Genomic DNA, 115,343 nt, shown 5'->3' with positions numbered 1-115,343 from the left:
GAAGGTGCTATTGCGGGCAAATAAGATATCAAACCGATTAGTTTCATCGTATTTTGGGTCGATGTTTAGTGGAAGGCGATGGCCGTTAACGCCATTAATTTCATAAACAATTAAGTTCGGATTGCCACCACCACAGCATATATGAGCATGCTGATAATCGAGATTAGTTGAACTTGGTTGGTAAGCTTTGTCTGCAATTATATCTCCTTTATCTAATCGTTTCGACAGTAGCTTATCAGAAATGCCGTGGTCTTGAGTGTACCTAAAGCTAGTACCTCGGTATTTAGGTAGTAATTTTAACCCAGAATCTAAATGCTCAATGAGTCTAGGTTGTAAAACTAAATCGGCAAATGTTGTCATTTGTGGTGTAAAGCCATATCGGATGAAGCAGTTTGTGGACTTAAAATCACTTTGGTATTTATGGATAGCTCGTTTAGACAGTGATATGAAAGTTTCCAACAGCTGACTTGAACAAGCTTGAGAGTCTAGATTATGGATCTGAGAAATCATTTTAAAATATCCTATGCTTCAAACATATTACTGGCGATTTTGTAACGGATGTTTCTTATCGCAAACTCAGTGTTATGCTTTGCAAGCTTACTGTTTCCTGCAAAGAAGATGATAGGGCTAGAAAGCATATTTGCGATGATTTCACGCTTGATTCTCACATTTTCAAAGACAGTTGCATGTCCAACTTTAAGGGTTAAATACTGATCAGGACTAATGGTGAGCACAACTGTTTTGTATTTACAATTGGTGTATTGCAATGCACTACTCTTGTATTTAAATCCTGACGGAAAGTAACGATGGGGCTTTAGAGCGATGCTTCTTACTCCAATATCATCAAAAATAACATCAATGCCATTTGAGGCTTGACCTCGAGGTAAAATCCGGCCTAAAGGTGCTGCAGCACTTAAGTTTAAATAACTATTCGTATTGTCTCCTAGGCGGATGCCAAATGATGAGTATTGCTCCGAATTTAATCCTAACCCGGCATTTTGACTACAGTTTTTGTAGTCAAATGTTAGCTCTATATGACTGGCTTTTGTTCGCAACAAGGAGTAGGGGTATAAAACAAGTACACTCATCGCGTCGCCTTCTTGCGCGTTCAGTAATTGATATTCAGTCTGTTGATTATGAATAGTAACAGTAGGCATACCTAACTGAGAGCTGGCCATAAACTTTTTTAGACTGTTTTGGTGCGACAGTTTTAATATAGCCTGGTTACCAGGTTCAGTGCTTTTCAACTGAGAGATGCTTTGTTTTGCGCTCACAGGTAGAGAGTAGTTCAGTGCTAGCATTAGTATCATCGAGTAGATCAACATCATTGTCGGTAGTATGAACGCAAAGGGGTTGTTTAGCGCATTGTTTCTAGGTTTCATATCTTTTCTCTAAGTTGCTCTAAGTTGCTCTAAGTTGCTCTAAGTTGCTCAATGTGTGTTTCGTTTTATAGTGAAACACGCATTGTAAAAATTATGGATTTAGAGAGTTGTCATAAATTGCTTTCAGAGGGCCTTCAAGGAGTCTACTTCGCATCAAATTTACCTGACTAGAAGTGAATGCTCTACGCTTTCCTTCTAGCGTGTTTTCAAGCATATAGTTAAAATATGACAGTGCATTAATGCATGTTTGATCTGTGTCAGTAGGGGTTTCGCAAATAGATAGTTTTGGGTTCTTAACTACTGTGCTCGGCAAGCCGAGAAAATGTCCTAGCTCATGAGTAAGAACGGTCCCCATATTTGTCATATTCGCCACTTGTTGAGGTTTTCCCGTCCCTTTTTCAAATTGCATTTGAGCTTCAATAGGTAAAGTAGTTAACTGGAATATACGCTCATCCACTAGAATACCTTTTGGTACGTTACCCGTTGGATTTGTAAATAGTGTTTTGCTCAATTTTGAGCCCGCTAATTTTTGAGTGTCAGTGACCCAAATATTAATATAACGAGATTCATCCCAAGTTGGTCTGTTGTCGGTCAATAATATATCTGGATTAGGAGAGCTTATTCTGTTAATGCCATTGGTTTGTTCACCCTCTTCAGAAACAGTCGCCAAATAAAATTGAATTCCAGTGTCATTCCCAAATGGTGTGTGTTCTGAAGTATTAGCCATAAATGTATTCATCGATGATGCAGCCCTAAAATGCCTATTTAGAACATCTATGCGGCTTTGAATCTGCATATCTGATATTTCACTTTTTTCTTCTTGCTGAACATGAACGACTATAGGCAGTTTGATGACTTCTTCAGCGTTTGCAGGAGGTTGATATATTGAAGTAAAGCTTGCTGTAATGTGGCACGAAGCAGATACATTTTTTACGGTCCAAGAATTTTGTGCAAGTTGTGTAACGCCACAACCTACTACGCTGTTGACTTTATGCCCTGAGTTTGGTCGTGTTTTAAACGTAAAGTCACTGCCTACGATTGCTGTGTTGGGAAAATCAAGTAATGCACCAAGCCCTGTGATTGAACCTGTTATCGAAATTTGTTTTATTGTGTCCTCTGTTACCGACACTTCACAATCTTGATTTACTCCCGACAAAACGATCGTGTCTCTTTGTTGGTTTAGCTGTGCTCCGCATCCAGAAACAGTATCGATGAGGTAACCAGCTTTAGATGAAATAACAAAAGCGCCTTGTTGATCTGCGGTTAATTCAAGACTTTCAGGAGTGATAGTAAAAGCATCTTGATTGAATTTAACCGTGACCTTAGAGCTGGTCGCTACTGGCTGCTGAACTTGGCTACTACCCGTAGCTGTTTCTACGCGCTGGATGTTGGCTGTCTTATTTTCTCCAGAGCAGCCCAGTAAGGCTGCCACAGAAAAGCTAATAAGTGATATACGTAAATGGCTCATCATTGTTTGCCTCATAAATGAATTTTCATAACTATATTAATGCTCTCAAAAAGACATGCAGCAGTGAGTTAGCAAAAGTGAATGTATTTTGTACTGCATATTGCGATGGCGAGACATTACCATTAATGACAATAATGGGTTCTTTTTTGTTCTTAATTAATGTTTGGAATAATTTAGTTAACTTTTTGTGGGTTTATCATTATGTTATATAACGATATTTTTTATTTTCTTGCTGTGGTAAGACCTGTTTTGGTGTGTTTTTTTAATCAAAATAACGGAAAGGTTTTCTGTAAATTACCTATAACTATTTACAAGTTTAATTAACATTATTAACAATGTTTAGTTATTTATTGCTAGTTTATATAGAAGAGGTTTGACCTCTAAATTGGCGAACACAAGCACTTCATACTTAGTCGCTCCTGAAACCAACTTAATTTATTGAATTACTTGAAGAGCTAAACGATCTTACTACCCTCAAATTGCAACTTTTTCGAATCACATAGCCAAAACATTGCAATTTGAGTGTAAAAATGAAACCAAAACCAACCATGCAAACACCACAAAAGCACCTGCTTCAAATCGTAACATGTTTAACGGACAGTCACTTTAACATGCCACGCGTCTGCGATAAATGCGCCACTAGATTTGGCTGTGACTCGGTAGGTTATTTGAATGTGGGGTGAGGATCAATCCTTCGAATAAGTTGTTTATATATTCGATTGCAAGCGATGCGATAAACGCACTCAGCAGAGGGAGGTAGAAATCAAGGGTGTTGATTTGAAATACCCTTTGCCAACTCGCACTTAACCAACTAGGTAATCGGTACAATAAGACGTGTGCTCCCGCCACTTCGTTCTGTATGTGTCTCTTCAGAGGCGTTATTACTAGGACAGGAATATTACCTCAAATGGTTTTGAGGCAATTGCGATTGACCAAGCACGGCAACTATCAGAATAAAGCCATCTTCTTTGGTAAAGTAGGCTGTGTGCTTGCCAACTGGGAAGTAGAAGCCGCTTGGGTACAACTCATCACAGCTTTTAGCAACCGCAGGGTTATCCGCAAGCATTTGAAAAGCGGTCAATAGCTTGTCTCTATAACTATTCCATTGCAATTCGGAGAAATTTGTAACTGTATAACTTTTAATTTTAAGTAAATGGCCTTGTGCCAATTTACTTAGCTTATATTTGCTTGTTTGCATACATTGGGTTACAGGCTTTTCAAAAAGGTGTCGCCATCAACCACATTGCCATGCGCGAGATCTTCTTTTGCAGCGTCAAAGCAATGCTTAATATAATCTGCTTTCATTGCTTCGAGTTCTTCGTAGTCTTTAATAGACATAACAACAACCGCATCTTTGCTGTTTTTGCTGATTTTAATAGGCTCGCGTTGAGCATTGAGAAGTAGCTCGCCAAAATGTCGTTTAGCGTCATTTGCTGTTAATGTATGCATGTTGAGGCTCCAAACTTAGATGAGTAGTAAAAGTATAATTGTTTGTATGAAACATTCAATTTAATTAAAACGTGCGATTTGTGCGAATGTTAAATTAACTAAACTCCTCAAGATGTAACTCTCCCAAAACTTCCCTTCATCAACCAACTGTGTTTATATACAGTTCTTAAGCTCAATAAAGGAAAATACAATGAAATATCAAGGTAGTTGTCACTGTAAAGCGGTGCAGTTTGAAATAGAAACGCTAGAAATCACCGAAGCGCTACAATGCAACTGCTCTATTTGCATCAGAAAAAACGCCATTATGTCTAAAGCCAGTTTTGCTAAAAATGAGCTAACCATTTTAACTGGTCGTGACAATTTAAGCGTTTATCATTGGGGTGATCACGATGTGAATCATTATTTTTGCAAAACCTGTGGTATTTATCCTTTTCATGATACGAGCTATGACCCCGAAGTCTTTAGAGTGAACTTGGGGTGTTTAGAAGGGCTAGAACCAAGACAATTAAAGATCACAGAATTTAATGGCAGAGATGAGCTGTAACGGCTTACAAACGCACACCTGCTTAGTTTATTTATGTACCATAATTCAAATTAGCTGCTTGAAAGCAGTTAATTTGTTTACGTAACTTCCTAACGTTTAGCGTGTAAATAGCACGGTACATCACATCAACATCCCTCATCTTTATCCGCATATTTTGCTTTTACCAAGGCGATGTAGTGATCTAAATTCTTTTCACTGTGTTTGGTGAAGTGAACATTCGTTACCGTTAAATCTTGCATGCGATCTAGGCGGAACTCTCGATAGTCGTTGCGCATTAAACAAAACGCGATGAGCGTCCATTTTCCGCCCCAATAGACTAGGCCTAAAGGCTCAATATGACGAGTTGTTGGGTTGTCGTTGACATCTTTGTAGCTGAGCTTTACACACAGGTTTGCTTCTATGGACTCCCGTAGCAGGGCGCTAAAAGTTTGTTGTTGCTCATTGTGGTTGTAACTGGCGACCAAATAAGGCGAGTGTTCATGTTGTTGTTTGAGTCGTGCAGGTAGCACGGCTTCAATTTTATCAAGGGCGGATTTGGCATGGGCGCTGAGCTTAGGGTCGGTCCACGCACCGACCATTTTACTGCCCAGCAATAGTGCGGTGAGTTCATCAAAGCTAAACATCATCGGCGGCAGGGGTTGGTCGGCAATTAAATAGCCAATGCCTGCTTCACCTTGAATGGGCATGCCGGAGTTTTGTAGGTTTTCAATATCGCGGTAAATAGTACGTTCAGACACTTCAAAACGCTCGGCCAATTGGCGCGCGGTAATGGCGGTGCGCCTGCCTTTTAACACGTTGACCAGTTGAAATAGTCGCTCTGATTTATGCATATGAACGTACTTATTAATGGGTTACTTAAAAGCTGGCAGCTTAGCCATTACAGGGTGTTTGTTCAATGATTAAATTGTGAGTCATCACCACAGAGTCTTTATCTATCACTTGCATAAAGCTTTTGCACTCTGGAGAGTCGTAAAACATTTGCTCCACTTTTTGTGCATCTTCTTTTGATTGCCAGTACACCACATCAACATACACGTCTGCATCGGTTTGTTTCGCAACCGAGCGATATAAAAGCCCAGGTTGTTTATGAATAAACTCAGAAAACGCAGTGTTTGCTTGTACAAAATCTTGCTCACTCACGCCGTGCGCTAATTTAAAAGTAACGATTTCAACTAGATTGGTAGACATAACATTTCCTTAATTGATTGGTTGTTTAGTACGGGATTAAGTAAACCACAGCCCTTTGTCAGGGAATGTCAGGAGTGTTCAGCGGGTTATTTAAAAAATAACCGAGCAAGGGGCACTCGGTTGTTTGGTTGGTTTAAAGCTAAGGTTTAAAGCGTTACTCAACGCAAGTAGGGGCGTTGATAAGTTCACCGCTGTGGCTTGCCACGGCGGAGTCTAATACTTCTGGGCTAGACTCTACTTCCGATACTTTGATATAGGTAATATTGCGCTCGCGCGCGAAACCACCCGATGTTAAGGTTTTTCTAAATTGTGAATAGCCATCAATTTTAAACGCAGTATTACGGGGAAAAAGCACCTCAAACTGGTTTTTTGCCGCGCCACCCCCGGTAAAATTGGTCGGTAGAAATCGGCCATTTTGACCTTCAATCTCATAAAATACGAGGTTATCAGCACTGCCATAAAACTGCTCCGATTGCGGGGCATTCATAAAATTCAAATTGCTGGATGAAGACTGGTAGGCTTTATCAGCAACCACATCACCTATGCCAACTTCTCCTGATGCTAACTTTTCGCCAATACCAAAGTCTTGCGTGTAGCGGTAGCTTACGCCGTTATATTTTGGCAAATGCTCCAGTCCGGTATCCAGATTATGCATAAAGGTTTGTGTATCGGCTAAGTCGGCCAGCGCACCACTTGGGCCTGTAGGCACGCCCGTACGGGCGTAACTGTTAATGGCAGTAAAGTCGAGTGTATATCTGGCGATGGCCGCTCTTGATTGAGAGATCAATCGACCAAATAAACGACTGGCCTCGGGGAATGAGTTTTCATATTCAACCAAGGTAGCTGCGGCTGCTCCTGAGTCTTCATAGGCCAGTACATCGTCGATATAAGCGGCATTGGCGCTCGCTTTATCAACCGTTGCTGTGGTATTGGCAAAGCGGTTGAGTAATGCGGTTTTAGACTCTTCGCTTAATTCAGAGGCGAAGGTGAATGTTTTGCCATCGACTACCTCACTCTGGGTTTCTACTGCATGGGCCATGTTGATACAAAGCAATAGTAAAGGCGCGCTTAGTTTTTTAGTGAACATTGCTATTCTCCCATGTTAAAGCGGACAAAATGCCGCAAAGTTAATATCTTCAATAGACTCGGAGCCGACTAAGGCACCTTCAAGTGAGGCACTTTCTTCTTCCAATGTTGCTATCCCTTCTTCGGCAAACGTACTCATTGATAAGCCTTCTTCTTCTAGTGCTGCGCTAAATGTACTTACTAAGTCCATAGCTCTGATTTCCTCTGCAACGGGCAGCAAAATCATTAACCAATCAGCAAAGCCACCAAAATAGCCTTTACTGCCTTTTTGCGTAATGAAGTCACTGATGGCGCGCTGCCTGATTGTTTTTACCTTGTTTAGGTCGGCTTGTAGCTGTGGGTAAAAACAGTTTTTAACAAGCTCGTAGTCATACTCGCTGGTTGTACAGGCTTGGAATAACTTAAAATCAACACTGTCTAGCATGTTGTTTTGATATGCGCGGCGTACATAATGGGCGGCTCTGACTAATGGCTCGTAGCTTTCAAGACCAAACGCTCCGGGGAGGTACGCTTTTTGATATTCTGCCACCGCACGCTGTGCTGCTGCGTAGAGCTTGTCGCCATTGTGGCCGTTTTGTAGGTAAAACTGATGGGCATCTTGTCTACCTTGCCATATGCCCTCATCATGCTCTATTAATGTGGTGCCTGATACCGCACTGGCGTAGCTATAAACATCGAGCCCTAAGGCTGAATAAGCCCACAAAGCGGGTGCTTCAGCACGGTGGAACAAGCGCCAGTTTTCTACCTCATTCCAATCAGGGGTGGGGTTTTTAACCGTTGGAATAGGGAAGTTGCCCGCGCCATATTGCCTTGCTGCAATATCGTTGAACCGTGTGAATTGAACGATGTATTTGGCGCTGTCTGCGACTTTTGCAAAACCGGCATGGTCTAAAAATGTGCCACTAAAATAACCATCAATCATGTCTTGAGTTAGCACATTGGTGAGCGTTACGCCGCCTTGGCTGAACTCGACACCCAAATTGATGTAGGGGGTAATGGTTTTTAGATAGATCTCTTTACCCAGTTCCTCTTGTTTTGACAAATTGGCAATGGCGGTGTTGTTGACCCTTGAAGCACGCAATTTTTTTAAGTACGCACCCACGGCATTGATCCATAGGTTGCCGCGACTTTTAGGATGGCCTCCTAGCTGTTGTGTTGCTTGGTCGGTATTAAACTGCAATGCGTGGAACATGTTTTTAAATTGCGGGTAGAATCGATAGACGTTCTTTTGTTCCGTGGTGAGATACTCGCTAAAATAGCGAAGTGTTCCTTTGGCGAACGCTTCCATATTTCCAGAGAAACTATAGATATTTGTGCCTTGTAGGCTTGGCTCTGTGTTGATGTTAAATCGAGAATCTTCATACCAGTTTGCAACTTGGTCTGCATCGGTATCTTCTTTAAAAGACACTTCCGCAACATTGAGAATGGTTTGCGTTGTGGTGAGGTTTTCATGTGGTTCATCAATGCGTAAATTTTGTGAGTAGCTTAAGTTTCGAATTTCGAGTGAGCCTTTAAAGCCATTGCTACTTGCATGTAAGCCAATGGGTTGAGATAAGAATTTATACACAGTATCGGCACTTAATGTGTGTAATAGAGATAAGGTGTAATTAGGGTTTTGTTTGCCAAGTGCACTGTCGGCATCTTGTTCAGACAAGTAGAGGCCAAAGATAAATTCGTCGGCTGAATCGCTGGTGGCATTTTTGGTGCCTATTACTGCCGAATGCCATGTGCAGTCTGCCAGCAATGATTGATTTGTGCCTTGTTTTATAGTTTGGTGGTCAAGGCTATCAATGAGCTTTGCTCCATGGTTTAAACCAATTTGAAGCGCCATCCCTTCTACTTGTTCAGTATCAATAAGCCCATAAGCGTTTGGCGCGATACGCTCCATAGCAGTGCGTTTATAGGCATTAATCACGTCGGTTTGGTTTAGGCTTAACGATAGGCCTAGTTGCGCGTTGCTTTCTTTTTGTTCAGTACAAATGCGATAGTCGAACTCAAAGCCAAATTCAGCGTGATCCGCTGGCGGCAGAAAAATACTCTGCGTTGCTGGTAAGGTGTTTTCTGTGGCAAGCAAAGAAAACTCGCTTGGATTATTCGAATTGCTGCGTGATGCAGAGATATTTTGTGTATTTGCGCTAAATTGCGCATCGATGCCTGCATAGCGAATGTTACGAATTGCATGACTGGTGTGGTTTTGCGCTACGGCATTATCACCGGCAAAAAACACCACAGGAGCGTCGTAAATATTGGCCACTTGCTGCGCATTAAGTTGTACATCACTAAAAATGCGCTTTGACCCTAAGTCTAGCGATAATTGGTTTTGCGCGTTAATTTGTAAAACAACGTCTTGATATTGGCAATTGGTGTATTGCTGCGCTGTTTGCACATAGGTGAATATGTCGTCGCTATACTGATGGGGTTGCAAGGTGACACTTCTTGAGCCCGTATCATCAAATAGAATATCGATGCCATTAGCGTTGTTGCCTATGGGTAGAATGCGACTATCTGGTGCACTAAAGTCTAAGCTTAGATAGTTTTGAGAGCCGTCACCTAAGCGCAGTCCCATGGTGGAATATTGCTCAGATTGGCTGCCCGGTTTACCGCCAGCACTACAATTTTTATATTCAAAAGCAAGCGCAGCCCCTTCTTTTGAAGGCATCCATTTTCGCTCAAATGCCAATACACTCAATGAGTTACTGGCTTGCTCTTCGATGAGCTGATATTCGCCATGACCATCTTGGTTGTTATAACTTGGCAGGCCGTTTTGACTACCCGCCATAAACTCACTTGGGTGAGTTTTTGACTGTGGACTACCGTCGGTAACATCGGTAGGAGAGGTGTATAAATGAAACTCACTTGCACCAGTGCTCTTAACGGTAATTGTGCTGCCTTCACGAACAACATAGTTGTTATTATCTGCTTGTAACTCAACAAGGTCACCGCCTTTAGGGGTCACTTTAAAAGTAGAAAATGGGTCTGGTTGGGTATTAGGCGTTAAGGCAATATACCGCCTATCGGCATAAAATCGTTTTAAATACCTACCGCTATAAGGACCTGGAATATCTCCAAGTTTCAGTCTAATGATATCGCTGAGCGGGTCGACTACTTCAACTTCGAATATACACCACATATTATCGAAACCAGTGAATCGTGAAGGTTGATTGAATATCTCTAGATTGGGTAGCCCATGATGAGCGTCCATACAAGCAAAGCCGTTTGTTCCCTTTGGCTGCAATACAATTTTATCTCCGGTTTGTATCGACAGGCCCGGCCCAATAACGAGCGGGTCGGCTTGGGCTGTATGTGTAAATGCTCCAACACATGAAATGAGCATAAGGGACGACGACAAAATAAATTGCCGCTCTTTTTTATGTTTCATTTTTATTCCTTCGTTTTTGTTGTGTGTTTATTTAGCTAGTTACGCCATGGTGCTTGCTACTTTTTAATCATTACAGCGAGGCGAAGAGCGCACTCTGTGATTTCCTCGGTTATTTTCTTTGCAAGCAATTAAGCTAACTGGCAGCTGTTTTGAACGTATCATTTAGCGTCTAAATGGGATCTTTTTAGTTCTTAGTAATTGTTTTTCTAACGCTACTCTTTTGTTAAGTCATTGACCTAACTTGCGATATTTTTTTGGGTGAGCAGCGCCATGTGTTGGCGCTGTGTGAGGTTTAAATATCAATAACCATACGTATTGTCGTACAGGGGCTTCAATTCGCCCTGTTGCAGCGTTTGGCGCATTGCATTAATTTGTTCCGTTGTGAATGCTTTTCGTTGCTTATCGAGCGTGTTTTCACGCATGTAGTTGTAATATTCAGGCGCATTTATGCAGCTATCATTGTAAGCTAAAGGCATTTCGCAAATAGGTGCTTTTGGGGTGTCGGGTGTTAAACTGGGCAAACCAAGGTAATGACCAAGTTCGTGCGTGAGTACGGTGATAAGAGGAGTCATTATTTGTATTGGCTCGATCTGAACGCCAGCTTGTACTTCGTTACTCGTCGTGATCCCAGTAGATTGAGGGAATGAATTACTCTTTAAAACGATGCCTTGCAGTTTGTCCTTGGCAGGTTTAGCCAGCTCAGAATTAGTTGTATTTGCGTTCGACAATGTATCGGCATCACTTACCCATACATTGATGTAATGTGCAGTATCCCAAATGGGTAGCTCGTTTACTGTGTTTGCATTAACTTGCGTTGTCGCTACTCGGTTAATACCGTTTGTAGGTAACTCATCTGGAGATGTGGTTGCTAAGTAAAATTGGATCTTCGCGTCAGAGCCCACATCCTCGTTTGCATTGATGCTGAAGCGACTAACTTGTAACACGCTTGCTCGAAAATGATTGTTGGTGGTGGCCAGTAAATCTCGTATTTGTTGATCCGAAACGTCCTGTGTATTGCCGGGCAAAACATGTACAACAATGGGTAACTTGATTAATTCATTCGATGCATCGTCACTCGCTTGTTGCGCAGTGAAATTGGCTGTGATGTGACATGGTGTGGTCGCACTTGCAACTATCCATTGCGATTGAGTAAGTTGGCTTGCTCCACAGCCTGATAAGCTGGCTAATTTATGGCTAGTGCTGGCTTGTACATCAAATGTAAAACTGCCGCCGACGGTTGTAGAATTGGGTAAATTAAGTAGTTCACCTAATCCATCAACCGAGCTTGTGACAGCCACTTCTTGCGCCACTTGTGTGCCTGTCACCGTTACTTTGCAATCCTCGATAGCATTGTTGATTAAAATCATATTCTTCTTTGTGTTGAGTGTGGCGTTACAGCCTGAAACTTGGCTCACTTCATAGCCTGCTTGAGAACTGATGGTAAAAGCACCACTTTGACCTGCTAACAAACTGAGGTTGGCAGGTGCGATTGTAAAAACCTCTGGTTGATATTCGACAGAGATTGTTGCTTTTGAACTGGCAGTTCCTTTATTGACTTGATCCTCAGGCTGTGGTGTTTTGTTAGCACTGTCAGAGCAGGCCATTGTTAGCGCAATAGACAGGCTTAACAGTGATATACGTAGAAGGCTCATTGGTTCATTTCTCATTCTAAAAAACTTCGATATGTTCAATTAGTGCGTTGGCAAAATTGAACGCTGGGTTGGTATTCAGTTATTGGCTGCGACGTTATTACTTCTTGAAACGCAAACTTGGTATGACAGTCACTTCTAGGAGTTGCTTGTCTACCAATAACGGTTACTTTGTAGTCCTCATTCGCATTACAGATTAAAATCATATTCTTCTGAGTGTTTAGTGTGGCGTTACAACCTGACACCTGATTCACTTCATAGCCCGCTTGGAAATAAATGGCAGAAGCACCACTTTGACCGACTAACAAGCAGAGGTTGGCAGGTACGATAGTAAAAACCTCTGGTTGATACGCGGCAGAGGTTGCTGCTTTTGAGCTGATAGTTCCTTTGTACACTTGGTCGTCAGGTTGTTGCGTTTTGTTCTTGCTATCAGAGCATCCCATTGTTAGCGCAATAGACCTTAATTGTGATAAACGTAGAAGATTCATTGGTTCATTTCCCATCATAAAAAACTTCGATGTGCTCAATTAATGTGTTTGAAAAATTGAACGCTGGGTTGGTATTCAGTTATTGGCTGCGACGTTATCACTTCTTGAAATGATGGGTTCTTTTTAGTTCTTAATAGATCTTAGAGACAGTTTTCTTTCCCAAAGAGGTTTTTAATATTTTGATTTTGATGCTTTTATTTGATTTTCGGTGAGCTAACTTAGTAAATGGAATATTTTGATTTTTTGAACAACGGAATTTGAGAAAAATATTTCTTATAACAATGTAGCATGTTGATTAACGAAATTAATAAACTGGAATAATATATTATTATTTTATTTCAGTAAGGTATGAGGTCGTATGAGTAGGGGCGGAATGTTAAGTCGCAGATTGTCCGCTAATGAGGTGGTTAAGGTCTTTTTACTCGAATAGCGGTTATCTCTGTATGATAACCGCCGGTATAGTGATTTTGTTATATTTTATCGTCCATTTTTGCTTTTATAATAAAGGGTTATTTTTGGCATTGCACCTTTGACATTTAAATGTCGCTCACAACCATCGCCTTACGTTTTTACAATAGCTAATGTACTCATCTCCAAATTGCTCCGACATGATATTTTCTTCAAATTGGATATACCAACGGTCAACAATCACAAAAAACAAGCCAGCCAAAAGCAGTGAAGTTACTGAGCCACCAAATAATATGGCAAAGCCAAACTGGGCGACCACAAATCCTAGATACATAGGGTTACGGGAATACTCAAATGCACCTTCAATGACTATTTTGTTCGGTTTATTGAAAGTTAATAAGTTTGTTTGGATCTTTTTAAACTGATTCTTGGCATAAACAGACAATGACAGCCCTGCAATAGCAATGGCTAATCCAATATAGTTGTAAGGTGTGCCAACAAGGTGTTCAACGGGCGTAAACCAACACACTACAGCCATGGAGATTGTAAATAGAATAAACAAGTAAGGAGGGAGTAACTTTTTCATGCGAGGTTCCTTTTAAAATAAAATCAAAGTTTACGCACAGTGATTTGGCTGTGCCTTAACCTATGTTAAGTGCATCGACTTTCTTATTCTTGAGAGCGTTACATCGGTTACGCCAATATACATGGCTACCTGGCGAAGGGGGATCAATTTGCTCTGCTCGCCAAATTCACTTAAAAACTGCTCATATCGTTGCGTGGCATTGAGCATTAAAAAGCTCGCTTCACGGCTTTCTTTTTTCATGACCAGCCGCTCATACAGGCGGCGAACTATTTGTGTCCAAATGGGCGTGTTTAACTCAAGCTCTATTAATGATTGATAGGGGATGGATGCAGTGGTGCATTTTGTCAGTGCTTGGCAGTAAAAAGGACTGGGTTGTTGTAATACACAGGTAGTGACACTGGCAAATGCGCCACCCGGTTTCACCAGCGATTTATTGCGCTCTATACCTTGATGGTCAATGTAATAGTAGCGTCCAACGCCTTCTAGCAGAAAGTAAACATTAGAGTTACTTTCTCCTTCACAGAATATGTGTTGATTCGCTGAAAAGGTCTCAAATGCAAAACGCTGTATTGCTGGCTGAAATTCTGAGTGATTAAGCGGTGCAAGGGTGTTGAGAAGATCAAATAACAATTGCTGGTGTGGGTTCATAGCCATCATAAGTGTTCCCTAAAGTTAAACTCACTATAAAACACACAGGGTGACAATGCGATATACAGTAAAGGCAATTTCCTTTCATGTATTCAAGTTGCATCCATTAAGTTCTGTGCGTTCCTCACAATGTAACTATTTATACGGCATAGCAGAAGACGTGCCGATACGTTGATGTTTTTATCTTGAAATAATCACCGTTTGACTCAACTCATTAGCTTGTTTAACAAAAAATACACATGATAGCGTTGTCATAATTATTGAACTTTTATTTTCATTTACAAAGGAGCTAAACAATGAAAGCACATAATGGTTTTACGCTTGCGCTTATCGCGGGTTTATCGGCGAATGCTTTTGCAGCAGACCCAACGGGGCGGTCGAGTCTCGAAAAAGGTAAGCAGCATCATCATTTGAACAACTACGGGCCGCAGTCGCCACGAGATATTGATAGCACCTCAGGGCAAAATCGCATCGTCTTTTCAGCGGCACCGAAACGTGAACAGTTAAATTTATGTAACATCCACTTTCACAAAAATGCAGAGCACCGTGGAGGTGAGTTTACTACACCGGCGCTGGCAAATAGCAGCCAAGCGGGCTTTTTATACAGTGGTGAGCTTACATCACTAGAAAAGCAGCCGTTAAGCGGACCAGTATGTGCTTCTAAAGAGTTGAGCTTAGTGCCGGGTGACACCATTGAGCTGCACTATGTGTACAGCTCTGCACCAGTTAAACCGGGCGCTACATTAGGTGCATGTTTGAGCGAGCACATTAAAAACCCGCAACTGCGTGTTGAAGCACAGGTGATGGTGCTAACCAATGACGGGTACGGGCAAGACTTTAATAAGCTGACTCAGTTTGAGGCAGTTAATGGCTACTACCAAGCAACTCAAATTCCAACCACCACAGGGCAGCCTGTTGAATACACGGGTTCTACCACGGGCCCTAGTTACAACCAAAAAGGCTCGCCATTTAAAGTGACATGGAGTGTGCGACCTGAGGTGATCAAAGTAGATACTCGTAGCGTGGGTACGTGGTGCGCAAGCAATGTATTTGAAGAAACCGCAGCACATGGCGTGAGAGATCTTGTCACTGCGCCTGAGCATTTATCACCGATTTTGAACTAACTTTTTTCGTCCGCTGATTGTGCCTCAAAATGAGCACGGTTAGCGGGCTTTTCCATACAGCCCTATATTGCATAGCTAATTACCATATACATTTTCCTTAAAAAGTTGAGGAAAAACTCATATTTAACCAACGCCATTTATGAAAAAAACTGTTTACTTCTTAATTTAAAAAACCAGATTTATCAGTATATTAAGTTTTAATAAAGTCAATCAACGTATATCAACCTCAATCAAACACCAAAAAATCTTAATCAATAAACAATTATTAAGATCCCAATTTTGACTCTTTTGTGAAAACTCAACATCTTGTTTTTTAGCAGTGAGTAACTGCGTGGATCTGTTTCAAGAACTTTTTTTAATAGTTGAGTGAACAAATGAAAAAAATAAAAACTCTATTACCACATTTGGTATTTGCATTAACGCCTTTGGCTTCATCCATAGCGATGGCCAATACCTGTCCGAGCATAAACAACGAGCAAGTTGAGAATTTCTCTGAAAAGCTTGATGAATTGAGAGGTAAATTTAATGAAATTGCAGCGGATGAAAAGCTTTCATCTGGGACAATCAGCAGCGATTTAGCTGAGTTGGACCATGCCTCTCCTGGGTTTTCAGAACTAGCGGGTGGGGTTGCTGAAGCTGGTGGCGTTTTGCTTGGTGTAGAAATGGGAGTAGGCGGTTTAGCTGCTGGTATTCGGGATCATAACAACGAAGAAATCATCACCAGTAGCGTTACAATTGGTACTTCAGTGGGTATTCCTATTCTCACTCGGATCATCACTGAGCTGGCTGGAGAAATGGTGGGTGAGGTATTTGGTGGTGTAGCTGCTGGCGTCGTTGCCGAAGGTTTCAGTATTTATACCGGAGTAAAAGCGGAGCAAGAGATTTCCAAAGTAAAAGAGCAAAATGCGGACTTAAAAAAAGAGTTCGTTCAATACGCCGACCAAATCATCGATAATATGGAAAATATTAAGGGGACCATACTGGGAAAATCAGGTTCTGCGTTGAAACTGGATGCCAAGCTTATCCCAGATGTTCTATTTAATGTAAATAAAGAAAAAATAGATTATCTATCCGATAAAATTCTAGCGCAAATGCTTGAAGGGAAAGCGTATTATCTGAATCAGGAAAGAGCGCAAGAATATGCCCAATACGTTGATAAGCCTGACAATAATAAAGCCAGTCTGTTGGCAAAAATAGAGCAAAAACTATTTTTTATTAACCACGATTATGACTATATTACAATCAAACCTACTCCTGGTATTTACCCAACCCAAACACTAAAGTTAAGTAACAAATATAAAAAGCAAGGTAGAAGTTGGACGACGACTGAATTGGTATTTGAAAGTAAAATATTTAAAGACTACCTAGAAAGGTTACTCGTTTATAGAAAAGACGTCGCCAATTCAGTTGCTGAGAATATTGTTGAGCGGGTGCTGGATAACAACAAAGTATTAATCAAAGAATACAAAGCCCTGATCCAATCTGAAATGAATTCCGATGCTTGGCAGCAACAACTTGTATCGCAATATAACACGGCCATCAAGACGAGATTAGCTTGGTATATTTTTGGTCAAGAACTCATTGAACAAACCGACACATTGGACTTTGACACTGCCGAGTCAATCGCTTGGATCTCTAGAATATTTTTCCCGATGATTGATGGTTTTGTTGATGGGGCAATCACCAAACAAGCTGTTAAGGATATTGATATAGCGCCGATCACAGTCGCTTTGGTTAACAAGTTCAGTAGTGCAAAACTAGATATCAATGATGAGGAAAAAGTCAACGAAATCATTATTAAACAACTCCATAATGATGACAATGTTCCGCCAAATATTGTGCAGGGTATTCATACCGCTTTGGAGAATACGCACAAGCGAGTGAACAACATGCTGCTCGCAGATAGCGACATAGTTAAACTCTCTTTTGATAAAAAGCAGGTGCTTGCACAAATAGATCAACTCGAAAAGAACAATGCCTTTGAAAGCAGCCTCAACGCTAAAATTAAAGATTATTTAAACAATTTTGGCGGCGTGCTAAAAGAGAGTAGTTTCGATCACCACTCTTTTGATCGCGACGCAGTTATGGAGATGTTTGGTAATGTCCTTGAGGATGCTGCACAGCTACATCATAACTACATGTGGCAAGTAAAAACTAAATTAACCGATTTACATGCGACATTAAAACGCAGTACTGATAATTGCAGTATCAGCCAATCTTTGTATCAAACAGCCCACGACATTGAACTTAATTATTACGATCATTATGTGCAAAACCCCAGCTTCGCACGCTATAAGTGGCTAACATTCAGGATGTTGCCAGATGTGGTCGACGAAACCAATAAGATAATGAATTACCTTGGGAATTCAGCAAATTTACTGGCTGATGCAAACCAGTGTGATCTTAAAAAGCCGTAACCATTAGTATTCAAAACAACATACTGAGTAAATGTACACGTATAGGAATAAATTTTATGTTTAAAAAAACAACTTTCGTTGCACTCGCTACCATGTTGGTCAGCGCAATATCTTATGCAGCGCCTTTTAAAGATGATGGTAGTTTAAAGCAGTTTTTTGATATGGAAGGCGCTCAGTTTTCCTGGAAAACGGTCACCATTGGTGGGATCACAGATGACGTACCAGTTGCACCGCATGCTGAGCGTTATTTTCAAGATCGACTTAAGCATATTACGGATCAAAGCTTTAAAGCGTGGGATATGAAAGAAATAGAGCGTAGGCAGCGTATTTCAGAGCTAGATGAACTCGCTGAAAAAGGTAAACTCACCCCAGGGGATGCCTTTGAACGAGCGGTATTACGAGGGGCGGGCAAAGAAGCATTAACCCGTAACGAAGTGCAAGCGATAAAAGAGTATACAGAAAACAGCAGCCCGCATGTGCAAGATATTCTTGCTGATAAAATGACAGATAGGGTGAATACGCTTGATAATGCACTTGACCATATTCCGCCTCATCAAGATGTGGTTTATCGAGGCGCAGCTGCAGAGCAAGGGTTATATGGCGAGCAGATCCAAGTTGGTGATCATATCCAAAGTAGAACCTTTATGTCGACAACCGCTGATCCAGCCTATGCTAAATCTTACAGTGAGAGAATGACTGAGTTGGGTGATAAAGATGCGGTATTTTTTCGCATAGATGGTGAAACAGGACGAGATATTAGCTTATACAGTATTTACTCGGGTGATGGCATCGAGGCTGAAGTACTTTATCCACGCAATAGCGTATTTGAGGTGACAAATATAGAAACAAACAACGGTATTACTTATGTGAACTTAAAAGAACAACCCAAATATGACGGACAGGTTAAAGATATCTACTCAGGTGAAGCATATCAACGTAAGTCGTCTCCGCTCGATAGTCCTGAAGCACAGGGTGCTTATTGTATTGGGTTATAGTCGCTTAATCCGATTATAAGCTAATACGAGGTAGCACAAATTTTAGGCCTCGGCTAACACATTTTATATTAACTAGGTGTTAGTCGAGGTTTTGAGACCTTCACTTCAGTTTGTCCTCTACATTGAATTGATCTAAGCCTTACTCACCTAGTCTCATAAGCTGAAGATTTATACTAATATATTGAAATTATTATTTAAAATCTTATAAGGGTAATTCAAACGGCGATTACTCAGCGACAGTAAACGTACCAGCGCACGCTAAAGAGTAAATGGAATGAAATGCCTGCGGTAAGAGCCCATTAGATGGCTTGATATCTCAGGTTCAATAACAAAAATAGACACGCTTTTATGTTCCTTCTGTCGTACTTGCTTTGACGATGAAGTTAGAACCGTGCCTATCTTTGGTTAATGGGTGTTAACAAATCACGCTCTCAACTCGCATCCTGAATAAGTGAAAAATTATTAACGTATTGATATTTATGGTTATTAAAGTGAAAAGATAAATTAAGATCAATTCAGGATTATTCACATACGTTACCTAAATGAGCCTGTTAGCCTGTATTGGCTTTTATGCAAAGCAAGTGGCTTGTTTGTCGCAAGCAAATGGTAAATCAACCATAGATTTACCAAGTAAGTGACTAGCATGCAAAACATCACACGCTTACTTGCCGCAAAGTTAAAACTACGGCGGCAAACAACAAGGGCAAAATTATTATGATTGAAAAAATGTTCAATAAACGATACGCAGGCTTAGTGCTTGCCTCAATTTTTTCTGGTGGAGCGTACTGTGCAAGTATCACCATAGATAACGATGTAATCACGCACTTTAAGATCACCCAACAAGACCTAGAAGCGAGTAACGGTGAATGGCAAGACGGTTACTACTTACCTTACAACGAGAATGGTCGTGATTACTCTATCGCTATTAAAGGCCTGCACTCTAAGGTGTTTGAAAACCCAAATACCACCTGTAATTACAGGATAAAACTGCAACATCTAGACAGATTGCCATTTGCAGTTCTTGCCTCTGATAATGAACAGTGTCCTGCGGATGGAACCATTGTTTACAGCGATGCTGCAAAGTCTGTTGCTAACCTTCCTCATATTCGTGTTGGCGGGTTTGCTTATGCCGACAAAGACACCATAACGATTGAAGTACTCGATGTGTGGCGTGGTGTATCAACTTCATTGGCTGTGCGAGATAATGTAGCATTAACGACAGGTCTAGCTGGGAGCGATAGTCTATCTCGATTTGAGGTTGATGTAGTTAACTCAGAATTAAACCAAATTCGTTTGAAGATGCGCCATGACGCAGGCAGTAAGGCTGGTCGCTACATAGAAAGAGAATATAACGACTTTTTAAATAAGCCTTACCTAGGTTTAACGGCTAACACCGAACCCACCGATAAATCCATTTTTACTGTAGATTGGATAAGTGATGAACTGGCGGCTGAGCGCGAAAATTTGAATACCTCTGGGATTCTTCTCACTGCTGACAATGACTTTACCCTAGATGTTGATTTAATTGGGGACGATGATTCTCCATTTGTCACCCTCAACGAAAATTACCACAAAGTTATTCGCTTTTGGGATGTAAATAGTTTGGGGGGCGTTGCCAATGTACCTGAAGCAAAAAATAAGGATAAAGATCCAGCTAGTTTGCAACTATCACAAAAAGCTGAAGTGGCTGAATTTGAGTTGTTCCATGCACCGTTAAAAGAGCGAAGTTACCCCGAAAACTTGACATTTAGGATCAATGAAAAACCAGAATTGGAGCTAACAAAGAATTACTTTGATTATGCAACTGGAGTATTTCTAAATATGAGCCCTGCTGATGTCCGAGCCACACTGGATGAGGTTAAACGTCAAAGTAAAGTGATTGGTGCGAACTATTTATATCCGATGAAAGCGGTTATCACGGTAGAAAATAAGGATGGTGAACAGTTTCAAATATATGATAGACATCATATGGAATTGAGTGACTGGGAGCAGCTTAAACGCCGTGCTGTAGCTGCAACTAGCAGTCGGCATCCAGGTACAGTGACTGACTTAAGCTCAATGGTTTTACCAACCTACATAGACAAAAATCAATTAACCTACATAGGAGATACACGCTGTAATACAACAGGTAACGTTTCATATATGAAACAGAACGATAGTTGTATTTCTTACGCTGAAGGTTTTAATGATATACAAAGTAATGAACTTGCTCCGCGCTTTATTGCTACAAAGCTAATAGAACGAGTCACTGAAGACAAGGTACAAAAGTTCAGCCATAAGCAAATGGTTCAAGCCGCTTCGGCCGTTTATAAAGAAGCACAAAACTATCTATTCTCAGATAATTTTTTACAGAATAAAATGGATTTAGACTTAGACCAATACCTGGGTTTTCTGGCGACAGTTGGCATATCAGGCGAAGAAAAACAGCAGTTTCGCACCTACCTTTCTAATGTTTTCAGTGCTGACTCTTTGGAAGTAATGCGCCCTAGAGCAAAAAGCTTTCCTAAGGTACATAATGTATATTTAAACCAGTACGCTCAAGGTACAGATTGGTTTAGGGAAATTGAATCACGCCATCACTTTTTACCGATGGGGATTTATAAACCATATTTGAGCACGTTTGCGTTTGAAGCATTTGCAGATATGGAAAAACACGCAGATTACACTGAATCACCTTATTCACTTTTACCTGCATATGACGCACCATTGGTGATTTTTGGTACTATGGTAGCGGCATTGCAGACCATCGAAAAAATGGAAGGACGAGATGCAGCACATAATTTTTATGCCAACAATGGTCATAATTACCACAAGCTCTACAAAGCCTCTTCTTTAATATTGAATCAATATGGTAAACAGTGGATCCCCGCCATTGACAGACCTCTGCGAAGAGAGTCAATCATTTTCCATGCAGCGTATGAATATGCGCAGCGAGCCTATATTGCGCCAAATGACATTTTACAGTCTTTTTGCAGCTTAAATGATATGAGCAAAAAAGCTGTATTGACAGAGGCTGAGTTTGCCGATTGCGGTTTAGTGCAGCTACACCAAGAAGAAAGAGACATTGCGGAGCTTAAAAAGCATGAAATTGCGCGCTTTATGCGTGTAGAGAAAACGAAAATATCAGGCGGTTGGGATGAAATATTGTTGCCTCTGATTAGTGGCCCTTTGATCGATTATGTATTTACTGGCTCATTGTTTGGTGAAGAGTTTGAAGGTTTGCTTGAGGAGTTTGCGACAACGGAAGCAAGTGAGATAGAACTAGAAACGACAGGAAGTGAGTTGGCTACAGAAGAGGAAGCAGGAGAAGCAACAGCGGCAGAAGAATCAGCCTCAACTGAGCTGGGCGAAGAATTATCAGAAACTCGCTTTAGCTCTTATTGTCCCATTTAATTTTGCAATCATTGAGGAGTTTTATTATGAATAACAAATTGTGTTTGATCGCTTTCTTTTGCTTAACTTCTTTTCAATCCTACGCAGTTGGACAAGCAGAGTGTGCATTACCTGATGCGGGAGAAGAAATAGCGCAAGGGGAGATTTTTGGTAACACCCCACTTACCGAAGATGAAAAGTTTAAAAAAGCCGTATCTTTAGAAGGGCAATATTGGTCAGAGCGTCGAGCAGCTGACAGTGCAAAAGTAAAAATAGGAGAGCTTAGTGGCAATAGAAGAAATAGTGCGGCTGCATATGCTAGAGCTAAAATCGATGTTGAAGGTATTGAAGGAGCTGACGATGGGATACTACAGACATCAGGCAACATTAATATCAACGTTAAATATGCTCAAGTGAAGAATGAAAGCTGGATCTCGACTGTAAGCTCAGAAGCGCCAGGAAACGCTACTTTTCGCATAACTAATGTAAACAAGTACATGGAGCGATTAACTAAGGAATATGAAAAAGTAGGAGAACGGCTTAACCCGTTAACACGCCGATTTATTGAGCAATATATAACGCTCAGTGACGAGGGAGTACCACTTGAAGACGGCGGGCGTTTGTTAAGTGAGGTGAATGGCTTACCCGGGATGCATGCTGAAGTACAAGCCTTTAACAGTATAGCAAATATAGCAGAAGAAGAAGGAATTACTCTCACTCAAGACGAGTTACGTAAAATCACTATTGCAACGGTTCGAGTTGCTAAATCGCCATCACAAATGGGGGCTGACTTCGTCGCTTGCTCTAATTGTTCAGGCATATTAAGTCAAACTGGCGTGAGCATCATAACCAATAGTCTGTAATTAGCACTCAGTCTTGCGTAAATAACACCTGAATTCTCGGTGTTATTTACGCAAAAATATTCACATTCGTCAAAGCGTATGCGAGGTAAAATAAATGAGAGATGAAAATGAGCTACCTATGATCGGCGCAAGAGCCGAAGACATTGGTTGTCCAAATGAATACACTGGAAATGTATATGATGTATATTTTGAAGTACGAGAGTATGAAAATAGGGCGCTCAACGTTTTTGAGGCGTACTTAGGATTGGATAAGAAAAAAGAGATTGTTCGGTTAGCGCACGGGTACCACGTCAAAGTGCCCCTTCAGGCAGTTCCTGATTTAGTCAAGCTATTATCAGAGCAACATATAGCAGTTTATCAAGTGGTACGTTTTGCGCGTTCGAAGGAAGTATGGCGGTAGACCATAGGGCGGCGGCTTAACCCACCTACGCTTGTATCGTAGTAGGTCGGTTAAGTGGCGAAGCCACGCCACCCGACACTGACCGTCGCTAATATCCAATATCTCATGGCAAAGAACTCTGTAACAGATCCTTTGACTCGTTTATGTATTGCAGCTGTTTTTTTGATGCAAATTGCTCGGATTTTTACAAGGTTTACAGGTATCAAAATCTGCATTTAAAGGTGAACCCTGTTGCCCGAACTCAAAATTACAGATAACCCAATCAAGAAATTTTTCTTGCAACAGTTCAGGGTGGTTTACTCGGCAGCCTCGTCCACCGACCAAACCCCTAAATTCATCTGGAATTGAAACACGCTCCTTTCCTAAGTAACAAAAATCGTTACTCGCATAAACAAATGGGTTCTTCGTATCTTGATCTTTAAGTTCTTTGTGAAAAGGGTTATCAAGTTGTATCCAGTGATGGTTTTCATCTTGATAGTACATATTATCACCACATTGCTGTTGCCAATTTCCTTGCATATTTGGTTTCTTAAAATCAAAACGTTCATCTCTAAAATAATCATTCATATGAATGATTTCGGTTATCTTCATGATATAGATGAATTTATGACCAGATTGTTTTGAGGAGAAACCTGCGATCCAATCGCCTTTATTGGCAGCAATAGGCTGATGATTTGGTGTGCAAACAGCAAGTGTGCACCAGCCTCCAAATGGATTGGGCGCTAAACCTGAATCAACCGTCATTATGTAAGTGTAAAGTTTTGTCATTTGAATACTCGTATTCCTTTGCAATGTAAAGAGACAAATCGAAGTACCGATTGGTCCCTAGTTGCACTTAGTGAGCGCGACAAAATGAGTATATACAGCTTGCGATCAACATCAATCTTCTAAAGCGCACCAATCGCACCTGCAAGTTTTTGATTAAACGCTTTGCAAGTGACTTGTTCATTTGCAGTATCAAAATTGTCGAAAAAACTGGGCAATGACAGGGCACCTTTCACGTTGGCTGCAAAATAGGGGGCGGATTCGGTGGCAGCTTTAAGTACACTTTGTGCGCCGCCTTGACCTGGTGATGTTGACAGCATGATCATGGGTTTATTTTGGAATACCTTTGAATTAATGCGTGAGGTCCAATCAAACACGTTTTTGTAGGCGGCAGTGTAGGTGCCGTTATGTTCAGCGAATGAAACTACGATAACATCGGCATCACCGATAGCCTGATAGAAGTTATGCGCAAGTTGCGGGATGCCGTCTTCTTTTTCCCTGTCGTCACTAAAAATGGGCATTTCAAAATCATAGATATTGAGCGACGAAACCTCTGCTTGTGGGATCTGTTTTGCGGCATATAAAGCCAATTGTTTGTTGATAGAGTTTTTATTATTGCTTGCTGCGAAGGCCAGTACTTTCATAGTTAATTCCATATAGCTCAGTGTGTTATTTTTCATTGGTTGGCACTTTAAAACCTCAATTTAACTTGAGGTCAATGGTTGAATTTAATTTTTTTAAAATTAAAAGCGTGGCAACTTTGGTAGTAAGCAAATGATGCAACTGAACATTATTTGACGCGTGTATGGCTTAATTCCAATAATTGCATACAATATATTTTGCGGTGGTATCTTATTTAAATATATGAAGTATTGATCGCACCGCAGATATACAACAAAGCGGCACATAACAAACTAAGGTTATGTGCGATGATACAACTAGGTAGAGGGACTCTGATGAAATTACCAAACAGTAAACGGGCTAACCTATTGAGTATGATATTTCTGTCTGTCACAGCCTCCGCTTGTGCAAAAACAGATTATTCATACTTTACGGGGACGCATCAAAAATTTAAGCAAACCAGCAACAAAGTCGTGGGCACTTACATTGCCAATTGGTCTAATCCCAGCATCATAGATGATGTGCCGGGTGATAACTTAACGCATGTTTTGTATGCATTTTTGCGCGCTTGTGGGCCAGGGGAAAGGCCAAATGATGCGAGTGTATGCGCGAACAAGGCTGACTTTCAATTAGCGGAAGACAGCACCACGATAGATAAACAGTTTGCGCCTAAGTTTTTACAATTAAAGCAAAAGTATCCACATTTAAAAATACTACCTTCGGTGGGAGGTTGGGGCGGCTCAGGCACTTTTGCACCCATGGCGAAAAATGCACAGTCGAGGCAAGTATTTGTCCAGTCAGTGGTCAGTTACCTTAAAACACATCGCGCTTTTGATGGTATCGATATTGATTGGGAGTGGCCAAGCACCATAGAGGAAGGTGGTCACTATGCCGATCTCATGCAAGATTTAAGAGCGGCATTCGATGTACTTGAAAGCGAATTAGGACGAGAGTATGTCATTACCAGTGCAATTGGAACGCACAAAAATAACGTGAAGAATATTGATTATGAGCGTGCAGCGCCTTACCTCGATCATATATTTTTAATGACTTACGACTTTTTTGGTGGCTGGTCTAGAAGTAACATAGGTCATCATACTGCCTTAGATGGCCATGGCGCGAATAGCGTGCCACACGGCGTAAAACAAGGTGTGCAAAACCTGCTCGATAGAAGTGTACCAGCGAGTAAGCTGGTGGTGGGGGTGGCGAAATATGCTCGTGGTTTTGATGGCGTGAGCTTAAGCGCATCGGGCACACACATTGGTGGACGCGCAACTGGTTTATTTCCAAAAGCTGTTCAGTCATGGGATGAAGAGGGCGTTGGTACCTATAAGCGCATAGTCAATGAAGTGATTGGTGCCAACGGTCAGGGTATTAATGGTTTTAGCATCCATTATGATGCAGACTGCGATTGCCACTATGCATGGCGAGACAGTGACAAAGCTTTTGTTGGTTTTGATCACCCTGCAAGCGTGATCAGTAAAGCCAACTATGTGTTAACGCACCATTTAGGCGGCATATTTGCGTGGGAATATGCGCAAGACAATGGTGATATTTTGAGTGCCATGAATTATGGCGTGGGTAATCAGTGGCTTGGTCAATCAGATCCTGATGATGGCGTTGGTGCATGTAAAGGGATAGAAAGCTGGCAAGCCGATGAAGTTTACCGCCAAGGCGACCGTGTTTATGTCGACAATGGTTTGTATGAAGCTAAGTGGTATTCGAAAAACCATCATCCAGAACAATACTCCGGTCCATGGCAAGTTTGGCGTTTTATTAGCCCCTGCCAGTAGAGAGCAAAATTAGCCCGAGGTTACCGGGCTATTTTCTTGAATAAGCAACAGATGCATATAACTCTTTGTGACTTTGGTGTTAAGTTGACTTAGTATCGGTGTACTGCAACTTTTTGTATGCCTTTGATTGCTACATTTTACTTGAGCGACAAGGTATTGATAGCGAGGTTAGCTAATCACAAGTTTAAGAGCACCACATCAATTAGATTAAAAACAATAAAAAGCATAAGGATATTTTGCGTTGAATCGATATGTACTCATTTCTGCCATTGCAATGTTCATTGCATGCATTGATGCCTTTGGTGGAATGCTTGGATTTTGGTCCATAACTCACCCAGATGAACGTGTGGTCATTTTAGCTTTTGAACTAAGCACATTAGCTTTGTTGTTGGCTAACAGCCTGTTAATTAAAAATCAATTTAAGCATGATAGCGAGATTTATAAATTAGCGTGGCTATGCACGCTATCAATAACTGTGTGCATGTTTGGCGATATCGTTAATTTTAATTTGAGTCAAACTTTCTATGCCCACTCAAATGTGGTTAAGCATGATTATTTAATTGACTCAATTTTATTTTTTGCACCAGGATATGCTTTATTACTCGTTGCAGTTGCAAAAGTATTACTGTGTATTTATTCCCCTCGCGTTATTACTTTTGCTGCTTTGATGGCATTTATTGTCGCTGCGCTTTGTTATAGCAATATGGTTATTCACGGCAGTGGTCGGTACGTTATCTCTCTTTCTTTTGCTTATAGCCTGCTAATTTCATTGCCTGCATGTGCCGCTGTGTTAATGCTGCTGAGTCCTTTTGGGCGAAGATATATCGGCGTCTGGTTACTAGCTATAGGTCTCGCTTTAGCCACGATTGCAGATGCCATTATTGGTGCGTTTTGGATATTTGGTAACAATGGCGCTGGCTTTTTTCCACTAGCAAGAGAAATCAATTGGATACTATACATTGCGTCGCAAAGTATCGTGATCCACTTACCACGGGTGGTATCGGTAACCAATCTGGATATGCAGCAGAAATCGCTTCGTTATAGTTCAACATAGTACAAGTAAACATTCGAGCCTAGACATAAAAGCGCAGTCTAAAGGCTCGGATGTTTAAATCACATTACTGTTTATCGCGCACATTATAATAAAGCGCCTGAAGAGGACCATTTTGAATGTGTTGTCTCATCAGGTTCGCTTGGCTGATAGAAAACATACGCTTGTTTTCATCCGCGACTTGGCTATCACGCATGTAATTGAATAATAGTTCTTTGTTAGTACATTCAGGACTTGGTTGGAGCACGCCGTCACAGGGTAAGTTGCGATGGCCGTTTTCTGGTCCTTGAGCGATATGACCAATTAAGCCCAGGTAATGACCCATGCTATGTGTCAACGTTTTACCGAGTTTTGCATCAAAACGTCGATTAGAAAAATCAGAAAACTTGCGGTGGTCGATGGCGATTCCAGCAAGCGAATTTGGCTCGCTAGTCGCTGTGAGATGATAGATAGCTTCTTGATCTATGACTGATGCTGGTTTTTCGCCAACCCATACATTAATCACTTTATTTGCATCCCACATTGATGATTTCATTGCTTGTTCAGTCAGAGCTTGATTAGCAGAAACACGATTAATACCCGTACTTGGCGCGCCGTCAGGCGTATTTGTCGCTAAATAAAATGTGATGCCGGTATCAGCGATATACTGTCTATCTTTGTCTGGCATAGGTGTGTGCTCAGGTGAACTTCTGTCTATCAGAAAGTCAAAGTCCGCGAGCAATTTCGAACGTCTAAAGTGCATATTCAGCAGCTCGACATGACTGCGAGCGAGTTCATCGCTGATAGATACATTGTCGTTTTCAATTACGTGTATAACAATCGGTAATCGAATAGGCTCGGCAAACTCGCTCGATGCCGCAAAGTTTGATGTAAATGTTGCTTCAATATGGCAGGGTGATTGGGCCGACAGAACACGCCAGTTACCTCTATTGTCCACTGTGGCACCGCAGCCTGTAACCTTATCCAAAATATGATCAGATTGGGGTTTTGCAATAATATCAAAACGACTACCTTGTTCTACACTTTGTGGTAGAGAGGGTAGAGAACCAAATCCTAAGACAGAGCTGGTAACAGGGATCATCATTTGTTCTTTTGCCGTTACGTTAATCGAGCACGACTTTTCAGGCGCAGTAACGTTAATTTTTCCGCTCTCTTGATTGTATGTCGCGTCACATCCATTGATGGACTCGACTTTATAGCCTTGAGTCAGCGTTATGCTGAATTCTCCACTTTCCCCTGCTTTTAGGTTAAGTGCATTGGGCGTGACAGACATCCCTTGCTCGTCTACCTCTATTGAGATTTGTGTCAAAGAAGGCGCGACACTTTTTATTGGCTGAGACTGCTGTGCAGTGCTTTCATTGTTTGATGAGCCGCCAGAGCATCCTAACGTCATTACGCTCAATGCAGCGATTGGAACAAGACGCGTGATATTCATGATAATAATCCTATTGATAAGGTGTGTAACGTTGCAGCTAAAGCTACCAACTTTGGCTATATTTCAAACTAAATAGTTCTGAGTTTTTCTTATTGGAGCAACTAGGCTAATGATAAATAAACTTATTTATTGATTTCGAGACTTCAATTGTGGGCATTTATGCGGAAATTACATGGGTAATAAGTGTTGATGAGGGCCTTAACAGGCTACTTTAACATTATCCTTTTGTAGTTGATATGTTAATGGCTGGTCTGAGTTCTAGTCCATTTGTCCTAGTATGGTGTAAGACTCTAAAAAGTTGTGATATAACGTGCGACTGGATTTTTGGTAATGATAGAGGGACCTGCATAGGCATGCGACGCGATTAAAGTCAGGCGCGAGTGTAAGTTTTAACAAAAGGTACTTGGTGTGCAATTTAAAGTTGGAAAATGGGTTTTAAATGAAAAGCGATTTAGCATTCTCGAAGGAGAAAATGAAATCGAACTCAGTCCTACCGCATTTAAACTACTTCAGCTATTGGTATTAAAGTCTGATGAAGTTGTCTCTATTTCAGAAATAAAGAAGCAAGTTTGGAATACGGAATACACAACGGATAACCTTGTTTATCAGACGGTTCGTAATTTACGGCTTGCGCTTGAAGGTGGTGAAGAGCAGGCTTACATTAAAACGGTCCCGCGATTTGGTTATCAACTTATTGCACAAGTTAGTCAGTTAGCCCATGGATCGAGCCAAGATAAATCACCAAGCTCGGTATCTCATGGCATAGAAAAAGCACCACACAACACGGTGTCAATTTCTAAATTAGTGCTTATTTTAATCATTACCAGCCTAGTCGCCATATGTGCATATTTATGGGTTCATTTCAAGCAAACACACTCACTGGTTTCGAGCCAAGAAAGTGCGACTAGTGCGCCCTATCTTGTAATGATTGACTCCGGCACACACACCAACGAAAAAAAACTAGCGGAGCTTCAGAAAAAATTGATCAGCGCACTCAACATCTCTGATGTGATTTCAGCGCAAAACAATACTTTTTTAGAAACGGTGAATGACCTAGGTAATCAGCCCAAGTTAGTCATTAAGTACCTCCCAGAAAAAGATGCGGTACTCGCTTTGGTCATGATGGGGCAACCTTCAAGACTTATTCACATTGAATATCAACCGCTGATTAAATTTGACACACATAAAGTCTTTTCTAACATCGCGAGTCAATTTACCACTCCGATGCTTCGTCAGGGTAATTCAGGACTAGCCGAACTAGTGCGAGGGAGTAAAGAATTAAAGGCTTTAGCCGCATTATCGGAAAGTGAAAATATCAAAAATGCGATTGTGAATTTGCGACTTGAAATTGACACAAGTAGTTTAAATGAGCAACAAGCGCGCGCAAAGCATGCCTTTGTTAATGCGTTGCTGGCGTTTTATCGAGTTGAATTTATTGAGGATGACAAACTCCAGGCTGGTGTAAACTTCTTATTAGCTCGGTATCATCAGAGTAATTACTCTTTGATTGCGGCTGCTTTGTACTTGGCGAATAATGATAATGGACATATTGCTTTTCAATTGCTTGAAAAATTGGAACAAGACCATTTCCTGACTTTTATCCAAGGACTCCTGCATATTGAATTGGATGAAAATGACCGCGCTTTAAAGCACTTTGAGAAGGTGTATAAGCACGAACCAGAGTTTGAAGACAATGCCTATTTTTATTTTCAAGAGCTGCTTTATAGCCCTCGTAATGAAGAATTACGCCAGTATCAAACTACGCTCCGAAGCCAACCATATCTTTCTACCAGTATAGATTTTGTTTTTGTGAATTGGTTCATGATGCAAGGTGACTTTGAACATGTTTTCACGCTGTTGAGTGAGCGACAAGCAGCAATGAGTTGCAATGATGATTTTACTGGCACCATGGCGCTACTTAATGTAGTTCTGGGTAATTTTAAAGAAAGTGAATATTGGACGAGCCAATTACCTCCCAGAGATTGGCGGCTGCCATGGTTAGCTTTCTCTAAACATGCCTATGAGAAAAACCTAACAGAGTACCCACAGTGGTATCAATCCTACGCGCCAGACATACTAGGTGGCGACAGTTTGTTTGAAGCGCTTTTCTTAAACGCCACGGCTTATTTAGCGCTCGGTGACAAACAACAAGCGATGCCGTTTTATTCACAAATGGGGAAATCGCTCTCTAGGTTCAGCCAGGAAGCGCTCTTGGATGTGGCCAATGTTGTCACACGAGTTCAAGTAGAGTCACTTTCAATAGAGAAACAAGGACGACTGTTGTCGCAGCATGAAAATGCTGCACTAGCCATGCCTGCGGATGAAATTGCGCTAACCAATCTGGTACTCGCAAGCTTTTTTGTACTCTATGGCGATATGAGAAAAGCGGAGCAAGCGTTGATCCAAGGGTGTAACAAAAGTCCAGCTACGTGTCTAAGTTGGGGGGCATTCCCACTGTTATCTCAAGTAGCGAACACCAACAATGTCGCACAAGCAAAATCGCAAGCAAGGGCCAGAATGGTTGAGCTACAGCCTCGTATTAACTTACTCAATAAACAATTGCACGGTGTATGTGAGAAAGACTAAGTATACAACGGTCCAGAGCTAGGCTTGACAGCGCTAGAGTTCCTATCAAGGTTATTGATAGTCCTAAAGTAATAATTATAATGGCAAGTAAACACACGCAAAAAGGTACTATGAAGCAAATCTTTATTAATTTTTTACATCAACATGGTTTTAAAGCAGATGAAGCTAAAACGTTCAGCCAAGGGTCAGAGTTTATTGAGTTGACGACTGGAACAACAATAGTTCATCAAGGTGATAAAGTAGAAAACTTATATTTCATGCTCGAAGGCTTGTGTCATGCTTGTTATCTTACTGTTGATGGCAAGAGATTCAGCAAAGAATTTTATTGGACAGGAGACTGTGCGATTAATTTTGAAAGCTTAATTCAACAGGAGCCTGCGTTATATTTAATCGAAACTTTGGCACCTAGCCAGTTGATTAAGTTACCTATCACTAAGGTCCAAAAATTGCGAGAGCTATGCCACCCGTTTTATCTACATCTTGTTGAAAGCCAATTACTATACAAAGAAAACAAAGAGCGCTTTATGTTGTTAAATAGCCCTGAGCAGCGTTACAAATTATTCTGTAAAAGATTTCACGATCTAGAAGCTCGTTTATCGGACTATCAAATAGCGTCTTATATTGGAGTGACTCCGATCAGCTTAAGTAGAATTAAAAAACGTCTGCAATCTTAACAAAGGTTAACGCGGTATCAAGTTATACACGCTAAAGTTCTCACATAATTTAATTTGTGATGCTGAGAGCAATGATGAACTGGGTGTGTCTCACTTTTTCCCAACTTTCCACTGAACAACTTTACGAGCTTTTAAAGCTTAGGGTCGATGTGTTTGTTGTCGAACAAACTTGCCCTTATGCCGAACTCGATAATAATGACCGCGCTGAAGGTACATATCATTTACTTGGATATCAACATGGACGATTAGTTGCATACTCACGTCTTTTGAGCCCTGGTACTTCTTTTAATAATGTCAGTTTTGGACGCGTCGCTATTGAGCTATCCTCTCGTGGCTGTGGGTTAGGCAAAGAGTTAATCTCTACAACTTTAAACTACTGCCAGCAATTATGGCCAAATCAGAGTATTGATATTGGAGCTCAAGCGTACCTTTTGAAATTTTATGAAGCATATGATTTTAAGCCCATCTCTGAGATATATCTAGAAGACAATATTCCTCATCTTAATATGAGGCTAGTCAAGTTATGTTGAATCGCAATCATGTCGTTACAGTTGCTATTGTTTTTCTGACCGCGGGCAATTTGTCAGCGTCTTTATCCGATGTCGCTGTAAAACTTCTAAATGGTGGTGCTTCTCCAATTCAATATGTGTTTATCCGTCAGTGGCTGTGTGTCTTATTTTTACTGCCATTTTGGCTTAAAGCTCCCGTTAATAAACGAAAACTGGGAAATGTTAAGGTAACCTTGTTAAGGTCTCACTTAATGCTGGCAGGAAGTGGGTGTTTAATGGTTGCACTTACATATCTCCCTTTAACAACAGCAAATGCAATATTTTACACAGCACCACTTATTATGCTGCCATTATCGGTCTGGTTTTTCGGTGAAAAAACGACTACAGATAAAGTGGTTACCACATTAATTGGTTTTACTGGTGTCATAGTCATTTTACGGCCTTCGCAATTTCACTGGGCAGCCATATTTGCATTAGGGTGTGCTTTTACACTTGCGCTTTACAATTTACTGGTTAAGAAATTACCACGAGGGGAGCCTGTCTCTATAACTCTTTTTTGGACAAGCCTTCTTTCACTGCCATTTTCAGGTGTACTTTCTGCCTTTTTTTGGCAACCGTTGTCCTATTTTGATTTCGCATTAATTGCCGCCAGTGCGTTTTTCACAATGGGGTATCATGCGAGCGCTATATCTGCTTATAAACGTGCAGTAACCTCACACATTGCTTTGGCTGAATATTCCGGGCTTATATTTGTTACTTTGTTTGGTGTTGTCTGGTTCGAAGAATACCCTGACGAGCTCACGCTTGTCGGCATTTTGTTAATCGTGCTGCCTATGATATTAGGACATCAAAGAAAATAAGCAGAATGTTCAACCTAAATTAAAATTGCAGAGCTAATACTCTGAAAATTTAACTCCCCCCACGTCCTGAGGTGGGTGAAGAAAGCTTAAGAAAGAATTTAAAATTGGAGTTCAGTATATGAATGGTGAATATTTTCAAGAATTTTTAGCTTTGGCATTAATTCATTTTATTGCAGTGATAGTGCCTGGACCTGATTTTGTTGTAACAATTAGACAAAGTATTAGATTCGGGCGCTTACATTCTGTTTTTACAGCTTTAGGTATAGGTAGCGGTCTATCTGTTCATGTAATTTATACTTTGTTAGGGTTAAGTGCCATTATTCAGTCTACCCCTGAAATAATATTACTAATGAAAGTGTTAGGAGTAGGTTATCTAATTTTTATTGGATTTAACTGTATTTTTTCTAATAAAAGTAATCTTATGAATTTTAAGGTAGAGAATGCCGACAGTTCCCCTCAGTCTTTAAATCAAGCTTTTTGGCTTGGTTTTATGACAAACGCAACAAATCCAAAAGCTACTTTATTCTTTGTTGCTGTAATGACAAGTGTTGTGAGCATCAATACTCCACTCCAAATCCAAATGTATTACGGGGGATGGATGTGTTTTGTTAATGCTTTGTGGTTTGTACTTGTTGGTGTGATATTTTCGTCTGATATTTTGAGGAACAAACTAAGTCGTAATGTTAATTTAATCGAGACGGTATTAGGCTCATTATTGCTGTTATTTGCGATCAGATTAGCATTTTTGTAACTGTTAACTAGGGTGGGATCGCACTTTTAGCTAATTTATGATCAAATAGCGCCAATTCCATTGCTAGGCGCAACCAATGAGCCTGCTTGAACACCTTACAGTTGTAGAAGAAACTCGCTCTGATATTAACAAAAAGCGCGACTTAGTTGATGTCATTTTCCTTGTTATTAGTGCCATCATGGCAGGAGCTGAAAGTTGACAATATATCAAGCTCTACGGCGAGTCGAAGGAAGATTGGTTGCGACAGTATCGGCCATTTAAAAACGAGATCCCAAAGAGCATACCATCGCTCGGATCCTCAAATCTGTGGTGGCAGAATCACTGCTGGAAGCTCTGTTAAACTGGGTCAACGAGCAGCAACAAACCGCGACTGGAACGACAAATTTAGGGCACAGGTATTCTTTGGTTTATAAGTAATCAAAGTATACTCCGCCTCTAGTTTAAGGTGAGTAACACCTGCTTTAAATTACTGACTTTGGTTTAGTTGCAAACTAAATAGTCCTGAGTTTTCTTAATGAATTAGTAAGATTTTGATAAATATGATTATTTATTTTAAAAAAAAGGGGGATAGTTAGTTTTGAGAAGACGTGTTTAAGCTGTGACTGGGGAAGTGGCATTTATACACCATTCGTAAGCGATGGGCGTGGAAGGCTGGTCTGAGTTCTAGTCCGTTTGTCGTAGTATGGTGTAAGGCTCTAAAAAGTTGTGATATAACGTGCGACTGGATTTTTGGTAATGATAGAGGGACCTGCATAGGCATGCGACGCGATTAAAGTCAGGCGCGAGTGTAAGTTTTAACAAAAGGTACTTGGTGTGCAATTTAAAGTTGGAAAATGGGTTTTAAATGAAAAGCGATTTAGCATTCTCGAAGGAGAAAATGAAATCGAACTCAGTCCTACCGCATTTAAACTACTTCAGCTATTGGTATTAAAGTCTGATGAAGTTGTCTCTATTTCAGAAATAAAGAAGCAAGTTTGGAATACGGAATACACAACGGATAACCTTGTTTATCAGACGGTTCGTAATTTACGGCTTGCGCTTGAAGGTGGTGAAGAGCAGGCTTACATTAAAACGGTCCCGCGATTTGGTTATCAACTTATTGCACAAGTTAGTCAGTTAGCCCATGGATCGAGCCAAGATAAATCACCAAGCTCGGTATCTCATGGCATAGAAAAAGCACCACACAACACGGTGTCAATTTCTAAATTAGTGCTTATTTTAATCATTACCAGCCTAGTCGCCATATGTGCATATTTATGGGTTCATTTCAAGCAAACACACTCACTGGTTTCGAGCCAAGAAAGTGCGACTAGTGCGCCCTATCTTGTAATGATTGACTCCGGCACACACACCAACGAAAAAAAACTAGCGGAGCTTCAGAAAAAATTGATCAGCGCACTCAACATCTCTGATGTGATTTCAGCGCAAAACAATACTTTTTTAGAAACGGTGAATGACCTAGGTAATCAGCCCAAGTTAGTCATTAAGTACCTCCCAGAAAAAGATGCGGTACTCGCTTTGGTCATGATGGGGCAACCTTCAAGACTTATTCACATTGAATATCAACCGCTGATTAAATTTGACACACATAAAGTCTTTTCTAACATTGCGAGTCAATTTACCACTCCGATGCTTCGTCAGGGTAATTCAGGACTAGCCGAACTAGTGCGAGGGAGTAAAGAATTAAAGGCTTTAGCCGCATTATCGGAAAGTGAAAATATCAAAAATGCGATTGTGAATTTGCGACTTGAAATTGACACAAGTAGTTTAAATGAGCAACAAGCGCGCGCAAAGCATGCCTTTGTTAATGCGTTGCTGGCGTTTTATCGAGTTGAATTTATTGAGGATGACAAACTCCAGGCTGGTGTAAACTTCTTATTAGCTCGGTATCATCAGAGTAATTACTCTTTGATTGCGGCTGCTTTGTACTTGGCGAATAATGATAATGGACATATTGCTTTTCAATTGCTTGAAAAATTGGAACAAGACCATTTCCTGACTTTTATCCAAGGACTCCTGCATATTGAATTGGATGAAAATGACCGCGCTTTAAAGCACTTTGAGAAGGTGTATAAGCACGAACCAGAGTTTGAAGACAATGCCTATTTTTATTTTCAAGAGCTGCTTTATAGCCCTCGTAATGAAGAATTACGCCAGTATCAAACTACGCTCCGAAGCCAACCATATCTTTCTACCAGTATAGATTTTGTTTTTGTGAATTGGTTCATGATGCAAGGTGACTTTGAACATGTTTTCACGCTGTTGAGTGAGCGACAAGCAGCAATGAGTTGCAATGATGATTTTACTGGCACCATGGCGCTACTTAATGTAGTTCTGGGTAATTTTAAAGAAAGTGAATATTGGACGAGCCAATTACCTCCCAGAGATTGGCGGCTGCCATGGTTAGCTTTCTCTAAACATGCCTATGAGAAAAACCTAACAGAGTACCCACAGTGGTATCAATCCTACGCGCCAGACATACTAGGTGGCGACAGTTTGTTTGAAGCGCTTTTCTTAAACGCCACGGCTTATTTAGCGCTCGGTGACAAACAACAAGCGATGCCGTTTTATTCACAAATGGGGAAATCGCTCTCTAGGTTCAGCCAGGAAGCGCTCTTGGATGTGGCCAATGTTGTCACACGAGTTCAAGTAGAGTCACTTTCAATAGAGAAACAAGGACGACTGTTGTCGCAGCATGAAAATGCTGCACTAGCCATGCCTGCGGATGAAATTGCGCTAACCAATCTGGTACTCGCAAGCTTTTTTGTACTCTATGGCGATATGAGAAAAGCGGAGCAAGCGTTGATCCAAGGGTGTAACAAAAGTCCAGCTACGTGTCTAAGTTGGGGGGCATTCCCACTGTTATCTCAAGTAGCGAACACCAACAATGTCACACAAGCAAAATCGCAAGCAAGGGCCAGAATGGTTGAGCTACAGCCTCGTATTAACTTACTCAATAAACAATTGCACGGTGTATGTGAAAAAGGTTAAACGGAACTGATAAATGTTCGGTTTTTTCGAGTTATTAGTGCGTAATAATGTGGTTTTAATTTATTAATCCACTCTGTACACTAAACTTGTTTTCACACTTATCCCTTCATGATTACCCATGATGTTGGCCGCGCAAGCGGCCTTTTTTTTACGTGCTTTTACAATTTTCCTACAAATTCATTCAGGTATTGGCCAGTCGAGCCATTTTAAACTACAACTCATATAGACGATCCTAGAAACGGAGTAAAAACAATGAAAAATCTCGTATTGGGCATAGTGGTGACTGTGATGGTTTTGCTAGGCGGATGTGCAAGTTCAAGTGGCGAGTCGGTTGCGCAAAAAAGAGCCGCTGTAGAAGATATGCGGGCTACTGTTTTAGGTAAGTTATATGCACAAAAACCAGATGTAAAACAACAGATTGCTAGTTCAGTGGGCTATGCCGTATTTGACAATGCGAATGTGAATGTGATTTTCGCAAGTTTTGGTGGTGGTTATGGTGTTGCGGTCAATCGTCAGACTGGAACTAGGACCTACATGAATATGGCTGAAGCTGGCCTTGGGTTAGGTATTGGCGCGAAAGATTTTAGTGTTGTGATGGTGTTTCATACACAAGAGGCCTTAGCACGATTTATTGAGCACGGTTGGGCATTTGGCGGTAATGCTGACGCTGCGGCAAAGCATAAGCATCAAGGTGGGGCGGTGGCTGCAGAGGCTGTTGTAGACGATGTAACGGTATACTCTTTAACAGAAACAGGTTTGGCGCTCCAAGCCGTGTTAAAGGGAACCAAATTTTGGGTTGATGATGAGCTCAACTAAGGTGGACACGTAACGTTTTACGCGCCAACCATATAGCGTTGGTGCGACACGAACAAGTAACAATTCCTGCATGTATGAGCAAAACATATTGATTGTTAGCGTGAGAGGGTGGCTCAAAGAGAGGATAAAAAAGTTACAAAAGTTCCTGTATTGGGTTTTTTTGGCTTGTTTTGTGTTCAGAATGTTGTGTTTTTTACTCTATTAACTGCATTTTAATCCAGAATAATGGAATTATCCTGTGGTTTTAAATAAGTTGAGCTGAAATTGATTTATTTAAGTTGTTGTTTTATAAATGGAAAAAACCACCCTCTTTATTTATTAACTTTTTATCCCAGTTATTAACATATTAATATTCAAACATGTGATATTGGCTATTAGTAGAACAAGCTTCGTTATTTTGATGTTACTAACTAGACAGGACCGTTTTAGTTTATTTAATTCGGTAACTTTATTTATCAAGGAGGATTAATAAAATGCAAATGTGGATGGAGAGTCGAATGGTAAAAAGTTGGTTTTCACTATTTCACGCGGTTGAGTGCGAGGAAAAAAAATCCCCGTTTAGCCTGCTTTGGCATCGTTTGTTCGACAATAAAGAAACGGTTCAATTAGACTGTGACATACACATGCAGTCGGTTGGTGAGTTTGGGGTGAGCAATGTCACTAAATATCGCTCTAAATCACAGATACTCTATATCAAGCATATTTTTACTGAGCAATTAGGCACGCAAGTAAAACCAAAAATGGACGCATGTGATATAGATATGCTTTGCACTTTGGATAAAATTTCTATCCGTTGTTATGTGTTGGTTTACGTCAAAAACCAAACAAATGGCAAATATGACAAGGTACTGTTTCTGGAAGATTATGAAGCGATTAAAGGGGTAGGTCACGCCGAAGCAAGTAAACGTTTGGTCAGTTTTGAGCAGGCCGCTAAAACAATTAGAACAATGTTAACGTCCTGAATTAGATTGCATGTCAGTGACTGAAATTTATAAAATTGCCTTTTCTGCATTACTCTATATCTGGCAACAGTGCTCGTTTATTTACTTTTTATAGTAGCGCTTCAGTTATTCGCTGTTCAGGTTATTTCAGCCCCGTCCCTCATATTTGCATTTGACGGCTACCGAGCGTACCAAAGCTATTCACTCGTGAATGAACACGTTTTTGAGGTACAGTTTTTTAATCCCGCCATGATAAAGCGAAGTGCTGAGCAGTAATGTGATATTGCTCAGCTTTCCTTTTTTAAGAGTTTAATTTTTAGTGTTGGTTGTTTGAGCTTAATGTGGTCAGTGAGACCTTTTCATTAGCGTCAAAATCCAACACAAACACCTTATCGAATTGTGATTCATCAATCGTTACTTTCTGACCACTTAAAAGTTCTACTAGCATAGGGGTTGTATTGCTATGGCCTGCAACAACGACGGTGCCCGATAAGCTTGTTAGCTGTTTCGCAAAGTCAGGCAACATGCGAGGATCATAACTTTGGACCTTTAAACCTAGGTGTTTAGAAAGCGGCGCAATGGTTTGCTGAGTTCTTTTATAGTCAGTGCTAAAAAGATGTTTGATTGAAGGCTTGCTCAGCATTGTAACTAAATGCTCTGCGCGTTTTTGACCTTGTTCTGTTAAATCTGGATTACTGCCGGCTTGTTTTTCAGCATGACGAAATAAAATCACTTGTTCAGGCAGTGCGACAGCTGCACTGCAAATAAACGAACAGGTAAGTAGTAAAAAGCTTTTTATTTTCATAAGAATACTAACTTTATTTTTATTAAGAGAAGCACTTTAGCAAATGTCTATTTGGAAGCAAAGTACTTGAAACGCACCGAAACTGATTCAATGTGGACTGGGAGGTCAATCGTTGACCAATTTTGTGTGACCTCAAAAGTGTCCGCTGCAGACACTTAAAGTGTCCGCGGACACATGTTTTTCGAGAGTATAAAGTTAACTACCTGTTTTATAAAGAGTTAAATGTTGGCACGTAAATGGGATAGTAGAATGCATCAAGATTAACGCGGATTTAATTATGTTGCTATATTCACTGTTCTTTCTTTCTCCAGGTATCGTTTTGTGCGCAGCTGGGCTTATTAAAGTACTTGAAAATGCGGCATCTTAATAAGGAACTCTCATGATTAAAGATACCAGCGGGCAAGACAAGGTAGTCACTACCAAACGTTCATTTGTTAAACCTTTATTAATAGGAGCGTTTGTCATTATTGGCGGAACCATGTCTGCCAGAGCGCTTATTTCAGGCGCGCAGTCTAGTTTATCCGTTGCTAAAGATGAATTGAAAATGGCCACTGTTGTTCAAGGCGATTTAGTGAGAGATGTCGCGGCCACGGGTAAAATTGTGGCTGCGAATGCACCACAAGTGTATAGCCCCGAACAAGGCGTGGTAACGTTACTCGTCAAAGCGGGTGATCGCGTTGAGCATGGCCAGAATGTTGCCAAAGTAACGAGCCCCGAATTGCAGAACGAATTAAAGCAACAACACTCTGAGCTGCAAAGACTCACGGACGAGTTAGCACGCAGAGAGCTAGAGGCCCGTCGTCAAACACTGAGTTTGAATAAGTCGCTTGATATGGCGCAAGTTGAACTCAGTGCAGCGCAAAGAGAAAACCGTCGCGCACAACTGTCCATCCAAAAAAGTTTAATCAGCCAAATAGATTTAGAAAAAGCAGTGGATGATTTGGCCAAAGCAAAGCTGGAATACAAGCACGCCCAACAAGAAGTTGCACTGGCTAAAGACACGTTGGAGTTTGAGTTGAAATCAGTGCAAAGCACCGTTGAGCGTCAGCAGTTGGTCGTAGATGAAATAAAAAGAAAAGTGAACAACTTACACATTAAAGCCAGTGTTTCAGGCATTGTTGGTAATTTACTGGTGCAGCCCCAAGCCCTTGTGGCACAGAACCAAGCGCTGATGACTTTAGTTGACCTCAGTGCTTTTGAAGCGCAGATACAAGTGCCTGAAAGTTATGCCAATGAACTTGGATTAGGGATGCAGGTGGCACTAAAAATAGGTAACCAAGAAGTCATGGGTGAGTTGTCTTCAATCTCTCCAGAAGTAAACCAACGAGAAGTCACCACGCGGGTTCGATTCGATCAAACAGGCCTTACGGGCATTCGTCAAAACCAGCGTTTGTCGGCAAGAATTTTGTTAGAAAACAAACAAAATGTGTTGATGGTTAAGCGCGGACCTTTTATGCAATCGGGTGGTGGTATTGCCTACAAAATAGACGGTGCTACAGCAAAAAAAGTCAACATTTCGACAGGTGCTTTTAGCATCAATTCAGTAGAAGTATTGAGCGGATTACAAGCGGGTGACCAAATAGTCATCTCTAATTATCAAGAATTTAAGCAAGCAGAGCAGGTCGCTTTGCGTTAAGAACCAGACAATAAACAGGATTAAAAGTAGGAAGATTATTATGCTAACAATGAACAACATTAACAAAGTTTATCAAACGGATATGGTACAAACACATGCGCTTAGAGACTTTCAACTACAAGTGGATGAAGGTGAGTTTATTGCCGTCACTGGGCCGTCAGGCTCAGGTAAAACCACCTTTTTGAATATTGCCGGAATGCTGGAATCGTTTACTTCGGGTCAATACATATTGGATGGCGTTGACGTGGGTAAACTGAATGACAATCAACGAGCTGAACTAAGAAACCAAAAAATCGGATTTATATTTCAGGGTTTTAACTTGATCCCTGATTTGAATTTATTTGAAAATATTGAAGTGCCTTTGCGCTATCGAGGTATTAAGGCTGCTGAGCGCAAGCGTCGAGTGGAAGAGCGTTTAGAGCAAGTGGGCTTGGCTAGCCGCGCAAAACATTTGCCTCAACAGTTATCTGGGGGTCAGCAACAACGTGTGGCCATTGCGCGAGCATTGGCTGGCGAACCTCGATTCTTACTTGCCGATGAACCAACGGGTAACTTGGATAGCTTAATGGCACGTCAAGTCATGGAATTGTTAGAGCAAATAAACCGTGAGGGTTCGACGATTGTGATGGTTACGCATGACCCTGAATTGGCGCGTCGTGCACCTAGAAATATTCAAGTGGTGGATGGTCAACTGGCAGACTTTACCTTGTATCAAGGTAATCCTGCGGCAGTCGTGGGGGCATAACTATGTTTTTTCACTATTTGGACTTAAGTTGGCGTAGTTTTAAGCGCACGCCTATGGTCAGTGCACTTATGGTGCTCGCTATTGCGATTGGCATTGGCATAACAATGACAAGCTTGTCGATTTATCACATGATGTCAAAAGACCCGATCCCACATAAAAGTAGTGTGTTGCACCATGTGCAATTACAAACAATGGATGAGGGCGAAACTTGGTGGTCAAAAGACAACAAACCATTTCAGTTGACTTACCAAGATGCAATGAACTTGCTTAACGCAAATTTGCCATACGAGCGCGCGGCCATGTACAAATCAGGGTTTTCTGTTCATTTAGACTCGCCTGATCTAAAACCCTTTGTGGAGACAGTGCGATTAACCTCTCGAGATATATTTCAGCTTTTTGACCTTAAATTTATCCATGGTGGGGCCTGGTCTAAGCGGCAAGAGGATGATGCCGTTGCGGCTGTGGTGATTTCAAAAAGTGTTAATGACAAGTTGTTCAAAGGGGCCAATTCGGTTGGTCAGCACTTTTACCTAGATGATATCCAAGTACAAGTAGCGGGTGTAATTGCAGACTGGAATACACCAGTTAAATACTACGACACGAATAATGGCTCGTTCGTCGATCCTGAAGGTATTTTTATGCCAATTACGATGGGCCCAGCTTATGAAATTTACACTTGGGGCAACACCAATGGTTGGAAAGAAGAATCCGATAACACCTACAAAGAATTAATGGGCTCGGAGTCTGTGTGGTTGCAATTTTGGATCCAGTTAGAAACCGAGCAAGAAAAAGCTGAATTTGGCCAATACCTTGATAATTACATGGCACAACAGCAGTCGCTGGGTCGATTTAATCGTGAAAAGCTTGAGTACAATTTATTCAACGTCCTTGAGATGATGGAATACCGAGGTGTTGTAAAACATGATAACAAAATCATGGTCACCCTAAGCTTTATGTTTTTAGCGGTGTGTGTTGCCAATATTTTAAGTTTGTTATTGGCTAAATTCCTGCGTCGAGCGCCTGAGGTGGGTGTAAGACGAGCGCTCGGTGCGTCAAAAACACAAGTCTTCTATCAACATCTCGTTGAAGTTTCTTTACTTGGAGTGCTTGGTGGGGTGATAGGTATAGTCATCGCGCAGCTTTGTTTATGGGGAGTTCGTGCAAGTTACAGCTATTACGATGGGCTTGCTAACATGGATATGACAATGCTCATTTGTGCTCCTGCCATCGCTATGCTGGCCTGTATTTGTGCTGGGCTTTATCCAGCATGGCTTGTATGTAAAACCACGCCAGCCATTTATCTAAAGAGTCAATGAGGAGCGAAACATGTCTGAATTAAAACCTATATTTAGTGCCTTGTGTCGCTCCAAAGTGGGGGCCATATTACTGCTACTACAAATAGCGATTACCACAGCGGTAGTGAGCAATTCCGTTTATATTGTGAATGATAAAATTAATTACCTAAATCAAGAAACAGGCTATCCAGAGCAAGATATATTCACTTTTCAAATCATGTCGTTTGCAAGTGACATAAATGATAGCCAGCAAGCTGAATTGGATGAAACGAGTATTCGCAATATGCCGGGTGTGGTTGATGCTGTCATGGTTAATGCGATCCCATTGTCTGGGGGAGGCTCTGCCAGTACTTTTAGACTCGCGCTGAGTTCTGAGCAAGGTAAAAGTACGAATGCGTCAATATTTAGGGGTGATGAGCATCTGTTACATACGTTAGGCGTGGACATTATCGAAGGGCGAAACTTTACAGAGTCTGAAGTGATTGTGACTGATAACTATGATCAATTACCGACGGTTGTCATAGTTACTAAAGCAATGGCTGACGAATTGTTCCCCGCTGGAGATGCACTGGGAAAGAGTATTTACCGAGGAGAAAGCCCCGCGAAAATCATTGGCATAACAAGCATGATGAAAGGGCCTTGGTTAAAAGATAATCGCAAGGATCGTTCAGTCATTACACCATTTGTTAAAGCGGATAAATTAACGTACTTTGTGGTAAGAACCGAACCGGGTCAAAGAGCACAAGTAATGTCTCAGATAGAGCCGCGTTTACTCGCGTTAAACGGTAAACGTGTTATTGAGCGCGTAAAAGGTCTTGATGATGTAAAATCGAGATATGTTGCAGAAGATAAGCTTACTATGCGCATGTTGATGGTGATGATCGTTGTGTTGGTTTTAATCACTGCATTGGGTATTTTCGGTATGACCTTATTCAATATTAGTAAGCGAACTAAACAAATTGGTACACGCCGCGCGCTGGGGGCGAAAAAGTCTGACATAATTAAGTACTTTATCGTTGAAAATGCGCTGGTATGTTCAGTTGGGATCATCATTGGTGGCGTATGTGCCATTGCTTTGGGGCAGCAGCTTATGCAGCACTATAATCTTGCTCAACTACCCTATGTATATATTGTGGCAACGGGATTAAGTGTGTTTTTAATGAGTGTTTTGGCGGTTGTTGAACCGGCAAGAAAAGCCGCTAATATTTCACCAAGTATTGCCACGCGCACTATCTAACGATTCAAACATCAGCTGTGTTACACTCATTGGGTGTAACACAGTGAAGTAAATAAAATAATATGGATAAAATACTGATCGTTGACGACAACCCGTCTGTATTAGACGCACTGTCACTCTTGCTCGAAATACATGGTTATGAGGTTGTGACTGCAAGTACGCCTTTTGAGGCTGAGCAAGTTGTTCAATATCAAAGAATTTCTCTTGTTTTACAAGACATGAACTTTTCAAAAGACACCACATCTGGTGAAGAGGGCAAGGCACTTTTTTATCGGCTCAGGGGCATCAACCCAAATTTACCTATCATACTGATCACTGCTTGGACGGAATTAGAAACTGCGATTGAGCTGGTCAAAGCGGGGGCTGTGGATTATATCGGCAAGCCATGGGACGACCAGAAACTGTTGACGAGTATTAGTAACTTGATTGAGCTTGGCAAAGCAAAAGCCGATAACTCAGTGTATGAGCGTCAACAGCAAGAACGCAATGCGCCTAAAGAACAAGCAAACTTAGCCGGTCTTGTATATGCCAGTACGGCGATGGAGCGCATTGTTGACATGGCATTACAGTTAGCCAAATCAGACGTATCAGTGTTGATCACGGGGCCTAATGGCAGTGGTAAAGAGCGCATCGCTGAAATCATACAAGCTAACTCAACACTCAGTAAGCAAGCTTTTATCAAAGTCAATGCGGGGGCTTTACCACAAGAGCTTATTGAAGCAGAGTTGTTTGGTGCTGAAGCCGGTGCGTACACGGGCGCTAACAAACAACGAATAGGGCGTTTTGAAGCGGCGGATGGCGGCACTTTGTTTTTGGACGAGATAGGAAATCTTCCTTTGTCAGGGCAGATGAAAATGCTGCGGGTGCTACAAACTGGCGAATTTGAGCGTTTAGGTTCAGTGCAAACTCAAAAAGTGAATGTGCGTGTTATCTCGGCGACCAATGCAGATTTACTTCAGGATATTCAAGCAGGGCGATTTAGAGAAGACCTTTACTATCGATTAAACGTGATCGAGCTTAAGTTGCCACCGCTGTGTGAGCGTAGCGATGATATTTTGCCGTTGGTAAAACACTTTTTGCCAAATCGCTCTTGGTCTTTATGCGCTGAGCAGGCATTACTCAACCACCCGTGGCCAGGGAATGTGCGAGAGCTTGAAAATGCATGTAAACGGGCCGCGGTATTAAAACCTGACGGAGAATTAAACGCGCAAGACTTTGCATTGATTCAGCAAACTTCGGGAACTTCACAGTCTGCAAATACGGCTAAGCTCGAGCCTAGCAAAGAACAAATAGAGCAGGCCATGCATGCGCATCAAGGTGTGATCGCAAAAGTTGCTAGGCAATTTGGTATGACGCGCCAAGCACTCTACCGTCGCTTGCAAAAATTTGGGATCGACTATTGAAGATGTGTAACATGCTCAATTCAATCCACATAGTGACACGCATTAAGTTGAGTATGACGCTTATTTTAATGGTTTGTTTGCTGCCATTACTCCTTTATTTAGAAGTGTCTTGGGCGCAAGGGGCGCTCGTTGTACTCATTAGCATCATATTGACTGTATTTGTGACTTCGTTTGTTTGTTCGGGCATTAAGCAAGGACTCGATGCGTTAGAGCTCGGACTACAAAACTTCAAAGATGGCGAGTTCTCAAATAAGTTGGCATACACAGGCGATGACCAGCTTGGACAGCTATGCGAACTGTATAACGACACCGCCGAAAAGCTACGACAAGAAAAGCAGTGGATCTATCAACGAGAGTTGATGTTAGACAAGGTATTAGAAAGTTCACCGCAGGCGTTGTTATTGGTCAATAGTAACGACGTGGTGGTGTTTTGTAACTTGAGTGCGCAAAATTTGCTAGCAAAGGGGGGGCGATTAGAGGGAATGCATTTAACACAGGCGCTAGCTAATGCCCCGACAGAACTGAACCATGCCATTGAGGCAGACCAAGACGGTTTATTCAACCTGCTAAGTGAGCAAGAAGAAGTACAAACATGGCACTTGGCAAATGGCCAGTTTTTACTAAATAATCAACAGCATAAATTATACATATTCAAACAGTTAACGAGAGAGCTAAACAGACAAGAGGTGGCTGTTTGGAAAAAAGTGATCCGTATTATTAGCCACGAATTAAACAATTCCTTAGGGCCAATGTCATCGATGTTGCACAGTGGCAAAATTTTAACGCAAAACATAGACGAGCCAAGGCTACAAAGAGTCTTTTCAACGATTGAAGAACGCATTAAGCACTTAACTGAATTCGTGCAAGGGTATGGTAAGTTTGCCAAGCTTCCTCAACCAAAATTTGAGGAAATAGATTGGCATAAGCTAAACGATGAATTATCCGAGCAATGGCAATTTGAAACTCACATAGATTTACCATCGCAGCCGTGTTATGCGGATAATATGCAGTTGCAACAGTTGCTGATCAATTTACTCAAAAATGCCCATGAATCGGGATCAGACGCCGATAAAGTCAAATTGCGCATAGAGCAGGTAGCAAACGGTGTGATGCTAAGTGTGGAAGACGAGGGCCAAGGTATGAGTGAACAAGTGATGGCCAATGCACTTGTGCCATTTTATTCAACCAAAGCCTCTGGCAGCGGCTTAGGTTTGGCTTTATGTAGAGAGATTGTTGAAGCACATCACGGTTATTTAAGTCTGCATAGCGCGGCTCAAAAAGGTGGCAAGTCGGGGTTAGTGGTTAAGGTGTTTCTTCCTTATGGTAAACCTGCTGCAAATTAATTAGGTCGCAAGTTGTTTGCGCACTTTGGCCTTTATGTTTTGTTAATGTCGTTCGATTTCTTGGATATCGCTTTGTGTGTCAGTGCTATTCTCGCTGGTGTTTGTGCCTTCTTGATGAGCGCTGCTGGCATTGTCTTTGTCGAGCGTTTTGCAGTTACCTTTTAATTCTTGCCAGTAAACTGCATTCTTAACAACGACAATACTACCCGATACAACTAAGCTTGCGGCACTGACCAAACCAGCCGCCGCGAGCGACAAGCTACACGCAGCGTCATGGCAATTGGAAATATGCACTGCGGTTTCTGTATCAAGTACCGCCTTTTTAGAGAATACTTGGCACTTTTTGTCGAAGTAACTCACTTCTTTAGGAACAAATATACAGCCATTCAACATGGTTAGCATCGCACCTGCAACTAATACCTTTCTCATTTCTCGTTCCATGTATTAACGGTAAAAGTTGCATACTAGGCAATGCATTCGTAAACCTGAAGTAAAAAAGTGTAAAACTTACCGAGGTGGATCTATTTGACCCGCAATGCTGGCATTAACCCTAAACCAGCCTGCAATAGAGTAACGTGCTTTTTGCGCCGGTAATACTTCATGAGGAAAGTCTTCACTTAAGAAGGTCACCAGCGTGCCAAATGTTGGCGACACAACGTTGACAACCTGATCTGTATTGTCTTGGTCGTATACTACAAGCTCACCGCCATCTCCTTGCTGCCAATCGGGATTAAGATATAACACGGTGGACAGTATGCGGTTTGCTTCACCCTTAAATGCATCTAAATGCTTCGTGTAAAATGCACCTTGTTCGTAATGTGCGAAGTGGCACTCATAGCTAAACAAGCCCATAAATAAACGTCGGTTTAAATAGATTTTTAGATCTTGCATGTAAGATAAAAACAGCGATTCATGCGGGTCGCTAGCGTCAAGCCAGTGAATTTTGTCTCGGCGTACGTTCTCAGCTTTTATATGATCTTCATTTCGGCCGATGCCTGCCTTGTGGAAATCGCTTTGCGATAACAGGTTTAGCCTTTCAGTTAGTGCGATTAATGCGGGTTCTTGCTCATTCAGGTTTTGTATACTGACACCCTGAAGTTGCAGATCAAGGGCGATCTGCTCAAATAAATTTTCTGCTGTTGACAACGACGTATGCTCAAAATGATGGGGCGCCATTTTTATCACAGGACCATGATTTTGGCGAGCAAATTTTACCTCATTTTGCCGCTTGTTTTTGCAACTTTGAGACAATCTCCTTACTGGCACTTTCAATCAGATCTAGCACTAGCTCAAAGCCATCTCCCTCGCCATAATAGGGGTCGGGTACTTCTGCATAATTGCTTGCGCCAAAACTTAAAAACAGTTTAATTTTGTGTTGATATTGCGCAGGGCAAATCGCCATCAAATCGCTCTCATTGGCTTTATCTGCAGCTAAAATAAGGTCAAACTGTTCAAAGTCAGATGCAACAACTTGTCGGGCTCGCATACCTGAAAAGTCGTAACCGCGAGCTGTTCCTGCTTTTACACTTCGTCTATCTGGCGGGTTTCCTTGGTGATAAGCGATGGTCCCGGCAGAATCAACTTCAATATTGCGCTTTTTTTCGGCTAATTTCTTTTTAAGCACAGCTTCGCCTGTGGGTGAGCGGCAAATGTTCCCCATGCATACGACCAATATTTTTTTTACGTTACTTAGATCATCAAAGTTGTCCATTATTTTCCCCATTCTGAAGTTTAACTTCATGAACATTATCATGAATTTATAAAATTTTTTATATCTACTTATTAGATTTTAGTCCTAAATGTTTGTGATAAAAGGGGTTTTAGACTGGGATGACACACGTTGTTTTTACTTGGGGACGCTGAAGCAGCGTCGCTAAAAAAAGTGACATTGGAATTAAACTAAATAAGAATACTTAAACGCGCCGACAAGACACGATTTGTTAAGTGTGGGTTTTATATCCAACCAGTTGGCACTGTCGCTTCAGGTTGTTGGTTATTGAGTTCATTAATCATTGTGCAGGCATGCGCTGCGGTCATCGCGTAACCATTTAACTCAATGGCAGATAAAACCGGCTTAGTTGAATGCCCTAAGCCGATTTTTGTATTTATTGCTTTTCAAGTGGTTATGACACGCTACTTACATTCGCCATGGTTAATCCATACGTCTGAGGGCTCGGAGAACTGTTCAGGATCGTTATTGCGAGTCCACCATTTGGCCTCATATTCGTAGCCGTTGTGACTGACTCGCTCGCCCCCTTGGTAGCTACGATAGCTTTGCCAAAGCGCAAGTCCATCACATTCATCATCGTCTTGGTCTCTGAGGGTGACTGTTTTAATCAGCTCAGAAGATAGTCCTTCTTGGTCTTGTACGCGCAGAGATACATTGTATTGACCAGCCTGTGCATAGGTATGTACGGGTTTGATTTGATCGCTAGATTGGCCATCGCCAAACTCCCAATGATAAGCGATGATCCCTTTATCGTCGGTTGAGGCGTTGCTGAAAATCACCGCTAATTTATCCACTGCAACGGAAAAGTCAGCGACGGGCGCTTGGTTGCCCATGTCTCCACCACAGACTTGTTTTTTACTCCAAACATGCGTGTATACATCTGGAGTTGCACCTCTAGAGTGGTATGTCGACACATACTTCGCATCTTTGTAACGCACAGCTTTGCCCGCGCCATAGGATGTATTGGCGTTCCAAGGCGCTAGCAAGGCACACTGATATTGATCATCTACCACGAGATTCCATACCGATTGTGCCTGATTCTCGTCACTGTCCACGACGGTGAGCATGACTTGGTAAATTCCATATCCACTATAGGTATGCTGTGGGCTTTCAAGCGTCGATTCAGAGCCGTCACCAAATTGCCAGTGAAAGCGTGTAATAGGCTTATTATCGGTCGACAAATTTGTAAATGAGACCTGTTTATCTGAAAGTGCAAAGCTAAAGTTAGCAACGGGTTTTTCAGGTATTGGTAACGTAGCACAGCCTTGTTCAAGTAAGTAGTCGTATGCAGATTTTGCTTGCACGATACCGAAACCATACTCAGGATCTCGCCCCGGTAGGCCTTTATCTTTTGCGGTGCTCGTCAATGCACTACGTATATGCTGATTGGTACATTCAGGAAAATAGCTCCAAAGCAGTGCGGCTACGCCCGTAACATGAGGCGTGGCCATTGAGGTGCCATTCCACTTTACATATTTTCCATCTTTAAAAGTGGATTCTATGTTTACACCGGGTGCAGCGAGTTCCACTTGTTCAGGATACTGGGAGAAAGATGCTTTTTTTTCGTTCTCGTCCACCGCACCAACTGAAACCACGGCATTATAAGAAGCTGGGAAGTGGTCCCTACTGGAACCATTATTGCCGGCCGCCGCAATACTTAAAATACCTCTTGCATAAGCATTTTCAAATGCCAGTTCTTCTACTTGCGATGGCGTTGAACCGCCAAGACTCAAGTTGACCACATTCGCGCCTGCGGTCGTGCAATCTTGCAACGCATTGATGATCTTAGAGCCATAAACCCAGTCACCCGACGCGTTAAACACTTTAACAATGTGAAGGTTCAATTTTGCTGAAGGGTTGACGCCCACCACACCCAAGTTATTTCCACCTACCGCGGCAATAGTACCCGCAACATGCGTACCATGACCGAACCCGTCTTCATACCAATTGCCACTATCATAGCCACCATATCCGTCTACACCCGTCACATTGCTTGTTGGCAAATCTGGATGTGAAAGCGTATAGCCGGTATCGATAATACACACAGTTCTATTGCCCGTTATTTGATCCGACAGTGCTGTGGCCTGCACCATTTCAATCCCATACGGCATAGATTCAGCGGAGAGGTAGCGCTTAGGATCGAGTTCCAGCATAGCAATGTTCGGGTGGGTTTCAAGACGTTGTTTTTGCGCTGCAGACAACTCAACACTCATGGCGTTGATACTGGGTAGGTAACTGTGCGCTTGGACACCCAAAGACGACGCGGTTTGCTTTATTATCTGATTAATTGTTGCCAGAGATGGCTGCGCTGAGCGCGTGAGTTTGCTCGCCTTGATAACGTTGTCATTTAGTTTCACAATATAGCGCTGTGTGGTTTTACTGGAAGCTTTGATGTCTTGCTCCGCTGTTAACGCATGAGCGTTTAAGGAAGCCGTAATAATCGATGCTAAAACTGCAATTTTTGTTCTCATTGTGTTCACTCTACGATTGTTTGCATTTGTGTTAGTGAACTGTACAACTTGATCAGCTCGGGATAATGGCAGCAATTACAACAGCCATATGCCGCTTATTTCACACCACTTATTAAAAGAAAATCAATGCGCGATGTTTTTATCTTGGGCGTATTAAGTAGGCTGTGATACTGTACCTGTGGATAATGTATAAAATATATTTTTGTGAGTAAAGAAAGGTTTTAACATATTTTTTACTTTAGCTATGAGGTCTTACTTATTGGGAAGGACAAACATTGAGTACATTGTCTTTTCTTATTTGTGACGGCGTTAAACCAAAAAAGCACTTGAATTGTTTCGCAAAATAACTTGGATCTACAAATCCAGTTTCAAAGCAGACAGACGAGATAGGCATGGATGTTTCAACAATGAGCTTGCGTGCTTGTTCAAGTCTTATTTCGTTTAAAAATTGCTTGGGTGTTTTGGCTAAATATTTTTTAAACCTGCGTTCCAGGGCACTCACAGATAAATGGGCAATTTCCGCTAGCTGTTCAATTGTGATGGGTTTTTGATAATGCTCACGGATGTATTCTACCGGCGCTTTGATTGCGTCGATGTTGGCAAGTGTTGAAGAGGTTTTTTGTAAGTGGCGTGTCATGCCATAGGTACCAATAACCTGATTGTGCGTGTCGATAACCGGACGCTTCGTTGTCGTAAACCAAGCGAACTCGCCCGTTTTGGTTTGATTTATTTCAAAGCGGTCGGTTACACAGGCACCGGTTAAAACGTTTTTATCATCTTGGATAAATTGTCGTGCGACGTGTGCAGGGGCAAAGTCGAAGTCATTTTTACCAATGATGTCGTCTAGCTTTTTGGCACCAACATGCTCCAAAAAAGCGTGATTTCCATAAATGAAGGAATGCTTAGAATCTTTTATCCAAAATAAAATATCGGGGAGCAGGTTGAACATGTCTATGATGCGCTTAATATCTAAATTTTCTAAGAATTTTAAATTGTCACTACTTTTTTTCATGGGGGTTTCTTCTTCTTTTTATTCGTGCTTTAAAACAGCTGAACGCCGAATTTATTGCATATTTGACTGAATTAATCTTAACAGTAGATAGGAGCAAAATCATAGACTGTTGGGTAATCAGTGTTCATATAGGTAACTATGGGTGAGAAAAATAAGAATGGGCATGGTCGGAGGTGGACCGAATGCGTTTATAGGTGCAGTTCATCGAATGGCTGCTGTATTGGACGGTGAAATAGAGCTGGTATGCGGTGCATTTAGCGCCGATGAGTCGACTTCTGTTGGTTTTGGTCAAACACTTGGGTTAGCGCCAAGTCGTTGCTATGCGTCTTACCAACAAATGTTTGCCCAAGAAAGTGAACTGCCAAGTGCGCAAAAAATGGACTTTGTTGCCATTGTAACGCCCAACCATTTGCATTTCCCCGTAGCCAAACTAGCACTGGAATCGGGCTTTCATGTGCTCAGTGATAAACCCGCGACATTGGACTTGTCTGAAACACTCGTGCTCGAATCGCTCTTAAATACCTCAGGCTTATTGTACGGGCTTACACATACCTACACCGGGTATCCACTCATTAAACAAGCGAAAGCGCTGGTTAACGCCCTCGAATTTGGTCAAGTGAAAAAAGTGGTGGTTGAATATAGCCAAGGCTGGCTGGCCAAAAACGAGCAAAATAAGCAGGCACAATGGCGATTAGATCCAGCAAAATCTGGCATGAGCTGTTGCATGGGCGATATTGGGGTTCATGCTGCACAGTTAGCCGAATATGTATCGGGATTGGACATTGAAGCTGTGTGCGCCGATCTCAATATTGTTCATCCAGAGCGCCACTTAGATGATGATGGATGTGTGTTGTTGAAATTTAACAACGGCGCGAAAGGGGTACTCCTAGCAAGCCAAGTCGCGGTGGGAGATGAGAACAATTTAACACTCAAAATTTACGGCGAACATCAGTCTATAGAGTGGTCGCAGCTTGAGCCAAATACACTATGGTTGAAATCAAATGATCAACCAACACAGATGTACAGAACTGGTACTGCTTATGTTAGTCGACATGCACAGTTTGCTACGCGTTTGCCCGCAGGTCACCCGGAAGGGTATATCGAGGCGTTTGCCAATCTTTATCGAGGTTTTGCCCAACAAATTCGCTGCTATGAACAAGGTGCACAACAGCATGAATGTGAGTTTGACGTGCCAAACATCCATGATGCGGTTCGTGGTATGGCTTTTATTCAAAGTGTGGTGGATGCCGCGCAATCTGATCTTAAATGGCATCCATTACAACTCTCTCCAAAGGGAGTGGAAGCATGACACAAATAAAAGGGCCGGGCATTTTTTTAGCGCAATTTTGCCAAGATGTTGCGCCATTTAACTCGCTTGAAAGCATCAGCCAATGGGCTGCATCGTTAGGCTACAAAGCGGTACAGATCCCCACTTGGGATAAACGGTTATTTGACTTAGAGCTGGCTTATGAGAGCGACACGTATTGCCAACAAGTACAAGGCACTTTGCGTGAAGCCGGGCTACAAATCAGTGAATTGTCGACACATTTGCAGGGGCAACTCGTCGCGGTACATCCTGCCTATGACAAACAATTTGATGGATTTGCACCATCGTCAGTGGCCGGTAACACCGAACTGCGTACACAATGGGCAGTACAACAATTAAAAATGGCGGCCAAAGTGAGTGCCAAGTTGGGCCTAAGTGCTCATGCTAGTTTTTCAGGCGGATTATTATGGCCGAGCGTTTATCCGTGGCCACAACGCCCAACTGGGCTTGTTGAAGAAGGGTTTCGGGAATTAGGCAGAAGATGGACACCTATTCTCGATGAGTTTGCAGATCATAATGTTGATTTGTGTTTTGAATTACACCCCAGTGAAGATTTGCATGATGGGGTAACCTTTGAGCGCTTTTTGGAAGTAACCAATCACCATAGTGCGGCAAACATTCTTTATGATCCCAGCCACTTTGTGCTGCAACAAATGGACTATCTCGCATTCATTGACCATTACCACGAGCGGATCAAAGCATTTCATGTGAAAGATGCCGAGTTTCGTATGAACGGTAAAAGCGGCGTCTATGGGGGTTATCAAGATTGGCGACAGCGAGCGGGTCGATTTCGCTCACTGGGTGATGGACAAATCGATTTCAAACAAATTTTTAGCAAACTCACTCAGTATGGGTTTGATGGTTGGGCCGTACTTGAATGGGAGTGCTGTATTAAATCTCCTGAAGATGGGGCCAAAGAAGGTGCGCCTTTTATTCAGCGGCACCTTATCAATCCCGCGCAACGTGCCTTTGATGACTTTGCGTCCAGCAAAGCGGACCACCAATTAAACCGTCAAATACTTGGTCTATAGGAGTCAATAATGAATAACCAAAGTTCGAATAGGCTATTTGTGGCATGCTGTTTGGCACTCACCGTCACAGCCATGACCTTCGCAATTAGGGCGGGAATATTAACCCAACTTAGCCAAACGCTTTTGCTAACAGATACACAACTTGGCTGGGTTAATGCGATGGCTTTTTTAGGCTTTCCGATAGCAACGATGTTTGGTGGGTTATTGTACAACTCGCTCGGTGCGAAAAAACTCATGGTGATAGCTTTTTGTGGCCATATCGTAGGCCTAATTCTGACCATCAGTGCAGATGGTTTTTGGTTGCTCATAATATCGAGCTTTTGTATTGGCTTTGCAAATGGGGCTGTAGAAGCAGGTTGTAACCCATTGGTTGCACAGTTATATCCAAGAGATAAAACAACCATGCTCAACCGTTTTCATGTGTGGTTTCCCGGTGGCATTGTGATTGGGGCGTTGATCTCTCTGGCAATGACTCAGTGGGCGTTACCATGGCAAAGTCAAATTGCAATTATGCTTTTGCCAACCATGATTTATGGCTACTTAATACTCAGTCAGCATTTTCCTAGCAATTCAGCTTTGCAGACTTCAACGCTCACTAATGCAAAGAATTTATTAAACCCTTTGTTTATATTTATGGCTTTTTGTATGTCATTGACCGCCGTTACTGAACTTGGAACACAGCAGTGGATTGAGCGCATCTTGGGCGCCTCAGGTGCCACTCCGATGGTTATTATGGCGATGATCACAGGGGTGATGGCGGTGGGTCGCTACTTCGCAGGACCACTTGTGCATACACTAAATGCCCCAGGAGTATTGCTTGTATCGTCAATTTTTGCGGCCTTGGGTATTTTTCTAATGAGTGCGGCTTCCGGCCCAGAGGTTTATTTTGCCGCGTTTTTATTTGCTATTGGAGTCACTTATTTTTGGCCAACAATGCTTGGATTTGTTGCAGAGAAAATGCCAAATACGGGGGCGCTTGGTTTATCAATGATGGGCGGCGTGGGTATGTTCGCTGTGAGTTTGTGGAGCCCAGTGATAGGCAAATGGATAGATCTTGCACGAACCGACGCGCTTAAACATAACTTAACGGCGGAGCAAGCTGAGCTGATCGCAGGACAATCGACATTAGGGTATTTGGTGTTGTTTCCAAGCATTTTGATCGTTGCATTCACGCTCTTGGTTTTACATCAAAGCATTTATAAAAAACTAAGCATACCTGCTGATATTGCCTAGGAGTGGTTATGACGCAAATAAAAAATATAGATAAAACAAAGCGCCAATTTTTACATCATTTCAGTGTGTTATTGGGGAGTGCGACTGCGGCCCAGTTACTTGATGGTTCTGCATTGTCGAGTGCATTTGCGTACACGATGCGTAAAAACAGTGAGGGTAGCGATGGTGTACTGTTTAAAAAAGAGGTGATGCAAATGCTCAAGTGTATTTGCGATCTCGTTATGCCTAAAACAGAAACGTTATCGGCAAGTGAATTGGATGTACATGGTTTTATTGACCACCAGTTGAACGCGGTTTACAGCAAGCACGACCAAATACGTGTGAGTCAGTTGCTCAAAAAAATAACGCATTACAGCCAAACCCATTTTAACGATGAATTTATACAAATAACCCACGAGCATCAGGTAGATATTTTAAGTCGTGTTGAGGCGCAAGCCAAAGGCTTTAATGAACATGATAGAAGCACATTTAAACTACTCAAAAACCTGATTGTATTTGGCTACTTTACCACTGAATACGGTGCTACCGAGGTATTAAAGTATCAGGCAATACCGGGTGGCTTCAAGGGTTCCATTGAGTATCAATTGGTAGGGCGTAGTTGGGGTTCTTTGGGGTTTTACTAGGTACATACAATGACAGACTTATACATAAAAAATAGCAAAGAAAAGTTTGACGTATTGGTGGTGGGCTCGGGCATTACAGGCGGGTGGGCCGCTAAAGAGTTTTGTGAGCGTGGCTTTAAAACGCTGATGGTTGAGCGCGGCCGCGTTGTGGAACACCAAAAAGACTACATTGGTGAGCATAAAGGGCCGTGGCAATTTGAAAATCGCATGAAGGTAGATAACTTGCTGGTGGAACAGCAGCATCAAGTGCAAAAGCTATGTTATGCCTTTAGTGATTCCACCAAGCACTTTTTTGGTAATGATAGAGATTTACCTTATACCACGGCAAAAGGCACTGGGTTTAGTTGGATCCGTGCCAACCAACTTGGTGGTAAATCATTACTTTGGCATCGCCAGTCCTACCGTTTTCACCAATGGGATTTTGAGGCAAACAAGGCCGATGGTTATGGTAATGATTGGCCAATACGCTACGACGATTTGGCACCTTGGTATGCACATGTGGAAACGCATGCGGGCATTGCCGCTAATTTGGATAACCTCGATACATTGCCAAACAGCGTGTCTTTACCTGCATTCGATTGGACCGCACCAGAAAAAATGCTGCGAGATAAATTGGCCAAACTCTATCCTGACAGGCCAATGGTGATGGGGCGAGCTGCACATTTAACCAAACCTACCGAACTACATTTGGCGCAAGGCAGAGTTCAATGTCAGGCACGAAACGAATGCCAAAAAGGCTGTTCGTTTGGCGCTTATTTCTCGACACAGAGTTCAACGTTGCCTGCTGCGGCGAAAACGGGGAACTTGCACATTGCGCCAAATAGCGTGGTTCATAGCTTAATTTACGATAAAGCCAAGAACCGCGTATTGGGTGTGCGAGTGGTGGATAATGACACTCTTGAAACCCGAGAGTATTACGCCAGTATCGTATTTTTGTGTGCATCAACACTTGGCTCTACGCAAATCATGCTCAATTCGAAGTCGAAGTTTTTCCCTAACGGCATTGCGAATAGCTCAGGTGTGTTAGGACACTATTTGATGGATCATAACTATAACGCTGGAGCGGCAGGCATAGTTGAAGGTTTTGAACAGGAATATTACTCAGGGCGTCGTCCAACAAGCCCTTATATTCCAAATTTTCAATATAAACCAAGTCGTTATGCTAAACACTATAAAAGAGGGTATGCGCTAGCTGCTTGGTCTAATCGAGAAGATTGGCGCACTAAATCACGTAATGATGGTTTTGGAGCAGAGTTTAAAAGAGGTCTAACGCAAGCCGGTCGTTGGCGTTTTGGCTTGTCGGCGCAAGGAGAAATGCTGCCAAGGTTTGAAAATCAAGTGTCTTTACATGCAACCAAAACGGACAAATGGGGTATTCCCCAACTGTTGATCAACTGCCAATGGTCCAACAATGAAAAGTTAATGATGGATGATGCCGCTGAGACGGCGAAAGACATGCTGCTGAAAGCGGGTGTAAAAGAGGTGTATAGCTACACACGTTATCACGAACGTCATCCTGGTTTGGCTATTCATGAAGTTGGTACGGCCAGAATGGGCGCAGATCCCAAAGAGTCTGTACTCAATGGGTATAACCAAAGTCATGATATTCCAAATTTATTTGTAACAGATGGAGCCAGTTTTTGCTCTACGGCAACGGTTAATCCATCCCTGACGTTTATGGCGATAACTGCCAGAGCAGTTGATTATGCTGCTAAAGAATTTAAGAACCGTCGTATTTAGGAGTGAAAAATGAAAAAGTGCACATTGGTTATGGCATTACTTAGCCTTGCCCTGTCGGGGTGTCAATTACAAGAAGGATATTCAAATAAATTAGCTAACAATGAACGTAAGGCAAAAGTGAGTGTACAACTTTGGTCTGTAAAAGATACCTTAAAGCAAGATTATGACGGCACATTGCGACAACTTGCGGCGATGGGTTTTGATGGTGTTGAATTTGCTGGTGAGTTTGGCCCATACAAAAATGATCCAAAGCGACTACGCGAGCTACTCGATACATTAGGATTAAAAGCAAGCGGTGCACATATCGATTTTAAACAGTTCTCGAATGAGAATTTTAAAGAATCGGTGACGTTCTACCAAACATTAGGTGTTAAATACCTTATCGACCCTTGGGAAAAACGCGCATGGAACCATGAACAAGTGGCGAGTGTGGTGCAAGACTTAAACGCACTAGCAGACAAGTTAGCGCCCTATAAAATGCAAATAGGTTATCACAACCACCAACACGAGTTTGCACCGCATGCCGATTCAACATTTTGGGACTATATAGCAACCAATACGAAGGAAAGTGTGGTGTTACAACAGGATGTTGGTTGGACATCGTTTGCGGGGCAAGATCCTGTCGCTTACGTGAAAAAGTATCCAAATCGGACAAAAACAACACATTATAAGGTAGTTATTCCAGATGAAAACCCAGAGAATCTTTCTCCGATCATCGGCTTAAATAATGGCATTGATTGGCACAATTTAACGCAATCCCTTTATTCACAAGGTGGCGTTGATTGGATAGTACTTGAGCAAGAACATTATCCTGAAGGGTTAAGTCCGTTGCAATCTGTTGCGCTGTCTAAGCAAAATCTAGATAAGATTTTGCAATGAATGAGTGATGTAAAAAGTTGCTTGCAGCAATAAAAGGATTTGTATTGCTGCAAGCAATGTTAGCTACGGATAGCAAATCTATGCAAAAAATCGCCTTTTCGATGAAATAAATCGCTTTACGGTTAGGTCTTATTTTTGGAACACAAAAATAACGGATAAGGACAGTGAATATGAAAAATATCTATCTTGTAGCGGCGATAGTGGGTGCAATTGTGCCTTATATATTCTTTTTCGATTTTATAAATACCAATGGCGTTAATCTAAGCTTTTTTGTTTCATCTTTGTTTGCCAATGGCGCTGCGGGTGGTTTTAGCGCAGATTTACTTATTACATCATTGGTTTTTTGGATATTTATGTATCGCCAACACAAGACAGAGCAAGCACCTTCTCCTTGGCTCTTTATAATTTTAAACTTAACGATTGGTTTAAGTTGTGCGTTACCAGCGTATTTATACGCAATAGAAAAAGAAAAGTACCTAAAGTAAGGCACTTGTTTAGAAATTTCAGAACAGAATGTATGCCTAGAAGCGGCAATCGAAATACGGCTGAGGTATCGGGAGCAATCTCACAATACATCGTGCGCGACTACAATCGTTACCAAACTCACAAACACAATGATGGTTGCTTGCCAATTATGAAAGAAAGGCAGTACAGGGAAACTTATAGCGAGGTGGCCAAAAAGTATTGACCACTACCTACATAGATTTTTTATCGCGCCAAATATAATGTGGTAATGTGATGTAAAAATATAAGTAAAAAACATAACTAAATATGACATTGAAAACTAAAGATCTGACCCAAACTAAATATTGGCTGTCTGAGTCTCAAAGAAGTGCAATTAGTGGCATTATTGAAACGAGCTTTGCAAATGTTGAACCACGTGCATATTTAGCAAAATACTTTGATTGCCCAGAGCCTTTTGAGCGAAAGCTACGATTGTATTATCAAGCGGAACAATTAGTTGGTTACTGCTTGCTGACGTTTACTGATGATAAAAACTTGACTGTGATCCGCGCATCCGCTGCATTTTTGCCACAGCATCGTCAAGGTGGAAATACATTTTCATTTTCGATCAAAGAGAGTGTTAAATCTTGGCTAAAAAGGCCGTGGCGTCAGTACTACTATGCCGATACTATGTTGAGCCCCGCTATGTACCGTGCGATTGCAAAAAAAACGGGTATTATTTGGCCGCATTTTGCTCGGCGAGCGCCTGCAAAACTTTTTGATTATTTTAACCAAGGTGGAGCAATAAGTGAGGCAAACTCGGTGCGTTGTTTGGTATCTGTGGATAGAAAAACGAATTATACGGAACAAGAGCTTGTCGCATTAAACACCAGCGACAAGCCGGAAATAAAGTATTATTGCAAGGTTAACCCTAAATTCAATCATGGTGTTGCTTTATTTGTGATCATACCTATCAATTTATTTCAGCTATTAAAAACCTTATTAAAAAAATAAAATGTTCTGAAGATTATTGTTTCAGCTCTTTATGGGTTTATTCTGCATTGCTCTGAAACTTCGTCATAATAGTAGCCGTCACTGATAGAGAAAGTTTTACCATTCGTTATGACACTTACTACATTGTCGTTGTTGTCTCCACTTAAAACGAAGTGTAGATAGTTTTTAATTTGCGAGCTGATGTTTGATGGCTCTATGATATTGCTAACTTCATGTTTTGTATATTCGATAACAATAGTTACTTCTTTGAAGTAATTTGCATATGCCGGCGTAACAGTAAATTTAAAACTGTCTTTCGATATACCATAGCGGATCTGACTGGAGTTAGTACTAAAATGACTAAATTGCTGATGAACTCCGTTTAATCTAACATTTGCGTCAACTAGTTCAAGGATGTCAGGCGTGTTGAGTGTTATTTCGTGCCATGAGTTTTTTGTATTTGCATATGAAGAGAGGTCTCCTAGTTCAATCACTTTTCTATATACTGAATCGCCTTTCCAAGTTTTGAATGTTCTTACTTCCTCAGTAGAATATACATCATTTATTAACTGGTTTAGCGTATTTTCTTTTATTAAGCTCTCTAGATTATTTGAGTAGCTATATGAAGAGGCACAGTAGTTTGTAGTTTCAAATTCATCATATATCACTATTGAGTAATCAGCACTTGCGCTAAAGCTCAATAATAATAAAGTTCCATATCCAAGATTTTTAAATTTTGATGTAGGCATTGTCCTTTCCTTCCTTTGTTTTATTTGGATTTTATTGTAATGAGTTTTAAGCCGCGAATTCAACTGGTTTGTAGTGTGTAATGTTAATTACCTATGTAGTTTTGTCCACTTCCCTGTTAGTGCAGGGTGAGAGCATACTTCGTTAACAACCATTAACCGAAGATAAGCTCTGCCCTAAATTCATCGTCAAAACTAGCCCGAACGCATTTACCACGTATCGAATCTTTACGGCCCGTGTGCTGTTTTACCAGATTGCGAACAACCCGTCTGAATAGCGCCATATTTTCCGCAGAAATCGGCTCACCTATCTGGCAAGCATCTTCTTTAAACACCACGTCCAACACCCAGTGCTGTTGGTTCTCAATGTGCCAATGATGGCGGATGGCTTTTTGCAACATCTGCGCATCTGGCTCGACAGAAGTAACATAAAAGTGCGTATCTATTTTTGTTGTTGAGCCGGACTTGTTGTGTCTTTCAACCGCAACCAGTGAAGTGAGTCCAGGCCATTTTGCTTTTATCTCTTCAGGCAGTTTATCTGCTTTCAGTGCATAAGTGATGCGCGTTTCCTGACGCCCATGACCACTGCTGACTTGTACATCTTCTGGTAAATTCTCCTCTTGGGCAAAGGCAGTTTCAAAACACGAAGTGACTGCTTTATAGAGTGTTTTCTGGTTTGCTTTAACCTGAACCAGATAATCAGACCCTCGTGAGGTAAGTTTTGATAGCGTCGCTTTTTGACAATGCAACGCATCCAATGTGACGATTGAATCTGAAATATCTAGTACATCCAATAGTGCTCTGACTGCGGGAATTTCATTGGATTTATTCTCAACCGTGCGCTGGTATAAGGTTAGGCCGGACTCACAATCAAAGGCGGACACCAAGTGTAAGTTATCCTCACGTTTTTTACTGGCACCGCGCAAGGTTTTACCATCAAACGCAATGATTGGCTTATCAGATTGAGACCGTTGCTCGTTGACCCAACTGAACAAGGCCAAAACCAATGAATCAGTCTCCACTGTTTTAAGAATTCGTGCAATGCTATGTCGCGTTGGAATACCGTGTTTAAAGGCTCTGAACTGTCTGAGCCAAGGGAGTTTACTGTGCCCGAACACTTCAATATCTTTCCAGCCCTCACAACCGGATAAAACCGCCGAGATGATAAGAAACAAAACATCAGTAAGATCATGATGTTGATTGATAGAGGAACGCTTATCTTCAACAAGTTCAAGGTGGCTAAATAACGACATAATTAACATGTAGATAGTGGCAATGTGGGCGTTATTAGATCAGAAAAGAGGCGGGTGTTAAAGCCTTTTTACAAAATGCGATCCCGCCGTGCTGTTTGGTATCTGTGGATAGAAAAACCAATTATACCGCGCAGGAACTTGCGGCCTTAAAAACCAGCGATAAACTTGAAATACAGTACTATTGTAAAATCAATCCTGATTTTGACAATGGTACAGCTCTATTTGTAATTATTCCTATTAATATTGTTCAGTTATTTAAAACGTTTATAAAGCATAAGTTTGAAGGGTTTTAATCTTCTTGATTTTTTGTTGACTCGATGCGTTATTTGCGGTAGCTTTTTCTTGCTTATATAAATAAGTGAAATAATTGATTATAAAAGGAATTCGAAGTGAAATTACAACTAAACAAGAAAAAAGTAAAAAACCTATCACTTGATAATACACAGATCCCAGTGAATATGACGCCAAAAGTGGCGGGTGGAACAGCAACAACTTCATGGACTTGCCCTGGCTCTAGCCCATGTAAAGATTTCTTTGGTTAAAATATAACTATATGAGCTGTGGCTTTTGCCTCGCATTGTAAATGCGAGGCTGTCTGTTTTTTATATCCCATTATTTATTCAAATATATCAATATTAACTTGCCTTCATTAATATTTTTGCTTTTTTCTATCACTAGAAAGCTCGTATTTCGTCTCTTTCACAATCAATTATCTTAAAGAAACTATTGAGTTTATTCAATTGTTTGCGCTATAGCCTTTATGCTACAAAAAGCTGCTGTAAAGGCCTATATCAGTCTGTAGAAGTTCTGATGTTTGGATTGATAAGGAAATATTATTTTCCATAAAACAAGGATATAACATGAAAATTGTACATGGTTTTTGTGGGGTTTTATGCGTAGCAACATGGGCAACAACTGCACACGCAACTAAAAACGATGTGGAAACGGCCGTTAACCTTCATCCCAGTGCCATCAACATTAATTGCGATCACAACCCACGTATTTTAAAAACTATTACTGAACGCACAACAATACTGATAACGCCGACTGAATACATTGTGAGTGGTCGTTGTATAGGCCCATTGGCGCTTTCGCGGGGTGATATTGTTATTCGAGGTCGAGATGGGCAAACAACTAAAGTCGTCGTCGAGCAAGGCGATACCGCGAGTGCAGGCATTTCTATTGACCATGCAAATGTACAGTTGCATAACTTGGCGCTTGAGCTGCCAGTTAATATGCCCGCAGTTATTGCGAACAAAAATAGCGTTGTCACTATTGGCGCATTGACAAGCAATGCAACGAGTGATGACTCAGAGGCATTTTTTCCTTTCCAAGTACAAGACAATAGCACGGTGACGTTTCATCAGCAGACAAACAGTGCAGTATCTGTGTCAGGTAGTTCTGTGGCAGAGTTTGCGCAAGGTAATACGCAGACTACGCTAAATGTACTTGATACTTCTTACGCGCGTTCAAATCAGGCCAACCACTTTTCTTCAGTACAAACGTCGGGCAATGCCTACTTTTTAGCTGACAACCAAACGCAAGTTGATTTATTGATGATCTGGAGCAAATCCGCGGTAGATATCAATAATGAGTCGTCAGTAGGTCAACTTATGATGGGAGGACAAACACTTTTTGCTGCATATCGCAATTCTCATGTGAGAGGGCCTTACGGTATTTATGGCAACGTTGTGTTTGAACTAGAGCATTCAAGTGCTGAGAACTGGCAAATGGTGGATAAACCTCACGCTATTTTTACGGGTAACAATGCCACAGTGAACGGGGTGTTTTATCCGGGGTGGAGTTGGTTTGGCCAAGACTCTACACCTGAATAAGCGCGCCAACTAGCGTCAGTGCAGTAAGGCCTCGCAACTGAGTGCCTTACCGCTTATTTAAGTATTATAGCGTTTCATGTGGGCCAAATACTTCGTATAAAATACGCCCCTCATCTACACCCATTTCAAGTAGTTGTTGTTTAATATTTGCCATAAATGGCGTTGGGCCACACAGATAAAATTCGCCACCCTGCAATGGTAACGGTATATGACTTTGGGTTAACAGAATTCGCCCAGTTTGGTCGCCAGACTCGCTTTGTTCATACCAAATTTCAGTGCTTAACTGTTCATATTGCTGCGCTTTGAGTTGAATCGGCTGTTTAAAGCTGTGTTCGGCTTCACTAACACACGCATGGATAAAACTGACCTGTCCAGTATACTCATTTTCAAGTGCTTGTTCTAACATAGCCATCATGGGGGTGATACCCACACCGGCACTAATGAATACTTTATCAACGTGTGTGTCTTTGAGAACAAAATCCCCCGCTGGCGGATAGAGCATTAGAACGTCACCTTGAGATAGTTGATGTAAATGCTCAGAGACTAATCCATCTAGTTTTACGCTGATACGATAATGATCGTCTTTACTCACTTGAGAAAGAGAATATTGACGAATTTGAATGTGCTCGCTTTTAGCGGGTTTTACGCTTAATGCGATGAATTGACCGGCTTGGTAGCGAGCAACAGGGCCACCATCGCTGGGCTTTAAATAAAAGCTCTTCACATTTGCTGACTCTTGAACGATGTTAGCGATAGTAAACGCTTTGGTTCCTCGCCATCCACCAAGCTGGTCTTCACTTTGTTGATATAGCCCTTCTTCTTGGGTAATGAACAAGTCAGCTAAGAAACCGTATGCTTCGCGCCATGCTTGCTCAATGTCTGGTGTGAATTGCTCAGGCACTAGTTCTCTTAAGGTTTCAATCAAGTGGTGGCCAACTATGCCATAGTGTGCGGCTTGAATGTTTAAGCTGACGTGTTTGTGATTAATACGCGTAATTGCTTCACTTAACACTGCCGGATTATCAATATAAGTGGCGTATGCGGCCAGTGCGTTGAATAATGCAAATTGCTGTTTGCCACTGTGTTGATTACTCAAGTTGAAAACATCTTTCAGCTCTGGGTTATGAGTGAACATGCGTTGATAAAAATGCTCAGTAACGGCTGTACCCGCGTTACTTAACAGGGGAACCGTGCTTTTGACTAAACTGATTGTGCGTTGAGATAACATATATACTCCAAAATTAACCACGACGACCGTCGACGCGTCGTTGCGTCAGTACGGTAAAATAGTGATAAACAAAAAAACTAAATCCAAAACACCAAAGTGCTGCGCTCAATAGCCAAGCCAAATGCGAACTGATAAAGCTGGGTAATAGTGCTCTGCATAACGCGCCAAGTGCGACGACAACAAATGCGATAGACATTGACGGATGCACTTGCAGAGAGCGGCCTGTGTGCCCGAGCGATACGCGCGATATCATAGAGATAATGACCAGTCCCATACCGCCGAGTGTGATCAAATGAAGCGCATCTGAGAGCCTCACTAAGGTTGAAAAGAAGCTGCATGCGACTAGCAATAAACCTATTGCACTGAGTGTGTAGCCCAATTGCAGTGACCAAAGTAGCGCTACCTTTACAATGCGACGCTCAAACCAAAGCACTGCGCGGATCAGGTGTAACAATGCGGCACACGCGATGAGGTACCCTGGGTTGAGTGGCAGCGAGAAGGCTTGGCTAAGTACAAAGCCAAACATGCCAAGTAGGCTTACCCAGAGTAATAATTTATCGATGGTTGGTGTGCGTACTTGCGTTGTAAGGCCAAGGCCTCTGGCTGTGAAAAATGGGATCACCCGCCCGCCGACAACCCCAATCAAGAGCATAAACATCAATACTGCAACATGGCTAAACACTCGAGCGATAGTAAAGTCTTGCTGCATCATCAGCGCAATGAACAGCATGTTAAAAGTGCATAAAGCGGCGAGTATGAAGATAAAAATATAGTTATTTTTAGAATGGGCTTTGAGCAGCATATGGCTTAAATACACAATAGCACCGAGCCAAAAAGTGCATTGGCCAATCAGCAAAGCCCATAAGAGATCCGTATGTGTAAAAAATAAATAACGCGTTGCAGCCCAAACCATAGTGAGCACGGCAAGCCGGGTGCCACTGACGCTAGGCACATTTGTCCAGGTTTGCGCGGCAGTAAGCAAAAAGCCGACCGCGACTGCGCCAGCAAAACCAAAGATCATTTCATGGGCGTGCCAAAGCGTTGCGGGGATCTCCGTGCTCCATGCAATTTTACCCATCAAGATACCGGACCATAATGCAACGCTAATCACGGCCCAAATCGCAGCGCCTAAAAAGAGAGGCCTAAACGCAAGCATGAAAATGGGCCATTCATTAATTTGATACCATGGCGCTTTGGTCGCAATGGGCTCGTCAAGATTGATAGGGCGCATTATTTTACCTCCATACCAAGTTGGTATTGGCAAACGCAGCGCACCACGTAGCTGATTTTAAACAAGGCAGCGATCACGATGCTTGAAATGTGCAGTGCGACTTGAGCCGATAAACTAAAGTGATCGGCTAAGGGGTAGCTTGCCCCTATGCTGGCGCTGAAAATGAGGGTGAGCATCACCAAAGCGGTGTTTGCTGCGGTCAAAATGAAGCGGGTATCTGGCATGTTCAAAAGCTACTTATCGATGAATGATAATTTGTAATAGCAGCCTTTGTGCCAAAATTAAAAGTTCTAAAAATCAATGCTTTATTATTTTATGATTTGCATTGTGAGTCATATTGACTTATTTTGTGTTTATTCAAAAATAATCATATGAGTCATTTTGACTTGAATTCGCAAGACTTATCTCAACTCTTAACCTTGAGTGTAACGCTGACACAGGCGCAGCCTTCGCAATTAAACCAATCTGTAAACGGGTTTTACAGTGCGGTAGTACGGGCTGTGAAGGCGTGTATTAATTCAGATGCAGTTGCTTTATTACTGAATCAAAATAGCACACTCATTCCTGTGGCATTAGAGGGATTGACGCGAGATACATTTGGCCGGCGCTTTGAATTAAATGCGCACCCGCGTTTGGAATTAATCAGCCAAGCAAATGGCCCACTTTGTTTTGATGAGCATTGCGCGCTACCAGATCCCTATGATGGCTTGTTACTTGCGACCGAAGGAGATATGCCAGTGCATGCCTGTATGGGCATGGCGTTGCATGATCAACAAACTTTATTGGGGCTACTCACTTTCGACAGTTTAACGCCTGCGAGTTTTAGCAAATATAGCCAATCGTTTTTGCAACATGTCAGTGATATTGTTGCGACGCAGCTAAAATGCGCTTTGTACAATGAGCAACTACTTCGTCAAGCGCAGCATGGCAACGCGCTGGTATCTGCGCTCAATCAGGCGCCTCTTGATATGGTTGGTGAAAGCGCTCAGATGCAATCGTTAAAAAGTGATATTGAGCTAGTGGCCAGCTCTGATTTTAGTGTTTTGGTGCATGGTGAGACGGGGACGGGTAAAGAGCTTGTGGCACGTAATATCCACAAATACTCTGCGCGTGCAGAACAAGCCTTTGTACAGGTAAACTGTGCATCTTTACCGGAAAACTTAGCGGAGAGTGAGTTTTTTGGTCATCAAAAAGGCGCATTCACGGGTGCAGATAAGCGTCGAGAAGGTAAATTTATGTTGGCGGATGGTGGCACTATCTTTTTAGATGAAATAGGTGAATTGCCACTCAGTATCCAAAGTAAGCTACTACGTGTACTACAAAGCGGCGAAATTCAACCCGTCGGTGCGGATAAAACCGAGCAAGTTGATGTTCGCGTGATTGCTGCTACAAACCGTGATTTGGAACACGAAGTTGCGCAAGGGCGCTTTCGTGCAGACTTGTACCATCGTTTAAGTGTATATCCTATCAACGTACCACCATTGCGTGCGCGTCGAGATGACATTTCCCTGCTTGCTGGATTTTTTATCGAGCAAGCGCGCAAAAAATTAGGTATTAAACAACTCACATTGAATTCTATACTTGAGCAAACTTTGAAAACCTATGATTGGCCAGGCAACATTCGAGAACTCGAACATGTGATCAGCCGAAGTGCACTCAGGGCGAAACAAGCCCAGTGGCCCGCAGATATCATTAGGATTGAACCTCGCAATTGTGAGTTACAAGCACCAACTTCAGTTGCGCTTTCGCAACCAAGCACAGTAAATAATCAACATACATCTATGCCACTTAAACAGGCGGTTGATGAGTTTCAACGCACAAGAATTATACAAGCTCTTGAAGCAAATAATCTAAATTGGTCAGCTGCTGCGCGCTCATTAGAACTCGATAGGGCAAATTTAGTACGTTTGGCTAAGCGGCTAAACATTGAAATTAAAAAGCATTTATAGACTCATTCCTGCTGAACCTAAGTGACGTTGAGCACTGAATTTAGAGTGTTCAACGGGCCTTAAAGAACTACGAAAAAAGCATTGTAATTACAACTGCGATTAGCAATGTGAATCACTCTCAATTATGTTCTAAGTTATTTATTTTAAAAGAATATATTAAATTACTTCTTAGTGCAGAACGGTCTTGCGTTGTAGTTATTTTGAACTAGGTTTATTGGGCGTGTGTTTGTTTTGAAAGGGGGCCCTATGCAGGGTAATAAGCAAGTACTGAGTGTATTAAATCGCATTTTGACGTTAGAACTAACGTCCATTAACCAATATTTTCTCCATGCTCGAATGTACAAAAATTGGGGCTTGGAAGAGTTAAACGAAAAGGCCTATAAAAAATCAATCAAAGACATGAAACAGGCCGATGATTTAATCGAACGAATTTTGTTTTTAGAGGGGTTACCAAACTTACAGCACCTCGAGAAACTGCGTATCGGGGAGCACACGGCAGAAATGCTGGATTGTGACTTAGCCTTTGAAATGGAGCAAATTCCTGAGCTTAAATCTGCCATTGCCTTGTGCGAGCAAGAACAAGACTTTGTGAGTCGCGAAATTTTGGAAGACATTCTCGAATACGAAGAAGAGTATGTCGACTGGATAGAAGCGCAGCAATTCTTGATTAAGCACACAGGTATTGAAAATTATCTGCAATCGCAGATTGAGGAGTAACTCATGCAAGGCAGTCAAAAAATCATTGATCTGTTGAATAAGCAACTCACTTTGGAGCTGACTTCAATGGACCAGTATCTGGCACATTCAAAAATGTATGAAGATTGGGGGATCGGTAAGTTGGGTCATAAGCTGGCGCATGAATACGATGAAGAACTCGATCATGCAAAGAACATCATTGAGCGTATTTTGTTCTTAGAAGGGAAACCAGATACGGCGTCAAGGGCACCTATCCATGTTGGTGACAATGTTCAGCAGATGCTTGAAAACGACCTCGCTGCGGAAGTGACGGTGGCGGCAAGCCTGCGTAGCATTATTGCTGAGTGTGAAAAAGAGAAAGATTATGTCACTCGAGAAATGCTCGAAAAGCTTTTAGATGATACCGAAATGGATCATATTTATTGGCTCGAGCAACACTTGGGTTTAATCAAGCTGATTGGTTTACCAAACTATATTCAAAGCCAAATGGGTAGCGATCCAACTTAGTTGTGAAATGTGTGTTGTGTATCCTCAACGTCAAGCAGCGCCAAGAGCGCTGCTTTTTTGTGGCTTACTTGCGTAAGTGGCCAGCTTCGTAACCGTTTTTTAGCGGTTATCCTTTTCGTTTGACTGGCAGCTGGCATATAGAAAGCACAAACAGTCAACATACACGGTAACCAAGTTAGGTTTAAGCTTTGAGAGCCAATTGAGTGTACGGCCCACCAAAAATCAGTTCAAAACACATCTCTTTGTCAAATAAAGTTCAATAAAATCAGTGTTTTGATGCAGCCATTGACAATTTTCTGCGATCCACATTGTAAAATTTTACTTGCTAAGTGATATAAAAACACATATAAAACGAACGTTCGTTCTATTTTGGTGGTTTATGAGCAAAGGTAAACAAACTAAGCAGCAAGTTTTAGCAACGGCGTTAAACATTGCCACTGCAACAAGTTTGAATGATTTAACGATTGGTGGGTTGGCTGCTGCGACAGGCATGTCAAAATCAGGGCTTTTTGCTCACTTTAATTCAAAAGAAAACTTGCAGTTATCGGTACTAAAGCACGCCGAGCAGATTTTTAAAGACACGGTTATTGTGCCTGTAAAAGCACAAGAACTGTCACCTTTACAAGCCTTATTAGCAACATGCGACCGTTGGCAAAGCTGGTATCAAGAGCAAGCGTGTACTTGTATTTTTATTTCTGCGGCAGTTGAGTTCGACGACCAGCCAGGTGCTCTTAGAGAGGAAGTAAAAACCCAACTACAAAATTGGTTAGGCTATTTAAATAACTTGGTAAGCAAGGCGATTGAGACGGGCGAGCTTTGTGCTCACACAGATGCAAAACAGTTTACCTTTGAGCTGTATTCGCTTTATTTGGGTTCTCAACACATGACTTGGGTTGGCTTCGAAGATGATTCGCACACTCGGTTTAAAAATGCATTAACCAGCTTAGTTACTCGCCATCAAGGAGTTATCAATGAGCAGTAAAATATATTTTTCGGATAAAAACCAACGTAAAAATGCCGGATATTATGGGGTGAAATTCCTGTCAGGCACTATTGCACGAGTTGCTCCACGGGTTGGTAACAAATTTGCTCGACGTTTGTTGCTTACGCCCGTTCGTCATAACTCTAAAGTTGCGAAGCCGTCCAGCAGTCAAGAATATAAATTGTCCACAATCGAGGGCGATCTTCACATTACTGAGCTTGGGAACGGGCCAGTTGTGTTATTTACCCATGGTTGGAGTGGCAGCACCGGTCAGTTTTACCCATTGATGGAAAAGGTGGCGAGCCTTGGGTTCAAGGCTGTTGGTTTTGATCACTTTGCCCACGGGCAAAGCGCTGGACGCGAAGCCAATTTACCGTTATTTGTGAAAGCGCTTGAAGCGGTTATTAGGCATATTGATGCGCCAGTTGTATGTACGATCAGTCATTCGATGGGGTGTATTGCAGCAGTTAACAAAATAACAGGACCTTCACACGTTTTAATCGCACCGCCGTTTGATTTTTATACTGGTTTTGAGCAAAGAATACTATCGACTGGTTTATCAAAACGTTTATTTGAGCAAGTTTTAAAAGGGGTTGAAAAGCAACATGATATGGCTTTCAGTGCTTTGCTACCTGAACAACACTTAGCTAAACATAACGACATTTTAATTGTGCATGATGAAGAAGACCGATTCGCGCATTATGCATTGTCGAAACAGCAAGCAAGTATTCATGACCACATAGAACTTTATACCACGCAAGGCTTGGGGCATGGTCGTGTTATCAATCACGAGTTAACGTGGCAGAAAATTGCGACAAAACTTGATGCAATCAAAACCAGTTTTTAGCATATTTGACGATCTAACTACTTCAATTTTAGTAAATTTGGACTATTTTTAAAGCAATCTAATTGTTTTTCAAATGTGTCTATGAAACATCTTTTTTGGCTTACCTGTATTTTGTTTTGCACGATGTTGCGCGTTGAAGCAAAGCAAGATAAGCCAGTGTATTTTATTTATCACGACTCTGATTATACAAACCACTCGCAATCAGCCAATGCGATGAAAATGGGGCTTTTAACAGCCCTTGCGCAAGTGAACAATCAAATAAACGGCTATCAAATTCAGCTGGTAGAAAAGGATCACAGAGGGAATAGTAATCGTAGTTTGCTGCATATGAAGCAATTTTTAAAAGACTCAAATGCGCTGCTTGTCTTAGGTGGGTTACATTCCCCCCCATACATAAAATACCGAAATTTTATTAATGAAAATGGTATTTTACTGCTTGTGCCTTGGGCTGCTGGCGGGCCGATCACCCGGTACCCTGATGGTACGAATTGGGTTTTTAGATTATCTATTGATGATACCAAAGCCGGTTATACGCTTATTCAGCATGCGCAAAAAATGGGCTGTAATAATAAGCATCTGCTACTTGAAAGTACGCCATGGGGCCGCTCTAATGAGAGCACAATGCGTAAGGCTATGGGCGCAGATAGCAGTTTTGCGACAACATGGTTTAACTGGAATACTAAGCTAAACGGCGCAAAAATCATGATTCGTGACATTATTCAAACTGACGCGGATTGTATTATGTTCGTCGGTAATGCGATTGAAGGTGAGCAATTTGTCAATGCGATGGCCAGTTTCCCCAAAGCGCAGCAATTGCCCATCGTAAGCCATTGGGGGATCACGGGTGGCGTATTTTACGATTCAGTTGAACAAGCACTAGGTCAAGGACTTGTTCTCCATTTCATTCAAAGCTGTTTTTCATTAAGGGATTACCAGCAAAGTAAGATAGCGCAACAAGTTATTGAACGCGCGCAAAGTTTATTTCCAAAAGAGTTTGAAACGCCAGCGACATTACCCGCGCCCACCGGATTCATCCATAGCTATGACTTGGGTAAGTTGTTAGTAAAAGCACTTCAAAAAGTTGATTTGACTAAGGACGTTGCACAGGTGCGTGTACAGTTACGGGACGGGTTAGAGCAGCTTGGCGAGCCCATTTCTGGACTGATAAAAACGTATCGACAGCCATTTTCAATTTGGTCTCAACAGCAAGATGATGCGCATGAAGCGCTCGGTCTTTCAGACTTCTGTATGGCAAAGTTCGATACAGATGGTGGTGTGACCTTGTTACCACAGCCTTTACAGGGGCTGAACTAACGATGGGGCAATTTATCAGTCGCTTTTTTATGCGTTCTACGGATAGAACATTTTACGCATTTTTACTTGTGAGTTTGCTGTTATCCATCCTAATCAGCTTATTTTTAGTTGGCCAGCGGGCGAACGATACGGTGGCCGAATTACAGATCAACACCCATAAAGCACAAGCACAGCTAACTCGGCAATATTTGCAGCAGTTTTTAGAGGCGAGACAGCAGCTATTGAGCGACTTAGCAAAAACGCCCATTCTGGTGCAAGGCATTATGGGTAGTGACAGCTCTAAGGCATCTTTATCAGATTTTCTACAAAACTACGCGTTTTTAGGCAAAAAAGAGTCGTTAACCGTTTTTAATATTCTTGGTGATGAAGTGTACAACAATCAGCCCACAGAGCGTTTGGCGGATATTACACAGTTGTGGCTGCAAAAGGTTGTTAATGGTCAGGTAGACGGGGTTGTCGTACTCGAACAAACGTATTTCAAAGTGGCTGTTCCGGTAAAATATAATGGCTTTACGGAGGGGGCATTGGTTGCTGAATTTCACTCAAGCCTGAATGAGTTGCTTGCACAAAATATGGCCGATGAGGCGAATGCGGTTGTATTAAAAAGTGATTGGGTTTCGTATGATTCGAGAAATCCCAACAGCAGTTACTTAAGTATTGAAAAACAACTCATTGGCTCAACGGGTATTGCGTTTGAATATTTGATAGAAACCAGTTGGATAGAAAATAAAATTCTATCGTTTAAACAAGATATTGCGTGGGCAATCGCGATTAGCCTTTCATTGTCATCAATCATTCTATTTGTTTTTGGACGTCAACTTTTGCTTAACCCTTTTAAGCAGTTGGAGGTATCTGAAAAACAAGCCAAAGCGAATGAAGCGCGGTATAAATTAGCGGTGAAAGGGAGTCATGACGGTTTATGGGATTGGGATTTAGAAAAACGAGAAATTTACTTTGCCCCTCGTTTTAGAGAATTGCTGGGGTTTGATGCACACGATACAGATAACTTTCCCAACCAAGTCGATACCTTGAATAAACATGTTCATGCTAAAGACAAAACACGGCTTCATGAACATATCATTGCACACCTTAAACACGATCAACCTTTTGATACCGAGTTTAGATTGCGTACTGCGACAGGAGAGTACCGAAATTATCGTGCGAAAGGGATTGCTCAAAAAAATAATGAGGGCAGAGCGATACGCATGGCTGGATCGCTAACCGATATCACCGAGCAACGCATGTTTGAAAGTGCGCTCAAAGAAGCCAAAGAACATAATGATCTGCTGGTTGAAGCCATTGAGTCATGTACTGTCGGTATTTCCATATCAGATGCTAAAGGTAAAGATTTTCCTTTGGTGTTTATCAACAAAGCATTTACCGATATGACGGGCTACGATAGGCGTGTCTTAGGTACCAATTGTCGTTTTTTACAAGGGAAAGACACCTCAAAAGATGTCACGTCACAGATGCGTCAAGCTATCTCTGAGCACAGAAAACTAACCACCAGATTACTTAACTACAAACGTAACGGAGAACCGTTTTGGAATAGCCTACAACTCTCTCCTGTGTTTGACGCTAAAGGCGAGTTAAAAGCCTATGTGGGAATTCAGCAAGATGTTACGGAATGGGTAAAATCTCGAGAAGCACTTAAAGAAGCTAAAGTGTCCGCTGAGCAGGCTAGCATGGCGAAGAGTGAATTTTTGGCGTCCATGAGCCATGAGATCCGTACGCCAATGAATGGTGTGTTAGGCATGTTGAATTTGCTTTTGAATAGTGAACTATCTGAGGAGCAACATCATCGAGCACAGGTTGCAATGACAAGTGCAACGTCGTTACTTAACTTGATAAACGACATTTTAGACTTTTCGAAGGTTGATGCAGGCAAACTTGAACTCGAAGTGCTTGAATTTGACTTGCGCAGAATGCTAGGAGACTTTGTTGAATCATGCGCCATTCAGGCTCAAGAAAAGGGTATTGAGTTGGTGATTAACATGACCCAAGTGGATGAATCATTGGTAAAAGGTGATCCTGGCCGGTTACGGCAAATTCTGACAAATTTGGTTGGCAACGCCATTAAGTTTACCGGTCATGGAGAAGTGGTGATTGAAGCTTCTTTGTCTGAACACGCGCCTAATTTTTGGCGTTTTGATTGTGCTGTCAGTGATACTGGCATAGGGATCTCTAAAGAGCAGCAGCAGAAGTTGTTTAAATCTTTTTCGCAAGTAGATGCTTCTACAACTCGCAAGTATGGTGGAACAGGGCTTGGATTAGCGATTGTGAAAAAGTTATGCGAGTTAATGAATGGAGAAGTGCAGGTATCGAGCACTCCTAAGCGAGGGAGCTGTTTTAGTTTCTACCTGCTTTTACGCAAGAGCGCCGCTTCTGAATATGTCAAACCACCGCTTGATGTGTCTTCGCACCATATTTTGGTTGTTGATGACAATGCCAAACAACGAGATGTGCTGATTGAGCAGCTACAACACTGGGGTGCCCGTGTAACAGGGGCGGACTCAGCAGGGCAAGCAATTACACACTGTGATGAAACGGTATGCGCGTCAGGAAAATGCTTTGATCTCGCTTTGATTGACTTGGATATGCCGCAAATGAACGGTTCACAACTGGCCGATAGATTAGTTCAAACACCGGAATTTGCAGCAATGAAATTGGTGGCCATGACAGAAATGAATAACAAACAAGACGAAAGTTATTTTACGGCACAAGGGTTTGCCGGCTACTTTCCAAAACCTGTGACGACTGCGGACCTTTTTGCTGCGTTAAATATACTCAGTTCACAAGCTAATGATCCACAGCTAAAAGCGCGTGATAGTAGCGCAAAATCAAAAAATAACGAGCTCGCGTTTGATAGTATTCAATGGGACAGCGGCGTGCGAATTTTGCTTGCAGAAGATAATCAGGTTAATCAAATCGTTGCCACGAGCATGCTACAAAAATTTGGTCTTAATAAAGTTGATGTAGCTGCAGATGGTAATGAGGTGCTTGATTTATTGAAACAATCTCAGAACAAAGATCAGTACACATTTATTATAATGGATTGCCAAATGCCAGAATTAGATGGTTACGAAACGACCAAGCTGATCCGAAGTGGACACGTTGGACCACACTATCTTAAAGTGCCTATAGTTGCCATGACTGCGAATGCAATGGTGGGAGATAAAAACAAATGTTTAGAAAGTGGTATGGACGACTATGTTGCAAAACCAATAGATCCCGACGTACTGCTCGGCAAATTGCTTGAATGGCTGCCTCACACAGGGCATTAACAGCCGCTTCAATTACTTGCAGAAGTGATCCTTGTCATGTAAAACTGTATAAAAATACAGTTTTACAGCGTTATGCAAAAGCAACTTCCAGAAAAATACTACCTTGACCACTACCGAGAATTTACGTCATTCATTTTGAAAACAAATGCACATTTGCTTTCTAAAAACCATATGGATTTGCTAAGAAAAATTGAGCAACTAAATGAAAACGCTCAGTGTCTTCTGGTCAGAATGCTGAACAGAAAGTCTCAGATCCTTGCATTAAACACGTTGCAATATGCCGAAATAGAAAATGTATCGGTGGCATTGGAAACACTACAGCAGTGCCAAATGATAGAGTCTATAGGCAGGCATACTTTTACACAGTGGTTAGACGTACTTACCAAACCTGAGTTGATTTTGCTTTGCTCTGAGCTAAATGTTCAAAGCGTACCAACGCGCTCTGCTAAAAAGTCGGTATGGTTAGACTTTGCAAAGTCTTACCTTGGCTACGAATCATTACGCGAGCACAGATTACTGACAGAGTACATCTGTGTTTGTGTTGCGGTTGATTTTGAATACTTTTTGTTCTTATTTTTTAATCGGTTAGAAAACAATTTGTCGCAGTTTTCTATGCGAGATTTAGGCGTTATGGCAACGCAGAGCGCTGTTAACCCTTCCAGTTACTTTGATTGCTTATCACAAGCACAGTTTGCATTTGAAAGTGCTAAAAAGTATCAGCAATTAGATACACTCGCTGAGCATGAGTTGCTTTCACTCGCAATGCAGCTAGTTAACGAACCTATGAGTGAACACTTAGGTGAGCAAGGGGAATATCGACGAGAAAAGCTCTATTACAAACTAGCGTGTTTGTTAGAAAAGCAACACCCTGAGCAAGCGTTGGGTTTGTTAGCAACTTGCCAAACACGTAAAGCAAAAGAAAAATATGTGCGTATGCTCTATGCACGAGGTGAAGTTGAGCAATGTAAATTGCAACTTACATCAATACTAGACTCACCAAACGATGAACTTTTACTCCTTTTTGCGAAAGACTTTTTCCTTAGAAAATTTGAGCAAAAGCGAACATCACTGTTAACCGATCAGTTGCGCGAGAACGCATTCGTCATGAACTTAGATGAAGCGTATCGAGGCAGAACGGAACAAGGGGTTATTGCCAGCTATGCTCGTAAAGGGGTTAAAGCTTGGCACACGGAAAATCAACTCTGGTTAGCCTTGTTTTGTCTTACTTTTTGGCAAGAAATTTTTGAACATGAAATGAGTATCGCGGGTAATGAGTTTGAGCGTTATCCCGCGATTTTAAAATTTAACCGGCTATATGACCAGCTAGGTGACGAAATAGCGCATAAGCTAGCGCAGTTAAATGATAACCAATCACTAAAACTTTACTTAATGCAACAAGTGACACGCTACTTTGGTCAGTCAAACCCGTTGTTTTATTGGCATGACCAGCTTCTTCATTGGCTTGTGACTTTAGTTGAACATGTTGATGTCACTTCGATAGCGCAAATTTTGAAGGTCATGACACAAGATTTCAAAACGTTTAAGTCTGGGTTTCCCGATCTCATGGTGCTGGATGGACAAACACTTCGCTTTGAAGAGATCAAAGCGCCTGGTGATACGCTTAGAGCAAACCAATTGGTTGTCATTAATAAACTTGAACAATGCGGGTTCAACGTACAAATACAAAGAACACAGTGGCAAACCGATCCCGAGCAAAGTTATGTGGTTGTGGATGTTGAAACCACAGGGGGTAATAAAGACTATGACCGCATCACAGAAATTGGCATGGTCAGAATTGAAAAAGGCGAAGTTGTGGCGACGTGGCAAAGCTTGGTCAACCCCGAGCGGCGCATTCCCAAATATATCACTGAACTAACGGGAATTGATAATGCCATGGTGAGTAATGCGCCATTATTTTCAACGCTTGTAGAGCAAATTCAAGATTTTTGTCAAGACGCGATTTTTGTTGCGCACAACGTTAATTTTGATATGGGCTTTTTTAAAAAAGAGTTTCAAAGAATTGGTATAGACTTTTATATGCCAAAGCTTTGTACTGTGCAGCTGTCGAGAAAATACTACCCTAATTTTGCATCATATTCGCTAGCAAATTTATGTGGTTCGTTAAACATTGAATTGAATAATCACCATAGAGCATTGGCTGATGCGCAAGCTGCGGCAGAAATTTTAATGATGATAAATACAGTGCGAATTGAGTCCACTAATGAACAATAATAAGTACTTAATATGTGGTAATAATCTCTGTAAAGGCGTATATTAATCATGCTAAAACGCGAACGTAAATTGGCATAAGGAAGCTGACAATGATAGAAGAAAAAAACCTTTCCGGCGTTGCTACATTTCAACAGGGTGTGGCTAAATCAGATGGACGCCTAACAATTTCAAATGACTCTGTATCTTTTACCCCTTTTAATGAACAAACTAACCTTGGTGTTGTTGAATTTGCAATATCTGAAATCGCAAATGTGGCACGTAGCAAGGGCACTGGCGCTGGCATTTTACCAATTTCATCAGACGCGATAAAAGTGACCTTGGGTAATGGCAAGGAATATGAGTTTATCGTTTCAGAGCCTCAGCAATGGATCGATACCTTAAGTTAATGTTTTTAAAATCAATAGCTTGATTGTTTGATGATAGCCAGTGTAATACCAAGTATAAAATGACACGCTTTGAACATTTTGCCTTTAGCAACTAAAGTTAAGTTTAGTTTGGGGTAAATTAACGAGGTGACTGTGCATTTTTTGGTATTACTTGCAATTTTCTTGTTAAGTTTTCATGCGAACGCTCGTCTCGTAAATCCTGTTGGGGTGCTCAACGAGGCGGAAGACTATTTAACCGTCAATCCCGCTTACTCACTTACTTTATTAGAAAACATTGAAGAGCCTGCTGAACTGCCAGACCACCTTTTTCTGCGTTGGCACATTTTGTCTATGCGAGCCTCTGTGCCCACGAATCAGATGTCACGTTTAATGGAGTCTTTGGATGCCGTATTCACCAAACATGACACGCCTCATTTTCAAAAGAACCTTACAACCGTACTCAGTGCGCTGGGTATTTGGCTAAGAAGAGAGCGCTATTTCAGTGATGCAGAAACGAGCTTAGATTGTTCTTACAAGTATGCAGCGGATGACCGTCAGAGACTTACCCTAACTAATAGCTTAGCACTTGTCGCCAGAGACAAAGGAGAATACAAAAAAGCGCGCCAGTTTTATTCCCGTTCAAGAGTACTCGCTAAGCAAATGCAGCAAATAGCTGTTTTAGCCATGATTGAAAATAACTTAGGTAGTGTTGCTTTGGATGAAGGAAAAATAAACGAAGCGGAAAAGCTGTTCCGCCAAGCACTGAACGACTATCAAGAAGTCGATAAGCGTTCAGGTAAAATTTCAGCGGGGATCAATTTACTATTTGTATTTCTCATACAAGGACAAACCACCAATTTTCAACGTTTGATTGGTCCAACATCGAAGTTAACCGAAATATTCCCCAACGAATCTAAGCAGGCAATGCTACTGTGGCTCAATGCGAGATATGATCAGCTGCAAGGCAATGTACTCACAGACAAAGAAAAACTCGCGCTAAAGGTCGCTTACGAGCATCTTGAAAGCGATAAGGTAAAAATACTAGTACGTAAACATTTGGCATCTGAGTTGGATGTCGATGTGTCCATGCCAATCCCGCCGGGAAACTTAAAATTTGATAAAGGCTGGTTTGATTTAGTCCGAGCTTGCAATTGGACTCAAGAGTAACCATTCACCATTCAAAGTTGGGCCTAGGCCAATACTTCGATAAAATAACGTAAAGTTCGCATTTTGGTTTTAGCCTTTGCTTCACTCACAATTAAATTTAGCGTGCCTTGCGATGAGCTACAGCGTATCGAGGTGTAATTGGTTATGCCTTCTCATATTGCTGATTGCATTTGGTACGTTGGGTGTGCCTGTTCTTGGGGTTATCGTTGTTTTTAATTTAGTCTTTATGGGCATTTTTGCGTTGGATAAGCACAGAGCGATTCACTCGGGGCAACGAATGAGTGAGTTGTTGTTATTGACTCTTTCTACTTTGTCTTTCAACATCACACTGTTTTATGCGCAAAAAAAGTTTGCGCATAAAACATTAAAATGGCAGTTCAATGCAAAGTTGTTGCTGTGTACTGTGCTTCAAACAGCGGTGCTTGGCTTGTTTGCTTACGCTTTTCTACTCCAATAGGCTGGGTGCATATTCGTCTAGTAATGACCAGCGTTTTGCCGTTTTTTCACTACCTTGGCCTAAGATCCAGTATTGATAGTTGATATCGATCTGCCCGTTTGCCTGCTGGATATCAAGCCACGCGTTGAGATAGTTCAGTAGATCGTAGTTGCGCTTTGCAACCGCAAAACCGGTTGGGTATTTACTCACGCTGCCTTGTGGCACAACCACACCAAATTCAGGGTAAAACATACTCCAAGCAAATCCGGCTTCAGCACTTATTACAAGGGCATCGTATTTACTTGGGTCGTTAAAGTAGCTTTTTAAATTAGCTAAATGCTTAAATTTAATATTTGGGTAATCTTTTGCGGTTTGCTTTAGCAGCGGGCCATATTCAACATGAGCAATGGTTAATGGCTTATCTTGTAATGACTCCAAGGTCGCAAACTCATCGAGACGATAGTCGTGAGAAAGCAGCGCAAGTTGCAACTGTAGCACTTGATTACTAAAACGCACCTTGGTGAGATCAGCCACATTTATCTCTAGCCCCGACATAGCCACATCAAAATAGCCTTTGTTTAAATACTCACTGAGTTGATGCTTTTTAAATGGGATAAACTCAATTTTAACGTCTAAGTCGGCGGCGAGTCGATGTGCCAAGCTGATATCAAAACCAACAAGCTCATTTTTTTGATTAAAATAACTAAATGGCACGTTATCTACCAAATATCCAATACGCAACAAGTTACGCTTTTTAATCACGTCAATATTGGTCAGAGACAGCTCCCCTGTTTGGTAGGCTTTAGGCACGTAACTTAACACATGAGCGGGCACCTTATCGGCAATAACCATATTCGCGATCACCTCATCAGCGGCTTGGGTGTGTTTAGCCAAATAGCTGTTTAAACTAAAACTGAGCAACATAAATGCGGGCAACAAGATGCTGAATAAAGTGAGGTAATAAACGGAACGCAGGCGTTTTAAATGCAGTTGTTTGCGACAGTAGAAAATACTTAAAAATACAAACGCAAAAATGTACACCACAGTGGTGGGTGAAACCACTTTGGCAGTCAGCACAGACATAGATAAATATAATTGATAGCTATCAGCCGGTACTTTTAGGCTGTCTAGCATAAACGGTATGGCTAAGTGCACATTAGCAAAGTAACTGAGCATGGCGGAAAGCGTGACATTGGGAATAACGCTGACTCCTACGGGGTTGCCCGTCAACCATGCGGCAAACATCACAAACATCAGGGTTGTGAGTTTGCCCAAGCTCGGAAAAGTATAAGCAATAGGCACCAACACTTCGGCGATATGATCAGCCTGTTCATCCGCTTGGTGTATGGCGCGCATATGCTCTTTTATACCTTCGGTGATCACAGGTAAGACAATAAATACATTTCCCGTACTAAAAGCGGTGATCCATGCGTTGCGCATGACCCAAATAAGCCCACGATATTTTAATGGGGTAAATGCTGCAACGAGCATGGGTAACAAAACCAGCATGAGATACAGACCCAGACAGAGCACAAGCACCCAATATACTTGCAAGTTGTTTAACTGTTCTTGGCTTAGCGTGCCCGCTGTGCTGGCAGTCATAGCAAAAATGCCAATTGGGAAAATGGAGATCACCTTTTTTGAGATCACCGTTAAACCTTGGCCCACGACATCCAAAAACTCCAATACGGTGTTTTTACGTTTATTAGCGATGAGCGCCATACCCATAGCAATGCAAAATATCACGATAGCTGGGACATTGCCTTCTGCAAGTGAAGCAAATGGATTAGCGGGAATATATTGTTCGGCAAAGTCGACTTGGCTACTCGGGGCAACAAGCGCGGGTGAAAAAAATGTGCCCGCATCATGTTGAGGAAGTGTAAAAGTAAAACACCAGATTGCGAATAGTCCTACGCCCCATAAACACAACATAACCGTCGCAGCTTTGAGCAAAATACTACGTACTTGCTCAGGATTAAATTTCCCTAAGCCAACAATTAAACTCACCACAATGTAGGGGAAAATCGTTATCTGCATGAGCTTCACAAACCCGGCGCCAATGGGCTGTAAAAAGGCAACCCGTTCACCAAAAATAAGGCCTGTCGCAACGCCTAAAACAAGCGCCCAAAACATCCAGTTGAGGTTTTTAACAAATTCGAGCAATGATTTCATAGTGATACAAATGTGCGGTTATTAATTAATAAGCATAATAGAAAACAAAAAGAGCGGGGATCTTACATACAAAAACTGACTTGTAGGTGAACCGCTAGTCAAAAAGCAACGGTATCGCAGCAATTGACGCACTTTATCCTAAGGCGCTTGTCAGTTCGTCGCGTTTTAATACGGTTTGCATCGCGACGAGTTCGATTTATAGATTATATTTAGTTGGTGCAGATCATACGCGATATGCACTTTGGATAAGTGATAGGAGACATAAGATGAGTAGATCATCAATCAGCGTTTTGTTGGCCATCGCAACCATGTGGGCGACAAACGTGAATGCGCAAGACCCCGAGCAAAGCAAAGAGCGCGCGGAACAATTACGTGAACAAGCACAGGAAAAAGCCGAACAGCGTCGAGAAAGTGCCCAAGAGCGAAGAGAAAATCAATGGAAACTGGCGCAAGAAAGACGAGAAGCAGCAATAGAGAGAAGAGACTCTGAAAAGGATGAAGTTGATAAAGAACGAGAGAAAGCGAAAAAAGCCAGAGATAAGGCAAAGAAAGAGGGTAAAAAGCACAAAAACAGAATGAGCAAAAAAGAACGTGAAGCGAAAAAGAAGGCTAAAAAAGCGCAGCTAGAGGCGATGAAAGAGAAAAAGAAAGCCCAAGAAGAGGGCGTTCAGAATTCTGTGTCAGCTAATTTTGGCTAGATATCTAAGACATCATCCAAGCGCCCATCAAAATGAATCGCCAGTTGAGACAATGTCATATTCCAGTTCTGAATTGGCATTGTCCATTTCTTAGAAGCATTCAATATCCCAGCATACAGTAGCTTAAGCAAGCTGTTTTCGTTTGGGAAGCCACCTTTAGTCTTGGTCAGCTTACGAAACTGGCGATGGATAGCCTCGATAGCGTTTGTGGTATAGATGGCCTTGCGAACGTACTCTGGATACTTAAAATAAACGGACAGGTTTGCCCATTTGTTTCGCCAAGAACGGAGCACTATCGGGTAATGTTGCCCCCATTTTGACTCTAAACGCTCAAGTTCTATCTCTGCTGCTTCTTTGCTAACTGCGCGGTAAACTGGTTTTAGATCAGCCATGAACTCCTTTTGATGCTTGGAAGCGACGAAAGACAAAACGCTGAAAGAAAGACAAAACGCTGACACCCACCACAAAGACAAAACGCTGACACCCACCACAAATTTGCGCCTTCCTAAGATGCCGCCTAAGCTTTAATCCTGCACTCAAAGGATTGAGGAAACCAAACTATGGCAACTGCCCGTAAAAGACAAATCAGTTTAACCGACACCAAATACTACCACTGTATCTCCCGTTGCGTAAGGCGCGCGTTTCTGTGCGGTGAAGATAAATTTACGGGCAAATCATACGAGCACCGCCGGGATTGGGTTGAAGAAAAGCTCCTGATGTTGGGGTCTGTGTTTTGTATTGATATCTGTGCTTATGCCGTGATGAGTAATCATACTCACATTGTTTTATATGTTGATGATAAAAAAGCTAAGCGTCTGTCGGATAGGGCAATTGTGATACGGTGGCACAAGTTATTCAAAGGTAATTGGATAACCCATAAGCTCATTGAGGGAGAGCCACTAAAAGAGTCGGAGCAGTTGGTACTCGATGAGCATGTAGCCAAGTACAGGGAAAGACTCGCGGATATTAGCTGGTTTATGCGGGTACTTAACGAAGACATCGCCCGCCGAGCAAATAAAGAAGATAATTGTACAGGCCGATTCTGGGAAGGACGATTTAAATCCCAAGCATTACTGGATGAAGCCGCATTGGCTGCTTGTCTCGCTTACGTGGATTTAAACCCCATTAGGGCGAAAATCGCCGCAACGCCTGAAACCTCAGACTACACCAGCATCAAAAAGCGCATCGACCACGCTAAGCTGGGAAAACAACCAAAAAGCCTACTACGCTTTGCTGGCAGCCCACGAAAACATATGGCTAAAGGCCTGCCTTTTGAGCTTAAATCCTATATTGAATTAGTTGAACTAACAGGCCAATGTGTTCGCGCTGACAAGCGTGGTTATATCAACGAAGCGCAGCCCATTCTTACTCGATTAAATATAGAACCTGAGAATTGGATAAAACTCACAACTCAATTTTCTCGGGTATTCCGCGGCGCGGTTGGCCGAGAGCGAACAATAACAGCTTATTGCGAAACACTTCAAAAACGACGGCGCACGAATCTAACAAACTGCGAGCGCTTGTTGTCTTAGTCAGACAAGCACTATTAACTCGAAAATCTACAACTGTTGTATTTACAGCGCTTTGTCGTACGCGATAACCCGGTTTTGGTGCAGAGATACGCTTGGACGTTAAAAATGAGCCTATCGGAAAACGTTTTTGTACCCAGTGATTGAAATATTTTTATACGTTTTTACTCCACTTCCTCTGCTTGGATATTAATAGTGATGGGTGCCACTTAATTTTGGCCTTTAATTGTGATGGGTGTCACTTAATTTTTTCTCTAATTTTCTTAATTTTTTCTTGAGCTGCGACAGTTAAAGTTACGACAATTAAAGTGCTAAATTTATCAAAAATTACTCAACGGGTTAGGTGCTTAAAAGCCATATGTATTAGCGAGTTAATTTACTCTAATCCTTTAGTTTTGACATTTAATTTTTAATGGGTGTCATTTAATTTTCCACTGGAATTAGCTGAATGAACGACTGCTTTGTGGAATGAAGCAACATAGCCATATAGTGACGACCGTCTCTTAAAAGCTCCAGCCGCCTATCAGGCGAAGTCTAAACTTGTTTTTAAACTGTAAGCTCGGATATGAGCTGCGACAGTTAAAGTTACGACAATTAAAGTGCTAAATTTATCAAAAATTACTCAACGAGTTAGGTGCTTAAAAGCCATATGTATTAGTGATTTAATTTACTCTAATCCTTTGCTTTGACATTCGTTTACTTTTTGCACCTTTTTGTTTGTTCATAAAACTGTCATATTCATGTACACTCCGCGGTCGCTTAAAGTTGTGTGGAGTAATTATGCGTATTAAAACCCAGTTGTTATTGTCTTTTTTGCTTGTAGGTCTCGTTCCTGCTGGTTTGATCTCGCTTGTGGCGCTGTTCACAGCCAGTTCAACCATTGAGCAGCAAACCTATAATCAGTTGACGTCGATTAGAGAGATCAAAAATACGCAAATTACTCGCTATTTTGACGCCAAAAAAGCGGATTTAAACGTACTGGTGTCTGAATGGCAGGCAACCTCTGCACATAATAGTGGCCAGTCCCTCAAATCTGTTGCTGATCAACATCATGAGTTTTTTAATACGTTTATAGAAAGAAACGGATATTACGACCTGTTTGTTATAAGTCCTGAAGGCTTTGTGGAATACACGGTAGCCAAAGAACCCGATTATCAAACTAGCCTTGTGTCTGGGCCTTACCGAGACTCAGGCTTGGCTTCTTTGTACCAAAACACTCGGTACAACAATGGCTTTGTTATTCAGGACTTCTCGAGATACGCACCTAGCAACTATGAGCCAGCCGCATTTGTCGGTCAGGCTGTGGTTATTGAAGGCAAAGTTGAAGCGATTATTGCATTGCAATTATCTATCGATGCCATCAATAGCATAATGCAAGTGCGCAGTGGTATGGGAGAAACTGGCGAGTCGTATTTGGTGGGTGATGACAAGAGAATGCGCTCCGACTCATATTTGGACCCAACTGGCCATTCAATTCTTGCCAGTTTTGCTGGCAGTATCGCGCAAAATGGTGTGGACACTGAAGCCGTGCGTGCTGGTTTAAGAGGCGTATCTGACACCGAGATCATCATAGACTACAACGGCAATCCTGTTCTTTCAGCTTACACACCATTTAACTATGAAGACCTTAACTGGGTATTGCTCGTAGAAATTGATAAAGCTGAGGCATTTGCACCCATCTACAGCATGAACTGGATCATTGGCTTTATTGCTTTGTTGACTGTGATAGGTGTTGTGAGCATAACCTATATTGTGTCTCGCTCGATTATAAAGCCACTCGGTGGTGAGCCTAGCCAAATGCGCGCTATCAGTGAACAGATCGCGCAAGGTGACCTGCGCCAAGACTTTTGTGAGCGAACTCAGTACGAGGGGGTTTATGGTGCGATGGCAAGAATGAATAAGTCGCTAAATAGCATATTGGGCACAATTGTTGAATCGACTTCACAGTTAGCGAGTACGGCACAGCAAACAAGCGCAGCGAGCAATCAAGCCAACGCAAGCTTGCAAGAGCAGCATGCGAACATAGAGCAAGTGGCCTTGGCAATGGAGCAAACGAACCAATCAATTGAAGAAGTTGCACAAAATGCGCGTGTTGTTGCTGATTTGAGCCACAGTGCACAGCATACCTCGAGTTCAGCCAATGAAAATCTACAGGCAACCGTTGTACAAATGACTGAGCTTAGCAACGCCATTGATAATGCAGAGCAAGTGATTAAGCAGGTTGAAGGTAAAGCACAAAATATCAGCCAAGTTCTGGAAGTGATCCAAACCATCACTGAGCAAACCAATTTACTGGCGCTCAATGCGGCAATTGAAGCGGCACGCGCGGGTGAACATGGCAGAGGGTTTGCGGTTGTTGCTGATGAAGTAAGGCAATTGGCACGAAAGACCCAAAATTCAACAGCAGACATTGAAGCAATGATCAATAGCTTGCAAGAAGGCACGCAGCAAGCCGTGACTGAGATGCACCACTCAATTGAAGCAACGAAAGAAACAATTATTGCCGCAAATGACAGCGCTGCACTTCTGCAACAAAGTGTGCAGCAAATAGATCAAATTGCGCAAAGTGCAGAAATAATCGCCACGGCTGCGCACCAACAATCAGTAACGACTGAAGAGATAAAACTCAGTATTGAATCAATCAAACAGGCTGCCATTGAAAATGCGGCGGGTGCAGATCAGGTATCCTCTGCGAGTCACGAACTCAACAAACTGAGTAATAACCTGCAAGAGATCACACAAAACTTTAAGCTTGCTTAATTTGTTCAAAAATTCAGGCCGGACCTGCGCTATTTCTCGCATCATTCGGCCTTACTCAAATCCAACCTATCATAAATCTACACAGAGGGCAGTGCCTACTGATACTCCGTCTTATACCTATCCTGAATAAATCTAAGTTCGCGTAATACATGTAAGGCACTCAATAATGAACATTGTGATTGAATCATTTCTATCGGCACTGTACCTAAATAAGATATAAAGCATTGTTTGGTAATCGCTTTAACTTATCAACAGCATAAGCATTTACCTCTACTAGGGGCATGATATAACATACTTTAGAACGTAATTAGCTATTTACGGCTTGTATACATGAAACAATACAAAATCAAATTTATAACGACCTACATGGTTGCCTTATTGATCGCTTTTGCGTGTTTACTTATGAATGGACCTATGCGAAATGGGCTGCCATTTATCGTTTTATTGGTTACTGGCCTATATATGGCGTCTATTGCTGGGTGGTTTGCCACACCATGGCTTTGGCAAAAATTAATGATTATTGGTTTGATTATTTTGCCTCTAGAAATAGTTGATATGGTGTTGGGGAACTGGCTTGCAGCTAAAGCCTCGCTAAGTAAACAAGTAAGTGCTCGACAAAAGCGCTGGTTAGCCATGTATCATGGGCCGTTTACTCAGTTAGCTATTATATTGATCCCACTGTCAGTGGTTTTGGTTATGTATCTCGCTGTTAGTAAATTACCACAGACATGAAGTAGAAATAATTACTACCAGTCTTTACCCAACAGCAAAGCACCGCTGCCAGTATCACCCAGTACATCATCAGGGTTGTACATCGGGCAGCTGCTCATAGATAAACAGCCGCAACCAATGCAACCATTGACCTGATTGCGAATACGTTGCATGTAGGCTATTTTTTCATCGAGCTGTTGCTGCCAGATGGTTGAAAGCTTGGCCCAATCTTCTTTGGTTGGGGTGCGACTGTCTGGTAACGTACTGAGCGTAAGTTTAATCTCTTCAAGCGTTACACCCATTTTTTGCGCCGCTTTGATCACCGCTATACGCCGCAGCACATCGGGTTTATAACGTCTTTGATTACCATTGTTGCGCCAACTGCGGATCAAACCTTTTTGTTCATAAAAGTGCAGGGCGGAGACATTAACTCCGCTTCGCTTGGCGACATATCCGGGTGTTAAATTGGCGTCTTCTAATCGTTTACTGCTGGTTGGCATCTTTTTTAACCCGCGTTTTCCATCCTGTGTATTTACCGTGCACGCCTCGTGTGAGGTTAGTGAAAGTAGACTCTAACAGATCAACGCCGTACAAAATAGCCACCACAATCAAAGAGAGTTTAATTGCGATGAGCGGGCCAACCACAGCAATGGACACACCGATAGCGGCAAGCATCCAAATGGCGGCTGCCGAGGTTACACCGACCACAACGCCCTCTTTGGAGAGCATCACACCTGCACCCAAAAAGCCAATACCAGTAACGACTTGGCCAATTATGCGCGATGGATCAGCGGCAGCATTATTAACTTGAATGGATAACATCACAAAGGCATAGGTGCCGAGTACGATGAGCGAAGAGGTTCTTATTCCTACGGGTTTACCGCGTAGTTGTCTTTCAAAACCAATGATGGAGCCTGCCAAAATGGCTGCGCCAATGTGTGACCACTGCATGGGATCAATGCTAAATAGGGTACTTAAATCCATGAATGTTGCATTTAAATGACTGAAACACTGAGTGTAATAGAAATTATGCTTGTTAGACAGGAATTTAAAGTAATACCAATGGGCAATAACACATAATCATTTTAAGGGATTAAACCTGACGATAGCCCCGTTAAAAGTTTCTCATTTAAAACAACTAAATAACGAAATTTTTGCCTAGCTACCTACAAGGTTTACTTGCCTCAAAATAGACCACTTAGTTAAGTGGATTGGTATAAAAAAGCCCAACAACAAGGTTGGGCTTTTAATCCAAGGAGTATGTTGCTTTTAGAAGCTATAGCTGACGCTAAACTTGATGCTACGCGGCATGATGTAACGACCGTTTGGCGCGTTCATATTACGCGGATCACCTTCTGTGATACCTTGCTCGTCAGTGAGGTTATCAGCAGCAAGTTGCAGTTTCACACCTTCAGCTGGTTCAACAATTAAACCCAAGTCGAGCTTTTCATAGCCTTCTAGCGTTACGGTATTTTCATTGTTACCAAAACGGTCATCAACTGCAGAGAAAGTGCCGTAAATGGTTGCAAACATACCGGCAACTTCAAAGTCATAGCTAGGTGTTACACGTAACTGCCAATTTGGTTGGCGCTGACCTTCATTGCCTATGATATTTTCTTCAATGTGCTCGGTGATTTCTGTATCTTGCCATGTGGCGTTCAAATTCACTGAGAATCCCGACTCATGGTTGTAGTTGTAATCCAGTTCTAGACCAAGCGCTTCAGATGTGAAGACTTCGGCAGGCTCGCCTGGGCGGCGTACAAACGTGTCACCTTTTACTTCGTTCGCAAATACGGTGGCAAAAAAGTCAGTGTTATCACCCATGAATTTGTAACCAAGCTCTAACTGCGAGACTTCTTTGATCAAACGTTCACCACCTTGGTAAGCGCTGTAGTTGTCTCTAAAGTCATCAAAGTAAGGCATTTTGTAGCCTTTGTTGATACGAGCAAAGACACCCATGTCATTGGCAAGCTTATAATCAGCGCCAATTGTCCATGATGTTTTTCTTGCGTTGTAGCTCACCACTTTGTCGATGGTACTATTTAAGTCTTCATCAACTGAGTATTCTACTTCATGCTTTTCGCTTCTAAGGCCCAAATCAAGGGTTAGGTCGTCGCTCGCTTTGTAGCTTTGTGTGGTGTAAAACGCGAGCGTTTTTGCATCACCCGTACTATTTATATCGTAGTTCCAAGCACACCCTTCAACCGCAGTATTACAGGCAATGCCATCGAGCATTTCACCGCCGGATTCCAACACGTAATAGGCTGCATTACCCAAACTCCACCAATCTTTTGCCGAAGTTGAGGCACTGTAAATACCAAATGCACTGTCTAGATTGTCAAATGTTTTGCTAAATGCTAAATCGTTGGTGAACGCTTCAATTTCTTTTAAAACAACCCAGCGACCCATGTTTTGCACTGGGGTATCCGCAGCATACGACTTACCCGTTACAGCGCCGGTTGCTTCACCTGTATAATCAGGTACTTCGGCAAGCGACATCGCGCTGCCAGCAGATACCAAACCGTAGGTGTTTGCATCACCTTGGGTAAGGTTAAAACGATCTATAAAGTGCCAACCATTTTTTAACTCAAGCTTGATACTGCCGCCTGATACATGGCCTTTCCAACCACGGCCCTCACCAAGGTCAATCTCCATCGCCTCGTTGCTATCACCCGCAAAAATCGTCGCTTGGCGGTTGAGTGTGCCAAGTTGAGTGTACTCAGCATCTATGCCTTCAACATTGAGTGGTGTAGGCAAATACCAAGCACCGGTATCGTCGGTTTGACGGGTGTATACGTTTATTTCGCCATTATCTAATTCTTTGGTGAGGTTAACGGTAAATTGCTGGCCGCGCTCAGACGTAAACCCAGCATCACGAATACCTGAAGATCGTTTGATATAACCGCCGACCATATAATACAAATCATCACTCACCTCGCCACTGAACATGGCATCTAAGCGTTGTAGCCCGTAATCACTGGTGGTGTACTTAAAGGTACCTTCGGTTTCTTCATGACCGCGCTTGAGTTGAAAGTTAGTGGTTAAACCGGGCTGACCATTCGATACAACAGGGTTTGGACCGCCGCGTAGCGCTTCCATCATGCTGATGGTTTCATCTAAACGAAAGATGGACGAGTTTTCTAAAAATGATAGCGTTGGTGCTGGGTAAACAGGCGAACCTTGCAAACTCACTGTTAAGAAAGGGGCATCACCTCCACCTGGAAAACCACGCACAAACACGTTTGCACCAGACTCACCACCTGAGCTTTCAACCCATATACCCGGCACGGCTTTAAGTAAATCAGCGGTACTTTTTGGTGCCAGTTTGTCGATTTTTACTGCATCAATGTTAGTGACGGCAAAACCGGCATCAATCTTTCTGATCCCGCGGCCACCGGCTGTACCTGACACAACAATCGTTTCAACTTTTTGTTTTTGATCGTTTTTGTCTTCTGCGATTGCTTGATTACTCAATGCCACCGCAATGGCGGATGCGAGCAACGAATATTGCTTGAGCTTGCGCATGGGAAACCCCTTTTTGTTGTCATATGGTTCATTTTGTTGTGATGCGCCGTGCCCTAAATCAGCAAAAAAGTTGATTCTGTAACCCAACAGAGGGGCACTTACAGTTGGCGCTGATTTTAAAATAGAGGTTATTGCAAACGTTTGCAATAACTTTAATGCAACTTTTTTAATACCCGTTATTTTAAAGTGAGCAAATTAGTGGCACGACTAATTTGCATTTGTGGCAGTGAATTAGCATGAACATGGTGTAATATGCTAGCTTCTCAAAAGGTTAGTTTGTTGTAAGTGCGCGTTAGGGGTGGTAGTGGAACAGAAAAAATTAAAATTAGCAGATTTAGCTAAGTTAGCTGGGGTATCCACCTCAACGGCATCTCGTGCGTTGAATAACAACCCGGTGATAAAACAACAAACTCGCGAACATGTGCAACAGCTCGCTAAGCAGCATAATTTTAGTTTAAACACGGCCGCAAGCCGTTTGCGTTTGCAAAAAACCAAAGTGATTGCGGTGGTGATCAATCTAGACCCAAATACCGAGCAATCCATTGATGATCCTTTTCTTCTCAAGGTAGTCAGTGATATTAATCAAGCGGTTAACCGCCAAGGTTATGAATTATTGCTATCAAACTCATACATGGCTGGGGATGATTGGCATGGCTATTTTATTGATGGTCGCAGAGCCGATGGGCTTATTGTGGTGGGTCAAGGTAAGCAGCAAAACCGAATAGAGCAAGCGGCTAAACTTGGCGCCCCCTTAGTGGTGTGGGGCGACCCTAAAACCCAAAGTAATTACCCTATCGTGGGCAGTGATAATTACCTAGGTGGTTTGCAAGCAACAGCGCACCTGATTGAAAAAGGCGCACGTCAGTTACTGTTTTTAGGCGATCCCGGGCATGCCGAGATCGGTGAGCGTCACCGTGGATTTTTGGCGGCTATTACGCAAAGTAGCCAAGCGTGCACGGAACAAACCGTTAAGATAGACATCACTAGCCATGCAGCTTACGACGCAATTAACCAGTTGTTACGTGGGCAAGGGCTTACTTTTGATGGTATTTTTGCCTGTAGTGATATGGTTGCGCTTGGCGCGTTGAAAGCATTAAAAGAGCGTTATGTGAGTGTACCAAATGATGTAAGGCTGGTTGGTTTTGACGATATTGCCATGGCCGATGTCAGTCATCCTTCTTTAACAACTATCAAGCAAGATACCCAGCAGGCGGCTAAAGTACTGGTAGAAAAGCTGATCACGCAATTAAACGGTGAGCATGCGGATTCACAAGAAATAGCGATTGCGCTGAACTGCCGACAATCAAGTTAAGCATCGTATAAACGTGCTCTTGATTTAACTAAAATGCAAACGATTGCATTATTTTGTTTGCGCGGCTAGACTGAATAAACGAAAAATAGAGCGAGTTCCTTATATGACAGATGCAGCTAATACAAAAAACAATGCATCACGCGCGCGTATTATCTTGGCCATGATGGCCTGCTACTTCCTGTTTGCGGTATTGCTAAACAGTGTTGGTACGGTTATTTTGCAGTCGATCAACAGCTTTGGTGTCACTAAAACCCAAGCGGCAGGCCTTGAGGGATTTAAAGACTTATCCATCGCCATGATGTCGTTTTTAGTGGCGTCATTGATCCCAAGAATGGGGTATAAATTAGCGTTGTTAGCCGCGCTTGGGGCGGTAACTTTAGTATGTTTACTCACGCCTTCATTGGGTGAGTTTTATGCCTTAAAGCTACTGTTTGCCGTTGTTGGTTGTGCGTTTGCGGTGGTTAAGATCAGTGTATATGCCTTGGTGGGTCAATTAAGTGATTCGCCGTCATCTCATTCGGCGCTGCTCAACACCATTGAAGGTATTTTTATGGTGGGTGTGCTCAGTGGTTATTGGATCTTCAGCTTTTTTATTAGCGACCAAGGTAATGCACTCGATTGGTTGAATGTATATTACGTGCTCGCACTGTTGAGCTTGCTATGTGTGCTTTGCATTGTGTGGGCGCCAATTAGCAAGCAGGCCTTGCCCAAAGGCAGTAGCATTGCTGGTGAGTTCGCCGCTATGTTAAAGCTCACTTATCAACCCTTGGTGCTGGTGTTTATTATCTCCGCTTTTTTGTATGTGCTAATTGAGCAGGGGGTTGGGACGTGGTTGCCGACTTTCAATAACAAAATTTTGCATTTGCCCGTGGATGTAAGTGTGCAGCTTACCAGTATTTTTGCTGCAAGCTTAGCACTTGGCCGATTGCTGGCAGGGCAAATTTTAAAAGCCTGCCATTGGTATGTACTGCTTAATGTTTGCTTGATAGGTATAGGCGCACTTATTTTGCTTACGCTACCTATGACGCAAAACTTACCCGCGCAAACGGTTCACTCAGTATTTGATGCGCCGCTGGCCGCCTATCTTATGCCTTTGATTGGCTTACTGATGGCACCGATTTATCCGGTTCTTAACTCGGTTATTTTAAGCAGCTTGGGAAAACATCAACATGCCTCAATGACGGGCATGATAGTGATCTTCTCAGCGCTTGGTGGTACCACAGGCTCTATTCTCACGGGCTATATTTTTGAGCATTTTAGTGGTCAGCATGCATTTTATTGCGCACTCGTACCACTTTGCATGCTTGTTGTTTCATTGTTTTTATTTAAAAAACGCAGTACACCAGCAAACGCTGTCACCGCATAAGAGATTGTTATGAAGTTTGAATACACGACCTTATTTAAGGATGTACAGCTTAGTGGCATTTTTGCTGATAGTAAGACTTTTGCTGATGCCATTCCGAAGATAAGCTGGAAAGCGGCGCAAGAAGCCTATGCTCAACAACCGAGTAATTTAGATAACAAAGCGCTAAATGACTTTGTACAAGCGCACTTTACCTTTGCCGCGCAGCCAGAGTTGCAAGCGTTAGACAGTGTGAACTCAGTGCAAGACTACATAGACGCTTTGTGGCCAAAGCTACAACGCTCTCGCTTTGCGCAAAGTAATAACTCTTTGCTGGCATTGCCGTATGACTATGTCGTACCAGGAGGCAGATTCAATGAAATTTATTACTGGGACAGCTACTTTACTGCGCTAGGGCTTGAAGACGGCGGGAACATCGCTTTGATTGAGGCTATGGTCGATAACTTTGTTAGCCTGATTGAACGCTTTGGATGTGTGCCTAATGGCAATCGGATTTATTACACCAGCCGTTCACAGCCACCCGTACTCGCGTTGATGGTCGAGTTGTTGTTGCCTTATAAAAAGTCCGATACTAATTGGCTACAGCGTATGGTTGATGCGATGGTAAAAGAACATGCGTTTTGGCATGCGGGTGAAGAACAACTCAATGCAACTACCCAAGAGCATCGCCGTGTAATTAAACTGGCTGATGGCACACAACTAAACCGCTACTGGGATGATAAGCCTGAGCCTCGGCCTGAATCTTACGCTGAAGATGTTGCGGATGCGCAGCACCTACCACAATCGCAAAGAGAGTTGTTTCATCGCAATATTCGCGCGGCATGTGAGTCCGGTTGGGACTTCAGCGCTCGCTGGTTTGATGATCCGCAAGATTTATTGACCATTAATACCACATCACGAGTACCCGTAGATTTAAATGCGCTGTTGTATGTACTAGAAAATACCTTAGCTCAGTGCACAAATATGCTCGGTCATGCGGCACAATCAGATGCATATACAAAGCGTGCCGAGCGCAGAAAGCAGGCGATTCTCACGCTTTTTTGGGACGAACATCAGGGTTGGTTTTATGACTATAACCTCAACACCAATGGTCATACCGAGGTAAAAAGCCTAGCGGGCGTCGTTCCATTATTTGTGGGTATTGTGAGTGATAAACAAGCTCAGAAAGTTCGTAACACATTACACAATGAGTTTTTGCGTGTAGGGGGGTTAGTCAGCTGCTTAGAGCAAACGCCTCAACAGTGGGACAGCCCCAACGGCTGGGCACCGTTGCAATGGTTCGCCATTCAAGGATTAATGCGATATGGCGAAGCGGAACTTGCGGGTGACATTGCTCATCGGTGGCTCACCATGCTGAAAAATGACTTTGCTAAACGCGGTTGCTTACTTGAAAAATACAATGTGTGCGAGCCAGAAAAAATGGCGGGCGGTGGTGAGTATCAAGTACAGCAAGGATTTGGCTGGACGAACGGTGTTACTAGTCGGTTGTTAAAGCTATTTGGTGAAGTGTAATTCCTGTTGTTTTCAATTCGGGTATTTAACGAGATGACGTGATTAAAACAATCATTTATGCAGCAATTCATCATTAGATTTGCTGCATTTTTTACTTTAGAAAATAATTTAGCGATTTCAGCTAATAGTTTGTTTCGCTTAATGGTTTTACGAATTTTGCACTTGTCATGAACGTCAACACCGTGGATACTAAACACTGATTTGGCTAAGTCAATGCCAATTGCTTTGTGACATATGGACTCTCCTCAATTGAAGCTCTTTCAACTTCACTATGGCACGTTGATGCCGAGTGGGGAGTCCATATCATTCGTTATATGCTTTCGAGAATTCATTAATGGAAACAAAATTACTAAAAATAAAGTTGCACCCTGGATCTTGCCCTGACTGAAGGGCTTTAATGGCTTGTTCTAAATCGAAGTCTTTGGTCATGTGTCATTCCTGTTTTCTTAATGATACTGAAATGACACAGATTTCTAAACACTACCTATTAGCGAACTAGTTTTTTGTAATTGCTTTGTAACGTAAACACACATAACAAGCTAATAATGCCCAACACCACATAGACAACAGTTTCTAAATTGGACAATATATGACTAAGTTCACTCACCTGCACCGCTGCTGGTGCATAAGATATAAAACTGTCAAATTGTATTATCTGCGTCACTATTAATAAAGTTACACAGTTTAGGGCTAAATCGATACCTAAAGTTAGTTTTCGCCAACTTGCTGTAATGAGGTTATGTATACACACGAGCATACTCAACATGACGACGACATTTATTGTCCAATGTACAGCTTGCCACTCATTACTGAATGAAAAATGTGTTGTTTGCATATCCATCCAGCTATCAAATGGCCAAGCAATGATATCATTCCACCACGCAATAAATATTCCGTAAACTACAAGTTCAAACCCTGCTTCTAGTCTACTTAAAGGGAATTTGCGCGATGTATGGCTTAGCTCTTTTGGAGACCAGGCATATATATCGTCTAAACGCATATTTCTGCGTTCCATTAAGTGAAAAGTAATTGTGACAATTGCAAATACATATAAACCATACTCTATGCTTCTAGCCATTATTAACAAAGCTATCTCAGTGAAAGAGTGAGGGGAAATAATGTCTGGTAAGGATATTAAATTTACAAATGCGAACATTAATAATAAGGCTAGCTCCATTGTACGCTTATAAGCAGGAAAAAGCCCATTCCCGATTAACTTCTCATTTGGTTGATAAGAAGAAGCTACGCGCATTGGATGACCAATATTTTTGGTAGTGTTTAGAAATCTGTGTCATTTCAGTATCATTAAGAAAACAGGAATGACACATGACCAAAGACTTCGATTTAGAACAAGCCATTAAAGCCCTTCAGTCAGGGCAAGATCTGACAGGCAAAGATGGCTTCTTAACCCCTCTTATCAAACAGATCACCGAAGCTGCCTTAAAAGCAGAGCTGGAACAGCACCTTGTAGATGACGAGCAGCCTAACCGTAAAAATGGTTCTAGTAAGAAAACCGTTAAGTCTTCAGTGGGCACTTTCGAACTGGATACCCCGCGTGACCGTGCAGGCTCATTTGAGCCAAAGCTAGTTAAGAAAAACCAGACTAAGTTAACTGATGAGATCGACCGCAAGATCTTATCCATGTTTTCGCTTGGCATGAGCTATCGTGATATCCGCGGCCATGTTGAAGATATGTATGGTATTGACGTTTCTGAGGCTACCATCACAGGCGTTACCGACTGTTTGATACCCGAATTGAAAGAATGGCAGCAACGACCATTAGATGCGCTCTATCCGTTCGTCTGGCTTGATGCTATCCACTACAAAATTAAGGAAGGTGGCCGCTATGTCAGCAAAGCGGTGTACACTATCTTAGGCTTAAACGTCGAAGGCAAGAAGGAGCTGCTTGGTCTGTATCTATCCGAGTCAGAAGGCGCGAACTACTGGCTATCTGTACTAACGGATCTGCATAACCGTGGCGTTGAAGATATCCTGATAGCCTGCGTGGATGGCCTGACAGGCTTCCCTGAAGCTATTGCAACTATTTACCCAAATACAGAAGTTCAGCAATGCGTTATTCACCAGATCCGCAACTCTATGAAGTACGTCGCTTCCAAACATCAAAAGGAGTTCATGGCTGATCTAAAACCAGTTTACCGCGCTGTGAGCAAAGAAGCAGCGGAGATGGAACTTGAGCGTTTAGAGTCCAAATGGGGTCAACATTACCCGATAGTGCTCCGTTCTTGGCGAAACAAGTGGGCAAACCTGTCCGTTTATTTTAAGTATCCAGAGTACGTTCGCAAGGCCATCTATACCACGAACGCTATTGAGGCTGTACATCGCCAGTTCCGTAAACTGACCAAGACTAAAGGCGGCTTCCCAAACGAAAACAGCTTGCTTAAGCTACTGTATGCTGGGATATTGAATGCTTCTAAGAAATGGACAATGCCAATTCAAAACTGGAATATGACATTGTCTCAACTGGCGATTCATTTTGATGGGCGCTTGGATGATGTCTTAGATATCTAGCCAAAATTAGCTGACACAGAATTCTGAACGCCCTCCATTTGGTTGATAAGAAGAAGCTACGCGCATTGGATGACCAATATTTTTTAAGATCGTTTCTAATTCTTCATTGTTTAAATTGCGTCCAAGGTGTTCCTGTTGGTCTTCTATTTGAGCATAAATAGAAGATTCCAACTCCTCTCTCACTTCCTGCTTCATTTCATCTGGCAAGTAGTTTTCTAAATTTTTTAAGTAATTGTTTATTAAATCCATAAGGCATCCTCTATTGTTATTTTAAAGTATTATTCAAGGAGATAACCACTTGTTCCCAATCTGCCGTGAGTTTAGCTAAAACTGATTTACCTTCTTCAGTTAGTTGATAAAAACGTTTCTTACGCTTGTTTTCCTCACGCCACTCGCTGGACAACAGGTCTTGCTTTGCTAGTCTGCGAATCAATGGGTAAAGCGTCCCTTCATCTATGTCCACTCCTTTTTCCAGTAGTTTTTTACGCAACGAGTATCCATAATGCTCATCCTTAAGTTCGGCGAGCACTGCAAGCACCAACACTCCTCTACGCAACTCCAGTTTAAGTTTCTGATAATGTTCGCTAATAGTCATAAAAGTAAGCTGTTCCCCTATTGTCTAAATAATATGCATGATACTATATGGCAAACAGTATGTGTTAACAAGTATTGGTAACTATAATTGATGCGTTTATGTATAGCTTTTGGTTTATTACTAGGGCGTGTTATCTTTGCTGTATATATCTTGCTCAGCAGTATATTGGAAGCCATATTAGGAATAATTATGGCGCTTGAGTGGTTGTATATGCACTGGAAAAAAGAGTTTTTAGCGAATGGTTTTAGTGAAGAAGTTGCTCAAGAAGAATAGCAAACATGGTGCGAGAGTTTGGGTGGCGAACTAGATAATGAATACCAGCAAACTGAATCTTCTGTAATGGTTGCCGCTCAAGCTGCTATTGACGAATTCAGCAATATTCATAATTAGTCGACACTGAAAAACACTTAATGTATTGATCTTCTTGATGATCTAAACGATCTTACTATCCTCATTTTGCAAGGTTTGTTTTCTCACCCCTCAAAACCTTGCAAAATGGAGATTAAAAATGAAGCCAAAAGCGACCAACCATACACCACAAAAACAACTGTTCGCGATCGAATTGATTGACCTCGTGGCGCCCAACCACGAACTGGTTAAATTGGCCAACATCATTGATTGGCAGCGTTTAGAAGCCGAATTTGGTCAACTTTATAGTGCAGATACTGGCGCATTGGGAAAACCCATTCGGTTACTGGCTGGATTAGAATATCTTAAACAAATTCATAAACTTTCGGATGAAAATACGGTCGCCATGTGGTGTGAAAACCCCTATTGGCAGTATTTTTGTGGGATGCAGTTTTTTACTCATCAGATGCCGTGTGACCCAAGTTCGATGGTTCGCTTTCGCAAGCGAATTGGCGAACAGGGTGCGGAATTGATGTTGTCGCTCACCGTCGATGTCGGACTAAAAGTCGGCGCGGTAAAAGAAAGTAGTTTGCGCGAAGTAGTGGTGGATAGCACCGTGATGGAAAAGAACATCAGTTTTCCAACCGACAGTAAACTGCTTGAACGATGCCGTAAAAAACTAGTCGACCTCGCCAAACACGCAGGTATCACACTGCGGCAAAGCTATGTGAGAGCAGGTGTGAAGGTCGCAAATTCAGTCAGTCGTTATGCGCATGCCAAACAATACAAGCGGATGCGTAAAGCATTGAAAAAACAAAAGTCGTATCTTGGTCGAGTGTTCCGCGACATTCTTCGTAAGTTAGATACCAACCCTTCAGCGGCGATGGTCGTTCAACTCCGCCAAGCTGAAAAACTGCTCAAGCAAGATAAATTCAGTAAATCGAAGCTGTACTCACTGCATGAGCCGCACGTTGAATGCATCGCGAAAGGTAAAAGTGCAAAACCGTACGAGTTTGGGGTAAAAGTCAGCGTAGCAACGGCGGTGAAGGAACAATTTGTCCTATGCTGTCATGCCATGCACGGCAACCCTTATGATGGTGACACCTTGTATCGCACCTTGAAAATAGTCGAAGACGTCACCAACATACGCCCGTTTACGTGTTTTGTAGACCGAGGTTATCGCGGTCATATGGCAGAGCGGTATGAAGTCTTTATCGCAGGACAAAAACGCGGTGTGACACCTGCGATAAAGAAAAAACTCAAGCGGCGCAATGGGATAGAGCCCATCATCGGGCACATGAAAAGTGATGGCCATTTGGGGTTAAACCGCTTGAAAGGCATATTGGGCGACAAACTCAATGCCATTTTAGCGGGTATCGGGCAAAACTTCAGAAAAATTCTAAGCCTATTGAGGCTTTTTTACGTCTGGATTTTATGTTGGTTGAAAATGTGTCTGAGTTGGAAAAATCGGACAAATATCAAATTGTTTAGCTAGACTTGCAGTGGATGAATTGGGAACGGAAAGGCTCGGTTAACTGGAAACCCGAGATTTTCAGAATCGACTACATTAAGGTTGGCAAAACTCGCTGATGAGTGACTGCACTGATAGTATGATTACGTCAAAATCGCTTAATAATGGCTGCCAGTTACCTTTAGTAATCACACTACGACACATTAACCCTTTGCAGGTTAAAACATGGATCATTCAAGCGAGCTAAATGACTCATGTAGCATGTATATATATCGGAATTTTAGCTTTGTTACTAAGTCATTGGCCTATAGTAATATCGAATATTTATTTTATGTAATTGGTATTAATCATTTTTATGGGGGCTAAACTTGGCATTCGTCGCGTTATAAATTTCTCATTTAGCGCAACTCTTACTGTGCTATCGATAAGGTTCCATGGTCTAAACATAGATCACTTAATCAAGAATTGGCGTGAACTGTAAAAAGCCCCCAAAACGATTTTTGGAGGCTTTTTAATATTCTACTTTGTTGAAAACCGGTTAGCAGTTTTCATTCTCAGCTTTAGCGGCTTCTTTAACGTTTTCACAGGCATCTTCAATGGCGTTTTTGCTATCGGTTACCATTTCATCGATTTTTTCACCAGCATCCTCCGCTGGACCGTCTGAACAACCAGCCAGTGCAAGTAAAGCAACAACACCGACGGCTTTTGTTAGATTCATGATATTCATAATGTACTCCTTTAAGCCTAAGCTTTGGGCTTTTTAACAAGTGAAAAAATAAAAGACAGTACTAAGAATGCGATAAAAATAAAAAATAATATCTTAGCAATGCTTGCTGCTGCACCTGCGATGCCACCAAACCCTAATACTGCGGCAATAAGGGCAAGTACTAAAAATGTGATTGACCAACGTAACATGGGGCCTCCTCAAGCCTATTTGGCAATTAGGCTGTAATGTCCTGTAGTGTTTTCATTTCGTCATGACATGCTTGCATCGTCATGCGTATTTCACGTAGTGCTCGTTGGCAGTCTTGTGGTAGCGTTTGCTCAAGTGCCGCATCTACTTTCTCAAGGACTTTATCTTCCACTTCTTCCAGCTGAGAAATATACGTGTGATCTTTATCTGTGCTGATTAATGCGATGACCTTGGTATAAGTTTCGCGCATTTCAACACTGATTGCATTATCGTCTTCAATTTCACCTTTGTCGGCCACAATAAATGGCTGCAATGCGGATACGGCTTTGGTTTTTTCCAGCACATTCATTTCAAAAATGCGCTCAAGTTCAAGGTTGTCGACTTTCTTTTTTGCTTCTAAGTAAAACTCAATGCCACCATTTAGTACCTTGATAAGCTCTGCAACGGGTTTTAAATTAAAATCACTGTTTGACATAATGTGCTCCTTTAGTTTTAAGTCTGTGGCAAATGGATACATCATCATTTGCAATTAATCGTTGTACACAGAGAGTGATGCAGCGTCCGCGCCAACTTTATTTTTGTTTAAAATCAACTTGTTATATTTTTTATGTGTGCTGGTCTTGTAAGTATTACCGAGTGTATGTAATTACTGCTCACCTGTACTTTGTACATCTTGCAAGGTGGTGCCTCCTTTTGCATTAAAGTCCAATGTACGAATAGGAAACGGAATTAAAATGTCGTTATCATTGAGGGTTTGATTGATTGTAACAATCGCTTGGTGGCGAATATCCATAAAGTTGCCATCTCCTGGATAGTCAATCCAAAACCAAACAAGTAGGTCGATGGCGCTGTCACCAAAACCACTGGCATACACGGCGGTTTCCTCTTTACGTATAACAAAGTCGAGGTTATTAATGGCTTGCTCAATCACCTCTCGTGCTTGATTAATGTCATCGGCATAAGAAATCCCAACGGGAATTTCTATACGGCGCTTTTTGAGGGTGGAGTAATTTAGTAGCTTGTTTCTAAATAGTATCTTATTTGGGATAACACAGAGTTGACCATAAAAGGTTTCAATTAAGGTGTTGCGAAGGTTTATTTGCTTGACTGTCCCCAGTGTATCATCAGCTTCAATGATATCGCTCACTTTAAATGGTTTGCGTATCCCCATGACGACACCAGCAATGAGGTTTTCAGTCATATCTTGAAAAGCAAAACCAATAGCAAGACCAACTATCCCCGCACCGGCTAACAATGATGCCACGGCACCAGAGAGCCCCATAATGTCTAAAGCGAAGAAAAAGCCAATGGCAATGACCACTAAGCGGATGATGGCAGCTAACAGCCCAGCGACTTGAGTTGAGTGAGAGACTTTTTTTATGAGCTTGAGCGCCCAGTTAGCAATCAAGCTGGAGAGAAATAAAAACACCGCGAAGATAACAATGGCTACTACCAAATTAGGGAGATTTTTAATACTCAGCTCGGCCCAGCTGTCCATCTTTTCATAGATGAGTTGCCAAAATTTTTCTAATGATAGGTTATTCATTGTGCGCTCGCTATTTAATTAATAATGAGGTGAGAAGGCATTATTTATGCCAGCGCTTAGATTTACTGCTTTATCGCGTCTGGATGAGTCATAACTGGTTAGGTCTGTAATTTTTGCCTGTAAAAACTACCGTGTTATGAGAAAACTATACATAAGGGGAGTATGGGGTTTGGAATGTTTGATTTTAAGTTGTTGAATTTTAATGGTTTTAAATGTGGCATGCGCCATGCATTAATTAATTCGTCAAAGCAACTTAAAGGAAAATGATTATGAAACGCACTCTACTTACAATGGCATTAGCATCAGCAGTAACTGTAACGTCAGTATACGCAAAAGAGAACGCTTGGGAAAAAGAAGCAAGCGATGCGTGGATTGATGGTAAAGCAGAGGCAACATTGCTTTTCAATACCAACCTAGATTCATTTGATATTAATACCGACGTTCACAATGGCGTGGTGGTACTTACTGGTAAAGTTGAGCATAACGTTGATAAAAAACTAGCTGAAGAACTAGTTACTGGCATTGATGGTGTTAAAGACGTTGATAACCGCATTAGTCTAGTGAAAGACGTGGATCACAAGACACTTGAAAAAGAGCGTGGTATGGATGAGTCGAGTTTTACTGACGCTAAGATTGCCACGGTTATTAAAACACGCTTGTTATTTGATACTGACATTAGCGGTACGGATATTGATGTAGACGTTAAAAACGGCAAAGTAACTCTAACGGGTGATGTAGACTCAGAGTCTGAAAAACAACTCGCTATCGCGATTGCAAAAAACGCTGATGATGTAAAGCATGTTGATGACAATCTACGCATTGATAAAGAGTCGTAAGTAATACGGCGCAAGCAACTTAACTAACAAGTGTTGAGCGCGATTAACCGCGCTCACCTTTTCTATCTATTTTTAAAATAAATACTCTCTGAAAAATAAAAAGGAGCCATTATGTTTAATCGCTTTTCTGTTTCATCTATTTCATTGGCGCTGGTTTTGGGTACGGCAAGTACCTCGGTATTGGCCAATGATAGTAACTACTTTGACTTTAACGGCGAGCCTAAGGTGTATACGGGTATTGGTTATGGTCAATATTCATTTCAATGGGATGACAAAGAGAACGACACCAGCTTTGATGATGATGCATCAATGCTCAAAGCCTATGTAGGTACGGCGCTCAATGAGTACTTTAGCGTTGAGTTAGCCTATCAAAACTTTGATGAAGCCAGTGATATAGACAGCAACGCAGAACTTGACGGTGTGTCATTGGCTGCCCGTTTTTCAGCTCCTCTTAACGAGCGTTTTTCATTATATGCAAAAGGCGGTTGGTTGGAGTGGAATGCAGATATTTATGCCACTATCCCTGAAGTAGGGCGTATCGGTCGCGAGCTGGACGGCGGCGACTGGTTCTACGGTGCGGGGATTGCTTTTGGCGTAACACAGAACGTTAATATGCGTCTTGAATATGAACGTTATGAGCTTGATGATCGTATAGACCCTAATATGGATGTGGCATCTGTATCTGTTGAATACGTTTTCTAAGCTTACCAGAATGATATTTTAACAACGCAACTTCTCCCCAATGTTTGTTGTTTAAGCCACCTTATATTGTAAGGTGGCTTTTTTTATGTTTGGGGGAATAAATACTAATTACAACGGAAACCTGCACTATATGAGCCCTTTAGGTACATTCTTTTATCCAGAACAGAAGTTATTTAAATCAACTCACAACAATGGAGTGACCTAAAATGAAGTGTAAAAAACTATTGACCTCAACTTAACTTAAGCTTTTATCTTAGCAAACAGACCGATACACATATCAAGGATATTTAGATTGTTAAATATGCATACTCAAAACTTGCCAACCTATATAAAGCAATATTTAGAAAGCCTAAATCTCACCGCCCCTATTGGTAGCTTTGAGCTTGTTGAGCAATTGCAACAGCAGCATTTAGCAACCTACAGCTTTAGCAGCATTAATGCTATGCAGGGTGCTTACTTACCGCTTGATGCGGAGCCATTGTTTGACAGGCTAATCACAAAGCGCCAAGGCGGCTATTGTTTTGAACATAACCGCATCATGTATTTAGTCGACACTGAAAATCACTTAATATATTGATCTTCTTGATGATCTAAACGATCTTACTATCCTCATTTTGCAAGGTTTGTTTTCTCACCCCTCAAAACCTTGCAAAATGGAGATTAAAAATGAAGCCAAAAGCGACCAACCATACACCACAAAAGCAACTGTTCGCGATCGAATTGATTGACCTCGTGACGCCCAACCATGAACTGGTTAAATTGGCCAACATCATTGATTGGCAGCGTTTAGAAGCCGAATTTGGTCAACTTTATAGTGCAGATACTGGCGCATTGGGAAAACCCATTCGGTTATTGGCTGGATTGGAATATCTTAAACAAATTCATAAACTTTCGGATGAAAATACGGTCGCCATGTGGTGTGAAAATCCCTATTGGCAGTATTTTTGTGGGATGCAGTTTTTTACTCATCAGATGCCGTGTGACCCAAGTTCGATGGTTCGCTTTCGCAAGCGAATTGGCGAACAGGGTGCGGAATTGATGTTGTCGCTCACCGTCGATGTCGGACTAAAAGTCGGCGCGGTAAAAGAAAGTAGTTTGCGCGAAGTGGTGGTGGATAGCACCGTGATGGAAAAGAACATCAGTTTTCCAACCGACAGTAAACTGCTTGAACGATGCCGTAAAAAACTAGTCGACCTCGCCAAACACGCAGGTATCACGCTGCGGCAAAGCTATGCGAGAGCAGGTGTGAAGGTCGCAAATTCAGTCAGTCGTTATGCGCATGCCAAACAATACAAGCGGATGCGTAAAGCATTGAAAAAACAAAAGTCGTATCTTGGTCGTGTGTTCCGCGACATTCTTCGTAAGTTAGATACCAACCCTTCAGCGGCGATGGTCGTTCAACTCCGCCAAGCTGAAAAACTGCTCAAGCAAGATAAATTCAGTAAATCGAAGCTGTACTCACTGCATGAGCCGCACGTTGAATGCATCGCGAAAGGTGAAAGTGCAAAACCGTACGAGTTTGGGGTAAAAGTCAGCGTAGCAACGACGGTGAAGGAACAATTTGTCCTATGCTGTCATGCCATGCACGGCAACCCTTATGATGGTGACACCTTGTATCGCAGCTTGAAAATAGTCGAAGACGTCACCAACATGCGCCCGTTTACGTGTTTTGTAGACCGAGGTTATCGCGGTCATATGGCACAGCGGTATGAAATCTTTATCGCAGGACAAAAACGCGGTGTGACACCTGCGATAAAGAAAAAACTCAAGCGGCGCAATGGGATAGAGCCCATCATCGGGCACATGAAAAGTGATGGCCATTTGGGGTTAAACCGCTTGAAAGGCATATTGGGCGACAAACTCAATGCCATTTTAGCGGGTATCGGGCAAAACTTCAGAAAAATTCTAAGCCTATTGAGGCTTTTTTACGTCTGGATTTTATGTTGGTTGAAAATGTGTCTGAGTTGGAAAAATCGGACAAATATCGAATTGTTTCGCTAGACTTGCTGTGGATGAATTGGGAACGGAAAGGCTCGGTTAACTGGAAAGCCGAGATTTTCAGAATCGACTAGCTACATAGCCGATAACCAATTTAGAAAACGCAACCCGTTGTTTAAAAAGAGCGAAACCTACGAAACAGCGCAAGAAAAGCGCCGATTAAAACGCAGTAAAGGCAAGCCACGATTATTTACTTCAGACGACTTTCATTATGATGAAGTAACACAAACCTGCCGCTGCCCCGCAGGCAATGAGATGTGGCGAAGTGGTATCAATGTCAACAGCCATCATCAACAATACACCCGATTCTGCGGTTACTTAAAAGACTGTAAAATCTGCCCGGTGCAACGGCAATGTATGCGAAAACCACCGATAAAAACAGGACGGCAAGTGCAGTTTAAGAATGATGAATCACGCAAAAAAGTCAGTTACATCGACAAAATGAAAGTAAAAATAGACAGCCCAATGGGACGACGACAATACTGCAAACGACTCGGCTGTATAGAGCCCGTGTTCGGTAATATCACAGTGAATACAGGGATGAATAAGCTTACATTACGCGGCCAAGTAAAAGTCAATGCGCAATGGCTGCTATACTGCCTTGTTCACAATATCGAAAAGCTATGAGAAAGGGTGTCGTAAGCCAAGAACAACCTGACCTAACAGCTCTGAAACGCCTCTCAAACCACAACAAACCAGCTTAAAAAAATGTCCTAAAATAACAACTCACACCCAGCTAAACGATTGAATCAAAATAGGAACTCAGTTATGGTTCGTTGATTAATAAAAACAAATTAAAAACGGGTAAATCTACAGGCTCGTTATGTCCACCTTGTGATCAAACAAAGGAAATATTATGAAAGCGAAAACTAAAAAAATAATGGCTTACACAGCCGTAGTTGTTGTACTAGGAAGTTTGGGGTTCTATGCGTCAATGGAAGACTACCAAAAACAGAATATGGCTAAACTATTCAGTCAAACGTTTTCTTAAATTCGAAATTGATAGTTTCAACTTTATTTAAAAGACTTTCTTTTGAAGCAGGGCAGGCTAAAAAATGGCGAGGTTATACATATTGCCGATACTTGCTTAGGTAAGTGAAAAGAGAATCACTATCCCCCTTTCACTTTAGAAACAGAACCTACCGCGGGATGCCTTGGCACTTGCTCCCTCATTGTTCTCACTTTTGCTTACGAACAATGAGGAAGCACAGTTTTAAGCTCGTTTAGTTCAGCATGATCACCTTACCTAGTCCTAATTTATTAAGACGCTTAGCCTGTGTTTTAGCATCACCAACAACGATGTAAATCAGTTTAGTGGGATCGATATATTGCTGTGCAAGTGTTTGAACGTCTGCCACTGTGAGTGACGCGAGTTGCTTATCCTGTTGCTGAATAAAGTCGTAGGGCAGGTTTAATGCGCCAATTTGCTCCAATATATTCACTTTGGCGTTTAAAGTTTCAAAGCGTCTGGCGTTGCTTTTTTGGTAGTAACTTTTAGTTGTAGCTAAATCAGCTTGGCTGAATGTACTCGCATATTGTTCAACAATATCCTTCGTGAGTACGAGCGATTCAAGCGTAACATTGCTGCGTACGTTGGACTTGATTGCAAAGAGTGATGAATAAGGTGACGCGTTGAACTTCGAACGAATACCGTAGGTGTAACCTTTGTTTGCTCTCACTTCTTGGGTAAGACGTGAAGCAAAGCCCCCACCGCCCAGAATATAATTCATCACGCCAGCTTTAAAGTAATTCGGGTCACTTGCCTTTAAGGAGGGTTGACCGATGAGCAATGTTGACTGCTTCGCGTCGGGAATATCGTAAAAATAAACTTGTGCGGAGCTAGGCTTTGCTGGTTCAGGCAATGTCGGTAGGGTAGTCGATGTAGATGGCCAATCGTTTGTTAACTGCAGCAATGACTGTTCTATTTGCTCATGCTTTACAGCACCTGCGACATAGAGTTTCGCCAATTGCGGAGCGATGTTTTGCTTGTGAAAAGCTTTTAAATCGTCAATAGACATATCGATAATGCTGTTGTCGCTTCCGAGTATATTGTTCGCTAAGGGATGTCCTTTAGGATATACAAGAGTAAGCAATTGCTGCTGAGCAATGCTTTCTGCGTCACTTAACTCGCGCATTAAATTCCCTAGTACGGATTTTTTAGCCAATTCAAACTCTTTAAGATCCCATCTTGGTTGAGTGAGCATTTCACTGATCAGTGCCATGGTTGCGTCGTAATTACGTGCCAAGGAGCTTGCCTTTACCACAATTTGCTCGCGTTCTGCATGAATAGTGATGGTAGAGCCTAACTGCTGGATCTCATTGTTTAGCTCTTCGGTTGTTTTCTTAGCGGTTCCTTTAGTTAGCACATTGGCAAGTAAGTTGGCCGTACCAGATTTACCCGCTGGTTCGAGTAATAAAGCGCCATCTATGGTGAGTTTTATTTCCACCAGAGGGACTTCGTCGCTAAACAGAGAAAGCACTTTTAAGCCGTTGTCGAACACAGTTCCGTTGACGTTTGGTGTTGGCACAACAGGTGGTTTACCGTAAGCGGGTTCAATTGAGCGGTCAAAGCTTGATGGCGTTTTACGAGAAGCAGTTGGCGAAGAAGCATTCAAGTTGGCCTCGTTTGTAAGCTCTATTTGCTCTTCAACTATTTCTGCCTTGCTTGCACCGTTCACGGCAAGGTGCTTTTTACCTTTAGGTACAAAACTGGTTGAAATAAATGGCTTGTTTTTAATGTATTTATTGTAAACACGCCATACGTCTTCGGAGCTTACATTGCGCATGAAATCAACTTCGGCATTGATCCTGTTCGGATCATCAAGCAGCACGTTATAATCAGCTAATGCCACACCTTTGTTTTCAACGCTTGATAAGTGACGGTAAAAGCGCGTTTCTAATCCTGCTTTTACGCGATTTAGATCGTCTTGGGTGAATTTTTCATTCTCAAATCGGGCAAGTCCAGCTTCAACTGCCTGTTCAACTTTATCTAAGTCAACATCGTCAAACGCAGTGATCATCATTAATAGCTCACCTGCAAGCTCGGCGCGTAAATCAATCAACATTAACCCTGAGGTTAGCTTTTGTTGCTCTACAAGTTCGTTGGTTAATGGAGCTTGATTACCGTCGCTTAACAGTTTTATAAGCACTTCCATGGCGTAACTATCTGGGTGAAAACGTGGCATTGAAGGCCACGCATAGGTTAGCTGTGGTAGTTGCGCGAAGTTATCCTCATGATAAAGCTTTTTGCTGTGTGTTAACTTGAATGGAATTTGGGTTAACGGCTGTACATCGGGCCCGCGCGGAATGTCGTTAAAGTATTTTTCTACCCAGTCTTTTGCTTTTTGCGTGTCAAAGTCACCTGAAATGACCAAGGTGACATTGTTAGGCACATAAAAACGATTATAAAAAGATTTAACATCATCGACAGTAGCACTTGCTAAGTCTTCCAATGAACCAATCGGCAGCCAGTTGTACGAGTGCTCTTTTGGATACAAGTTTTTGGAAAGCACATCAAATACGTGGCCATAGGGTTGGTTGCCCACGCGTTGGCGTTTTTCATTTTTGACCACTTCTTTTTCTTGCGCTAATACAGACGGTGTTACCGTATTAATGAAATAACCGAGCTTGTCAGCTTCAGCCCAAATCATTTTCTCTAGCGCATCGCTTGGTACGGTTTGCATGTAATTAGTAATATCACGATTGGTTGACCCATTAGCGCCAGAACCACCAACGCGTGCACTCAATTTATCAAGTCCACCTTTACCTAAGTTTTCAGACTCTAAAAACAAAAGATGTTCAAACAAATGAGCGAATCCAGTTTTTCCAATTTTTTCACGCGCCGAACCCACATGCGCTGCAAGTGTAACCGCAACGACGGGATCTGATTTGTCGACATGAAACACCACATCTAAACCGTTGGCTAAGGTAAACTTTTCAAACTCGATGTGAAAAGTCTCTTTCGCTTGAGGCGGGACACTGGAGGCTTTTTCTGTGTGTGAATTTGTGCTGCCTGAACCGGAAATTGTGCACCCAGAAAGTACAAGTAAGCTGGCGGAAATAGCCAAAGACAGAGGTTTGAGACTCATTAAACGACCTTATTTTTATAATTTCTATATAATTTAAAGAGTTAAATAAGATTTGTCTATGGAAAGGGAACTTTTAATGTGAGCTGTGAACAACGACGAATATTTGTTTTTGGTAGTGGCCATAATTAAATGGCCTTTGAGGCCGCTTTATATTAATCGCATTTTTGGCTTTTACGTACGCGTTGCAACGCGTTAAATAAACGTTGTTTATCCGTGTTAGAAACATGCTCAGTTTCCAATATTAGATTAAATTTGGTTGCTAATTCTGTGCCTAAACCACCATGCTTGGCCAAATAGTTCGACAAATTTTCAAGTATCTGCGTGCCCAGACTATTTAATGATTGGCGCAGTGCATTTAAGTCAGCGTCTTCAGTTGGTGTGCCTTCGGATAACCATTGTGCTCGGTATCTATATTGAATCGCTTTGGCTGCATCCATTTGAGCTTGAAAAAAATCTTTAACGCTGTTTTCGTCTAAGCATTGTTGTTTGGCTTCAGCTAACGCTTTGTCGAGTACGATTGTTTCGCGTGTAAGATCTTCGATAGGTCGATGTTGCTGTGCTTTAAAAAGTGCAACGGCTTTCATTTCGCTTAAACGACTGTTAATAAGAGAAAAAAGGTGACTTGCTGAGTTGTGTTTAGCTTCAATGAGCGCATTTGCTTTGCTCACAACGTCGCTTAGTTCAGCCCTAGCCTGAGAAGTAGTCACTTGTTGCTCGCGTTTGGCAACGCGCATCAATGCAAACAACGTGCGGTTATCGGCACTGTTTTGAATACCTTGTTCGAGTAATACCAGTTGCGAGTAAACGTTTTTAAGGGCACAACTCCCGATTGCCACAGTGCCTGACTTTAATTGGTCAGTTGCCAATAACCGAGCCGCTTCATTGGTGCCTTTGGGCTCTGAAATTGGCGTGATATTTTTTCGGTCAAGCCAATGGCTGATCTGCTTTAAGGCTGCAGGGTGTGATGCTGCATGGGTTACTTGCTGGTTTTTGTCTTTGGCAAATACACACATCTCAATAGGCATACGTACCGCTGATTTAAGTTCGATCATTCTGTAATCACGAAAGGCTTCGACAATAGCGGGCACTAAATGACCCTCAATGGTTGAATTTTCGATCGCACTGAAGGCCCAACTATCATTTTTTACCGCTTGTGAGTAGGTATTGAGGGGCGTACCAGCATACTGCCTTACATGGTTAGAATTAGTTTGCGAATAAAGCAAATCTAATGCCGCGTGATTAAAGCTTCCAGGGCCCGCTTGAACATATATTTCCGTGGCTTGGCTATTAAAGGACAATAATAATGAGACAAAAGTTGAGATAAGCAGTAAGCCAGTGCGCACGTGTATTTCCAAAAGCTTCATTTATTTGCCCGGCATTCTAGCAAATGATTCTCCTACTGTCTCGGATACACACTTGCAGCAGAGTCACACAGTTCGAATGCACCAATACGCGGCATGGGAATTTTTTTAAAAGGGTATTGAAAGGTGTAAGTATAAATTTTGGAAACAAAAGGTTAACGAATCTGTAGCTAAAGTGTTTTTTAACTCAATTACATTGACGCCCTTATTAAGTTAAATAACTAAGGAAAGATACGTGAAAAATAACTATAAATTAGCACTTTGCGCTTTTGTCGGAATGATACTTACGCAAGCAAACGCCGCAGAAACGACACTTAAGTTAACAAAACCATCTGGCGATCCTAACTCTCCACAACTCGTCCAGACCGTTAACCTCGGTTCAGTTGCAGATAATTTATTTGCCGATATTCGTAACTTTGAGTTAGAAAGCGAAGCTGATATACGTCGTGGTATCAATAATATGAGAGAGGTTAAATATATTTATGCTGTTGATGTAGACGCAAAAAATGTGAGAGCGACATTTTCTGGTACCAATGACTACAAAGTAAAGTTAACGGTGAGTAACCTCGGTTTATACGCAAAGGTGAAATTTGATGGTGTTAATGTACTGTGCCCTAGTGTAAAAGTGAGTGTTCGACTTAAAAACTTAGCACCCACAGTCACTTACAACTATTACACCGGTGCTTTGGAAAATTTTGATATCAAATATAACCGTGATGTGGATATTAGCTGCTCGGGCGGATTACTTTCTTTTCCAGGTGTGAGCCATTTTGTAAACTCATTCGCTTCAGAAGTGGGTGGTGGTATTGTCGATCAGATCATTCAGGGTAATATGCAACGCTTTGCGGCCTTAGAGCAACCAGGTACATTGTTCGGTATGCAAGAGGTACTTGCAGATAACCGGGTATCTGGAAAAGTAGCGGCGGCTGAGCGTTATCTAAACGTAGACATAGACAGTATTATTGGAAATCTAGTTACCGGTATGAACTTAACTGTGGGTTTAGGCCGAGATGCAAATGGATACGGAAAACACTTAGCCCACGTTGGAATTTATCAAACCGCGCCTACAATTTCTGGTGGTAGAATGGGTAACTTTGATGTGAGCGCTGTAGGAGCAAACCGTATCAGTAAGTATGCCCTAGGTAGCAAATGGTATAGCAGCAATTGGACACCAGGGGTTATTTATGCCAACCAGTTTATCGGCGCTATTGCATATAACCGAGTGTATGGCATGCCAAGTTATATGACTCAACAGCAGGTTACTTTAGGTACTTGTGGTAAAGCGTGTGAGTAATCACTCAATATTGGTGGGGATTTAATTCCCCCCATTTTTCAAAGAGTTTGCTCAAGTAAAGCCAAAGTTTTTCTATAATCCTCTTAGGTCGTTAACTATGCGCCAAAATCCATCTTACTAAAATGTAGTGAAATGGGCAGGGATTCACGGATTTTGTCCGTTGGCTGTTTTAAATTCACCATTAACCATTCTTTGCCACTGCCGCGCTAGTTCTCCAGATTGTTTTAGCTTTAATAAGCCTTCGTTAAAGTGATTTTTTAAAACTTCACTAGTGCTCAAGGCCTGAGGGAAAAGCACATGTGCTGTATAGGTTAATAGGGGTTTGCTACTTGCATGGATTTGTTCTGCATCGGCAGGAGTAAAGTGTTTTTTTAGTAGTGCCTGCATTGCCGCTTCACTTAATAGGATCAGATCAACTCGGTTGTTCAGCAACATGTTTAAGCTGTGCTTGTCGTTGTTCACCATTAAAACATCAAGCTCACCTTCTTTGATGAGTTTATGAAACTCTGGCACATACTCATAACCCAATGTCGCCCCGATTCTATAGTTTTTAAGGTCTTGAATGGTTTTCCATTTTGGTATCTCAGTGCTCTTTCTGAAATAGAGCAACAACTTTCCTTGGTAAATTTCGTCACTGCAATAAAAATGCGCTAAATACTCTTTTTCACATACCCAATACGAGGCTATATCAAACTCACCTCGCTTTGCCGATTGAAAACTGCGTTTCCAAGGGAGGTAAATGAACTCGCTGTTGTACCCTTGTTTGTTGAGTATGAGTCGAATGACATGATTGATAAATCCATCGTCTATTAATTCTTGACCT

102 protein-coding genes and 4 pseudogenes (2 of these 106 running past the window's edge) are annotated in these 115,343 nt (G+C 42.0%); 62 read left to right on the top strand and 44 right to left on the bottom strand.

The window, feature by feature from the left end:
• The 5 genes from AC5FX4_RS20450 to AC5FX4_RS20430 form a co-directional block, all read right to left on the bottom strand.
• A protein-coding gene (locus AC5FX4_RS20450; RefSeq protein WP_493608261.1) for a hypothetical protein crosses the window boundary here: on the bottom strand, positions 1-510 show its 5' portion. 168 nt of this gene lie to the left of the window's left edge; 510 of the gene's 678 nt are visible here — the first part of the coding sequence; it begins with the start codon at positions 508-510; its stop codon lies beyond the left edge, outside the window.
• A gap of 11 nt (positions 511-521) precedes the next feature.
• A complete protein-coding gene (locus AC5FX4_RS20445) occupies positions 522-1,382 on the bottom strand; it encodes a hypothetical protein (protein ID WP_493608260.1) in 861 nt (286 codons plus the stop codon).
• Positions 1,383-1,473: 91 nt separating this feature from the next.
• Positions 1,474-2,853, bottom strand: a complete 1,380-nt coding sequence (locus AC5FX4_RS20440; protein WP_493608259.1) for a zinc metalloprotease — start codon at positions 2,851-2,853, stop codon at positions 1,474-1,476.
• Between the two features lie 895 nt (positions 2,854-3,748).
• Complete coding sequence (locus AC5FX4_RS20435) at positions 3,749-4,048, bottom strand: type II toxin-antitoxin system RelE/ParE family toxin (protein WP_493608258.1); 300 nt, start codon at positions 4,046-4,048, stop codon at positions 3,749-3,751.
• An 8-nt stretch (positions 4,049-4,056) separates the two neighbouring features.
• Positions 4,057-4,299, bottom strand: a complete 243-nt coding sequence (locus AC5FX4_RS20430) for a type II toxin-antitoxin system Phd/YefM family antitoxin (RefSeq protein WP_493608257.1) — start codon at positions 4,297-4,299, stop codon at positions 4,057-4,059.
• Between the two features lie 190 nt (positions 4,300-4,489).
• On the opposite strand from AC5FX4_RS20430, the gene AC5FX4_RS20425 reads away from it, so the two are divergent.
• Positions 4,490-4,843 (top strand): GFA family protein, encoded by a 354-nt coding sequence (locus tag AC5FX4_RS20425; protein ID WP_493608256.1) that lies wholly within the window; start codon positions 4,490-4,492, stop codon positions 4,841-4,843.
• Positions 4,844-4,968: 125 nt separating this feature from the next.
• Here AC5FX4_RS20425 and AC5FX4_RS20420 read toward each other — a convergent pair whose 3' ends face one another.
• The 8 genes from AC5FX4_RS20420 to AC5FX4_RS20385 form a co-directional block, all read right to left on the bottom strand.
• Entirely contained in the window at positions 4,969-5,673 is a 705-nt protein-coding gene (locus tag AC5FX4_RS20420) for a helix-turn-helix transcriptional regulator (RefSeq protein WP_493608255.1), read from the bottom strand.
• A 40-nt stretch (positions 5,674-5,713) separates the two neighbouring features.
• Positions 5,714-6,031 carry an antibiotic biosynthesis monooxygenase family protein gene (locus AC5FX4_RS20415; protein ID WP_493608254.1) on the bottom strand — a complete coding sequence of 106 codons (318 nt, stop codon included), beginning with the start codon at positions 6,029-6,031 and terminating at the stop codon, positions 5,714-5,716.
• Positions 6,032-6,185: 154 nt separating this feature from the next.
• Positions 6,186-7,118: a hypothetical protein gene (locus AC5FX4_RS20410; protein ID WP_493608253.1), complete on the bottom strand. Its 933-nt coding sequence runs from the start codon at positions 7,116-7,118 to the stop codon at positions 6,186-6,188.
• Positions 7,119-7,133: 15 nt separating this feature from the next.
• Entirely contained in the window at positions 7,134-10,496 is a 3,363-nt protein-coding gene (locus AC5FX4_RS20405) for a hypothetical protein (RefSeq protein WP_493608252.1), read from the bottom strand.
• Between the two features lie 299 nt (positions 10,497-10,795).
• The gene (locus AC5FX4_RS20400) at positions 10,796-12,148 is read right to left on the bottom strand and encodes a zinc metalloprotease (protein ID WP_493608251.1); all 1,353 of its coding nucleotides are present in this window, start codon (positions 12,146-12,148) and stop codon (positions 10,796-10,798) included.
• Between the two features lie 35 nt (positions 12,149-12,183).
• Positions 12,184-12,633 (bottom strand): hypothetical protein, encoded by a 450-nt coding sequence (locus AC5FX4_RS20395; RefSeq protein ID WP_493608250.1) that lies wholly within the window; start codon positions 12,631-12,633, stop codon positions 12,184-12,186.
• A gap of 547 nt (positions 12,634-13,180) precedes the next feature.
• Entirely contained in the window at positions 13,181-13,627 is a 447-nt protein-coding gene (locus tag AC5FX4_RS20390) for a methyltransferase family protein (protein ID WP_493608249.1), read from the bottom strand.
• A gap of 60 nt (positions 13,628-13,687) precedes the next feature.
• Positions 13,688-14,284, bottom strand: coding sequence for a Crp/Fnr family transcriptional regulator (locus AC5FX4_RS20385; RefSeq protein ID WP_493608248.1), 597 nt, complete (start codon positions 14,282-14,284; stop codon positions 13,688-13,690).
• 287 nt (positions 14,285-14,571) lie between these two features.
• Between AC5FX4_RS20385 and AC5FX4_RS20380 the strand changes: the two genes are divergently transcribed.
• The 6 genes from AC5FX4_RS20380 (at position 14,572) to AC5FX4_RS20355 (ending at position 23,446) form a co-directional block, all read left to right on the top strand.
• A complete protein-coding gene (locus tag AC5FX4_RS20380) occupies positions 14,572-15,399 on the top strand; it encodes a delta-class carbonic anhydrase (protein ID WP_493608247.1) in 828 nt (275 codons plus the stop codon).
• A 374-nt stretch (positions 15,400-15,773) separates the two neighbouring features.
• On the top strand, positions 15,774-17,816 hold the full coding sequence (locus AC5FX4_RS20375; RefSeq protein ID WP_493608246.1) for a hypothetical protein: 2,043 nt from the start codon (positions 15,774-15,776) through the stop codon (positions 17,814-17,816).
• A 56-nt stretch (positions 17,817-17,872) separates the two neighbouring features.
• Positions 17,873-18,811, top strand: coding sequence for an ADP-ribosyltransferase (locus tag AC5FX4_RS20370; protein ID WP_493608245.1), 939 nt, complete (start codon positions 17,873-17,875; stop codon positions 18,809-18,811).
• Between the two features lie 714 nt (positions 18,812-19,525).
• Positions 19,526-22,204, top strand: coding sequence for a hypothetical protein (locus AC5FX4_RS20365; protein WP_493608244.1), 2,679 nt, complete (start codon positions 19,526-19,528; stop codon positions 22,202-22,204).
• 26 nt (positions 22,205-22,230) lie between these two features.
• Positions 22,231-23,046 (top strand): YwqJ-related putative deaminase, encoded by an 816-nt coding sequence (locus tag AC5FX4_RS20360; protein WP_493608243.1) that lies wholly within the window; start codon positions 22,231-22,233, stop codon positions 23,044-23,046.
• 94 nt (positions 23,047-23,140) lie between these two features.
• Complete coding sequence (locus AC5FX4_RS20355) at positions 23,141-23,446, top strand: hypothetical protein (RefSeq protein ID WP_493608242.1); 306 nt, start codon at positions 23,141-23,143, stop codon at positions 23,444-23,446.
• 141 nt (positions 23,447-23,587) lie between these two features.
• Here AC5FX4_RS20355 and AC5FX4_RS20350 read toward each other — a convergent pair whose 3' ends face one another.
• Together AC5FX4_RS20350 and AC5FX4_RS20345 are read right to left on the bottom strand one after the other, a co-directional pair.
• Entirely contained in the window at positions 23,588-24,214 is a 627-nt protein-coding gene (locus AC5FX4_RS20350; RefSeq protein WP_493608241.1) for an Nmad2 family putative nucleotide modification protein, read from the bottom strand.
• A gap of 119 nt (positions 24,215-24,333) precedes the next feature.
• On the bottom strand, positions 24,334-24,855 hold the full coding sequence (locus AC5FX4_RS20345; protein WP_493608768.1) for an NADPH-dependent FMN reductase: 522 nt from the start codon (positions 24,853-24,855) through the stop codon (positions 24,334-24,336).
• Positions 24,856-25,167: 312 nt separating this feature from the next.
• On the opposite strand from AC5FX4_RS20345, the gene AC5FX4_RS20340 reads away from it, so the two are divergent.
• Entirely contained in the window at positions 25,168-26,625 is a 1,458-nt protein-coding gene (locus AC5FX4_RS20340) for a glycosyl hydrolase family 18 protein (protein WP_493608240.1), read from the top strand.
• A 241-nt stretch (positions 26,626-26,866) separates the two neighbouring features.
• Entirely contained in the window at positions 26,867-27,679 is an 813-nt protein-coding gene (locus AC5FX4_RS20335) for a hypothetical protein (RefSeq protein WP_493608239.1), read from the top strand.
• A 64-nt stretch (positions 27,680-27,743) separates the two neighbouring features.
• Here the strand turns inward: AC5FX4_RS20335 and AC5FX4_RS20330 are convergent, their stop codons facing one another.
• Positions 27,744-29,111: a zinc metalloprotease gene (locus tag AC5FX4_RS20330; RefSeq protein ID WP_493608238.1), complete on the bottom strand. Its 1,368-nt coding sequence runs from the start codon at positions 29,109-29,111 to the stop codon at positions 27,744-27,746.
• 408 nt (positions 29,112-29,519) lie between these two features.
• On the opposite strand from AC5FX4_RS20330, the gene AC5FX4_RS20325 reads away from it, so the two are divergent.
• From AC5FX4_RS20325 to AC5FX4_RS20285, 9 genes and pseudogenes are all read left to right on the top strand, one after another.
• Positions 29,520-31,697: a winged helix-turn-helix domain-containing protein gene (locus tag AC5FX4_RS20325; protein WP_493608237.1), complete on the top strand. Its 2,178-nt coding sequence runs from the start codon at positions 29,520-29,522 to the stop codon at positions 31,695-31,697.
• 110 nt (positions 31,698-31,807) lie between these two features.
• Positions 31,808-32,371 carry a Crp/Fnr family transcriptional regulator gene (locus AC5FX4_RS20320; RefSeq protein ID WP_493608236.1) on the top strand — a complete coding sequence of 188 codons (564 nt, stop codon included), beginning with the start codon at positions 31,808-31,810 and terminating at the stop codon, positions 32,369-32,371.
• Between the two features lie 71 nt (positions 32,372-32,442).
• Complete coding sequence (locus tag AC5FX4_RS20315; protein ID WP_493608235.1) at positions 32,443-32,901, top strand: GNAT family N-acetyltransferase; 459 nt, start codon at positions 32,443-32,445, stop codon at positions 32,899-32,901.
• A complete protein-coding gene (locus tag AC5FX4_RS20310) occupies positions 32,895-33,740 on the top strand; it encodes a DMT family transporter (RefSeq protein ID WP_493608234.1) in 846 nt (281 codons plus the stop codon). Before AC5FX4_RS20315 ends, AC5FX4_RS20310 begins: the two co-directional genes overlap by 7 nt.
• 118 nt (positions 33,741-33,858) lie before the next feature.
• On the top strand, positions 33,859-34,491 hold the full coding sequence (locus tag AC5FX4_RS20305) for a LysE family translocator (RefSeq protein WP_493608233.1): 633 nt from the start codon (positions 33,859-33,861) through the stop codon (positions 34,489-34,491).
• Between the two features lie 76 nt (positions 34,492-34,567).
• Positions 34,568-34,851: pseudogene (locus tag AC5FX4_RS20300) on the top strand (transposase family protein); the annotation flags it as partial.
• 453 nt (positions 34,852-35,304) lie between these two features.
• Positions 35,305-37,482: a winged helix-turn-helix domain-containing protein gene (locus AC5FX4_RS20295; RefSeq protein WP_493608232.1), complete on the top strand. Its 2,178-nt coding sequence runs from the start codon at positions 35,305-35,307 to the stop codon at positions 37,480-37,482.
• A 252-nt stretch (positions 37,483-37,734) separates the two neighbouring features.
• Positions 37,735-38,298 (top strand): lipid-binding SYLF domain-containing protein, encoded by a 564-nt coding sequence (locus tag AC5FX4_RS20290; RefSeq protein WP_493608231.1) that lies wholly within the window; start codon positions 37,735-37,737, stop codon positions 38,296-38,298.
• Positions 38,299-38,795: 497 nt separating this feature from the next.
• The gene (locus AC5FX4_RS20285) at positions 38,796-39,260 is read left to right on the top strand and encodes a hypothetical protein (protein WP_493608230.1); all 465 of its coding nucleotides are present in this window, start codon (positions 38,796-38,798) and stop codon (positions 39,258-39,260) included.
• 295 nt (positions 39,261-39,555) lie between these two features.
• Here AC5FX4_RS20285 and AC5FX4_RS20280 read toward each other — a convergent pair whose 3' ends face one another.
• Positions 39,556-40,044, bottom strand: a complete 489-nt coding sequence (locus AC5FX4_RS20280) for a SixA phosphatase family protein (RefSeq protein WP_493608229.1) — start codon at positions 40,042-40,044, stop codon at positions 39,556-39,558.
• Between the two features lie 379 nt (positions 40,045-40,423).
• On the opposite strand from AC5FX4_RS20280, the gene AC5FX4_RS20275 reads away from it, so the two are divergent.
• From AC5FX4_RS20275 to AC5FX4_RS20250, 6 genes are all read left to right on the top strand, one after another.
• Positions 40,424-41,680, top strand: a complete 1,257-nt coding sequence (locus AC5FX4_RS20275; RefSeq protein ID WP_493608228.1) for an efflux RND transporter periplasmic adaptor subunit — start codon at positions 40,424-40,426, stop codon at positions 41,678-41,680.
• A gap of 40 nt (positions 41,681-41,720) precedes the next feature.
• Complete coding sequence (locus tag AC5FX4_RS20270; protein WP_493608227.1) at positions 41,721-42,425, top strand: ABC transporter ATP-binding protein; 705 nt, start codon at positions 41,721-41,723, stop codon at positions 42,423-42,425.
• A 2-nt stretch (positions 42,426-42,427) separates the two neighbouring features.
• Entirely contained in the window at positions 42,428-43,741 is a 1,314-nt protein-coding gene (locus AC5FX4_RS20265) for an ABC transporter permease (protein WP_493608226.1), read from the top strand.
• Between the two features lie 10 nt (positions 43,742-43,751).
• Positions 43,752-44,957 carry an ABC transporter permease gene (locus tag AC5FX4_RS20260; protein ID WP_493608225.1) on the top strand — a complete coding sequence of 402 codons (1,206 nt, stop codon included), beginning with the start codon at positions 43,752-43,754 and terminating at the stop codon, positions 44,955-44,957.
• A gap of 62 nt (positions 44,958-45,019) precedes the next feature.
• On the top strand, positions 45,020-46,360 hold the full coding sequence (locus tag AC5FX4_RS20255; protein ID WP_493608224.1) for a sigma-54-dependent transcriptional regulator: 1,341 nt from the start codon (positions 45,020-45,022) through the stop codon (positions 46,358-46,360).
• A gap of 2 nt (positions 46,361-46,362) precedes the next feature.
• A complete protein-coding gene (locus tag AC5FX4_RS20250) occupies positions 46,363-47,703 on the top strand; it encodes a sensor histidine kinase (RefSeq protein ID WP_493608767.1) in 1,341 nt (446 codons plus the stop codon).
• A gap of 42 nt (positions 47,704-47,745) precedes the next feature.
• On the opposite strand, the gene AC5FX4_RS20245 is transcribed toward AC5FX4_RS20250, so the two are convergent.
• The 5 genes from AC5FX4_RS20245 to AC5FX4_RS20225 form a co-directional block, all read right to left on the bottom strand.
• A complete protein-coding gene (locus AC5FX4_RS20245) occupies positions 47,746-48,132 on the bottom strand; it encodes a hypothetical protein (protein WP_493608223.1) in 387 nt (128 codons plus the stop codon).
• A 78-nt stretch (positions 48,133-48,210) separates the two neighbouring features.
• Complete coding sequence (locus tag AC5FX4_RS20240; protein WP_493608222.1) at positions 48,211-48,879, bottom strand: 2OG-Fe(II) oxygenase; 669 nt, start codon at positions 48,877-48,879, stop codon at positions 48,211-48,213.
• A gap of 40 nt (positions 48,880-48,919) precedes the next feature.
• Positions 48,920-49,414 (bottom strand): low molecular weight protein-tyrosine-phosphatase, encoded by a 495-nt coding sequence (locus AC5FX4_RS20235; protein ID WP_493608766.1) that lies wholly within the window; start codon positions 49,412-49,414, stop codon positions 48,920-48,922.
• A gap of 422 nt (positions 49,415-49,836) precedes the next feature.
• Positions 49,837-51,903: a S8 family serine peptidase gene (locus AC5FX4_RS20230; RefSeq protein WP_493608221.1), complete on the bottom strand. Its 2,067-nt coding sequence runs from the start codon at positions 51,901-51,903 to the stop codon at positions 49,837-49,839.
• A 256-nt stretch (positions 51,904-52,159) separates the two neighbouring features.
• Positions 52,160-52,915, bottom strand: a complete 756-nt coding sequence (locus tag AC5FX4_RS20225) for a helix-turn-helix domain-containing protein (protein ID WP_493608220.1) — start codon at positions 52,913-52,915, stop codon at positions 52,160-52,162.
• Between the two features lie 157 nt (positions 52,916-53,072).
• Between AC5FX4_RS20225 and AC5FX4_RS20220 the strand changes: the two genes are divergently transcribed.
• The 8 genes from AC5FX4_RS20220 (at position 53,073) to AC5FX4_RS20185 (ending at position 61,206) form a co-directional block, all read left to right on the top strand.
• Complete coding sequence (locus AC5FX4_RS20220) at positions 53,073-54,224, top strand: Gfo/Idh/MocA family protein (RefSeq protein WP_493608765.1); 1,152 nt, start codon at positions 53,073-53,075, stop codon at positions 54,222-54,224.
• Positions 54,221-55,273, top strand: coding sequence for a sugar phosphate isomerase/epimerase family protein (locus AC5FX4_RS20215; protein WP_493608219.1), 1,053 nt, complete (start codon positions 54,221-54,223; stop codon positions 55,271-55,273). The genes AC5FX4_RS20220 and AC5FX4_RS20215 overlap by 4 nt, the downstream gene beginning before the upstream one ends.
• A gap of 9 nt (positions 55,274-55,282) precedes the next feature.
• Positions 55,283-56,506: an MFS transporter gene (locus tag AC5FX4_RS20210; RefSeq protein ID WP_493608218.1), complete on the top strand. Its 1,224-nt coding sequence runs from the start codon at positions 55,283-55,285 to the stop codon at positions 56,504-56,506.
• Positions 56,507-56,514: 8 nt separating this feature from the next.
• Positions 56,515-57,129, top strand: coding sequence for a gluconate 2-dehydrogenase subunit 3 family protein (locus AC5FX4_RS20205; RefSeq protein ID WP_493608217.1), 615 nt, complete (start codon positions 56,515-56,517; stop codon positions 57,127-57,129).
• Between the two features lie 9 nt (positions 57,130-57,138).
• Positions 57,139-58,869 (top strand): GMC oxidoreductase, encoded by a 1,731-nt coding sequence (locus AC5FX4_RS20200; RefSeq protein WP_493608216.1) that lies wholly within the window; start codon positions 57,139-57,141, stop codon positions 58,867-58,869.
• 9 nt (positions 58,870-58,878) lie between these two features.
• Positions 58,879-59,748: a sugar phosphate isomerase/epimerase family protein gene (locus tag AC5FX4_RS20195; RefSeq protein WP_493608215.1), complete on the top strand. Its 870-nt coding sequence runs from the start codon at positions 58,879-58,881 to the stop codon at positions 59,746-59,748.
• A gap of 170 nt (positions 59,749-59,918) precedes the next feature.
• Positions 59,919-60,233: a DUF2834 domain-containing protein gene (locus AC5FX4_RS20190; protein ID WP_493608214.1), complete on the top strand. Its 315-nt coding sequence runs from the start codon at positions 59,919-59,921 to the stop codon at positions 60,231-60,233.
• A gap of 286 nt (positions 60,234-60,519) precedes the next feature.
• On the top strand, positions 60,520-61,206 hold the full coding sequence (locus AC5FX4_RS20185) for a hypothetical protein (protein ID WP_493608213.1): 687 nt from the start codon (positions 60,520-60,522) through the stop codon (positions 61,204-61,206).
• 29 nt (positions 61,207-61,235) lie between these two features.
• Here the strand turns inward: AC5FX4_RS20185 and AC5FX4_RS20180 are convergent, their stop codons facing one another.
• Both AC5FX4_RS20180 and AC5FX4_RS20175 read right to left on the bottom strand, forming a co-directional pair.
• Positions 61,236-61,934 (bottom strand): hypothetical protein, encoded by a 699-nt coding sequence (locus AC5FX4_RS20180; RefSeq protein ID WP_493608212.1) that lies wholly within the window; start codon positions 61,932-61,934, stop codon positions 61,236-61,238.
• A 152-nt stretch (positions 61,935-62,086) separates the two neighbouring features.
• Positions 62,087-63,184: an ISAs1 family transposase gene (locus tag AC5FX4_RS20175; RefSeq protein ID WP_493608211.1), complete on the bottom strand. Its 1,098-nt coding sequence runs from the start codon at positions 63,182-63,184 to the stop codon at positions 62,087-62,089.
• A 389-nt stretch (positions 63,185-63,573) separates the two neighbouring features.
• Between AC5FX4_RS20175 and AC5FX4_RS20170 the strand changes: the two genes are divergently transcribed.
• A complete protein-coding gene (locus tag AC5FX4_RS20170) occupies positions 63,574-63,726 on the top strand; it encodes a hypothetical protein (protein ID WP_493608210.1) in 153 nt (50 codons plus the stop codon).
• Positions 63,727-64,044: 318 nt separating this feature from the next.
• Positions 64,045-65,019 carry a hypothetical protein gene (locus tag AC5FX4_RS20165; RefSeq protein WP_493608209.1) on the top strand — a complete coding sequence of 325 codons (975 nt, stop codon included), beginning with the start codon at positions 64,045-64,047 and terminating at the stop codon, positions 65,017-65,019.
• A gap of 64 nt (positions 65,020-65,083) precedes the next feature.
• Here AC5FX4_RS20165 and hmpA read toward each other — a convergent pair whose 3' ends face one another.
• Genes hmpA through AC5FX4_RS20150 form a run of 3 tightly spaced genes read right to left on the bottom strand, consistent with a single transcriptional unit; the run spans position 65,084 to position 67,702 of the window.
• On the bottom strand, positions 65,084-66,247 hold the full coding sequence (gene hmpA, locus AC5FX4_RS20160) for an NO-inducible flavohemoprotein (RefSeq protein WP_493608208.1): 1,164 nt from the start codon (positions 66,245-66,247) through the stop codon (positions 65,084-65,086).
• A 13-nt stretch (positions 66,248-66,260) separates the two neighbouring features.
• Entirely contained in the window at positions 66,261-67,478 is a 1,218-nt protein-coding gene (locus tag AC5FX4_RS20155) for an NnrS family protein (protein WP_493608207.1), read from the bottom strand.
• The gene (locus AC5FX4_RS20150; protein WP_493608206.1) at positions 67,478-67,702 is read right to left on the bottom strand and encodes a hypothetical protein; all 225 of its coding nucleotides are present in this window, start codon (positions 67,700-67,702) and stop codon (positions 67,478-67,480) included. Before AC5FX4_RS20150 ends, AC5FX4_RS20155 begins: the two co-directional genes overlap by 1 nt.
• 147 nt (positions 67,703-67,849) lie before the next feature.
• Between AC5FX4_RS20150 and norR the strand changes: the two genes are divergently transcribed.
• The 11 genes from norR (at position 67,850) to AC5FX4_RS20095 (ending at position 81,278) form a co-directional block, all read left to right on the top strand.
• Positions 67,850-69,427, top strand: a complete 1,578-nt coding sequence (norR, locus tag AC5FX4_RS20145) for a nitric oxide reductase transcriptional regulator NorR (protein ID WP_493608205.1) — start codon at positions 67,850-67,852, stop codon at positions 69,425-69,427.
• Positions 69,428-69,673: 246 nt separating this feature from the next.
• The gene (bfr, locus tag AC5FX4_RS20140; RefSeq protein WP_493608204.1) at positions 69,674-70,144 is read left to right on the top strand and encodes a bacterioferritin; all 471 of its coding nucleotides are present in this window, start codon (positions 69,674-69,676) and stop codon (positions 70,142-70,144) included.
• Between the two features lie 3 nt (positions 70,145-70,147).
• Positions 70,148-70,630 carry a bacterioferritin gene (gene bfr / locus AC5FX4_RS20135; protein ID WP_493608203.1) on the top strand — a complete coding sequence of 161 codons (483 nt, stop codon included), beginning with the start codon at positions 70,148-70,150 and terminating at the stop codon, positions 70,628-70,630.
• A 379-nt stretch (positions 70,631-71,009) separates the two neighbouring features.
• Positions 71,010-71,612, top strand: a complete 603-nt coding sequence (locus tag AC5FX4_RS20130; protein WP_493608202.1) for a TetR/AcrR family transcriptional regulator — start codon at positions 71,010-71,012, stop codon at positions 71,610-71,612.
• Positions 71,602-72,459, top strand: coding sequence for an alpha/beta hydrolase (locus AC5FX4_RS20125; protein ID WP_493608201.1), 858 nt, complete (start codon positions 71,602-71,604; stop codon positions 72,457-72,459). Before AC5FX4_RS20130 ends, AC5FX4_RS20125 begins: the two co-directional genes overlap by 11 nt.
• An 81-nt stretch (positions 72,460-72,540) precedes the next feature.
• A complete protein-coding gene (locus AC5FX4_RS20120; protein ID WP_493608200.1) occupies positions 72,541-73,773 on the top strand; it encodes an ABC transporter substrate-binding protein in 1,233 nt (410 codons plus the stop codon).
• A 2-nt stretch (positions 73,774-73,775) separates the two neighbouring features.
• Positions 73,776-77,057: a response regulator gene (locus AC5FX4_RS20115; RefSeq protein WP_493608199.1), complete on the top strand. Its 3,282-nt coding sequence runs from the start codon at positions 73,776-73,778 to the stop codon at positions 77,055-77,057.
• A gap of 72 nt (positions 77,058-77,129) precedes the next feature.
• Positions 77,130-79,289 (top strand): exonuclease domain-containing protein, encoded by a 2,160-nt coding sequence (locus AC5FX4_RS20110; RefSeq protein WP_493608198.1) that lies wholly within the window; start codon positions 77,130-77,132, stop codon positions 79,287-79,289.
• An 89-nt stretch (positions 79,290-79,378) separates the two neighbouring features.
• Entirely contained in the window at positions 79,379-79,675 is a 297-nt protein-coding gene (locus tag AC5FX4_RS20105) for a hypothetical protein (protein WP_493608197.1), read from the top strand.
• A 126-nt stretch (positions 79,676-79,801) separates the two neighbouring features.
• Complete coding sequence (locus tag AC5FX4_RS20100) at positions 79,802-80,821, top strand: tetratricopeptide repeat protein (RefSeq protein WP_493608196.1); 1,020 nt, start codon at positions 79,802-79,804, stop codon at positions 80,819-80,821.
• Between the two features lie 112 nt (positions 80,822-80,933).
• Positions 80,934-81,278 carry a DUF1294 domain-containing protein gene (locus AC5FX4_RS20095; RefSeq protein ID WP_493608195.1) on the top strand — a complete coding sequence of 115 codons (345 nt, stop codon included), beginning with the start codon at positions 80,934-80,936 and terminating at the stop codon, positions 81,276-81,278.
• On the opposite strand, the gene AC5FX4_RS20090 is transcribed toward AC5FX4_RS20095, so the two are convergent.
• Positions 81,267-83,429, bottom strand: coding sequence for a cation:dicarboxylate symporter family transporter (locus tag AC5FX4_RS20090; RefSeq protein ID WP_493608194.1), 2,163 nt, complete (start codon positions 83,427-83,429; stop codon positions 81,267-81,269). The two genes, AC5FX4_RS20095 and AC5FX4_RS20090, sit on opposite strands and share 12 nt — an antisense overlap.
• 266 nt (positions 83,430-83,695) lie before the next feature.
• On the opposite strand from AC5FX4_RS20090, the gene AC5FX4_RS20085 reads away from it, so the two are divergent.
• Positions 83,696-84,127 carry a hypothetical protein gene (locus tag AC5FX4_RS20085; RefSeq protein ID WP_493608193.1) on the top strand — a complete coding sequence of 144 codons (432 nt, stop codon included), beginning with the start codon at positions 83,696-83,698 and terminating at the stop codon, positions 84,125-84,127.
• Here AC5FX4_RS20085 and AC5FX4_RS20080 read toward each other — a convergent pair.
• Positions 84,124-84,555: pseudogene (locus AC5FX4_RS20080) on the bottom strand (transposase); the annotation flags it as partial. The gene AC5FX4_RS20085 and the pseudogene AC5FX4_RS20080 overlap by 4 nt on opposite strands.
• Before the next feature lie 132 nt (positions 84,556-84,687).
• Here AC5FX4_RS20080 and AC5FX4_RS20075 point away from each other — a divergent pair.
• The 3 genes from AC5FX4_RS20075 (at position 84,688) to AC5FX4_RS20065 (ending at position 89,148) form a co-directional block, all read left to right on the top strand.
• Positions 84,688-85,659 carry a transposase gene (locus tag AC5FX4_RS20075; protein ID WP_493608192.1) on the top strand — a complete coding sequence of 324 codons (972 nt, stop codon included), beginning with the start codon at positions 84,688-84,690 and terminating at the stop codon, positions 85,657-85,659.
• Positions 85,660-86,436: 777 nt separating this feature from the next.
• The gene (locus AC5FX4_RS20070; protein WP_493608191.1) at positions 86,437-88,416 is read left to right on the top strand and encodes a methyl-accepting chemotaxis protein; all 1,980 of its coding nucleotides are present in this window, start codon (positions 86,437-86,439) and stop codon (positions 88,414-88,416) included.
• Between the two features lie 330 nt (positions 88,417-88,746).
• Positions 88,747-89,148, top strand: coding sequence for a hypothetical protein (locus AC5FX4_RS20065; RefSeq protein WP_493608190.1), 402 nt, complete (start codon positions 88,747-88,749; stop codon positions 89,146-89,148).
• 14 nt (positions 89,149-89,162) lie between these two features.
• Here the strand turns inward: AC5FX4_RS20065 and soxR are convergent, their stop codons facing one another.
• From soxR to AC5FX4_RS20050, 3 genes are all read right to left on the bottom strand, one after another.
• On the bottom strand, positions 89,163-89,627 hold the full coding sequence (gene soxR / locus AC5FX4_RS20060) for a redox-sensitive transcriptional activator SoxR (protein ID WP_493608189.1): 465 nt from the start codon (positions 89,625-89,627) through the stop codon (positions 89,163-89,165).
• On the bottom strand, positions 89,611-90,111 hold the full coding sequence (locus tag AC5FX4_RS20055; protein ID WP_493608188.1) for an MgtC/SapB family protein: 501 nt from the start codon (positions 90,109-90,111) through the stop codon (positions 89,611-89,613). The genes soxR and AC5FX4_RS20055 overlap by 17 nt, the downstream gene beginning before the upstream one ends.
• Positions 90,112-90,396: 285 nt before the next feature.
• The gene (locus tag AC5FX4_RS20050) at positions 90,397-92,652 is read right to left on the bottom strand and encodes a TonB-dependent receptor (RefSeq protein WP_493608187.1); all 2,256 of its coding nucleotides are present in this window, start codon (positions 92,650-92,652) and stop codon (positions 90,397-90,399) included.
• A 304-nt stretch (positions 92,653-92,956) separates the two neighbouring features.
• Here AC5FX4_RS20050 and AC5FX4_RS20045 point away from each other — a divergent pair, with 304 nt between their 5' ends.
• The 3 genes from AC5FX4_RS20045 to treF all read left to right on the top strand — a co-directional run bounded on the left by AC5FX4_RS20045 (position 92,957) and on the right by treF (position 96,839).
• Positions 92,957-93,964, top strand: coding sequence for a LacI family DNA-binding transcriptional regulator (locus AC5FX4_RS20045; RefSeq protein ID WP_493608186.1), 1,008 nt, complete (start codon positions 92,957-92,959; stop codon positions 93,962-93,964).
• A gap of 103 nt (positions 93,965-94,067) precedes the next feature.
• Positions 94,068-95,330: an MFS transporter gene (locus AC5FX4_RS20040; protein WP_493608185.1), complete on the top strand. Its 1,263-nt coding sequence runs from the start codon at positions 94,068-94,070 to the stop codon at positions 95,328-95,330.
• A gap of 9 nt (positions 95,331-95,339) precedes the next feature.
• Complete coding sequence (treF, locus tag AC5FX4_RS20035; protein ID WP_493608184.1) at positions 95,340-96,839, top strand: alpha,alpha-trehalase TreF; 1,500 nt, start codon at positions 95,340-95,342, stop codon at positions 96,837-96,839.
• A gap of 104 nt (positions 96,840-96,943) precedes the next feature.
• Here treF and AC5FX4_RS20030 read toward each other — a convergent pair.
• The 3 genes and pseudogenes from AC5FX4_RS20030 to AC5FX4_RS20020 all read right to left on the bottom strand — a co-directional run.
• Positions 96,944-97,075: pseudogene (locus AC5FX4_RS20030) on the bottom strand (IS110 family transposase); the annotation flags it as partial.
• Between the two features lie 67 nt (positions 97,076-97,142).
• Entirely contained in the window at positions 97,143-97,268 is a 126-nt protein-coding gene (locus AC5FX4_RS20025; protein ID WP_493608183.1) for a hypothetical protein, read from the bottom strand.
• 58 nt (positions 97,269-97,326) lie between these two features.
• On the bottom strand, positions 97,327-98,091 hold the full coding sequence (locus tag AC5FX4_RS20020) for a hypothetical protein (RefSeq protein ID WP_493608182.1): 765 nt from the start codon (positions 98,089-98,091) through the stop codon (positions 97,327-97,329).
• A gap of 74 nt (positions 98,092-98,165) precedes the next feature.
• On the opposite strand from AC5FX4_RS20020, the gene AC5FX4_RS20015 reads away from it, so the two are divergent.
• Entirely contained in the window at positions 98,166-99,368 is a 1,203-nt protein-coding gene (locus AC5FX4_RS20015; protein ID WP_493608181.1) for an IS256 family transposase, read from the top strand.
• Between the two features lie 6 nt (positions 99,369-99,374).
• Here AC5FX4_RS20015 and AC5FX4_RS20010 read toward each other — a convergent pair whose 3' ends face one another.
• Both AC5FX4_RS20010 and AC5FX4_RS20005 read right to left on the bottom strand, forming a co-directional pair.
• Positions 99,375-99,617 carry an HAAS signaling domain-containing protein gene (locus AC5FX4_RS20010; RefSeq protein WP_493608180.1) on the bottom strand — a complete coding sequence of 81 codons (243 nt, stop codon included), beginning with the start codon at positions 99,615-99,617 and terminating at the stop codon, positions 99,375-99,377.
• A gap of 16 nt (positions 99,618-99,633) precedes the next feature.
• Positions 99,634-99,963 (bottom strand): PadR family transcriptional regulator, encoded by a 330-nt coding sequence (locus AC5FX4_RS20005; RefSeq protein ID WP_493608179.1) that lies wholly within the window; start codon positions 99,961-99,963, stop codon positions 99,634-99,636.
• A gap of 90 nt (positions 99,964-100,053) precedes the next feature.
• Here AC5FX4_RS20005 and AC5FX4_RS20000 point away from each other — a divergent pair, with 90 nt between their 5' ends.
• Positions 100,054-100,236 carry a hypothetical protein gene (locus AC5FX4_RS20000; RefSeq protein WP_493608178.1) on the top strand — a complete coding sequence of 61 codons (183 nt, stop codon included), beginning with the start codon at positions 100,054-100,056 and terminating at the stop codon, positions 100,234-100,236.
• A gap of 235 nt (positions 100,237-100,471) precedes the next feature.
• On the top strand, positions 100,472-101,806 hold the full coding sequence (locus tag AC5FX4_RS19995; protein WP_493608177.1) for an IS5 family transposase: 1,335 nt from the start codon (positions 100,472-100,474) through the stop codon (positions 101,804-101,806).
• Positions 101,807-102,320: 514 nt separating this feature from the next.
• Here AC5FX4_RS19995 and AC5FX4_RS19990 read toward each other — a convergent pair.
• The 4 genes from AC5FX4_RS19990 to AC5FX4_RS19975 all read right to left on the bottom strand — a co-directional run bounded on the left by AC5FX4_RS19990 (position 102,321) and on the right by AC5FX4_RS19975 (position 104,241).
• Positions 102,321-102,509: a hypothetical protein gene (locus AC5FX4_RS19990; RefSeq protein WP_261595353.1), complete on the bottom strand. Its 189-nt coding sequence runs from the start codon at positions 102,507-102,509 to the stop codon at positions 102,321-102,323.
• Positions 102,510-102,526: 17 nt separating this feature from the next.
• Positions 102,527-102,697 (bottom strand): DUF1328 domain-containing protein, encoded by a 171-nt coding sequence (locus AC5FX4_RS19985; protein WP_493608176.1) that lies wholly within the window; start codon positions 102,695-102,697, stop codon positions 102,527-102,529.
• A 26-nt stretch (positions 102,698-102,723) separates the two neighbouring features.
• Positions 102,724-103,170: a PA2169 family four-helix-bundle protein gene (locus tag AC5FX4_RS19980; RefSeq protein WP_493608175.1), complete on the bottom strand. Its 447-nt coding sequence runs from the start codon at positions 103,168-103,170 to the stop codon at positions 102,724-102,726.
• 171 nt (positions 103,171-103,341) lie between these two features.
• Complete coding sequence (locus AC5FX4_RS19975) at positions 103,342-104,241, bottom strand: mechanosensitive ion channel family protein (protein WP_493608174.1); 900 nt, start codon at positions 104,239-104,241, stop codon at positions 103,342-103,344.
• A gap of 269 nt (positions 104,242-104,510) precedes the next feature.
• Here AC5FX4_RS19975 and AC5FX4_RS19970 point away from each other — a divergent pair, with 269 nt between their 5' ends.
• The 6 genes and pseudogenes from AC5FX4_RS19970 (at position 104,511) to AC5FX4_RS19945 (ending at position 108,768) form a co-directional block, all read left to right on the top strand.
• A complete protein-coding gene (locus tag AC5FX4_RS19970; RefSeq protein WP_493608173.1) occupies positions 104,511-105,077 on the top strand; it encodes a BON domain-containing protein in 567 nt (188 codons plus the stop codon).
• Positions 105,078-105,188: 111 nt separating this feature from the next.
• On the top strand, positions 105,189-105,779 hold the full coding sequence (locus AC5FX4_RS19965) for an outer membrane beta-barrel protein (protein WP_493608172.1): 591 nt from the start codon (positions 105,189-105,191) through the stop codon (positions 105,777-105,779).
• A gap of 301 nt (positions 105,780-106,080) precedes the next feature.
• A complete protein-coding gene (locus AC5FX4_RS19960) occupies positions 106,081-106,356 on the top strand; it encodes an arylamine N-acetyltransferase (protein ID WP_493608171.1) in 276 nt (91 codons plus the stop codon).
• A gap of 89 nt (positions 106,357-106,445) precedes the next feature.
• Positions 106,446-107,780, top strand: a complete 1,335-nt coding sequence (locus tag AC5FX4_RS19955) for an IS5 family transposase (RefSeq protein ID WP_493608170.1) — start codon at positions 106,446-106,448, stop codon at positions 107,778-107,780.
• Positions 107,781-107,849: 69 nt separating this feature from the next.
• Positions 107,850-108,404 (top strand): annotated as a pseudogene (locus AC5FX4_RS19950) (transposase); the annotation flags it as partial.
• 229 nt (positions 108,405-108,633) lie between these two features.
• A complete protein-coding gene (locus AC5FX4_RS19945) occupies positions 108,634-108,768 on the top strand; it encodes a hypothetical protein (RefSeq protein ID WP_493608169.1) in 135 nt (44 codons plus the stop codon).
• 232 nt (positions 108,769-109,000) lie between these two features.
• On the opposite strand, the gene AC5FX4_RS19940 is transcribed toward AC5FX4_RS19945, so the two are convergent.
• Positions 109,001-111,865 (bottom strand): M16 family metallopeptidase, encoded by a 2,865-nt coding sequence (locus AC5FX4_RS19940; RefSeq protein ID WP_493608168.1) that lies wholly within the window; start codon positions 111,863-111,865, stop codon positions 109,001-109,003.
• Positions 111,866-112,017: 152 nt separating this feature from the next.
• The gene (aroQ, locus tag AC5FX4_RS19935; protein ID WP_493608167.1) at positions 112,018-113,229 is read right to left on the bottom strand and encodes a gamma subclass chorismate mutase AroQ; all 1,212 of its coding nucleotides are present in this window, start codon (positions 113,227-113,229) and stop codon (positions 112,018-112,020) included.
• Between the two features lie 232 nt (positions 113,230-113,461).
• On the opposite strand from aroQ, the gene AC5FX4_RS19930 reads away from it, so the two are divergent.
• Positions 113,462-114,520 (top strand): hypothetical protein, encoded by a 1,059-nt coding sequence (locus AC5FX4_RS19930; RefSeq protein WP_493608166.1) that lies wholly within the window; start codon positions 113,462-113,464, stop codon positions 114,518-114,520.
• Between the two features lie 144 nt (positions 114,521-114,664).
• Here AC5FX4_RS19930 and AC5FX4_RS19925 read toward each other — a convergent pair whose 3' ends face one another.
• Positions 114,665-115,343, bottom strand: partial view of a substrate-binding periplasmic protein gene (locus tag AC5FX4_RS19925; protein WP_493608165.1) — the 3' portion only. 104 nt of this gene lie beyond the right edge of the window; 679 of the gene's 783 nt are visible here — the last part of the coding sequence; its start codon lies off the right edge, out of view; the stop codon is at positions 114,665-114,667.

The organism is Pseudoalteromonas sp. ATL1 (assembly GCF_058933015.1).
Note: the sequence above shows the minus strand (reverse complement) of the source record. Positions and strands in the feature narration are given on the sequence as shown.

What these genes read in the sequence shown, in the direction of transcription:
- AC5FX4_RS20445 (WP_493608260.1), bottom strand. Translation starts at nt 1,382, where the DNA reads ATGAAACCTAGAAACAATGCGCTAAACAACCCCTTTGCGTTCATACTA.
- AC5FX4_RS20440 (WP_493608259.1), bottom strand. Translation starts at nt 2,853, where the DNA reads ATGATGAGCCATTTACGTATATCACTTATTAGCTTTTCTGTGGCAGCC.
- AC5FX4_RS20435 (WP_493608258.1), bottom strand. Translation starts at nt 4,048, where the DNA reads ATGCAAACAAGCAAATATAAGCTAAGTAAATTGGCACAAGGCCATTTA.
- AC5FX4_RS20430 (WP_493608257.1), bottom strand. Translation starts at nt 4,299, where the DNA reads ATGCATACATTAACAGCAAATGACGCTAAACGACATTTTGGCGAGCTA.
- AC5FX4_RS20425 (WP_493608256.1), top strand. Translation starts at nt 4,490, where the DNA reads ATGAAATATCAAGGTAGTTGTCACTGTAAAGCGGTGCAGTTTGAAATA.
- AC5FX4_RS20420 (WP_493608255.1), bottom strand. Translation starts at nt 5,673, where the DNA reads ATGCATAAATCAGAGCGACTATTTCAACTGGTCAACGTGTTAAAAGGC.
- AC5FX4_RS20415 (WP_493608254.1), bottom strand. Translation starts at nt 6,031, where the DNA reads ATGTCTACCAATCTAGTTGAAATCGTTACTTTTAAATTAGCGCACGGC.
- AC5FX4_RS20410 (WP_493608253.1), bottom strand. Translation starts at nt 7,118, where the DNA reads ATGTTCACTAAAAAACTAAGCGCGCCTTTACTATTGCTTTGTATCAAC.
- AC5FX4_RS20405 (WP_493608252.1), bottom strand. Translation starts at nt 10,496, where the DNA reads ATGAAACATAAAAAAGAGCGGCAATTTATTTTGTCGTCGTCCCTTATG.
- AC5FX4_RS20400 (WP_493608251.1), bottom strand. Translation starts at nt 12,148, where the DNA reads ATGAGCCTTCTACGTATATCACTGTTAAGCCTGTCTATTGCGCTAACA.
- AC5FX4_RS20395 (WP_493608250.1), bottom strand. Translation starts at nt 12,633, where the DNA reads ATGAATCTTCTACGTTTATCACAATTAAGGTCTATTGCGCTAACAATG.
- AC5FX4_RS20390 (WP_493608249.1), bottom strand. Translation starts at nt 13,627, where the DNA reads ATGAAAAAGTTACTCCCTCCTTACTTGTTTATTCTATTTACAATCTCC.
- AC5FX4_RS20385 (WP_493608248.1), bottom strand. Translation starts at nt 14,284, where the DNA reads ATGATGGCTATGAACCCACACCAGCAATTGTTATTTGATCTTCTCAAC.
- AC5FX4_RS20380 (WP_493608247.1), top strand. Translation starts at nt 14,572, where the DNA reads ATGAAAGCACATAATGGTTTTACGCTTGCGCTTATCGCGGGTTTATCG.
- AC5FX4_RS20375 (WP_493608246.1), top strand. Translation starts at nt 15,774, where the DNA reads ATGAAAAAAATAAAAACTCTATTACCACATTTGGTATTTGCATTAACG.
- AC5FX4_RS20370 (WP_493608245.1), top strand. Translation starts at nt 17,873, where the DNA reads ATGTTTAAAAAAACAACTTTCGTTGCACTCGCTACCATGTTGGTCAGC.
- AC5FX4_RS20365 (WP_493608244.1), top strand. Translation starts at nt 19,526, where the DNA reads ATGATTGAAAAAATGTTCAATAAACGATACGCAGGCTTAGTGCTTGCC.
- AC5FX4_RS20360 (WP_493608243.1), top strand. Translation starts at nt 22,231, where the DNA reads ATGAATAACAAATTGTGTTTGATCGCTTTCTTTTGCTTAACTTCTTTT.
- AC5FX4_RS20355 (WP_493608242.1), top strand. Translation starts at nt 23,141, where the DNA reads ATGAGAGATGAAAATGAGCTACCTATGATCGGCGCAAGAGCCGAAGAC.
- AC5FX4_RS20350 (WP_493608241.1), bottom strand. Translation starts at nt 24,214, where the DNA reads ATGACAAAACTTTACACTTACATAATGACGGTTGATTCAGGTTTAGCG.
- AC5FX4_RS20345 (WP_493608768.1), bottom strand. Translation starts at nt 24,855, where the DNA reads ATGAAAGTACTGGCCTTCGCAGCAAGCAATAATAAAAACTCTATCAAC.
- AC5FX4_RS20340 (WP_493608240.1), top strand. Translation starts at nt 25,168, where the DNA reads ATGAAATTACCAAACAGTAAACGGGCTAACCTATTGAGTATGATATTT.
- AC5FX4_RS20330 (WP_493608238.1), bottom strand. Translation starts at nt 29,111, where the DNA reads ATGAATATCACGCGTCTTGTTCCAATCGCTGCATTGAGCGTAATGACG.
- AC5FX4_RS20320 (WP_493608236.1), top strand. Translation starts at nt 31,808, where the DNA reads ATGAAGCAAATCTTTATTAATTTTTTACATCAACATGGTTTTAAAGCA.
- AC5FX4_RS20315 (WP_493608235.1), top strand. Translation starts at nt 32,443, where the DNA reads ATGATGAACTGGGTGTGTCTCACTTTTTCCCAACTTTCCACTGAACAA.
- AC5FX4_RS20310 (WP_493608234.1), top strand. Translation starts at nt 32,895, where the DNA reads ATGTTGAATCGCAATCATGTCGTTACAGTTGCTATTGTTTTTCTGACC.
- AC5FX4_RS20305 (WP_493608233.1), top strand. Translation starts at nt 33,859, where the DNA reads ATGAATGGTGAATATTTTCAAGAATTTTTAGCTTTGGCATTAATTCAT.
- AC5FX4_RS20290 (WP_493608231.1), top strand. Translation starts at nt 37,735, where the DNA reads ATGAAAAATCTCGTATTGGGCATAGTGGTGACTGTGATGGTTTTGCTA.
- AC5FX4_RS20285 (WP_493608230.1), top strand. Translation starts at nt 38,796, where the DNA reads ATGGTAAAAAGTTGGTTTTCACTATTTCACGCGGTTGAGTGCGAGGAA.
- AC5FX4_RS20280 (WP_493608229.1), bottom strand. Translation starts at nt 40,044, where the DNA reads ATGAAAATAAAAAGCTTTTTACTACTTACCTGTTCGTTTATTTGCAGT.
- AC5FX4_RS20275 (WP_493608228.1), top strand. Translation starts at nt 40,424, where the DNA reads ATGATTAAAGATACCAGCGGGCAAGACAAGGTAGTCACTACCAAACGT.
- AC5FX4_RS20270 (WP_493608227.1), top strand. Translation starts at nt 41,721, where the DNA reads ATGCTAACAATGAACAACATTAACAAAGTTTATCAAACGGATATGGTA.
- AC5FX4_RS20265 (WP_493608226.1), top strand. Translation starts at nt 42,428, where the DNA reads ATGTTTTTTCACTATTTGGACTTAAGTTGGCGTAGTTTTAAGCGCACG.
- AC5FX4_RS20260 (WP_493608225.1), top strand. Translation starts at nt 43,752, where the DNA reads ATGTCTGAATTAAAACCTATATTTAGTGCCTTGTGTCGCTCCAAAGTG.
- AC5FX4_RS20255 (WP_493608224.1), top strand. Translation starts at nt 45,020, where the DNA reads ATGGATAAAATACTGATCGTTGACGACAACCCGTCTGTATTAGACGCA.
- AC5FX4_RS20250 (WP_493608767.1), top strand. Translation starts at nt 46,363, where the DNA reads ATGTGTAACATGCTCAATTCAATCCACATAGTGACACGCATTAAGTTG.
- AC5FX4_RS20245 (WP_493608223.1), bottom strand. Translation starts at nt 48,132, where the DNA reads ATGAGAAAGGTATTAGTTGCAGGTGCGATGCTAACCATGTTGAATGGC.
- AC5FX4_RS20240 (WP_493608222.1), bottom strand. Translation starts at nt 48,879, where the DNA reads ATGGCGCCCCATCATTTTGAGCATACGTCGTTGTCAACAGCAGAAAAT.
- AC5FX4_RS20235 (WP_493608766.1), bottom strand. Translation starts at nt 49,414, where the DNA reads ATGGACAACTTTGATGATCTAAGTAACGTAAAAAAAATATTGGTCGTA.
- AC5FX4_RS20230 (WP_493608221.1), bottom strand. Translation starts at nt 51,903, where the DNA reads ATGAGAACAAAAATTGCAGTTTTAGCATCGATTATTACGGCTTCCTTA.
- AC5FX4_RS20225 (WP_493608220.1), bottom strand. Translation starts at nt 52,915, where the DNA reads ATGAAAAAAAGTAGTGACAATTTAAAATTCTTAGAAAATTTAGATATT.
- AC5FX4_RS20220 (WP_493608765.1), top strand. Translation starts at nt 53,073, where the DNA reads ATGGGCATGGTCGGAGGTGGACCGAATGCGTTTATAGGTGCAGTTCAT.
- AC5FX4_RS20215 (WP_493608219.1), top strand. Translation starts at nt 54,221, where the DNA reads ATGACACAAATAAAAGGGCCGGGCATTTTTTTAGCGCAATTTTGCCAA.
- AC5FX4_RS20210 (WP_493608218.1), top strand. Translation starts at nt 55,283, where the DNA reads ATGAATAACCAAAGTTCGAATAGGCTATTTGTGGCATGCTGTTTGGCA.
- AC5FX4_RS20205 (WP_493608217.1), top strand. Translation starts at nt 56,515, where the DNA reads ATGACGCAAATAAAAAATATAGATAAAACAAAGCGCCAATTTTTACAT.
- AC5FX4_RS20200 (WP_493608216.1), top strand. Translation starts at nt 57,139, where the DNA reads ATGACAGACTTATACATAAAAAATAGCAAAGAAAAGTTTGACGTATTG.
- AC5FX4_RS20195 (WP_493608215.1), top strand. Translation starts at nt 58,879, where the DNA reads ATGAAAAAGTGCACATTGGTTATGGCATTACTTAGCCTTGCCCTGTCG.
- AC5FX4_RS20190 (WP_493608214.1), top strand. Translation starts at nt 59,919, where the DNA reads ATGAAAAATATCTATCTTGTAGCGGCGATAGTGGGTGCAATTGTGCCT.
- AC5FX4_RS20185 (WP_493608213.1), top strand. Translation starts at nt 60,520, where the DNA reads ATGACATTGAAAACTAAAGATCTGACCCAAACTAAATATTGGCTGTCT.
- AC5FX4_RS20180 (WP_493608212.1), bottom strand. Translation starts at nt 61,934, where the DNA reads ATGCCTACATCAAAATTTAAAAATCTTGGATATGGAACTTTATTATTA.
- AC5FX4_RS20175 (WP_493608211.1), bottom strand. Translation starts at nt 63,184, where the DNA reads ATGTCGTTATTTAGCCACCTTGAACTTGTTGAAGATAAGCGTTCCTCT.
- AC5FX4_RS20165 (WP_493608209.1), top strand. Translation starts at nt 64,045, where the DNA reads ATGAAAATTGTACATGGTTTTTGTGGGGTTTTATGCGTAGCAACATGG.
- hmpA (WP_493608208.1), bottom strand. Translation starts at nt 66,247, where the DNA reads ATGTTATCTCAACGCACAATCAGTTTAGTCAAAAGCACGGTTCCCCTG.
- AC5FX4_RS20155 (WP_493608207.1), bottom strand. Translation starts at nt 67,478, where the DNA reads ATGCGCCCTATCAATCTTGACGAGCCCATTGCGACCAAAGCGCCATGG.
- AC5FX4_RS20150 (WP_493608206.1), bottom strand. Translation starts at nt 67,702, where the DNA reads ATGCCAGATACCCGCTTCATTTTGACCGCAGCAAACACCGCTTTGGTG.
- norR (WP_493608205.1), top strand. Translation starts at nt 67,850, where the DNA reads ATGAGTCATTTTGACTTGAATTCGCAAGACTTATCTCAACTCTTAACC.
- bfr (WP_493608204.1), top strand. Translation starts at nt 69,674, where the DNA reads ATGCAGGGTAATAAGCAAGTACTGAGTGTATTAAATCGCATTTTGACG.
- bfr (WP_493608203.1), top strand. Translation starts at nt 70,148, where the DNA reads ATGCAAGGCAGTCAAAAAATCATTGATCTGTTGAATAAGCAACTCACT.
- AC5FX4_RS20130 (WP_493608202.1), top strand. Translation starts at nt 71,010, where the DNA reads ATGAGCAAAGGTAAACAAACTAAGCAGCAAGTTTTAGCAACGGCGTTA.
- AC5FX4_RS20125 (WP_493608201.1), top strand. Translation starts at nt 71,602, where the DNA reads ATGAGCAGTAAAATATATTTTTCGGATAAAAACCAACGTAAAAATGCC.
- AC5FX4_RS20120 (WP_493608200.1), top strand. Translation starts at nt 72,541, where the DNA reads ATGAAACATCTTTTTTGGCTTACCTGTATTTTGTTTTGCACGATGTTG.
- AC5FX4_RS20115 (WP_493608199.1), top strand. Translation starts at nt 73,776, where the DNA reads ATGGGGCAATTTATCAGTCGCTTTTTTATGCGTTCTACGGATAGAACA.
- AC5FX4_RS20110 (WP_493608198.1), top strand. Translation starts at nt 77,130, where the DNA reads ATGCAAAAGCAACTTCCAGAAAAATACTACCTTGACCACTACCGAGAA.
- AC5FX4_RS20105 (WP_493608197.1), top strand. Translation starts at nt 79,379, where the DNA reads ATGATAGAAGAAAAAAACCTTTCCGGCGTTGCTACATTTCAACAGGGT.
- AC5FX4_RS20095 (WP_493608195.1), top strand. Translation starts at nt 80,934, where the DNA reads ATGAGCTACAGCGTATCGAGGTGTAATTGGTTATGCCTTCTCATATTG.
- AC5FX4_RS20090 (WP_493608194.1), bottom strand. Translation starts at nt 83,429, where the DNA reads ATGAAATCATTGCTCGAATTTGTTAAAAACCTCAACTGGATGTTTTGG.
- AC5FX4_RS20085 (WP_493608193.1), top strand. Translation starts at nt 83,696, where the DNA reads ATGAGTAGATCATCAATCAGCGTTTTGTTGGCCATCGCAACCATGTGG.
- AC5FX4_RS20075 (WP_493608192.1), top strand. Translation starts at nt 84,688, where the DNA reads ATGGCAACTGCCCGTAAAAGACAAATCAGTTTAACCGACACCAAATAC.
- AC5FX4_RS20070 (WP_493608191.1), top strand. Translation starts at nt 86,437, where the DNA reads ATGCGTATTAAAACCCAGTTGTTATTGTCTTTTTTGCTTGTAGGTCTC.
- AC5FX4_RS20065 (WP_493608190.1), top strand. Translation starts at nt 88,747, where the DNA reads ATGAAACAATACAAAATCAAATTTATAACGACCTACATGGTTGCCTTA.
- soxR (WP_493608189.1), bottom strand. Translation starts at nt 89,627, where the DNA reads ATGCCAACCAGCAGTAAACGATTAGAAGACGCCAATTTAACACCCGGA.
- AC5FX4_RS20055 (WP_493608188.1), bottom strand. Translation starts at nt 90,111, where the DNA reads ATGGATTTAAGTACCCTATTTAGCATTGATCCCATGCAGTGGTCACAC.
- AC5FX4_RS20050 (WP_493608187.1), bottom strand. Translation starts at nt 92,652, where the DNA reads ATGCGCAAGCTCAAGCAATATTCGTTGCTCGCATCCGCCATTGCGGTG.
- AC5FX4_RS20040 (WP_493608185.1), top strand. Translation starts at nt 94,068, where the DNA reads ATGACAGATGCAGCTAATACAAAAAACAATGCATCACGCGCGCGTATT.
- treF (WP_493608184.1), top strand. Translation starts at nt 95,340, where the DNA reads ATGAAGTTTGAATACACGACCTTATTTAAGGATGTACAGCTTAGTGGC.
- AC5FX4_RS20025 (WP_493608183.1), bottom strand. Translation starts at nt 97,268, where the DNA reads ATGACCAAAGACTTCGATTTAGAACAAGCCATTAAAGCCCTTCAGTCA.
- AC5FX4_RS20020 (WP_493608182.1), bottom strand. Translation starts at nt 98,091, where the DNA reads ATGCGCGTAGCTTCTTCTTATCAACCAAATGAGAAGTTAATCGGGAAT.
- AC5FX4_RS20015 (WP_493608181.1), top strand. Translation starts at nt 98,166, where the DNA reads ATGACCAAAGACTTCGATTTAGAACAAGCCATTAAAGCCCTTCAGTCA.
- AC5FX4_RS20010 (WP_493608180.1), bottom strand. Translation starts at nt 99,617, where the DNA reads ATGGATTTAATAAACAATTACTTAAAAAATTTAGAAAACTACTTGCCA.
- AC5FX4_RS20005 (WP_493608179.1), bottom strand. Translation starts at nt 99,963, where the DNA reads ATGACTATTAGCGAACATTATCAGAAACTTAAACTGGAGTTGCGTAGA.
- AC5FX4_RS20000 (WP_493608178.1), top strand. Translation starts at nt 100,054, where the DNA reads ATGCGTTTATGTATAGCTTTTGGTTTATTACTAGGGCGTGTTATCTTT.
- AC5FX4_RS19995 (WP_493608177.1), top strand. Translation starts at nt 100,472, where the DNA reads ATGAAGCCAAAAGCGACCAACCATACACCACAAAAACAACTGTTCGCG.
- AC5FX4_RS19990 (WP_261595353.1), bottom strand. Translation starts at nt 102,509, where the DNA reads ATGAATATCATGAATCTAACAAAAGCCGTCGGTGTTGTTGCTTTACTT.
- AC5FX4_RS19985 (WP_493608176.1), bottom strand. Translation starts at nt 102,697, where the DNA reads ATGTTACGTTGGTCAATCACATTTTTAGTACTTGCCCTTATTGCCGCA.
- AC5FX4_RS19980 (WP_493608175.1), bottom strand. Translation starts at nt 103,170, where the DNA reads ATGTCAAACAGTGATTTTAATTTAAAACCCGTTGCAGAGCTTATCAAG.
- AC5FX4_RS19975 (WP_493608174.1), bottom strand. Translation starts at nt 104,241, where the DNA reads ATGAATAACCTATCATTAGAAAAATTTTGGCAACTCATCTATGAAAAG.
- AC5FX4_RS19970 (WP_493608173.1), top strand. Translation starts at nt 104,511, where the DNA reads ATGAAACGCACTCTACTTACAATGGCATTAGCATCAGCAGTAACTGTA.
- AC5FX4_RS19965 (WP_493608172.1), top strand. Translation starts at nt 105,189, where the DNA reads ATGTTTAATCGCTTTTCTGTTTCATCTATTTCATTGGCGCTGGTTTTG.
- AC5FX4_RS19960 (WP_493608171.1), top strand. Translation starts at nt 106,081, where the DNA reads ATGCATACTCAAAACTTGCCAACCTATATAAAGCAATATTTAGAAAGC.
- AC5FX4_RS19955 (WP_493608170.1), top strand. Translation starts at nt 106,446, where the DNA reads ATGAAGCCAAAAGCGACCAACCATACACCACAAAAGCAACTGTTCGCG.
- AC5FX4_RS19945 (WP_493608169.1), top strand. Translation starts at nt 108,634, where the DNA reads ATGAAAGCGAAAACTAAAAAAATAATGGCTTACACAGCCGTAGTTGTT.
- AC5FX4_RS19940 (WP_493608168.1), bottom strand. Translation starts at nt 111,865, where the DNA reads ATGAGTCTCAAACCTCTGTCTTTGGCTATTTCCGCCAGCTTACTTGTA.
- aroQ (WP_493608167.1), bottom strand. Translation starts at nt 113,229, where the DNA reads ATGAAGCTTTTGGAAATACACGTGCGCACTGGCTTACTGCTTATCTCA.